The 112,882-nt window shown below is 67.4% G+C and carries 102 protein-coding genes and 1 pseudogene (2 of these 103 only partly in view); 57 read left to right on the top strand and 46 right to left on the bottom strand.

The features are described from left to right. The 10 genes from G3W89_RS11475 to G3W89_RS11430 all read right to left on the bottom strand — a co-directional run. A protein-coding gene (locus tag G3W89_RS11475; RefSeq protein ID WP_162574206.1) for an AMP-binding protein crosses the window boundary here: on the bottom strand, window positions 1-535 show its start. Its footprint begins 1,073 nt before the window's first position; the window shows 535 of its 1,608 coding nt (coding positions 1-535); the start codon lies at window positions 533-535; the stop codon falls past the left edge of the window. An 11-nt stretch (window positions 536-546) separates the two neighbouring features. Then, the gene (locus tag G3W89_RS11470) at window positions 547-2,388 is read right to left on the bottom strand and encodes an AMP-dependent synthetase/ligase (protein WP_162574205.1); all 1,842 of its coding nucleotides are present in this window, start codon (window positions 2,386-2,388) and stop codon (window positions 547-549) included. Next, window positions 2,388-3,164 carry an ABC transporter ATP-binding protein gene (locus tag G3W89_RS11465; RefSeq protein WP_162574204.1) on the bottom strand — a complete coding sequence of 259 codons (777 nt, stop codon included), beginning with the start codon at window positions 3,162-3,164 and terminating at the stop codon, window positions 2,388-2,390. Before G3W89_RS11465 ends, G3W89_RS11470 begins: the two co-directional genes overlap by 1 nt. Next, entirely contained in the window at window positions 3,161-3,961 is an 801-nt protein-coding gene (locus G3W89_RS11460; protein WP_162574203.1) for an ABC transporter ATP-binding protein, read from the bottom strand. The genes G3W89_RS11465 and G3W89_RS11460 overlap by 4 nt, the downstream gene beginning before the upstream one ends. 9 nt (window positions 3,962-3,970) lie before the next feature. Next, a complete protein-coding gene (locus G3W89_RS11455) occupies window positions 3,971-5,047 on the bottom strand; it encodes a branched-chain amino acid ABC transporter permease (protein WP_162574202.1) in 1,077 nt (358 codons plus the stop codon). A 3-nt stretch (window positions 5,048-5,050) separates the two neighbouring features. Further along, the gene (locus tag G3W89_RS11450; RefSeq protein WP_162574201.1) at window positions 5,051-5,926 is read right to left on the bottom strand and encodes a branched-chain amino acid ABC transporter permease; all 876 of its coding nucleotides are present in this window, start codon (window positions 5,924-5,926) and stop codon (window positions 5,051-5,053) included. Window positions 5,927-5,942: 16 nt separating this feature from the next. Beyond that, window positions 5,943-7,106: an ABC transporter substrate-binding protein gene (locus G3W89_RS11445; RefSeq protein ID WP_162574200.1), complete on the bottom strand. Its 1,164-nt coding sequence runs from the start codon at window positions 7,104-7,106 to the stop codon at window positions 5,943-5,945. A 90-nt stretch (window positions 7,107-7,196) separates the two neighbouring features. Next, complete coding sequence (locus tag G3W89_RS11440; protein ID WP_174258251.1) at window positions 7,197-8,819, bottom strand: AMP-binding protein; 1,623 nt, start codon at window positions 8,817-8,819, stop codon at window positions 7,197-7,199. A 15-nt stretch (window positions 8,820-8,834) separates the two neighbouring features. Then, the gene (locus G3W89_RS11435; RefSeq protein ID WP_162574198.1) at window positions 8,835-10,343 is read right to left on the bottom strand and encodes an acyl-CoA carboxylase subunit beta; all 1,509 of its coding nucleotides are present in this window, start codon (window positions 10,341-10,343) and stop codon (window positions 8,835-8,837) included. Then, on the bottom strand, window positions 10,340-12,262 hold the full coding sequence (locus G3W89_RS11430) for an ATP-binding protein (protein WP_232076805.1): 1,923 nt from the start codon (window positions 12,260-12,262) through the stop codon (window positions 10,340-10,342). Before G3W89_RS11430 ends, G3W89_RS11435 begins: the two co-directional genes overlap by 4 nt. A 213-nt stretch (window positions 12,263-12,475) precedes the next feature. On the opposite strand from G3W89_RS11430, the gene G3W89_RS11425 reads away from it, so the two are divergent. From G3W89_RS11425 to G3W89_RS11375, 11 genes are all read left to right on the top strand, one after another. Continuing rightward, window positions 12,476-14,098, top strand: coding sequence for a class I adenylate-forming enzyme family protein (locus tag G3W89_RS11425; protein WP_232076463.1), 1,623 nt, complete (start codon window positions 12,476-12,478; stop codon window positions 14,096-14,098). Between the two features lie 19 nt (window positions 14,099-14,117). Then, complete coding sequence (locus G3W89_RS11420) at window positions 14,118-14,870, top strand: AAA family ATPase (protein WP_162574197.1); 753 nt, start codon at window positions 14,118-14,120, stop codon at window positions 14,868-14,870. A gap of 277 nt (window positions 14,871-15,147) precedes the next feature. After that, a complete protein-coding gene (locus G3W89_RS11415; protein WP_162574196.1) occupies window positions 15,148-15,975 on the top strand; it encodes a helix-turn-helix domain-containing protein in 828 nt (275 codons plus the stop codon). A gap of 56 nt (window positions 15,976-16,031) precedes the next feature. Further along, window positions 16,032-16,937 (top strand): SDR family oxidoreductase, encoded by a 906-nt coding sequence (locus tag G3W89_RS11410; protein ID WP_162574195.1) that lies wholly within the window; start codon window positions 16,032-16,034, stop codon window positions 16,935-16,937. A gap of 7 nt (window positions 16,938-16,944) precedes the next feature. Beyond that, window positions 16,945-17,151, top strand: a complete 207-nt coding sequence (locus G3W89_RS11405; protein WP_232076461.1) for an acyl-CoA dehydrogenase family protein — start codon at window positions 16,945-16,947, stop codon at window positions 17,149-17,151. Next, window positions 17,148-17,948, top strand: coding sequence for a TIGR03084 family metal-binding protein (locus G3W89_RS11400; protein WP_162574193.1), 801 nt, complete (start codon window positions 17,148-17,150; stop codon window positions 17,946-17,948). Before G3W89_RS11405 ends, G3W89_RS11400 begins: the two co-directional genes overlap by 4 nt. Further along, window positions 17,932-18,846, top strand: coding sequence for a phosphatidylglycerol lysyltransferase domain-containing protein (locus G3W89_RS11395; protein ID WP_162574192.1), 915 nt, complete (start codon window positions 17,932-17,934; stop codon window positions 18,844-18,846). Before G3W89_RS11400 ends, G3W89_RS11395 begins: the two co-directional genes overlap by 17 nt. Before the next feature lie 115 nt (window positions 18,847-18,961). Further along, window positions 18,962-20,581 (top strand): acyl-CoA carboxylase subunit beta, encoded by a 1,620-nt coding sequence (locus tag G3W89_RS11390; RefSeq protein ID WP_162574191.1) that lies wholly within the window; start codon window positions 18,962-18,964, stop codon window positions 20,579-20,581. Between the two features lie 5 nt (window positions 20,582-20,586). After that, complete coding sequence (locus G3W89_RS11385) at window positions 20,587-21,738, top strand: acyl-CoA dehydrogenase family protein (protein ID WP_162574190.1); 1,152 nt, start codon at window positions 20,587-20,589, stop codon at window positions 21,736-21,738. Between the two features lie 17 nt (window positions 21,739-21,755). Beyond that, complete coding sequence (locus G3W89_RS11380) at window positions 21,756-23,750, top strand: acetyl/propionyl/methylcrotonyl-CoA carboxylase subunit alpha (RefSeq protein ID WP_162574189.1); 1,995 nt, start codon at window positions 21,756-21,758, stop codon at window positions 23,748-23,750. Continuing rightward, window positions 23,740-24,531: an enoyl-CoA hydratase/isomerase family protein gene (locus G3W89_RS11375; RefSeq protein ID WP_162574188.1), complete on the top strand. Its 792-nt coding sequence runs from the start codon at window positions 23,740-23,742 to the stop codon at window positions 24,529-24,531. Before G3W89_RS11380 ends, G3W89_RS11375 begins: the two co-directional genes overlap by 11 nt. Before the next feature lie 25 nt (window positions 24,532-24,556). Here the strand turns inward: G3W89_RS11375 and G3W89_RS11370 are convergent, their stop codons facing one another. Next, window positions 24,557-26,671, bottom strand: a complete 2,115-nt coding sequence (locus G3W89_RS11370; RefSeq protein ID WP_162574187.1) for a 3-hydroxyacyl-CoA dehydrogenase NAD-binding domain-containing protein — start codon at window positions 26,669-26,671, stop codon at window positions 24,557-24,559. Between the two features lie 137 nt (window positions 26,672-26,808). Here G3W89_RS11370 and G3W89_RS11365 point away from each other — a divergent pair, with 137 nt between their 5' ends. Both G3W89_RS11365 and G3W89_RS11360 read left to right on the top strand, forming a co-directional pair. Next, window positions 26,809-27,849: a phosphotransferase gene (locus tag G3W89_RS11365; protein ID WP_232076459.1), complete on the top strand. Its 1,041-nt coding sequence runs from the start codon at window positions 26,809-26,811 to the stop codon at window positions 27,847-27,849. A gap of 30 nt (window positions 27,850-27,879) precedes the next feature. Next, window positions 27,880-29,085, top strand: coding sequence for an acyl-CoA dehydrogenase family protein (locus G3W89_RS11360; protein WP_162574185.1), 1,206 nt, complete (start codon window positions 27,880-27,882; stop codon window positions 29,083-29,085). Between the two features lie 79 nt (window positions 29,086-29,164). Here the strand turns inward: G3W89_RS11360 and G3W89_RS11355 are convergent, their stop codons facing one another. Continuing rightward, the gene (locus tag G3W89_RS11355) at window positions 29,165-30,349 is read right to left on the bottom strand and encodes an acetyl-CoA C-acyltransferase (RefSeq protein ID WP_162574184.1); all 1,185 of its coding nucleotides are present in this window, start codon (window positions 30,347-30,349) and stop codon (window positions 29,165-29,167) included. Between the two features lie 194 nt (window positions 30,350-30,543). On the opposite strand from G3W89_RS11355, the pseudogene G3W89_RS11350 reads away from it, so the two are divergent. After that, window positions 30,544-30,693: pseudogene (locus tag G3W89_RS11350) on the top strand (SDR family NAD(P)-dependent oxidoreductase); the annotation flags it as partial. A gap of 35 nt (window positions 30,694-30,728) precedes the next feature. Then, window positions 30,729-32,552 carry an acyclic terpene utilization AtuA family protein gene (locus G3W89_RS11345; RefSeq protein WP_162574183.1) on the top strand — a complete coding sequence of 608 codons (1,824 nt, stop codon included), beginning with the start codon at window positions 30,729-30,731 and terminating at the stop codon, window positions 32,550-32,552. Window positions 32,553-32,602: 50 nt separating this feature from the next. Here the strand turns inward: G3W89_RS11345 and G3W89_RS11340 are convergent, their stop codons facing one another. The 6 genes from G3W89_RS11340 to G3W89_RS11315 form a co-directional block, all read right to left on the bottom strand. Further along, window positions 32,603-34,684 (bottom strand): peptidase domain-containing ABC transporter, encoded by a 2,082-nt coding sequence (locus tag G3W89_RS11340; RefSeq protein WP_162574182.1) that lies wholly within the window; start codon window positions 34,682-34,684, stop codon window positions 32,603-32,605. 7 nt (window positions 34,685-34,691) lie between these two features. Further along, window positions 34,692-36,005 (bottom strand): HlyD family secretion protein, encoded by a 1,314-nt coding sequence (locus G3W89_RS11335; RefSeq protein ID WP_162574181.1) that lies wholly within the window; start codon window positions 36,003-36,005, stop codon window positions 34,692-34,694. Between the two features lie 138 nt (window positions 36,006-36,143). Beyond that, entirely contained in the window at window positions 36,144-36,806 is a 663-nt protein-coding gene (locus G3W89_RS11330) for a hypothetical protein (protein ID WP_162574180.1), read from the bottom strand. 78 nt (window positions 36,807-36,884) lie between these two features. After that, window positions 36,885-37,226, bottom strand: coding sequence for a hypothetical protein (locus tag G3W89_RS11325; RefSeq protein ID WP_162574179.1), 342 nt, complete (start codon window positions 37,224-37,226; stop codon window positions 36,885-36,887). A 145-nt stretch (window positions 37,227-37,371) separates the two neighbouring features. Then, a complete protein-coding gene (locus tag G3W89_RS11320) occupies window positions 37,372-37,584 on the bottom strand; it encodes a hypothetical protein (protein ID WP_162574178.1) in 213 nt (70 codons plus the stop codon). Between the two features lie 74 nt (window positions 37,585-37,658). Beyond that, window positions 37,659-38,489: a response regulator transcription factor gene (locus tag G3W89_RS11315; protein WP_162574177.1), complete on the bottom strand. Its 831-nt coding sequence runs from the start codon at window positions 38,487-38,489 to the stop codon at window positions 37,659-37,661. Window positions 38,490-38,597: 108 nt separating this feature from the next. Here G3W89_RS11315 and G3W89_RS11310 point away from each other — a divergent pair, with 108 nt between their 5' ends. After that, window positions 38,598-39,941, top strand: a complete 1,344-nt coding sequence (locus G3W89_RS11310; protein WP_162574176.1) for a TAXI family TRAP transporter solute-binding subunit — start codon at window positions 38,598-38,600, stop codon at window positions 39,939-39,941. A gap of 52 nt (window positions 39,942-39,993) precedes the next feature. Here G3W89_RS11310 and ettA read toward each other — a convergent pair whose 3' ends face one another. Continuing rightward, window positions 39,994-41,655 (bottom strand): energy-dependent translational throttle protein EttA, encoded by a 1,662-nt coding sequence (gene ettA, locus G3W89_RS11305; protein WP_162574175.1) that lies wholly within the window; start codon window positions 41,653-41,655, stop codon window positions 39,994-39,996. Between the two features lie 435 nt (window positions 41,656-42,090). Here ettA and G3W89_RS11300 point away from each other — a divergent pair, with 435 nt between their 5' ends. Continuing rightward, window positions 42,091-43,866, top strand: coding sequence for a DEAD/DEAH box helicase (locus G3W89_RS11300; RefSeq protein ID WP_162574174.1), 1,776 nt, complete (start codon window positions 42,091-42,093; stop codon window positions 43,864-43,866). A 158-nt stretch (window positions 43,867-44,024) separates the two neighbouring features. On the opposite strand, the gene G3W89_RS11295 is transcribed toward G3W89_RS11300, so the two are convergent. After that, window positions 44,025-44,726: a Crp/Fnr family transcriptional regulator gene (locus G3W89_RS11295; RefSeq protein ID WP_162574173.1), complete on the bottom strand. Its 702-nt coding sequence runs from the start codon at window positions 44,724-44,726 to the stop codon at window positions 44,025-44,027. A 32-nt stretch (window positions 44,727-44,758) separates the two neighbouring features. On the opposite strand from G3W89_RS11295, the gene G3W89_RS11290 reads away from it, so the two are divergent. Genes G3W89_RS11290 through G3W89_RS11270 form a run of 5 tightly spaced genes read left to right on the top strand, consistent with a single transcriptional unit; the run spans window position 44,759 to window position 48,597 of the window. After that, complete coding sequence (locus G3W89_RS11290; protein WP_162574172.1) at window positions 44,759-45,895, top strand: aminotransferase class V-fold PLP-dependent enzyme; 1,137 nt, start codon at window positions 44,759-44,761, stop codon at window positions 45,893-45,895. A gap of 5 nt (window positions 45,896-45,900) precedes the next feature. Beyond that, window positions 45,901-46,374: a hypothetical protein gene (locus tag G3W89_RS11285; RefSeq protein ID WP_162574171.1), complete on the top strand. Its 474-nt coding sequence runs from the start codon at window positions 45,901-45,903 to the stop codon at window positions 46,372-46,374. 20 nt (window positions 46,375-46,394) lie between these two features. After that, window positions 46,395-47,378: a Bug family tripartite tricarboxylate transporter substrate binding protein gene (locus G3W89_RS11280; RefSeq protein ID WP_162574170.1), complete on the top strand. Its 984-nt coding sequence runs from the start codon at window positions 46,395-46,397 to the stop codon at window positions 47,376-47,378. Window positions 47,379-47,386: 8 nt separating this feature from the next. Further along, a complete protein-coding gene (locus tag G3W89_RS11275) occupies window positions 47,387-47,770 on the top strand; it encodes a Rid family hydrolase (protein ID WP_232076457.1) in 384 nt (127 codons plus the stop codon). Between the two features lie 47 nt (window positions 47,771-47,817). After that, window positions 47,818-48,597 carry a cyclase family protein gene (locus G3W89_RS11270; protein WP_162574168.1) on the top strand — a complete coding sequence of 260 codons (780 nt, stop codon included), beginning with the start codon at window positions 47,818-47,820 and terminating at the stop codon, window positions 48,595-48,597. A gap of 16 nt (window positions 48,598-48,613) precedes the next feature. On the opposite strand, the gene G3W89_RS11265 is transcribed toward G3W89_RS11270, so the two are convergent. From G3W89_RS11265 to G3W89_RS11245, 5 genes are all read right to left on the bottom strand, one after another. Then, a complete protein-coding gene (locus G3W89_RS11265; protein WP_162574167.1) occupies window positions 48,614-49,684 on the bottom strand; it encodes an ABC transporter ATP-binding protein in 1,071 nt (356 codons plus the stop codon). 22 nt (window positions 49,685-49,706) lie between these two features. After that, the gene (locus tag G3W89_RS11260; protein WP_162574166.1) at window positions 49,707-50,558 is read right to left on the bottom strand and encodes a carbohydrate ABC transporter permease; all 852 of its coding nucleotides are present in this window, start codon (window positions 50,556-50,558) and stop codon (window positions 49,707-49,709) included. Further along, on the bottom strand, window positions 50,555-51,436 hold the full coding sequence (locus G3W89_RS11255; protein ID WP_162574165.1) for a carbohydrate ABC transporter permease: 882 nt from the start codon (window positions 51,434-51,436) through the stop codon (window positions 50,555-50,557). The genes G3W89_RS11260 and G3W89_RS11255 overlap by 4 nt, the downstream gene beginning before the upstream one ends. A gap of 28 nt (window positions 51,437-51,464) precedes the next feature. Further along, window positions 51,465-52,847 (bottom strand): ABC transporter substrate-binding protein, encoded by a 1,383-nt coding sequence (locus G3W89_RS11250; RefSeq protein ID WP_162574164.1) that lies wholly within the window; start codon window positions 52,845-52,847, stop codon window positions 51,465-51,467. A 69-nt stretch (window positions 52,848-52,916) separates the two neighbouring features. Beyond that, entirely contained in the window at window positions 52,917-53,663 is a 747-nt protein-coding gene (locus tag G3W89_RS11245; RefSeq protein WP_162574163.1) for a FadR/GntR family transcriptional regulator, read from the bottom strand. Window positions 53,664-53,924: 261 nt separating this feature from the next. On the opposite strand from G3W89_RS11245, the gene G3W89_RS11240 reads away from it, so the two are divergent. The 5 genes from G3W89_RS11240 (at window position 53,925) to G3W89_RS11220 (ending at window position 59,813) form a co-directional block, all read left to right on the top strand. Further along, window positions 53,925-55,661 (top strand): IlvD/Edd family dehydratase, encoded by a 1,737-nt coding sequence (locus tag G3W89_RS11240; protein ID WP_162574162.1) that lies wholly within the window; start codon window positions 53,925-53,927, stop codon window positions 55,659-55,661. A gap of 25 nt (window positions 55,662-55,686) precedes the next feature. Continuing rightward, window positions 55,687-56,580: a 2-dehydro-3-deoxygalactonokinase gene (locus G3W89_RS11235; RefSeq protein ID WP_162574161.1), complete on the top strand. Its 894-nt coding sequence runs from the start codon at window positions 55,687-55,689 to the stop codon at window positions 56,578-56,580. 26 nt (window positions 56,581-56,606) lie between these two features. Further along, complete coding sequence (locus G3W89_RS11230; RefSeq protein ID WP_162574160.1) at window positions 56,607-57,248, top strand: 2-dehydro-3-deoxy-6-phosphogalactonate aldolase; 642 nt, start codon at window positions 56,607-56,609, stop codon at window positions 57,246-57,248. Between the two features lie 58 nt (window positions 57,249-57,306). Beyond that, complete coding sequence (locus G3W89_RS11225; protein ID WP_162574159.1) at window positions 57,307-58,074, top strand: aldolase; 768 nt, start codon at window positions 57,307-57,309, stop codon at window positions 58,072-58,074. Between the two features lie 332 nt (window positions 58,075-58,406). Then, window positions 58,407-59,813, top strand: a complete 1,407-nt coding sequence (locus G3W89_RS11220) for an NEL-type E3 ubiquitin ligase domain-containing protein (RefSeq protein ID WP_162574158.1) — start codon at window positions 58,407-58,409, stop codon at window positions 59,811-59,813. A 25-nt stretch (window positions 59,814-59,838) separates the two neighbouring features. On the opposite strand, the gene G3W89_RS11215 is transcribed toward G3W89_RS11220, so the two are convergent. The 4 genes from G3W89_RS11215 to G3W89_RS11200 are packed head-to-tail and all read right to left on the bottom strand — an operon-like array spanning window position 59,839 to window position 63,722. Continuing rightward, window positions 59,839-60,540 carry an SDR family oxidoreductase gene (locus tag G3W89_RS11215; RefSeq protein ID WP_162574157.1) on the bottom strand — a complete coding sequence of 234 codons (702 nt, stop codon included), beginning with the start codon at window positions 60,538-60,540 and terminating at the stop codon, window positions 59,839-59,841. A gap of 37 nt (window positions 60,541-60,577) precedes the next feature. Beyond that, window positions 60,578-61,984 (bottom strand): MATE family efflux transporter, encoded by a 1,407-nt coding sequence (locus G3W89_RS11210; RefSeq protein WP_162574156.1) that lies wholly within the window; start codon window positions 61,982-61,984, stop codon window positions 60,578-60,580. Window positions 61,985-61,993: 9 nt separating this feature from the next. Next, the gene (locus G3W89_RS11205) at window positions 61,994-63,265 is read right to left on the bottom strand and encodes an MFS transporter (RefSeq protein WP_162574155.1); all 1,272 of its coding nucleotides are present in this window, start codon (window positions 63,263-63,265) and stop codon (window positions 61,994-61,996) included. Further along, window positions 63,258-63,722: a MarR family winged helix-turn-helix transcriptional regulator gene (locus G3W89_RS11200; protein ID WP_162574154.1), complete on the bottom strand. Its 465-nt coding sequence runs from the start codon at window positions 63,720-63,722 to the stop codon at window positions 63,258-63,260. The genes G3W89_RS11205 and G3W89_RS11200 overlap by 8 nt, the downstream gene beginning before the upstream one ends. A 58-nt stretch (window positions 63,723-63,780) precedes the next feature. Between G3W89_RS11200 and G3W89_RS11195 the strand changes: the two genes are divergently transcribed. Next, the gene (locus tag G3W89_RS11195) at window positions 63,781-64,320 is read left to right on the top strand and encodes a PaaI family thioesterase (RefSeq protein ID WP_162574153.1); all 540 of its coding nucleotides are present in this window, start codon (window positions 63,781-63,783) and stop codon (window positions 64,318-64,320) included. 6 nt (window positions 64,321-64,326) lie between these two features. Here the strand turns inward: G3W89_RS11195 and G3W89_RS11190 are convergent, their stop codons facing one another. Beyond that, window positions 64,327-65,529 (bottom strand): iron-containing alcohol dehydrogenase, encoded by a 1,203-nt coding sequence (locus G3W89_RS11190; RefSeq protein ID WP_162574152.1) that lies wholly within the window; start codon window positions 65,527-65,529, stop codon window positions 64,327-64,329. Window positions 65,530-65,676: 147 nt separating this feature from the next. Here G3W89_RS11190 and G3W89_RS11185 point away from each other — a divergent pair, with 147 nt between their 5' ends. The 12 genes from G3W89_RS11185 to G3W89_RS11130 all read left to right on the top strand — a co-directional run bounded on the left by G3W89_RS11185 (window position 65,677) and on the right by G3W89_RS11130 (window position 77,207). Then, window positions 65,677-66,492, top strand: coding sequence for an IclR family transcriptional regulator (locus G3W89_RS11185; protein WP_162574151.1), 816 nt, complete (start codon window positions 65,677-65,679; stop codon window positions 66,490-66,492). A gap of 93 nt (window positions 66,493-66,585) precedes the next feature. Further along, complete coding sequence (locus G3W89_RS11180) at window positions 66,586-68,526, top strand: bifunctional 5-dehydro-2-deoxygluconokinase/5-dehydro-2-deoxyphosphogluconate aldolase (protein ID WP_162574150.1); 1,941 nt, start codon at window positions 66,586-66,588, stop codon at window positions 68,524-68,526. Continuing rightward, window positions 68,523-69,299, top strand: a complete 777-nt coding sequence (locus G3W89_RS11175) for an ABC transporter permease (RefSeq protein ID WP_162574149.1) — start codon at window positions 68,523-68,525, stop codon at window positions 69,297-69,299. Before G3W89_RS11180 ends, G3W89_RS11175 begins: the two co-directional genes overlap by 4 nt. After that, window positions 69,284-70,150, top strand: coding sequence for an ABC transporter permease (locus G3W89_RS11170; protein WP_232076455.1), 867 nt, complete (start codon window positions 69,284-69,286; stop codon window positions 70,148-70,150). Before G3W89_RS11175 ends, G3W89_RS11170 begins: the two co-directional genes overlap by 16 nt. Before the next feature lie 51 nt (window positions 70,151-70,201). Beyond that, the gene (locus tag G3W89_RS11165; RefSeq protein ID WP_162574148.1) at window positions 70,202-71,278 is read left to right on the top strand and encodes an ABC transporter substrate-binding protein; all 1,077 of its coding nucleotides are present in this window, start codon (window positions 70,202-70,204) and stop codon (window positions 71,276-71,278) included. Then, complete coding sequence (locus tag G3W89_RS11160; protein WP_162574147.1) at window positions 71,275-72,168, top strand: SDR family NAD(P)-dependent oxidoreductase; 894 nt, start codon at window positions 71,275-71,277, stop codon at window positions 72,166-72,168. Before G3W89_RS11165 ends, G3W89_RS11160 begins: the two co-directional genes overlap by 4 nt. Continuing rightward, on the top strand, window positions 72,165-73,022 hold the full coding sequence (locus G3W89_RS11155) for a sugar phosphate isomerase/epimerase family protein (protein WP_162574146.1): 858 nt from the start codon (window positions 72,165-72,167) through the stop codon (window positions 73,020-73,022). The genes G3W89_RS11160 and G3W89_RS11155 overlap by 4 nt, the downstream gene beginning before the upstream one ends. Then, the gene (locus G3W89_RS11150; protein ID WP_162574145.1) at window positions 73,019-74,041 is read left to right on the top strand and encodes a LacI family DNA-binding transcriptional regulator; all 1,023 of its coding nucleotides are present in this window, start codon (window positions 73,019-73,021) and stop codon (window positions 74,039-74,041) included. Before G3W89_RS11155 ends, G3W89_RS11150 begins: the two co-directional genes overlap by 4 nt. Before the next feature lie 22 nt (window positions 74,042-74,063). Further along, window positions 74,064-74,873: an ABC transporter ATP-binding protein gene (locus G3W89_RS11145; protein ID WP_162574144.1), complete on the top strand. Its 810-nt coding sequence runs from the start codon at window positions 74,064-74,066 to the stop codon at window positions 74,871-74,873. A 5-nt stretch (window positions 74,874-74,878) separates the two neighbouring features. Next, window positions 74,879-75,805, top strand: coding sequence for an alpha/beta fold hydrolase (locus G3W89_RS11140; RefSeq protein WP_162574143.1), 927 nt, complete (start codon window positions 74,879-74,881; stop codon window positions 75,803-75,805). Beyond that, on the top strand, window positions 75,802-76,536 hold the full coding sequence (locus G3W89_RS11135; RefSeq protein ID WP_162574142.1) for an SDR family NAD(P)-dependent oxidoreductase: 735 nt from the start codon (window positions 75,802-75,804) through the stop codon (window positions 76,534-76,536). The genes G3W89_RS11140 and G3W89_RS11135 overlap by 4 nt, the downstream gene beginning before the upstream one ends. Next, complete coding sequence (locus G3W89_RS11130) at window positions 76,533-77,207, top strand: SDR family NAD(P)-dependent oxidoreductase (RefSeq protein WP_162574141.1); 675 nt, start codon at window positions 76,533-76,535, stop codon at window positions 77,205-77,207. The genes G3W89_RS11135 and G3W89_RS11130 overlap by 4 nt, the downstream gene beginning before the upstream one ends. Before the next feature lie 6 nt (window positions 77,208-77,213). Here G3W89_RS11130 and G3W89_RS11125 read toward each other — a convergent pair whose 3' ends face one another. The 5 genes from G3W89_RS11125 to G3W89_RS11105 form a co-directional block, all read right to left on the bottom strand. Continuing rightward, window positions 77,214-78,203: a tripartite tricarboxylate transporter substrate binding protein gene (locus G3W89_RS11125; protein WP_162574140.1), complete on the bottom strand. Its 990-nt coding sequence runs from the start codon at window positions 78,201-78,203 to the stop codon at window positions 77,214-77,216. Between the two features lie 65 nt (window positions 78,204-78,268). Beyond that, on the bottom strand, window positions 78,269-78,889 hold the full coding sequence (locus G3W89_RS11120; RefSeq protein WP_162574139.1) for a 2-hydroxychromene-2-carboxylate isomerase: 621 nt from the start codon (window positions 78,887-78,889) through the stop codon (window positions 78,269-78,271). A gap of 25 nt (window positions 78,890-78,914) precedes the next feature. After that, entirely contained in the window at window positions 78,915-79,643 is a 729-nt protein-coding gene (locus G3W89_RS11115) for an SDR family oxidoreductase (protein ID WP_162574138.1), read from the bottom strand. Between the two features lie 35 nt (window positions 79,644-79,678). Beyond that, entirely contained in the window at window positions 79,679-80,632 is a 954-nt protein-coding gene (locus G3W89_RS11110; RefSeq protein WP_162574137.1) for an NAD(P)H-dependent flavin oxidoreductase, read from the bottom strand. A gap of 128 nt (window positions 80,633-80,760) precedes the next feature. Further along, window positions 80,761-82,311 (bottom strand): class I adenylate-forming enzyme family protein, encoded by a 1,551-nt coding sequence (locus tag G3W89_RS11105; RefSeq protein WP_162574136.1) that lies wholly within the window; start codon window positions 82,309-82,311, stop codon window positions 80,761-80,763. 295 nt (window positions 82,312-82,606) lie between these two features. Here G3W89_RS11105 and G3W89_RS11100 point away from each other — a divergent pair, with 295 nt between their 5' ends. The 4 genes from G3W89_RS11100 to gloA all read left to right on the top strand — a co-directional run bounded on the left by G3W89_RS11100 (window position 82,607) and on the right by gloA (window position 86,602). Continuing rightward, window positions 82,607-83,659: a Fe(3+) ABC transporter substrate-binding protein gene (locus G3W89_RS11100; protein ID WP_162574135.1), complete on the top strand. Its 1,053-nt coding sequence runs from the start codon at window positions 82,607-82,609 to the stop codon at window positions 83,657-83,659. 79 nt (window positions 83,660-83,738) lie between these two features. After that, entirely contained in the window at window positions 83,739-85,385 is a 1,647-nt protein-coding gene (locus G3W89_RS11095) for an ABC transporter permease (RefSeq protein WP_162574134.1), read from the top strand. Beyond that, the gene (locus G3W89_RS11090; protein ID WP_162574133.1) at window positions 85,382-86,056 is read left to right on the top strand and encodes an ABC transporter ATP-binding protein; all 675 of its coding nucleotides are present in this window, start codon (window positions 85,382-85,384) and stop codon (window positions 86,054-86,056) included. Before G3W89_RS11095 ends, G3W89_RS11090 begins: the two co-directional genes overlap by 4 nt. A gap of 135 nt (window positions 86,057-86,191) precedes the next feature. Continuing rightward, window positions 86,192-86,602 (top strand): lactoylglutathione lyase, encoded by a 411-nt coding sequence (gloA, locus tag G3W89_RS11085; RefSeq protein WP_162574132.1) that lies wholly within the window; start codon window positions 86,192-86,194, stop codon window positions 86,600-86,602. An 18-nt stretch (window positions 86,603-86,620) separates the two neighbouring features. Here the strand turns inward: gloA and G3W89_RS11080 are convergent, their stop codons facing one another. The 4 genes from G3W89_RS11080 to G3W89_RS11065 all read right to left on the bottom strand — a co-directional run bounded on the left by G3W89_RS11080 (window position 86,621) and on the right by G3W89_RS11065 (window position 90,477). Then, window positions 86,621-87,346, bottom strand: coding sequence for a haloacid dehalogenase type II (locus G3W89_RS11080; protein WP_162574131.1), 726 nt, complete (start codon window positions 87,344-87,346; stop codon window positions 86,621-86,623). Next, window positions 87,343-87,987: a bifunctional 4-hydroxy-2-oxoglutarate aldolase/2-dehydro-3-deoxy-phosphogluconate aldolase gene (eda, locus tag G3W89_RS11075; protein WP_162574130.1), complete on the bottom strand. Its 645-nt coding sequence runs from the start codon at window positions 87,985-87,987 to the stop codon at window positions 87,343-87,345. Before eda ends, G3W89_RS11080 begins: the two co-directional genes overlap by 4 nt. Beyond that, window positions 87,978-89,816 carry a phosphogluconate dehydratase gene (edd, locus tag G3W89_RS11070; RefSeq protein ID WP_162574129.1) on the bottom strand — a complete coding sequence of 613 codons (1,839 nt, stop codon included), beginning with the start codon at window positions 89,814-89,816 and terminating at the stop codon, window positions 87,978-87,980. The genes eda and edd overlap by 10 nt, the downstream gene beginning before the upstream one ends. A 127-nt stretch (window positions 89,817-89,943) precedes the next feature. Continuing rightward, window positions 89,944-90,477: an OmpA family protein gene (locus tag G3W89_RS11065; RefSeq protein ID WP_162574128.1), complete on the bottom strand. Its 534-nt coding sequence runs from the start codon at window positions 90,475-90,477 to the stop codon at window positions 89,944-89,946. A gap of 120 nt (window positions 90,478-90,597) precedes the next feature. Between G3W89_RS11065 and G3W89_RS11060 the strand changes: the two genes are divergently transcribed. Both G3W89_RS11060 and G3W89_RS11055 read left to right on the top strand, forming a co-directional pair. Next, the gene (locus G3W89_RS11060) at window positions 90,598-91,275 is read left to right on the top strand and encodes a gamma-glutamylcyclotransferase (protein WP_162577428.1); all 678 of its coding nucleotides are present in this window, start codon (window positions 90,598-90,600) and stop codon (window positions 91,273-91,275) included. A gap of 2 nt (window positions 91,276-91,277) precedes the next feature. Beyond that, on the top strand, window positions 91,278-91,817 hold the full coding sequence (locus tag G3W89_RS11055) for a superoxide dismutase family protein (protein WP_162574127.1): 540 nt from the start codon (window positions 91,278-91,280) through the stop codon (window positions 91,815-91,817). Window positions 91,818-91,837: 20 nt separating this feature from the next. Here G3W89_RS11055 and G3W89_RS11050 read toward each other — a convergent pair whose 3' ends face one another. Then, window positions 91,838-92,392, bottom strand: coding sequence for a nucleotidyltransferase family protein (locus tag G3W89_RS11050; protein ID WP_162574126.1), 555 nt, complete (start codon window positions 92,390-92,392; stop codon window positions 91,838-91,840). Window positions 92,393-92,434: 42 nt separating this feature from the next. Between G3W89_RS11050 and pdxH the strand changes: the two genes are divergently transcribed. Then, the gene (gene pdxH, locus G3W89_RS11045) at window positions 92,435-93,082 is read left to right on the top strand and encodes a pyridoxamine 5'-phosphate oxidase (protein WP_162574125.1); all 648 of its coding nucleotides are present in this window, start codon (window positions 92,435-92,437) and stop codon (window positions 93,080-93,082) included. Window positions 93,083-93,179: 97 nt separating this feature from the next. Here the strand turns inward: pdxH and G3W89_RS11040 are convergent, their stop codons facing one another. After that, window positions 93,180-94,127: an AEC family transporter gene (locus G3W89_RS11040; protein ID WP_162574124.1), complete on the bottom strand. Its 948-nt coding sequence runs from the start codon at window positions 94,125-94,127 to the stop codon at window positions 93,180-93,182. A gap of 110 nt (window positions 94,128-94,237) precedes the next feature. On the opposite strand from G3W89_RS11040, the gene G3W89_RS11035 reads away from it, so the two are divergent. Together G3W89_RS11035 and G3W89_RS11030 are read left to right on the top strand one after the other, a co-directional pair. Then, entirely contained in the window at window positions 94,238-95,248 is a 1,011-nt protein-coding gene (locus tag G3W89_RS11035; RefSeq protein ID WP_162574123.1) for an aldo/keto reductase, read from the top strand. A gap of 225 nt (window positions 95,249-95,473) precedes the next feature. Next, window positions 95,474-96,703, top strand: a complete 1,230-nt coding sequence (locus G3W89_RS11030; protein WP_162574122.1) for an amino acid kinase family protein — start codon at window positions 95,474-95,476, stop codon at window positions 96,701-96,703. Between the two features lie 57 nt (window positions 96,704-96,760). Here the strand turns inward: G3W89_RS11030 and G3W89_RS11025 are convergent, their stop codons facing one another. From G3W89_RS11025 to msrA, 3 genes are all read right to left on the bottom strand, one after another. Continuing rightward, on the bottom strand, window positions 96,761-98,866 hold the full coding sequence (locus tag G3W89_RS11025; protein ID WP_162574121.1) for a TonB-dependent receptor: 2,106 nt from the start codon (window positions 98,864-98,866) through the stop codon (window positions 96,761-96,763). 78 nt (window positions 98,867-98,944) lie between these two features. Next, window positions 98,945-99,328 carry a hypothetical protein gene (locus G3W89_RS11020; RefSeq protein ID WP_162574120.1) on the bottom strand — a complete coding sequence of 128 codons (384 nt, stop codon included), beginning with the start codon at window positions 99,326-99,328 and terminating at the stop codon, window positions 98,945-98,947. Window positions 99,329-99,357: 29 nt separating this feature from the next. Beyond that, window positions 99,358-99,912: a peptide-methionine (S)-S-oxide reductase MsrA gene (gene msrA, locus G3W89_RS11015; protein WP_162574119.1), complete on the bottom strand. Its 555-nt coding sequence runs from the start codon at window positions 99,910-99,912 to the stop codon at window positions 99,358-99,360. A 100-nt stretch (window positions 99,913-100,012) separates the two neighbouring features. Between msrA and G3W89_RS11010 the strand changes: the two genes are divergently transcribed. The 6 genes from G3W89_RS11010 to G3W89_RS10985 are packed head-to-tail and all read left to right on the top strand — an operon-like array spanning window position 100,013 to window position 107,679. Continuing rightward, window positions 100,013-100,690: a TetR/AcrR family transcriptional regulator gene (locus G3W89_RS11010; RefSeq protein ID WP_162574118.1), complete on the top strand. Its 678-nt coding sequence runs from the start codon at window positions 100,013-100,015 to the stop codon at window positions 100,688-100,690. After that, window positions 100,687-101,829, top strand: a complete 1,143-nt coding sequence (locus G3W89_RS11005) for an efflux RND transporter periplasmic adaptor subunit (RefSeq protein WP_162574117.1) — start codon at window positions 100,687-100,689, stop codon at window positions 101,827-101,829. The genes G3W89_RS11010 and G3W89_RS11005 overlap by 4 nt, the downstream gene beginning before the upstream one ends. 4 nt (window positions 101,830-101,833) lie before the next feature. After that, window positions 101,834-105,073 (top strand): efflux RND transporter permease subunit, encoded by a 3,240-nt coding sequence (locus G3W89_RS11000; RefSeq protein WP_162574116.1) that lies wholly within the window; start codon window positions 101,834-101,836, stop codon window positions 105,071-105,073. A gap of 41 nt (window positions 105,074-105,114) precedes the next feature. Beyond that, window positions 105,115-105,798, top strand: a complete 684-nt coding sequence (locus G3W89_RS10995) for a protein-L-isoaspartate O-methyltransferase family protein (RefSeq protein ID WP_162574115.1) — start codon at window positions 105,115-105,117, stop codon at window positions 105,796-105,798. After that, window positions 105,798-106,136, top strand: a complete 339-nt coding sequence (locus tag G3W89_RS10990; protein ID WP_162574114.1) for a rhodanese-like domain-containing protein — start codon at window positions 105,798-105,800, stop codon at window positions 106,134-106,136. Before G3W89_RS10995 ends, G3W89_RS10990 begins: the two co-directional genes overlap by 1 nt. Before the next feature lie 22 nt (window positions 106,137-106,158). Next, window positions 106,159-107,679, top strand: coding sequence for a TolC family outer membrane protein (locus G3W89_RS10985; protein ID WP_162574113.1), 1,521 nt, complete (start codon window positions 106,159-106,161; stop codon window positions 107,677-107,679). Here the strand turns inward: G3W89_RS10985 and G3W89_RS10980 are convergent. Together G3W89_RS10980 and G3W89_RS10975 are read right to left on the bottom strand one after the other, a co-directional pair. Then, on the bottom strand, window positions 107,669-108,550 hold the full coding sequence (locus G3W89_RS10980) for a hypothetical protein (protein WP_162574112.1): 882 nt from the start codon (window positions 108,548-108,550) through the stop codon (window positions 107,669-107,671). The genes G3W89_RS10985 and G3W89_RS10980 overlap by 11 nt on opposite strands. Before the next feature lie 12 nt (window positions 108,551-108,562). Further along, a complete protein-coding gene (locus tag G3W89_RS10975; protein ID WP_162574111.1) occupies window positions 108,563-109,033 on the bottom strand; it encodes a CesT family type III secretion system chaperone in 471 nt (156 codons plus the stop codon). Window positions 109,034-109,291: 258 nt separating this feature from the next. Between G3W89_RS10975 and G3W89_RS10970 the strand changes: the two genes are divergently transcribed. Together G3W89_RS10970 and G3W89_RS10965 are read left to right on the top strand one after the other, a co-directional pair. Next, the gene (locus G3W89_RS10970; protein ID WP_162574110.1) at window positions 109,292-112,261 is read left to right on the top strand and encodes a galactose oxidase-like domain-containing protein; all 2,970 of its coding nucleotides are present in this window, start codon (window positions 109,292-109,294) and stop codon (window positions 112,259-112,261) included. A 128-nt stretch (window positions 112,262-112,389) separates the two neighbouring features. Further along, window positions 112,390-112,882: the 5' portion of an MBL fold metallo-hydrolase gene (locus G3W89_RS10965; RefSeq protein ID WP_162574109.1), read on the top strand. 239 nt of this gene lie beyond the right edge of the window; only the first 493 of its 732 coding nucleotides appear in the window; the start codon lies at window positions 112,390-112,392; its stop codon lies beyond the right edge, outside the window.

Below are 112,882 nucleotides of genomic sequence, written 5' to 3'. Positions count from 1 at the left end.
ACATGATGCCCATCAGGTCCCAGGGTGCGAGCTGCACGGGGGCCGCGCGCGGGCCCCGGAGTTCTTCCCATCGATGCGCTCTCGGGCCGGATGGCACGGGCACCTCGGGAGCGCCGCGCACGATCACGTGCTCCAGCCGCGGCAGGCGTTCGATCACCTCGGCCAGCACCGGCAGGTAAACGGCATCCACCACGATGACGCGCGCGCCGGAATTCTCGGCCACGTGCACGAGGATGGAGCCGCGGTACGCCGTGTTCACCGGCACCTCGACGCGGCGGGTGAGGGCCAGCGCCCACCATGCGATCACCGCGTCCAGGTGGTTGTCGAGCATGAGCAGCACCGGCTCGCCGTCGCGCACGCCAAGCCGCTCGAGCCCACCGGCGACGGCCAGCGCTTCCTCGTACAGGCCACCGAAACTGAGTGCGCGCTCGGGGTCGCGCACGGCGCATTGGTCCGGCCGACGGGCGACATGCTGCGCGATCACGGCGCTGAAGGTCCTCTCCGAGAGCGGCGGCATTCCTGGAACATGCGACACGGGGTTTCTCCTCAAGCGGCCGCGACGGCATACATGCTGTCGATGGCGCCGCTGTATCGATCCACGATGCGCCATCGCTTCAGTTTCATCGCAGGCGTCAATGACGCTTCGTCGCCATCGGCGGGTGTGTCGATCAGCCGGAAGGCGATCACGCCTTGCTCGGCCTGTGCCCCGGTGCGCTTGAGTTCGTCGCCGATCAGCTTCAGCACCTCGGGACTGGCGCAGAGCGAACGAAAGTCCGAAAAAGCAACTTGCCGCTCTTGTGCCCATTGCTCGACCGCCTCGTGGTCGATCATCACCAGGCAGGACAGCTGGGGACGCCCGTCGCCGACCACCACGACATCGGCAACGTAGGGGCTGGACTTGATGCGGTTCTCCAGTTCCATCGGGAACACTTGCCGCCCGGTTGCCATCGCGATCACCTCGTCGAGCCGACCGACGATTTCGAGCCGGCCCGAGGCATCGATGCGTCCGATATCGCCGGTACGCAACCAGCCATCGTCGAGCTCGGGCTGCGACTGCGACTGCGACTGCCACTGCGACTGCGACCGCGGCGCACTGCCTCGATACCCCGACAGCAGGGATGCTCCCTTGACCAGGATCTCGGCCTGCTCCGAGAGCCGGACCTCCACGCCAGGAAGGGGCCGGCCCGCACTCTCGGGCGCGTCGCCCGCTTCGGCGATGGCGGCATACCCCGCCATCTCCGTCAGGCCCCAGGCATGCCGCAGATCGATGCCCATCCCGCGATACCAGCGCACCAGGCTGGGCGACAGCGGCGCACCGCCGGAAATCCCCACGCGCAGCCGGTCCAGGCCCATCATGCGGCGCAGATTTCCCAGCACCAGCCGATTGCCCACCGCATGCAGAAGGCGGGTCGCGGCCGAGGCTGTCGTGCCCTGCTCCCGCGCGCGCGCCACGGACTCGCCCAGGCGCAGCGTGCGCTCGTAGGCCCACTGCTGGAGTCGCGTCGCTTCATGCAAGGTGACCACCAGGGACGAATGCAGCCGCTCCCAGATTCTCGGCACCGCGAAGATCACATCGGGCTGCACTTCGCGCAGGTTGTCGAACACGGTGTCCTGGCTCTCGACGAAGTTCAGCACGGCGCCTTGCATCAAGCTGGCGTACATGCCGCCGATGCGCTCCATGACGTGGCTCAAGGGCTGGAACAGAACGCGCTCGCCCGCCATGGCGCCGGTCCCCGCCAAAGCCGTTTGCAGTGCACCTGCGGCGGTCAACACGGCCCGGTGCGACAGCAGCACGCCCTTTGATCGGCCGGTGGCACCCGACGTGTAGACGATCATCGCGGCGTCGGCGGCGGTGCGCGAACTCAGCAGGCGCTGCACAAGGCTCGCGTCAGCGGCGAGTGCCTGCTGGCCGCGCGCCTGCAGATCGTGCAGGCTGACCAGGCGCGGGTCGCCGGCGCGCCGCAGCCCGTCCGCGCGGAACACGACGATGTGCTCCAGCCGCGCCAGCTCGCCCGCTTCCAGCAGGGTCTCGAACTGCTCCTCGCCTTCGATGAACAGCACGCGCGCTTCCAGAGCGGCAAGCTCGCGGCATGTCTCGTGCGCTGCGTCCGTGACATGCACCCCGGCGACGGTGGCGCCTGCGGTCTGCGCCCCGAGGTCGGCCAGCAGCCATTCCTTGCACGTGCCTGCCGCAATGGCGACCACCTCGCCCGGTCGCACGCCCAAGGCGGAAAGCCCCGCAGCGATGCGCGCCACCTGCTCGCCGACATCGCGAGCCGAATACTGGCGCCACACGCCCAGTTCCTTCTGACGCATGACCGTGGCGTCGGGCCGCTCGGCCACGAGTCGCGAAAATTCCGCTGGCAGCGTGCCGCGCGACGGGCTCATCAGGCAAGCCTCCGTGGGTTCGGCCGCCGCTTCTGGTGCGCGCCCGTTGCATGGCCGCCCAGGTAGGCCTGGCGGATGTCGTCCCTCTCGCGCAGCCGCTCACAGCGGTCTTCCATCACGAGCCGGCCGTTCTCCAGCACGTAGCCGTAGTCAGCCACCTGCAGCGCCATGTTCGCGTTCTGCTCCACCAGCAGGATGCTGGTGCCCCGCTCCCGGTTGATTCGCACCACGATGTCGAAGATGTCCTTCGTCAGCTTCGGGCTCAGCCCCAGGCTGGGCTCGTCCAGCAGGATCAATTCGGGTGCCGCCATCAACGCCCGGGAGATTGCCAGCATCTGCTGCTGGCCACCCGACAGCAGCCCCGCGGGTTGCCGTTCGCGCTCCTTCAGGATCGGAAAGTAGCCATAGACCTGTTCGAGGTCGCGGGCGACGCCGTCGGCATCCTTGCGCGTGTAGGCGCCCATCAACAGGTTCTCATGGACATTCAGCAGCGGGAACACTTCGCGTCCTTCAGGCACGTGGCTCAGATGTCGCTGCACGATGCGCGCGGGCTCCATGCCGGCAATGTCCTCGCCCTTGAATTTGATGCTGCCGCGCACCGGATCCAGCACGCCCGAGATCGTCTTCAGAATGGTGGACTTGCCCGCGCCGTTCGAGCCGAGCACGGTGGCTATCTGCCCTTTCGCCACGCGAAGGCTGACGCCCCGCAGCGCCTTGACCGGCCCGTACGCACATTCCACGTTGGCCAAGGAAAGAATCGCGTCCGTTCGGCTCATGCAACCCTCCTCGCGGCTTCGGGCTCGGCGTCGACCGTGCCCAGGTAAGCCTGGATCACGCCGGGGTGGCTCTGCACCTCGGCGGGCGTGCCTTCGGCCAGCACCTGCCCCTGGTTCATCGCCAGGACGCGATCCGAGACGCGCGAGACCAGCGTCATGTCGTGCTCCACCATCAACACGGTGATCCCCAGTTCGTCGCGTATCTCCTCGATCCACCACGCCATGCCGCCCGTCTCCTCGGGGTTCAAGCCGGACGAGGGTTCGTCCAGGAGCAGCAGCTTGGGCTTGGTGCACAGCGCCCTGCCGATCTCCACCACCTTGCGGATGCCATAAGGCAAGCCGGCGACCAGCGAATCGCGGTAGCGTTGCAGGCGCAGCAGTTCGATGACCTGCTCCGCCAGCAGGCGCGCCTCCAGCTCGGCGCGCTTCGCTGCGGGCGTGAAGAACAGCTCGCTCCAGAACCCGGCTGCGCGATGCGCATGGTGCCCGATCAACAGGTTTTGCAGCACGCTCGCGTGCTCGAACAACTCGATGTTCTGGAACGTGCGTGCAATGCCGACAGACGCGATGCCATGAGGCGGTAGATCGGTGATGCGCCTTTCTTCGAAGGTGATGTGCCCGCTGCTGGGCTCGTAGATGCGGCTGATCAGGTTGAACACGGTCGTCTTGCCCGCGCCATTGGGGCCGATCAGCGTAAAGACCTCGCCGCGCCGCACGTCGAAACTCACGCGGTCGACCGCCAGCACGCCACCGAAGCGCACCGAGAGGTCATGCGCGGAAAGAATGATCTCCGTCATCGGGTTGCCCTACTTCAGCCGTTCGGATTTCTGGAAAGACTTCTGCCGCCTGAACAGGCCCTTCCGGTAAGCAGGGAACATCTCGAAGTACGTCCGGACCTTCACCCAGCGGCCATACAAGCCCTGCGGCTCGAACATCACGAACCCCATGAGGACGGCGCCGAACACCAGGGCCTGCAGGCCGGTCGCCTGGGCGATGGCGGAGGGGAGAAAGTCCTTCGCGATGGAGATGAGCTGCGGCATCGTGATGAGGAAGATGGCACCCAGAAAGGCACCATGCACCGAGCCCAGGCCGCCGACCACGACCAGCAGCAGCAGATCGATGGACTGCGAAATGCCGAACTGCTCCGGCGAGACGAACCGCAGCTTGTGCGCGTACAACGCGCCGGCCAGCCCGACGATGCCGGCCGACAACGAGAAAGCCAGCGTCTTGTAGCGGGCCAGGTGAATCCCCATGCTCTGCGCCGACACCTCGGAGTCGCGCATGGCAATGAAGGCACGGCCGGTGGACCCGCGCAGCAGGTTCAGTACGCACAGCGTCACCACCACGCAAAGCACCAGCGACAGGTAGTAAAGGGATTCGGAAGATCGCAGTTGCCAGGCGCCGATCGCCGGTGCCTTGACCTGCAGGCCGCCATTGCCGCCGGTGACGGACTCCCAGCGGGCGAATACCTCCTCGGCAATGAAGCCGAAGGCCAGCGTGGCAATGGCCAGATAGATGCCCTTGACGCGCAAGGCGGGCAGACCCACGATGACACCGATCGCCGCAGAGAGCCCGCCGGCCGCCAGCAGGGCGAGCGGGAACGGCCAGCCCTTGCCGACGAGATAAGACTGCGCGTACGCGCCCACGCCCAGGAACGCCGCGTGGCCGATCGAGACGAGGCCCGTGTAGCCGGCCAGAAGCATCAAGCCCAGGCCTGCGACAGCGTAGATGAGGATCAGCGTGACCTGTGAGATCCAGTACGCGCCGGCCCACAGCGGCAGCGCGGCGAGCGCCAGGGCGAGCAGCCCGTACCAGAGCCGCTGCCCCGGCCGATGCGCCAAGGCGATGTCCTGGAAGTAATCGGTCTTGAAAACGAAGCGCATGAACTAGACCTTCTTTCGGGTCGCCGTGCCGAACAGTCCGTTGGGCTTGACCATCAGCATCGCCAGCACGAGCACATACGCTGCCACGTCCTTGAAGCCTTCAGGCAGGTAGTAGCCCGACAGAGACTCGACCAAGCCGATCGCCAGCCCGCCGACCACCGCCCCCGGCAGGCTGCCGAAGCCACCGATCACCGCTGCAGGGAAAGCCTTCAGGCCGATGTAGCCCATGTTCACGTGAACGAAGGTGAAGGGCGCGAGCAACAGCCCCGCCAATCCGGCCGCGCCCGCGGACAGCCCCCACACCAGGCCGTTCAGCCGCTTCACCGGGATGCCCATGTAGTGCGCGGCAAGCTGGTTCTGCGAGGCGGCCTGCATGCCGATGCCCACCTTCGTGTGCTTGAACAGCATGAAGAACGCGCAGCACAGGACGATGGTGACGGCGATCACCGTTGCTTGTTCATAGCTCAGGATCAATCCGCCGACCTTCCACACCATCCCCTTGTACGGAGGGTCGAAGGCGCTGGTTTCCGAGCCGATGACCGGCACCATGGTGATCAGGCCGCGCAGCACGTAGCCGAGCCCGATGGTCAGCATCACGACGGTGAACTGGGGCTGACCCAGCACGGGCCGGATCACGAGCCGCTCGACCAGCGCGCCGAACGCCGTGATACCCACCAGCGCCACCAGCACCGCGATCCAGAACGGCAGGCCCGCGAACTTCACCAGCGCCAGGCCGGCGAAGGCGCCGAGCATCATCAGTTCGCCCTGCGCGAAGTTCACCGTCTCCGTGGCCTTGTAGATGAGCACGAAACCGAGCGCGATCAACGCGTAGATGCATCCCAGCGCGATGCCCGAGAAGACCTGCTGCAGGAAGTCCACGGAGCGGCCCTCCGGGTCAGGGCGTGATGAAGTCGGAGACCGGCGTCCACTTGCCGTTCTTCAGCTGCGACACGCGGATCGCCTCGGAGCCGAGGTGTTTTGTCTTTGTGAACGTCATCGTGTCGAAGCCCAGCTTGTCACGCGGGAAGCTGCTGGTCTCCATGGCCTCGATGAATCGGCGGGTGCTCAGGTCGGCGCCGGCCTTCTCCGCGGCCTTGAGGGTCCAGTCCATGATCGCGTAGCCCATGACGGCGAACTGACCCGGCTCTTCCTTGTACTTGGCCACGTAGGCCGCATACCAGTCGCGCGTGGCCTTCGAGCCTTCGTCCGCGTACGGCTGCGTGGCCGAATGAGACGCGTAGATCCCCTCCGTCACCGCCCCACCCAGCCTGGGCAACAGATGCGAGTACGCGGCCGACGTCGCGACGAACTGAGGGGTGAACCCGATCTTCTTCGCTTCGTTCAACGTGCCCACCGTCTCGCGCAGCGTGGTGCCGAGGATCACGGTGTCGCAGCCCGCGCTTTTCAGCCGGGCCACCTGCGATGAAAAGTCGGTCGCTGCGCGCTTGTACGTCGTGCGTTCCGAGACCGTCTTGCCGGCCTCCTTCATCGCCGAATCGACACCGGCCATCAGCTCCGTGCCGAGGTCGTCGTCCTGCACGAGCGAGCACCACTTGCGGTCTGCCTTGGTGGCCAGCAACGACTTGACGATGCCGCGCCCCTGCTGGAAGTACGGCACCGAGAAAGCAAACTTCATCTCGGGCGGCTCGTAGAGACCGCGCGCGGAGCCGAGCGGGAACAGGTTGACCACGCCCGCATCCGCGAACACCTGCTGCGTGGTCAGCGCGATGGTGGTGCCCATCGAACCGGCGACCGCGAAGATCTTGTCGCTCTGCGCGAGCTTCTGCGCGGCCAGCATGGCCTTCTTGGTGTCGTAGCCCGAGTCTTCGACCAGCAGCCGGACCTTGCGGCCGTGCACGCCGCCGGCGGCATTCACTTCTTCCAGCCGCATGTTCATGCCGTTGAGCGACTCCTTGCTGTAGGCGGCCAGCGGGCCCGAGAGGTCCTGGATCGTGCCGATCAGGATCTCGTTCTTGGTCACGCCCTGGTCGGCCAGGCTGCACAACGGCAAAGCCGCAAGGCCCAATGCCACGATCCAGTGAACTCCTCGAATGCTCATGCTTGTCTCCTATGGTCACGCGGGTGAAAGACGCCTTCGCACTCTAGGTTCTGTCTGCTCCGGACGCTTGCGCCTACTGGCTAACACGGGTCAACCCTGTTTCAGTTCCGTGCGGCGCACGCGCACGCCGGCCGCCTCGCGATCCCAGCAGTCGGCCGTCACGCCTTGCGCCCGCAGCGCGTGCTTCTGCACCTTCTGCGTCGGCGTGCGCGGCAGGGCCGCGACCACGCGCACATAGCGCGGCACCATGAAGTGGGGCATGCGGGCAATGAGGTGGTGCAGCAACTGCGCGGGGTCCAGGCTCGCGCCCGGCCGCAGCACAACCGCCACCAGCACGTCATCCTCGCCATGCGGGCTGGGCACGGCGACGGCCGCGGCCTCCAGCACAGCCGGGTGCGTGCACACCTCGGCCTCGACCTCGAAAGAGGAAATGTTCTCGCCGCGGCGACGGATCGAATCCTTCATCCGGTCCACGAACCGGTAGTCCCCGTCGGGATCGACCCGGAAGGCGTCGCCGGTGTGGAACCAGCCGTTGCGCCAGGCACGGGCGGTGGCCTGGGGGTCACCGAAGTACGCGTGGGCCAGCGCCCAGGGGCGGTCGCTGCGCACCAGCAATTCGCCGGTGTCGCCGGGCGCCACCTCGCAGTCGTTCTCGTCGACGATGCGCACCTCGACGCCGGATCGGGGCCGGCCGCAGGTGCCCAGTGCGGTGGGGTTGACGCCCGACACGAGGGGCACCGAAATCTCCGACATGTTGAACAGCGTGTAGATGTCGCAGCCGAAGCGGCGCTTGAACGCGACCGCGTCCTCGCTGAGCGGGATCATCAGCGCGTGGCGCAGACCGTGGCCCTGGTCCTCGTGCGATGGCGGCGCCTTGGCCAGCAGCGTGGCCATGCTGCCGAGCAGGCAGCAGAAGGTGCTGCGCGTGGCGGCCACGGTCTGCCAGAAGGTGTCGAGCCGGAACGAGTCGACGATCGCCACCGACGCGCCCCTCAACAGCATCGCGTACACCGCCACGGTTCCGCCCACGTGAAAGAGCGGCAGCGACACGAGGTACCGGTCGCTCGAAGCAAGGTAAGGGAACGGGTCGAAGGAAGCCGAGAACAGATGCAGGTACGAGGACTCCACGCCCTTCGAAGGGCCGGTGGTGCCCGACGTGAAGACGATGCTCTGCGTATGCCAGGGCTGGATGTCCTGCGGCGGCGCAGCGAGCGTGGCCGCGTCGCCGTCCAGTCGCTCCTGCGTGTGCCACCTTGCTGCGCCTTCCGGCACCGCCGCTGTGGCGCGCACGACGACCACGTCGCGCAGGCAGTCCGACGGCAGCTCGGCGAGCCGATCCGCGAGGCCCGCATGCACCACCATCACGCCGGCCTTCGCGGTGCGCACGGCATGCTCCAGCATGCGCCCACGGTACGCTGTGTTGAGGGGCACGTACACCGCGCCGAGCAGGTTGGCCCCGAACCAGACGCGCAGCGCGTCAGGCCCATTGGGCAACCACGAGAGCACGTTGTCGCCCTGCCCCACGCCCAGCGACTGCAGGCCGGCTGCGGTGCGCTGCGCAATGTCGAGCGTCTGCGCCCAGGTCCATTCGGTGCCGTCGTCGAAGCGGGCGAAGACGGCATCCGGCTGCTCGCGCGCCCAGCGTTCGAGCACGGGCTTCAGTACGCATCGGGGTGCATCGGGCACCCGCGGGTCGCGCCATGTGCTGGACATCACGAGTCCTCCAACTCAGAAAGGCTCGACGAGCCGCTTGCGGGTCGTGCGCGGCGCCGGGGGCGGCAGCGACTCCAATGTGCGCAGCAGCAGCTCGCGCGTGTGCGCCGGATCGATCACGTCGTCGTAGGTGAAGCGGCTGCCCGCGATCACGGCGGAGTGCTCCTCCTTCAGCTCGGCGGTCAGGCGCGCATGCAGCCGCGCGCGCTCGTCGGGATCGGTCATGGCATCGAGCTCGCGCCTGTAGATGATGTTCACGGCCCCTTCCAGCCCCATGCCGCCGTACTCGGCGCTCGGCCATGCGAGCAGGATGGCCGGGTCCAGCGGCTGCGAGCCCATGATGTAGTAGCCGAGCCCATAGGCCTTGCGCAACACCACGGTGAGCAGCGGAACGGTGGCGTTCGCAATGGCGGTGAGCAGGCGCGCGCTGTGACGCACGAGGCCCGTCTTCTCCGCGTCGGGTCCTACCATGAGGCCCGGGGTGTCGCACAGCAGCAGCAGGGGGATGTCGAAGGCGTCGCAGATGGAGGCGAAGCGCGCAGCCTTCACGGAGCCGTCGCTGTCGATGGCGCCCGCGAGCACCAGCGGCTGGTTGGCTATCACGCCGACGCTGCGGCCGCCCAGGCGCATCAGCGCCGTGACGACGCAGCCACCGAAGGCGGGTTTGAGTTCGAGCACGCTGTCTTCATCGGCGAGGATGTCGATCACCGTCCGCACGTCATACGACTGCCGCGAATTCTCGGGAACCAGATCGCGCAGCACGGACTGATCCCGGGCGGCGGTGCAGGCTTGCGCCGGGCCGAAATACGCCAGGTAGCGCTGGGCGAGCGCTACCGCGTGGGCGTCGTCGTCGGCCACGATGTCGTACACGCCCGAGGCCTCGTGCACTTCCGCCGCGCCGATCTCCTGCGGCGAGTACTTCACGCCCAGGGCGGCTTCGACCAGGGGCGGTCCGGCCAGCCCGAGCGCGCTTCCGCGCACGCCGATCAGGAAATCGCACAGGCCCGCCAGGTTCGCCTGCCCGGCGAACGCCACGCCGGGCACCACGCCGATGGTCGGCACCCAACCGCTCAGCCGCGCGAAGACGACGAAGGTCGGGGTCTTGCCGCGCGCGGCCAGCAACATGTCGTGCGGCCTGGCGCCGCCGCCATCCAGCCAGCACACCAGTGGCAAACGGAACCTCAGCGCGTGCTCGAACATGCGCGTCATCTTCATGTGGTTGATGGCGCTCTGCGTGCCGGCGTACACGGTGTAGTCGTACAGCACCACGTCCGCCGGCTGACCGCCGATTCGGCCGGTTCCCATCACCAGGCCATCCGCGGCACCCGTCATGCCTTCGGTGGCCGGCTGCGCGAGCCCGCCGTACTCGACAAAGCTCTGCGCGTCGACCAGCACATCGACCACCTCGCGCACCGTCCAGCGCCCGCGCTTGCGCTGGCGCTCGACGGCGGCGGGCCGCTGCGCATCGAGTCTCGCGGCCTGCGCGGCTCGCACGGCGGCGAGATCACTCCGCACGGTGTTCATGCGGCGGGCAATTCAGCATCGATCTCGACCAGCACGCGCCCGGTTGCGACCTGATCGCCGGGCGCCACGTGCACCGACTTCACCGTCCCCGCGACGGGCGAGGCATGGAGATGCTCCATCTTCATCGCCTCCAGTGTCATCAGTGGCTGGCCTGCATCCACTTGCTGGCCCGGGGCCACGAGAACGGCAACGACCCGCCCGTTCATGGACGCTCGCAGCTTGCCGTCGCCGCCGCTGCCCGCCTGCGTGCGTGTGGTTGCGGCGCGCGTCGTGTCCACCACCTTCACCGCCATGGCGGCCAGGCTGAAATGCAACTGGTTTCCCTCGCGGTGATACGCCGCAGGCTGGCCGACGCCGTCGCAGACGAAGCGAACGCGGTCTTCCAGCAGTTCGACAATCTCGACTTCGTGCGTGCGGCCCTTCAGGCTGACCTGATGCCGCCTGGGCCCCGTCTCGGTCAGGGTCGCGGTCACATCGCCGCCGCCGCCGTCGATGTGGTAGCGCACCCGCAGCGGTACGTTGTGCGACAGCCGCCGGCTGGGGTCCCGCCCGCGGGCGCCGGGCGAAGTCTCCAGCAGCAGCACCGCCGCGACCGACTCGGCAAGCTCCGCGGCCGCGGCGTCCGCCGCCAGCAGTTCGTCGCGGTGTTGCGCAATGAAGGCCGTGGTCGCGTCGCCGCGCGAGAACACCGCATGGTCGAGACACGCAGCCAGGAACGACTGGTTGGTGCGCACGCCGAGCGCGACCGTGTTCTCCAGCCCGACGACGAGCTTGCGCCGCGCCTCCTCGCGATCGGCACCGTGGCTCACCAGCTTGGCGATCATCGAGTCGTAGTCGGGCGGGATGTCGGCACCCGAGCGCAGCGCGTGCTCGACCCGCAGCAACGGGGTGGCCCGCCACATCAGCAGGGTGCCGCTTTGCGGCATGAAGCCTGCGGGCACGTCTTCCGCGCACAGGCGCACCTCGATCGCGTGGCCCGAGAAGGTGATGGCGTCCTGCGCAAGCGGCAGCGGCTCGCCCGCCGCCACGCGCAGCTGCCACTCCACCAGGTCCAGCCCGGTGATCGCCTCGGTCACGGGGTGCTCCACCTGCAGCCGGGTGTTCATCTCCATGAAGTAGTAGTGGCCCTCGCGGTCGAGCAGGAACTCCAGCGTGCCCGCGCCTTCGTAGCCGATCGCCTTGACGGCCGCCACGGCCGTGGCGCCCATGCGCGCGCGCAGCTCGGCGTTCACCGCCGGCGAAGGCGCTTCCTCGATCACCTTCTGGTGGCGCCGTTGCACCGAGCAGTCGCGCTCGCCCAGGTGCACCGCGTTGCCGAAGCGGTCGGCGAACACCTGGATCTCGATGTGGCGCGGCTCGATGATGGCGCGCTCCAGGATCACGGTCGCATCGCCGAAGGCGTTCTTCGCCTCCGACTGGGCACTGCGCAGCAGGTCCTTGAACTCTCCCGCGGACTTCACCAGCCGCATGCCACGCCCGCCGCCGCCGGCCGTGGCCTTGATCATCACGGGGTAGCCGATGCGCGCGGCCTCCTCCGACAGGCGCTGCTCGCCCTGGTCATCGCCCTGGTAGCCGGGGATGCAGGGCACGCCCGCTTCGATCATCAGGCGCTTGGCACCGGCCTTGTCGCCCATCGCGCGGATCGCCTCGGGCGATGGGCCGATGAAGACGAGGCCGGCTTCGCGGCACGCAGCGGCGAAGTCCTCGTTCTCGGCCAGGAAGCCGTAGCCGGGGTGGATCGCGTCCGCGCCCGTCGCCTTCGCGGCGCGAAGGATCGCGTCGATGTTCAGGTACGACTGCGCCGGCGGTGCGGCTCCGATGCACACGGTCTGCTGGGCCGCCTCCACGTGCGGCGAGCCGGCGTCGACCTCCGAATGCACGGCCACGGTCCGATAGCCCATCCGGCTTGCGGTGCGCATCACCCGGAGCGCGATTTCCCCGCGGTTGGCTATGAGGATCTTGCGGAAGGGTTGGCTGGCGATCACGGACTCTCCTGGGCTGAGCGGACAGTCTATGGAGTGCCCGCGCCGGGTTCTTGCGCCCAGTGGCTACCGCTAGCCAGTCCGCGCAAGACGGGGCGGGGGCATGTCCAAAGAATGCCCCTTCCACACTGGCTGGGAACGGCGACGAACATGACTTCACACCCCATCGACGCGATGCCCCTCACGCTGGCTGCAGCCCTCGACGCTGCCAGCGGCGAGCGGTCTGCCGCGCCTTTCATCCTGCATGGCGACGAGCTCGCGACGTACGGCGATCTGGCAGTCGCCTCGCGGCAAGCAGCCGCAGGCTTGCAAGCGCTGGGGCTGGGCCCCGGAGACCGGGTGGGCTTGCTGTCGCTGAACTGCATCGAGTGGCTGGTCCTGTTCTTCGCCTGCGCGCGAATCGGCGCCGTCGCCGTGGCGATGAGCCCGCGCTACCGCGACGGCGAGCTCGGCTACATCCTGAAGGACAGCCAGGTGAAAGCCGTCGCAACCCTCGGCGAGCACGAAGGCTGCGACTTCGTCGCCTTGTTCGAACGCCTGGCCGCCGATGCGCCGCGGTTGCGCCACCTCATCCTGTTGCCTGGCGCCGAAGTGCAGGCGCACGCGTCCGCGACGACCAAGCTGGAGCGCGTGCCGTACTCGACCGTCCTGCAATCCGCCGACAACGCTGAAGCAGTGACGGGGCTCCAATCCGGGGCCACCGCCGTCACGGCCGATCAGCTCGCGATGGTCATCTACACCTCCGGCACAACCGGCCGCCCCAAGGGCGCGGGCCTCACGCACCGCAGCCTGCTGGCGTCCGCGTGGGCCCAGGCTGCGCACATGCGAATCGCCGACACGGATCTGCTGACGCTCGCCAGCCCGCTCAACCACGTCGGCGGCATCACCTGCGGCATTCTCACTCTGCTCGCAGGCCGAGGCCGCATCGACCTGCTGCCGGAATTCAAGGCGCCCCGGATGCTGGAGCGCATCCGCCTGCACCGGCCGACGCTGCTCGCGGGCGTGCCGACGATGATGACGCTGCTGCTGATGAAGTCCGAAGGCATGGACATCGACTTCTCTTCGGTCCGGCTTGCATTCATCGGCGGCTCCAGCGTGGACCCGTCATTGCTGGCACGTCTGCAGCAGAAACTGCCGGCGGCCACGCTGATGAACCTGTACGGCTTGTCGGAGACCTCGGGCGCCATCGTGCTCACGCCCTGGGACGCGTCCGACCGGGACCTCATGGAAACCATCGGCGTGCCGATCGGCGATGCCCGGCTGCGCGTCGTCGACCCTGGCGGCGTGAACGACCTGCCCGTCGGCGAAGTGGGCGAGCTGTGCTTCAAGGGCTGTGGCGTGGTCCCCGGCTACGTCGGCGAGGCCGTGGCCAATGCGGCCTTCCTGCCCGATGGGTGGCTGCGCACCGGCGACCTCGGCCAGGTGGACGCGCGCGGCGTGATCACGCTTCGAGGCCGGGCCAAGGACATGTACATCCAGGGCGGCTTCAACGTCTACCCGGCGGAGGTCGAGGCGCACATCACCCGCCATCCCGATGTGCTCATGGCCGCGGGCATCGGCGTGCCCGACCCGGTGCTGGGCGAGATCGGCCACTACTTCATCGTGCGCAAGCCCGGCGCCACGGTGACGGAGGAGGTGCTGCGGGCCTGGTGCGCCGAAGCCCTCGCCGACTACAAGGTGCCGCGCCGTTTCGAGTTCCGCGAGGAGCTGCCGCTCACGCCCGCCGGCAAGATCCAGAAGGCGGCGCTGCGCTCGGACCGGGCGCAGACCTGAGCGTCCGCGCGCGGAACGGGTGAACGCCCCGATGCCGGCCCGGCGAACTCTCGCGCAAGCCCTGCCCGGCTCCTGCTTCGTCTCGGGCATGGCCGCGGGCGATGGCGAACAGCTGGGCGCGCTCGCCGTCGTGCTGGCCTTGCGTTTCCTGGGGCTGCGCGTGGCGGCAATGACCCCGCTCGTCGCGGACGCCGTGCAGCAGTCCGGGCGCTGGAGCAGCCCGCGCCTGGAGTGCCTGGGGCGCGCCAGCTCTTTCGGCGTGCCGCCGGACGTCCTGAGCCCCTACGTGCTGCCGCCGGCGTCGTCCCCGTCGGCGGCCGTTCAGCAGGCCGGAGCGCGGGTGGAGGCGCGGGCGGTGGTCGAGACCTACGAAGTGCTCTCCACCTGGGCGGATGCTGTCGTGGTCGCGGGCGTCGGTGGCCTCGACGAGCCCTTGGGCCCCGCCCTCCACGTCCACGAAGTCGCCGGCCGCCTCGCACTGCCGCTCCTGCTGACCTTGCGTGCCGATGCCGATGCGCCCCGGCGTGCCCGGCGTGCCCTGGACCTCACGCGCGCCCATGGCGTGCGCCTCGCAGGCTGGGTCGCGATGGGTGACACGCCTGGCAACGCAGACATGCGTTCACGCGTGGCCGACGTGCTCGGGATGGCGCCGCTGGGGGTGGTGCCCTCCGATGCGCGCGCCAGCGCGGACGCGGTCGCTCACCTCGACCTTCAGGCGCTGCATCGCGCACTGGGCATGCGAGGCGGTCCTTCGCCCGACGCAGTTCACTGAACCAGGCTGAAGGCGTGGCTGCGCAGCAGGGGCTTTCCAGTTCACGGCTCGACGCCGCCAGCTCGACGCAGCAATAATGTCGAAGAACCTGCGGCACCTTCCGGGTAAACCCGGACATGACTCGCGACCCCATGACAAGAAGGTAGCCAGCTGACGCAAGTATCCCGGCAAGACCTTGGCTATCCTGAGGATTCGACCCCGCTGGCGCGGGCCGTGAATGCACTGAAGAAGAGCGGACGCGCAAAGAGCGCAATCGCCGGCCTCCTGGAGACACTCGATGCTTTCGACGAACGACATCTTCGTGCCCCGGCACTGCACCAGCTGCGATCGCATGATGTGGATCACGCCTGATCGCATTTTCTATGCCGGCCTGCTCGGTGCGCCCGCGATGCACACCAAGGGGGCGATCATCGCGTACGTAGCCATCGAAGGGCTGATTCGCATACGGGTGCAAGGCGGCGAGTGGCAGACGGCCGAGGTTGCAGTCGTCCAGCCCTATGTTCCCTACGAGATCGCCTGCGAGGGCAGGCATGTGCTGGACATCCTGATCGAGCCCGAGACGGTGGACCTGTCGCGCTTGCCCTCCCTGCTGCGTGCCTGCGGCGCGGTGCACGCGCCGGAGTTCGCAGCGCATGTGCGGGCGCTTCACCAGCGACTCGTCTCGGAGGGCGCCTCGCTGGACCTGAGTCCCGAGGATTTCGACGTCGCCTTCTTCGGCGAGCCGCTGCCGGCACGCACGCTCGACCGCCGCATCGCCGCCGTGCTCGAGAGCATCAAGAACAATCCGTCGACCATGGCGGCCGCCGAGCAATGCGCCGCACAGGCCAAGCTCTCGTTCTCGCGGTTCCTGCACCTCTTCAAGGAACAGGTGGGGGCACCCTTCCGCAGCGTGCGCACCTGGAAGCGCGCGCGCAGCCTGCTGCATTACGTGAACAGCGACAGTTCCCTGGTGTACGTGGCTCTGGACATCGGCTATCCCGACTCCACGCACTTCAGTCATTCGATCCGCCAGACCTTCGGACTGAAGCCCAAGGACATCTTCGCGGGCTCGCGCAAGCTGCGCATCATCACGCAGGCATCCGAGCGTCCGGCCCTGACGGCCTGAGCGCTCCAGCCAATTTCCGCAAGACGCGCAACCCGCCGAGGGCGAGGATGCCGTCCATGATCCAAGACTTTCGCGGCAAGACCGCCGTCCTCACCGGAGCCGGCTCCGGCTTCGGCCTTGAATGCGCCCGCCTCGGGGCCGCCATGGGAATGAACCTGGTGCTTGCGGACGTGCAGCCCGACGCCCTGGCGCGCGCAGAGGCCGAAGTGCGCGAGGCCGGCGCCGATGTGCTGGCGATGCGCGTCGATGTCTCGCGGGCCGACGAGATGGAAGCATTCGCGCAGGCCACCCGAGAGCGCTTCGGTGCCCCGCACCTCGTGTTCAACAACGCCGGCGTCGTCGCCCACGGCCTCGTGTGGGAGAACGATCTGCGCGACTGGGAGTGGCTCCTGGGCGTGAACTTGTGGGGTGTGATCCACGGCGTGCGCCTGTTCACTCCGATGATGCTCGAGGCCGCATCGCGGGACGCGAGCTGGCGCGGCCACATCGTCAACACCGCCAGCATGGCGGGCCTGCTCACGCCGCCCAACATGGGCGTCTACAACGTGAGCAAGCATGCGGTCGTTGCGCTGAGCGAGACGCTCTACCAGGACCTTCGCCTGGTCACCCGGCAGGTGAGTGCCAGCGTGCTGTGCCCCTACTTCGTGGCGACCGGCATCACCGCGAGCGAACGCAATCGCCCCGCCGATGAGCCCTCCGCGCCGCCCACGCGCAGCCAGCTCGTGGGCAAGGCGATGGTGGACAAGGCCGTCACCAGCGGCCGCGTCTCGGCGGCAGACGTCGCGCGCCTGGTGTTCGAGGCCGCGGCGCAGGACCGCTTCTATGTCTTCACCCACCCCAAGGCGCTCGGCAACGTGAGCAGCCGCATGGAGGCCATCGTCGGCATGGCCCAGCCTCCGGACCCCTTCCGGGAACGGCCCGAGATCGGCGAGCAGCTGCGCGCCGCGTTGCGCGAGGCCTGAACCGATGATGGACGCCCGTCCCCTGCCCCACTACTTCAGCCCTGATCACGAGGCGTACCGCGCGGGCTTGCGCGACCTCGTGGAGCGCGAGATCGCGCCCTTCGTCAACGAATGGGACGAAGCCGAAACATTCCCGCGCGGGCTGTACCGCAAGTTCGCGGAACTCGGCGCGCCGGGCATCGGCTACGACGAGGATCTGAAAGAACACCCATGAGGAACCTTGCCGGCGACCTGCTTGCCGAATACCGCGGGCTTGCGGACCTGTGCGGATCCCTGACGGACGAACAATGGCGGCAGCGCACCGACTTCCATGGCTGGACGCCTTGGGACGAGGTGGCGCACCTCCTGTACTTCGACGAAACAGCGCTGCAGGCCGTGTCCGATGCGGCGGCATTCGATGCCGACAAGGACGCGCTGAACGGCGAGCTCGCGACCGGCATGGAGATCAGCGCGATCACGCGGCGCCGGTACGGCCACCTCGATGGCAAGGCTCTGCTGCAACTGTGGCGGCAGCGCCATGAGGCCCTCGTGGAACAGCTGGCGGGCAAGGACCCGAAGGCGCGCCTGCCCTGGTACGGCCCCACCATGAGCGCGCGATCGTTTGCCACGGCCAGGCTCATGGAGACCTGGGCGCACGGACAGGACATCTGGGACATGCTGGGGCGCGAGCGCCCCCCCGGGCCGGGGCTGCGGCACATCACCCACCTGGGGGTGACCACCTACGGCTGGACCTTCGTGAACCGCCAGTTGCCCGTGCCCGCGCCGACGCCTTACGTCGAACTCCAGGCGCCCGACGGTGGAAGCTGGACCTGGGGCGAACCGTCGGGCGAGCACTTCGTGCATGGCCCCGCGCTCGACTTCGCCCTGCTGGTCACGCAGCGGCGCAACCGCGCCGACACTGCGCTTTCGTGGCGCGGCGACGCTGCCGACCAATGGACCCGGCTCGCGCAGTGCTTCGCCGGCGAACCCGCCGACGGGCCTGCCCCCGGTGCGCGTGTCAGCCGCCGCTGATCCCGGCCTGTCCGACAGCGTGGGGGCGCCGCTCACGCTGGCGCTCGCATCACGCATCGCGCCGCTGCTGAGCGCGCGGATCGAGGGGCTGGCGGAACGCACACCCGCCGACCTTTCCTTCGGCAATCTCTGGCTTTTCCGCCGGCCGCATCAGTGGCGTTGGCACGACCGCCCCTGGCCCTGCATCAGCGGCCTGGCCTACGACGGACAGCGCGTCGCCATCCCCCTCTTCGATGTGCGCAACGCGCCTCCGAATGCGCTGCACGACGTCGTGCAACGGCACGGCGCTCTCTTTCCTCTTTGCGAGCGCGAGACAGTTGCAGTGCAATCCGCGGGTGGTTCACCCTTCGAGCTGACCGAGCTGCGCGACGACGCCGACTACGTCTACCCCGCCGGCGCGTTCCGGCGCTATCGGGGCCGCGCGCTGCAGAAAAAGGCCAACCTCATGGCGCAACTGCAGGCGGCGCATTCGCTGCGCGTGGCGCCTTATGCCGAGCACTTGCGCGACGATGCGCTCGCGGTGCTGGAAGGCTGGATGCGCGACAAGGGCAAGGCACCCGGCGAGGCGGATGACGAGGCCTGCCGAGAGGCACTGGCGCTCGCGCCGCAGCTGAACCTCGACGGCTTCGTGCATTGGGCTGATGGCGCGCCCGCGGGCTTCGTGCTGGCCGAGGAGCTGCAGCCGGGCGTGTGGGTCATCCGCTTCGCCAAGGGACTGGTGCGCTTCAAGGGCATCGCGCAGTACATGTTCCATCACTTCGCCTGCCGCACGGACGCGCGCGTGGATTGGCTCAATTTCGAGCAGGACCTTGGCCTGCCGGGTTTCCGCCAGACCAAGCTGAGCTATCGGCCCGCCTTCCTGTTGCCCAAGTGGCGGCTGCGGCTGCGCACCGGCTGACATCGCCGCGCGCGTCGCTGGCCGCATCAGCCACTTCGCGCAAGACCCCACAGGCAGCTGCGCCTAATCTGGACACTTCGCCGCCCCGACGCGCGACTCAGAGATACAAGCCGCCATGCCCCAGATCGAATCCAGCATCTCCACTGCCAGCGCAGCCTTCGCGGCGAACCGCGACAACATGCTCGGGCTGCTCGAACGGCTGCGCAACTTCGAACAGCGCACGCACGCCAAGTCCGCGGCGTCGCGCGAGCGATTCGAGAAGCGGCAACAGCTGCTGCCGCGCGAGCGCCTCTCGCTGCTGCTCGACCCGGGCGCGCCCTTCCTCGAACTCGCCACGCTCGCCGGCCTCGGCCTCGACACGCCGGACATGGACAAGAGCGTGCCGGGCGGCGGCGTGATCGCCGGCATCGGCTTCGTCAGCGGCATCCGCTGCATGGTCATCGCGTCCGACTCGGGCATCGATGCGGGTGCACTGCAGCCCATGGGTCTCGACAAGCAACTGCGCATCCAGGAGCTCGCGCTGGAGAACAAGCTGCCCTACGTACAACTGGTGGAGAGCGCGGGCGCGAACCTCATGCAATACAAGGTCGACGAGTTCGTGCGCGGCGGCAACCTGTTCCGCAACCTGGCGCGCATGTCGGCCGCGGGCTTGCCGGTGGTCACCGTCACGCACGGATCATCGACCGCCGGCGGCGCCTACCAGACGGGCCTGTCCGACTACATCATCCTGGTGCGGGGCCGCTCGCGGGCTTTCCTCGCAGGGCCGCCGCTGCTGAAGGCCGCGACCGGCGAGGTGGCGACCGAAGAGGAGCTGGGGGGTGCAGTGATGCACACGTCGGTGTCGGGCCTGGGCGACTACCTGGCCGAGGACGATCGCGATGGCCTTCGCATCGCGCGCGAGATCCTCGGGCAGATCGACTGGGACCGCGGCACGCCGCACGAGCCGCCACGCACCTTCAAGCCTCCGCGTTACGACGCCGAGGAACTGCTGGGCGTGATGCCGGCGGACCACAAGCGCCCCGTCGACATGAAGCAGATCATCGCGCGCATCGCCGACGATTCGGAGTTCCTCGAGTTCGGCCAGAACTATGGCAGCGCAACGGTCTGCGGGCATTTCAGGATCGAGGGCTGGCCAATGGGCGTGATCACCAACAACGGCCCCATCGATCCGGCCGGGGCCTCCAAGGCCACGCACTTCATCCAGGCATGCTGCCAGTCGCGCACGCCCATCCTGTACCTGAACAACACGACCGGCTTCATGGTGGGGCGCTCCTACGAAGAGGCCGGCATCATCAAGCACGGCTCCAAGATGATCCAGGCCGTGACCAGCGCCACGGTGCCGCAGATCACGATCTATTGCGGCGCCTCCTATGGAGCCGGCAACTACGCGATGTGCGGCCGCGGCTTCCATCCGCGCTTTTGCTTCAGCTGGCCGAACTCGAAGACGGCTGTGATGGGGGGCGAGCAGGCCGCCGGCACGATGCGCATCGTCACCGAAGCCAGCATGCGCCGCAAGGGAGAAGTGGACGAGGCGAAGCTCGACCAGATGTCGCAGCGCATCATCGACCGCTTCGACAGCCAGATGAGCGTGTTCACCACCAGCGCCCGGCTGCTCGATGACGGGGTGATCGATCCGCGCGACACCCGCGCGGTGCTGGCCAAGGTGCTGGCCGTGTGCCGTGAGGGCGATGCCCGCACGCCGCAGCCGATGCAGTTCTCCGTTGCCCGTCCCTGATCGCCATGCAACTCACGCACGAACATGAACAGTTGCGCGCCACCGTGCAGCGGTGGATCGCCGAACAGGTCAACCCGCACGTCGACCAGTGGGAGCGCGACGAGATCTTTCCGGCGCACCAGGTCTTCGGGCAGCTCGGCCAACTCGGCTTGCTGGGCTTGAACAAGCCGGAAGAGAACGGCGGACAGGGCCTCGACTACTCCTACGCGGCCGTGCTCGCGGAGACGCTCGGCGAAATCCATTGCGGCGGCGTGCCGATGGCGATCGGCGTGCAGACCGACATGTGCACGCCGGCGCTCGCGGAGCGCGGCAACCCCGAGCTGCGCGCCGAATTCCTCGCACCCGCGATCAGCGGCGAATTCGTGGGCTGCCTCGGCGTGTCGGAGGTGGGCAGCGGCTCGGACGTGGCGAGCATCCGCACCACGGCCCGCAAGGACGGCGGCGACTACGTCATCAACGGCGGAAAGATGTGGACCACCAACGGCACGCAGGCCGACTTCTGCGTGGTGCTGGCCAACACCTCCGAAGGCGCGCCGCACCGGAACAAGTCGCTGATCGTCGTGCCCATGAAGACGCGCGGCGTGACGGTGGCACGCAAGCTGCGCAAGATGGGCATGGACTCGTCCGACACCGCGCAACTGCATTTCGACGACGTTCGCGTGCCGCAGCGCCATCGCATCGGAGAGGAAGGCATGGGCTTCGTCTACCAGATGGAGCAGTTCCAGATCGAGCGCCTCTGGGGCGCACTCAACGCCTGCGGCATCGCGCGGCGCGCGATCCGCGAGACCATCGCCTACACGGGCGAGCGCAAGGCATTCGGACGAGCCATCCTGGACAACCAGTGGGTGCACTACAAGCTGGCCGAGCTCGAGGCGGAGGTCGATGCACTTCACGCACTGTGCTGGGCCGGCGTCGAGAAGGTCGTGCTGGGCCAGGACGCCACGCGGCTCGCGACTGCCGCGAAGCTGAAGGCCGGCCGCGTGGTGCGGCAGGTGGCCGACGGCTGCCTTCAATTCTGGGGCGGAATGGGCTTCATGGACGAAAGCCCGATCTCCCGCATCTACCGCGACACGCGGCTCGTCTCCATCGGTGGCGGCGCCGACGAGGTGATGCTGCAGATCCTGTGCAAGTTCATGGGAATCCTTCCGAAAGCATGACTCACCCAGGCTCTGCCATGAAAAATCCCACGCCCTTCGACAAGGTGCTGATCGCCAACCGCGGCGAGATTGCCCTGCGTGTCATGCGCAGCGCCCGCCTGCTCGGCTACCGCACGGTGGCCGTCTATTCGACGGCCGACGCACAGGCCGCCCACGTGGCCGCCGCCGACCAGGCCGTGTGCATCGGCGAGCCGCTGCCCGCGCAGTCGTACCTGCGCATTCCGGCCATCATCGACGCGGCCCGCGCCAGCGGCGCGGACGCGATCCACCCCGGCTACGGCTTCCTGGCCGAGAACGAGGACTTCGCCGCTGCGTGCCGCGAAGCCGGCCTCGTGTTCATCGGCCCATCGCCCGAGGCGATCCGCGCAATGGGCGACAAGGCCGGTGCCAAGCGCCTGATGATCGAAGCGGGCGTGCCCTGCATCCCCGGCTACCAGGGCGACGACCAGGGCGAGCAGCGCCTGTCGGAGGAGGCCGCGCGCATCGGCTACCCCGTGATGATCAAGGCCACGGCCGGCGGCGGCGGGCGTGGCATGCGGCTGGTGAAGTCCGCGGGAGAGTTCAAGGACCTGCTGCGCAGTGCCCAGTCGGAGGCGAAGAACGCCTTCGGCGATGCGACCGTGATCCTGGAGCGCGCCATCATCGAGCCGCGCCACATCGAGATCCAGGTGTTCGCCGACCGCTTCGGCAACGCGGTGCACCTGGGCGAGCGCGACTGCTCGGTGCAGCGGCGCCACCAGAAGGTGATCGAGGAAGCGCCTTCGCCGGCGGTGAACGCCGAGCTGCGCGCGCGCATGGGCGCCACGGCCGTGGCGGCCGTCAAGGCGATCGGCTACGAAGGCGCGGGCACGCTGGAGTTCCTGCTCGACCGCGAGGGCCACTACTACTTCATGGAGATGAACACCCGGCTGCAGGTGGAGCACCCCGTGACCGAGGCGATCACCGGGCTGGACCTGGTGGAGTGGCAGCTGCGCGTGGCTGCGGGCGAGGCCCTGCCGCTTGCGCAGGACGCCATCACCTTCTCGGGCCACGCGATCGAGGTGCGCCTGTGCGCGGAAGACGTGCCCGCGGGCTTCATGCCGCAAAGCGGCACCCTGCGCCGCTGGCAAGTCCCGAAGGGGCTGCGCGTGGAACACGGGCTGCGATCCGGCGCGTCGATTCCGCCTTTCTACGATTCGATGATTGCCAAGCTGATCGCGCATGGCGCCACGCGCGACGAGGCGCGGCGCCGACTGCTGCGCGGTGTCGAGGACACCGTCGCCCTCGGCGTGCGCACCAACCAGGAGTTCCTGGCGCGCTGCCTGGCCCATCGCGTGTTCGCCGACGGCGCTGCCACCACGGCCTTCATCGCGCAAAACGAAGCCGACCTCATCGGTGCGGACGACGAAGCCAATGCCCGCGCCGCGCTGATCGGTGCGTGGCTGCTGCACGAGACAGCCGGACTGGGCCGGCACGCTACGGGCGGCCGCAGCCTGGCGCACAGCCTTCCGCTGGGCATGCGCTTCTCGCTCGACGGCGTCGAACAGGTCGTGAGCGTGTCGCAGACGCAGCCGCACACCTTCCGCGTGACGGCAGGAGGGCGGGAGCACGTGCTGCAGTCGGTGTCGCAGGGCGAGCAGGAGGCGCGCTTCATTCTCGATGGCGTGATGGACACCGTGGCGTTCGACCGCGACGGCAGCAGCCTGTGGCTGCGCCAGGCGGGCCGCCCGCACGTGCTGGAGGACCGCACGCGCGCTGCCACGGCCCGCGCGGAAGAAGGCGGCGGCGATGGCCGCGTGCGTGCGTCGATGAACGGCCGCGTGGTGGCCATCTTCGCAGCGGTCGGCGACAAGGTCGCGCCGGGCCAGCCGCTGTTGACGCTGGAAGCCATGAAGATGGAACATGTCCACAGTTCGTCCGTCCACGGCGTGGTCACCGCCGTGCTGGTCGGCGCCGGTGAGCAGGTCGAAGCTCGCCGCGTGGTCGTCGAGGTCCAGCCGGAACCGCGCAAGGAGTTGCCGAATGAGCGATGAGCCAAGGACGAACGCCGAGGTGCTCCATGCGCTGCGCGGCAACACCTTCTGGATCACCATCAACCGACCCGACAAGCGCAACGCGATCCACGCCGGCGTGATCGCAGGCATCCGCGAAGGCTTGCGCCAGGCGCATGCCAACGCCGACGTTCGCGCCGTCGTTCTCACGGGCGCGGGCGAGAAAGCCTTCTGCGCTGGCGGTGACCTGCAGCCCGGCAAGGGCTTCGCGTTCGACTTTTCGCGACCGAGCGTGGACTACGCCGACCTGCTGCGCGAAGCACAGGCCGCAACGCTGCCCATCGTGGTGCGGGTCAACGGCACCTGCATGGCCGGCGGCATGGGACTGCTGTGCATGGGGGACTTCGCCGTCGCGGCCGACCACGCGCTGTTCGGCCTGCCCGAAGTCAAGCTGGGCCTGTTCCCGATGCAGGTGCTCAGCCTGCTGCAGGACCTGGTGCCGCGGCGCATCGTGCGCGAATGGGCGCTGACGGGCGAGCCCTTCCCCGCCCAGGAAGCGCACCGCGTGGGCCTCGTCAACCACGTTGTACCGGCAGCCGAGCTCGACGCCAGGACGCAGTGGCTGGTGGATCGCCTCGTGGACAAATCCCCCACCGCGATTCGCCGCGGCAAGTATGCGATGCGTGCCATCTCGGCGATGTCCTTCGACCAGGCACTGGCCTACACGGAGAGCCAGATCGCCATCATGCCGATGACGGAGGATGCGCGCGAGGGCATGGCAGCCTTCAACGAGAAGCGCAAGCCGGTGTGGACAGGCCGCTGATCGCGGGCCCGTCCAGGACTCCCGGTCACGCAGGGGCCGATGCCGAGATCGGCTTGCCTTTCTGCGCGAGTTGGCGCAGCAGCGGGCTCACGGTCCAGTAGCCGTGCTCGTTTCCGCGCGTCTCGGCGTAATGATCCAGCCGCGCCACGACGGTACCCAATCCCACGGTATCGGCCATGTGCATCGGGCCGCCACGATGGTCGGGGAATCCATAGCCCGCGGTCCAGATGACGTCGATGTCGCTGCCACGGTAGGCAATGCCCTCCTCCAGGATGCGCGCGCCCTCGTTCACCATGCTGTAGACAAGGCGCTCGACGATCTCTTGCGGCGCGATGTCGCTGCGTCGCGCGATGCCATGCTCGCGCGCGAGCGCCTCGGCGAGTTCCAGGGTCTCGGTGTTCTCCACGGGTTTGCGGCCTTCGTAGCGGTAGTAGCCCGCGCCTGTCTTCTGGCCGAAGCGGCCGAGGGCGAAGAGCTTCTGCACCATGGCCCGGTAGCTCGGGTCCTGGGGCAGGCCGCCGGACTTGCCCAGCTCGATGACCGTCTTCGCGCCCACGTCGACACCCGCCATGTCCAGCATGCGGCACGGACCCATCGCGAAGCCCAGCGCTTCCACGGCGCCATCCACCTGCGCCGGGGTCGCGCCTTCCATCAGCAGGAACTCGGCCTCGCGCATGTACACCTCGGCCATGCGGTTGCCGATGAAGCCGTAGCAAACGCCCGACACCACCGCGACTTTGCGGATGCGGTTGGCCAGCTTCATCACCGTGCCCAGCACATCCGGCGAGGTCGCCGCGCCGCGCACCACCTCCAGCAAGCGCATCACGTGGGCGGGGCTGAAGAAGTGCATGCCGACCACGTCGGCCGGACGGCCAGTGGCCCTGGCGATCTGGTCGACGTCGAGCGTCGAGGTGTTGGTGGCGATGATGGCGCCCGGCCTGCACACGGCGCCAAGCCGCGCGGCGATGCTCTGCTTCAGCGCCATGTCTTCGAACACGGCCTCGATCACCAAGTCGCAACCCGCCAGGTCCTCGTACCGCAAGGTGGGTCGGATGGCGGCGAGACGCTGGGCCACCTGCTCCGCGGTGAGCTTTCCCTTGGCGGCGCTCGCCTCGTAGTTGCCGCGGATGATGCCGAACCCGCGGTCCAGCGCCTCTTGTGTCGCCTCGACGAGCGTGACCGCGTAGCCCGCGTTCGCGAACGTCATGGCGATGCCTCCGCCCATCGTGCCGGCGCCCACCACGCCGACCGACTTGACGTCGCGCAGCGGCGTGTCCGCGGCGAGGCCGGGAATCTTCGCGGCCTGCCGTTCGGCGAAGAACAGATGACGCATCGCGCGGGACTGCGGCGAGCGGACGCAGGCTTCGAACTCACGCGCCTCGACCTTTTCGCCCTCGGTGAAAGGCAGCGTCGCTGCGGCTTCGATCGCCTTGACGATGCCCGCCAGCGCAGGGTACTGGGGCTTGCGCTGGGCCTGTTCCCGCGCCTTGGCGAGTGCGTCCAACGCAGCCGGTGTGGATGAAACCGGCAGGGTGCTCGCGCGGCGGATCTTCTGCGGCTGGCCGGCAAGGTCCAGGGCGCGTGCAATGGCTGCCTGGAGCAGCGGCAGCGCACTGAGCTCGTCGACGATGCCCGCGGCACGGGCTTCATTCAGGTCGATCATTCGTCCCGTGGTGATGAGCTCCAGTGCCTTTTCGACGCCGGCCAGCCGCGGCAGCCGCTGCGTGCCCAGCGATCCCGGCAGCAGCCCGATGTTCACTTCAGGCTGGCCGAATCGCGTCTCGGGCGCAGCGATGCGCCAGTGGCAGGCCATCGCGAGTTCGAGTCCGCCGCCAAGCACGGTGCCGTGCAGCGCCGCGACCACCGGCCGCTGCTGCGCTTCGAGTTCGGCGAGGAAACGGTTCAACGGGGCGGCGCTGAAATCCTTGTCTTCGAAAGCGGCGATGTCACCGCCGGCCACGAAGGTGCGCCCTTCACAGTGGAGCACGAGCGCCTTCAGGTGCGACTTGCCGCTGAAGGCCTCGAGTCCGGCGATCAGGCCCTGCACGACGGCGGGCGACAGTGCATTCACGGGCGGGTTCTGGATGCGCAGCACGCCGACGGCGTCCTGTTCGTGCAGTGTCACGGGTGAGGTGGTCATGATGTCTGGCGGGTGAAGGTGCGCGCAGGGTAGCGCCGCGGCGGCGTGCCGGTCTTGCGGCAATTGGTCGCGCGCTCGGCCGTGCTTAGCCAGTCGGCGCAAGCCGCGCGCGCCCTCCACTGCGCAGAATGCCGCTGATGAACAAGGGCGACTCGCCGTTCGACCTCGCGGCCCTCAGGCACTACCTCGCGGCCCACATCCCTGATCTCGGCCCGCAGCTCAGCGCTCGCGCATTTGCGGGGGGCCAGTCGAATCCCACCTTCTTGCTGACCGACGGGCGCGGACAGTGGGTGCTGCGCAAGAAGCCGGCAGGCGAACTGCTGCCGTCAGCGCACGCGGTGGACCGCGAGTACCGGGTGATCCGGGCACTGCACGGAACCTCGGTGCCCGTTGCCCGGCCTATCTGCCTGTGCGACGACCCGGGCGTGATCGGCACGATGTTCTACGTGATGGAATTCGTGCAGGGCCGCATCTTCTGGGACCCGGCGCTGCCGGAGCTCACGAACGCGGAACGCACGGAGCTCTACGAGGACGTGAACCGCGTGGTCGCTGCGCTGCATTCGGTGCGGCCCGATTCCGTGGGCCTGCAGGGCTACGGGCGAGAGGGACAGTTCCTGGAACGGCAAATCACGCGCTGGTCGCGCCAATACCAGGCCTCCGAGACACGGCCGATCCTCGAGATGCACAAGCTCATCGCGTGGCTGCCAGGGCACATCCCTGCGGCGCAGGGGCACGGCATCGTGCACGGCGACCTGCGGCTGGACAACATGATCTTTCATCCGACAGAGCCGCGCGTGCTCGCGCTGCTCGACTGGGAACTCTCCACGCTGGGCGACCCGCTGGCCGACCTCGGCTACCACATGCTGCCCTGGCACCTGACGGCGCAGCAGTTCCGCGGCATGGCCGGCGAGAACTTCGCGGCCCTGGGCATACCGTCCGAGCGCGACTACCTGGCCGCGTGGTGCCGCCGCACGGGGCACGCGCCCGTCGAGGAGTCCACCTGGACCTTCTACCTCGTCTACAACATGTTCCGCCTGGCCGCGATCCTGCAAGGCATCGCCCGCCGCGCCGAGGACGGCACCGCGGCCGCCGGCAATGCGCGCGAGACCGGCGCGAAGGCCGGACCGATCGCCGCGTTTGCATGGCAGCTCGCCGTGCGGCAACTCGGCGCCACCTGACCCTCCCCTCCAACACCCAAGGAACTCATCGTGCCCTTCGAACCGACTCCCAAGGTGCAGGACCTGCAGCGCCGCCTCGCGGCCTTCATGGACGAGCACATCTACCCCAACGAACAGCGTCTTTACGAGCAAGCCGAAGCGCTCGGGCCCTGGAAGGTGTACCCCGTCATCGAGGAACTCAAGCCAAAAGCCCGTGCGGCAGGCTTGTGGAACCTGTTCCTTCCGGAATCGGAACATGGCGCCGGCCTCACGAACCTCGAATACGCGCCGCTGTGCGAGATCATGGGCCGTTCGTTCCTTGCGCCCGAGGTGTTCAACTGCTCCGCGCCCGACACAGGCAACATGGAAGTGCTGGCGCGCTACGGCACGCCCGAACACCAGGAACGGTGGCTCGAGCCGCTGCTCGCCGGCGAGATCCGCTCCTGCTTCGCCATGACCGAGCCGGCAGTGGCTTCGAGCGACGCGACCAACATCGAATCATCCATCGTGCGCCAGGGCGACGAGTACGTGATCAACGGGCACAAGTGGTACACCACCAATGCCACCGACCCGCGCTGCGAGATCGCCATCTTCATGGGCAAGACGGACCCGGACAATGCGGACCGCCACAAGCAGCAGTCGATGATCCTGGTGCCGATGAAGACCCCGGGCGTGAAAGTGCTGCGGCCGCTGCCGGTGTTCGGCTACTACGGCGTGCCTGACCGTGCGTCGGAAGTGCTCTTCGAGAACGTGCGCGTGCCGGCCTCCAACATGCTGCTGGGCGAAGGCCGGGGCTTCGAGATCGCGCAGGGCCGCCTCGGGCCGGGCCGCATCCACCACTGCATGCGGCAGATCGGCCTGGCCGAGCGCGCCCTCGAAGACATGTGCCGGCGTTCGCTGGCCCGCGTGGCCTTCGGCAAGCCGGTGGCGCAACAGGGCGTGACCGTGGAGCGCATCGCCCAGGCGCGCATCATGATCGAGCAGTCACGGCTGTTGACCCTCAACGCCGCGCACCGCATGGACACGGTGGGCAACAAGGTGGCGAAGGCCGACATCGCCATGATCAAGGTGGCAGTGCCCGGCATGGCATCCCAGGTGATCGACTGGGCGATCCAGGCGCACGGCGGCGGCGGCACCAGCAACGACTTCATCCTGGCGCGCGGCTACGCGATGTCGCGGGTGCTGCGGCTGGCCGATGGCCCGGACGAAGTGCACCGCAACCAGATCGGAAAACTGGAGCTGCAGAAGTACCGCTAAGACGCGTCTGCGGCATCGCGCGACTGCCATGGACGACGGAGCCGGTGCGGCGAGAGGGGTCGCGTGACCCTCTCTGCGTTCAGGCGACCTCGAACAATCCCGCCGCGCCCATGCCGCCGCCGACGCACATCGTGACGACCACGTGGCGCACTCCCCGCCGCTTGCCTTCCAGCAGGGCGTGACCCACGAGGCGGGCGCCGGTCATGCCGTAGGGGTGTCCGATGGAGATGCCGCCTCCGTCCACGTTGTAGATCGACGGATCGATGCCGAGGTGGTCGCGGCAATAGAGAACCTGGCAGGCAAAGGCCTCGTTCAGCTCCCACAAGCCGATGTCCTTCACGCTCAAGCCATGGCGCTGGAGCAGCTTCGGGATGGCGTAGATGGGGCCGATGCCCATCTCCTCGGGCGGGCAACCCGCCACTGCCATGCCGCGATAGATACCGAGCGGCTGCAACCCGCGCTTTTCGGCCAGCGCGCGGTCCATCAGCACACATGCGGAGGCGCCGTCGGAGAGCTGGCTGGAGTTGCCCGCCGTGACCACGCCGCCTTCGATGACCGGCTTGAGGCTGGACAAGCCCTGGAGCGTGGTGTCGGGCCGGTTGCCCTCGTCGCGCGAGAGCGTGACTTCCTTGTACGACACCTGTTGCGTTGCCTTGTCCGTCACGGCCATCGTTGCCGTGATCGGCACGATCTCCGCGTCCAGTCGACCCGACTCCTGCGCGGCGGCAATGCGGCGCTGCGATTCCAACGCGTAGGCGTCCTGCGCATCGCGGCCGATGCCGTACTTGCGCGCGACAAACTCGGCCGTCTGCAGCATCGGCATGTAGGCGTGCGGCGCCTTGGCAGTGACGTTGGGATCGGCTTCCTGCGCCACCCATTTCATGTAGGGCGTCTGCACGGCGCTGATGTTCTCGTGGCCGGCCGCGACGACGACGTCCATGCCATCCACCATGATCTGCTTGGCGGCGGTGGCGATGGCCATCAGGCCCGAGGCGCACTGGCGATCGAGGGTCTGTCCTGCCACCGACACGGGCAGTCCAGCGGCGATCAGCGCATTGCGCGCGAGGTTCATGCCCGCCGTACCTGCGCCGAGCACCGAGCCGACGACCACGTCTTCAATTTCGCCCGGATCGACGCGCGCGCGCTCCACGGCGTGAGCCAGCGCGTGTCCCAGCAGGGTGGGCGATTTGATGTTGTTGAGCGATCCGCGGAACGCACGTCCAATGGGCGTGCGCGCGGTGGAAACGATGACGGCTTCTCTCAAGATGGGCTCCGGTCGGGGGTGGGCAGGGTTCACAGGTTATGGCGGAAGGAGGCCGTAGGTCTTGCGCGGACTGGCCGCGCGCCCGCCCACCTTGTGCAAGACCCACGGCCTTGCCTGCGGGAAGATGCCGTAGCCATTCGGCGCAAGACCGGCGCATTGGCCAATCGGATCATTGCCCGCTTGACGCCTGCACCATGAACACACTCCACGACAAGACACTCTTCATCACCGGCGCGAGCCGCGGCATCGGCAAGGCCATCGCGCTGCGGGCCGCACGCGATGGCGCGCGCGTGGTCATAGCGGCCAAGACGGCCGAGCCCGACCCGCGCCCTCCGGGCACGATCACTCCGGATCTGGACTACTTCGTGGAGGCATGAACATGACGGACAAGATCGTGCGGATCGGCGGGGCTTCCGGCTTCTGGGGCGACAGCACGGTGGGCGCACCTCAACTGGTGGCCTCCGGAATGATCGATTACCTGGTGTTCGACTACCTGGCTGAAACCACCATGGCGATCCTCGCTGCGGTGCGCACCAAAAAGCCTGAGATGGGTTACGCGACCGACTTCGTGGACGTCGCCATGCGCCAGGTGTTGCCCGAGGTGATGAAGCGCGGCATCAAGGTGGTTGCCAATGCGGGCGGCATCAACCCGCAGGGCTGTGCCGATGCATTGCAGGCACTCGCGTCTTCCATGAACCTCTCGCCGCGCATCGCGGTCGTGGAAGGCGACGATGTCAGCGGGCTCATGGCCACATTGCGAGCAGAAGGTGCGCAGGACATGTTCACGGGCGAGGCCCTGCCTTCGCAGGTGCTCAGCGCCAATGCGTACCTGGGCGCGTTTCCCGTGGCGAGTGCCCTGGCGGCTGGCGCGGACATCGTGATCACCGGCCGCGGCGTCGACAGTGCCGTGACCCTGGGCGCGCTGATCCACGAGCTGGGCTGGACACCCGAAGACCACGACAAGCTTGCCGGCGGGAGCTTGGCCGGCCACATCATCGAATGCGGGTGTCAGGCCACGGGAGGCCTCTTCACGGACTGGCAGCGCGTTCCCGACTGGGCGCATATCGGCTACCCCATCATCGAATGCCGGGCGGACGGAAGCTTCGAGCTGACGAAGGCGCCCGGCACGGGCGGACTCATCGAGCGCGCCTGCGTTGTCGAACAGATGCTCTACGAGATTGGCGACCCGGGCGCCTACCTGCTGCCCGACGTGAGCTGCGACTTCCGTCAGGTGCGGGTGGAGCAGGTCTCGGCCGAGCGCGTGCGCGTCAGCGGCGCTGTCGGCCGGCCGCCCACCGGCTCCTACAAGGTGTCGGCGACCCAGCTCGACGGCTGGCGCTGCGCGGGCATGATGGTGATCGTCGGCATCGATGCCGCGGCCAAGGCGCGGCGCACGGGCGAGGCGATTGTCGAACGCACGCGAGAGATCCTGGACGACGCCGGCCTGCAGGACTTCACGAACGTGCAGGTCGAGCTCTTCGGATGCGAGTCGCTGTATGGCGCCAACTCGCGCACGCAGGCATCGAGAGAGGTGATGGTGCGAGTCGTAGCGGACCATGCACAGAAGAAGGCGCTGGAAATCTTCGCGCGAGAGATCGCGCCCTCGGGCACCTCGTGGTCCCCTGGTACGACGATGCCTGCCGGGGGGCGACCATCGCCCTCACCCCTCATCAAGCCGTTCTCCTTTCTGCTCGACAAGAGCCGCGCGCCGGCGTACGTGCGCATCGCGGGCGAAACCACGCCGGTGCAGGTGAACGGCGGTGCAGGCGCTGCCAAGGCCGCATCCGACTTGTACGCGCCCGCTGCATGGACCGACCCGCCAGGGGAACCGCTGCTGGAAGTCCCGTTGATCCAACTCGCCTGGGCGCGAAGCGGTGACAAGGGCAACATCTCCAACATCGGTGTCATCGCGCGCCGACCTGAATGGTTGCCGCTGCTTTGGGCACGGCTGACGCCCGAAGCCGTCCACGCGTACTTCGCGCACATGGTCAAGGGACGCGTCGAGCGTTTCTATTTGCCTGGCACGGCATCCCTCAATCTGCTGCTGCACGATGCGCTTGCCGGAGGCGGACCGGCATCGGCCCGGTTCGACCCACTCGGCAAGGGCAACGCGCAGATCCTGCTGGACATGCCGATCCGCGTGCCCTCCACGCTCGCCGCGGCAATCTCGACCGAGCCCTATTGGCAGGGCCAGCAGGCCTGAGGCCCGGGGGCGTCTGTCCCCCGTGAACGACGACCGCTCGCTTCGGCCATTCAATGGAGCAGATGAATCACGCGTCCCATGGCTTCCAGGGTCTGCGGGCGATGGGCAATCACGATGCATGTGATGTCGAGCTGCTGCACGGCGCTGTTGACGACGCTTTCGGTCGCCGTGTCCAGATGGCTCGTCGCTTCGTCCAGGAAAAGAATACGCGGGCGCTTGTACAGCGCCCGCGCCAGCACGACCCGCTGACGCTGGCCGCCCGAGAGGGCGGCACCCATGTCTCCCACGAGCGTGCTGTAGCCCATCGGCATGCGGGCAATCTCCTCATGCACGGACGCGTGCCGCGCGGCCTCTTCGATGCGGGCGTGATCGGGTTGGGCATCGAACAGGCAGATGTTCTCGGCGATCGAGCCGGCGAACAGGCGATCGTCCTGCATGACCACGCCGATCTGCTCACGGTAGTGCTGCAGGCCCAGCTGCCGCAGAGGGACTCCGCCCACGCTGACGCTGCCCTCCTGCGGCTCCAGTTGCCCCAGCATGACCTTGAGCAAGGTCGTCTTCCCGCAGCCCGAAGGTCCTGCGATCGCCACCGATTCGCCGGGTTCGATCTTCAAGCTCACATCCTTCAGGATCCATGGATCGTCCGGTGCGTACCGAAAACTGACATTGCGCAGTTCGATGGAAGCGGCAACGCCTTCCTGCGAACGATGAAGGGCCGCGTCGCGCACCGCTTCCGGCTCGGCGAGCACGATGTCGGCGAGCCGCTCGGTTTGCAAGCCCAGCATCTTGAACGACAGGAGCTGGTCGACCAAGGCCGACGCCCGACTGACGAACTGGGTCCTGTAGCCCAGGAACGCGATCAGCATGCCAACCGACAGTTGGCCACCCAGGACGAGCCGTGCGCCGAGATACAACACGGCGGCGTTCTCCAGCACCATCAGCATGGCGTTGAGCGAACTGAAGAACATCATTTGCCGCTGCACCGCCAAGCCGGCGTTCGTGCTCGCGACCGCGAGGTTCATGTACCGGCGCTGCCGGTCTTCCTCGCGGTTGAATAGCTTGAGCACCTGGATGCCGCGCACGCTCTCCATGAAGTGGCTCTGCTGCTTCGCCGAGCGCACGATCTGCTCCCCGCTGGCACTGCGCAGCGCGCCGTAGCGCAGGACGCGAATCAGGGTGTAGAGCAGGACCACGCTGCCGGCGACCGCCGCCAGCTGCAGGCTGTAGAACACCATGACGATCAAGGTGATCGTGGCCATGATGCCGTCGACGACGATCCCCATCATGCCGCCGGTCAGCGCTTGCTGCAGCGCGTTGATGCTCCCGAAGCGCGAGACGACATCGCCGAGATGCCGCTTCTCGTACCAGGCCATGGGCAAGCGCAGCAGATGCGCGAAACTGCCGCTCGTCCATTGCAGATTCAAGGTGGTGGTCAGGTGCAGCAGAACCCGGGCGCGTACCCAGCCGGCCGCAACCTGGAAACTGCCCACGAGCACCAGGCCCGCGATCAGCACCGCGAGCAGATCCGCATCGCCGGAGACCAGAACATCGTCGATCACCCACTGCGAGAAAAAGGGCAGCACCAGGCCGAACACTTCCAGCGCCGCCGCGAGAGCGAATACCTGCACCAGCGAACGACGCAGACCCCGCGCCTTCGCCAGAAGCGCCCCGAGCCGCAGTTGCCGTCGATCCTTCCGTGGCTTGAACGAGAGGCCCGGAGCCATCTCCAACGCGACGCCCGTGAACGAGCGCCCCGCCTCGTCGTGCTTCAGGGTTCGCGAACCATGCGCAGGGTCGAGGATGTCAATGGACTCGCGGCGCACACGCTGGAGCACGACGAAATGCTTGAGGTCCCAGTGCAGGATGCAAGGTGTCGCCAGCTTGTCCAGATCTTCCAGCCCGAGCCGCAAGGGTCGCGTTTGGAATCCCAGCGCGTGGGCGATCTTCATCAGCTGAGCCAGCGTCGCGCCCTTGAGAGAGACGGCGTACCTCGCGCGCAAGCTCTGCAGATCGGTGTCATAGCCGTGGTAGCCCGCCACCATCGCGAGCGATGCCAAGCCGCACTCGGCGGCCTCGGTCTGGAGAATCAGGCGAAGCTTCCGCCCGAAGCCGAACTGGAGACCTTCGAGCATCGGCGAATCAGCGAATCCAGTTGCCGGAGACGGAGAACAGCGGTTCGAACAACCACTCGATCAGCGTGCGCGTGTCGAGAATCAGGTTGGCATCGAAGCCCATGCCGGGCTGCAAGGGTTCTTCCTTGCCGTAGGCGGACACCGTTTTCTTCTCGAGGGCGAGGCTCGCGATGTAGAACAACTCGCCCGGCGCCGCGGCCGGTGACGGGTAAGGCAACTCGCTCCCGCTCACGGCCACCCGCGACATCCTGGTCACGCGTGCCTCGTGGCTTCCGAACTTTTGATAAGGGAAGGCCTGGAACTGCAGAAGCGCGCGAGTTCCCATCCGCACGAAACCGGCAGCCTTCGAAGGCAGGTAGACGTCCGCCTGCAGTTCCGATCCGTCGGGGATGAGATTGAGCAATGGCTGGCCGGGCACTGCCAGCTTGCCCCGGTCCGTCAGGATTGCGGTCACCACCCCTGGCTGCGGCGCCTTCAGCAGCAACTCGCGCCGGGATTCGTTCTCGACGCGATCCTGCTCGATCGAGGAAAGACCGCGATCGATCACCGCCAGCTCGTTGAGATGCTTCGCGGGCAATGCCGCGAAGTCGGCCTCGACCGCGCCTACCTCGCGCAGCAAGCTGGTCTCGTTGCGGCGAATCGATTCGAGCGCTGCAAGGTCGGCCATGCGCTCTTGTTCCTTCTGCTGCAGCGCCATGTCGGAGACGAACTTTGCAGCGTGCAGTTCGCGCTGCCTGGCGAGCATCTGGTCGGTGAGGCGAATCCGTTGCTGCTGAAGCGACACGGCGGTTCGCACCTGTGTCAGCTCGGTCCGCAGGTTGGTCAGCCGATCACCGAGCGCCTTGCGCCCCTGCTCGTGGAGCTCGTCGAGCTTGGCGCGCTCCTGCCGCAATGAGGCACCGCGAAGCTGGAGTTGCTTGTCGATCTCGGTCGAAGCGTCGCCAGCCCCCGTGAAGCGTTCTGAGTTCAGAACCGCCAATGTCTCACCTTGTGCAACATGCTGGCCTTCCATCACGGACAACTTGGCCACAATGCCAGCTTGCGCCGCAGCTACCTTGATGACACCGGCATTGGGTACGAGATAACCGCTGGCGCGAATCTTTCGGGTGTATTGACCCCAAATCAAATACGCGAGCAGGCTGGCGGCGAGGACTGCGAAGCCGATGGAGAGTACGGCGAAGGAAAGAGGCCTGCTCAGGAGCACCTCGCCGAGCCATGCGTCTTGGCGCGCCGCGAAGACTTCGTTACGGAAAAGCACATCTTCACCAGACGAGCATGACTCTATATGCTGATTGCTTAAAACACTTTGACGCGGTGTCACTTAAATCGATGGATGATTCTGTAGACAACATATATCCAAGCCGCAGTCACGGGCGCGAATGGAAGAAATCGCCTCAACAAACATAGCGGGACTCTTAGCAATTGGCGAAACCGTGAAAATTCATCCACGTGTACTGTCTCACTGACGCTCGGCTTTTCCCGCAGGCCTAGTTAAAATTCCGAGATCATACGGATCTGCATTAAAAATCAATTGACATTTTCTCGTATCCTTGCCTTGTGATCCATCGCAGTAAACCGTGTTTTTTCGTTCACCCCACCATCCTGGTCCAACCATGAATGCCACTCCTGATGCCTCGGTCCACGAATTGGCAATTTTGCTGCGAACAGGGTCACGCATCTTTCCATCGGTCAACTCATCAATCATTGCTAGTAGTTTTTGGTTCTGATTGGATGGACGCAATACTCCGCTCTCCTTATCCACTACCCGGGCGACGTGCAACATGATCATGTTGTTCACCTTCGGAAAAACGGAACGAGTTGCACCAGCCAAGAAAGAAACAGCACAAGCAGAATAGCACCTGCCCTTGACCACGGTATTCAGCTTGCGCTGCTTAATCAGCTCAACGTACGCACTTGCGGCCTCCATCGTTCCACCCAGTGATTCAGCAAAGACAATTGTTTTAACATTCATCTTCCTGAGTGTACTCACATCGCCAACTTGGACGTCTCCCGTAACTGTCGCAATCTCTCCTTCCTGCACAATATTTCCCGCACCCGCACCCGCACACTCGCAATAGGCAATTGCGCAAAACATCGCCAAACCTAACATCGTTCGCTTCATGTCTGCAATTCAATTAGCTTGCGCGTCATGGGTGAAATGCTTGGCATACTACATGGTCAAGAATATTCAGGCGTCGTATCAGGGTCCGGCGGGGCTGGGGTCCCCCATAGGATTACCGATGGGAGTGGTCGACCCTGCATTGTTGAAATAGGTAATAATAGATCCAAAAAACAGAGCGGCAGCAAAGAACGGATTATTATTGGCAAGCTCTATATTTTGCATCATTTGCTCTGCTTGAGAGTCACCGAGGACATTATCCGCGTTGGCATTGACCGTGACCTCCGGCAACGACCCTATTGATTCGCTTGAACTTTCACCTTGAGCAGCACAATTTCCATCTGCACCGCTGTCGCCCGGCGTGCAACCGCCATCTTCGCCCCCGCTAACCAGAATTAGCTCATCAGCAGTCAAAACTCTCATAGTTGTCCTTTTTTACTTTTCATTCGAAAGCGCCACGTCAAAATTATTCATCTTTTCTCTTTAAAAAGTATCTTTACTGACGCAAAAATTCCTGACTGCCCGAAATGACGATCACTTCTACATTCTGGCACCAGGAAATACAACTTCAACTCAGCGTGACCTTCAAAACACTGAGCAATGCGCCTAGTACAACCATCATCGCCACCCCAATTGCACCAACGCAGTAATACCACACAAATTCCCAAGGCAAAATAAAAGGACATATCCATTGGGTCACCGCGATCACAGAGCAACCCAGCAAAAGCAGCACTGCGAGCGCCTTGAACAACAAGGCCACTTTCATGGCAAGACTGATCATCGGCTCCCTCTAGGTCAGCTGCAGGCGATGTTTCGCTCAAGACCCAAGGATTTGGCGCGAAGCGCGCCGCCTTATCAATCCCCCGATCGGGTTATTCGAAATGACCCGATCGGGTCAAAGCCGCTCATGCGCGAGCGCGCCGATGATTGCGCCGGGCCCGACGGCTCGCCCAACAAAACCCGGTGCGCCAGCTCCACGCGTTTCCTCACACCGACCCGTTTCATCAGCACGGCGAGCTGCCGCTTGATGGTCTCCCCGCTCTTGCCGAGGTGCCGACCGATTTCCTTGTTGGTCATGCCTCGCAGCAGCAGGTCGAGCACGGCACGCTCTGTTGGCGTGAACGTCAGCAGCGGCACAGCAGCAGGGTTCGCGATGGCGCGGGCCTGCTCACAGCGATAGAGGCGACTGAGTGCGACATGGAGCGACGGCATCACCTTCTGCTGCAGCGCGTGGCGATGCGCAACCACCTCCTGTCCCACGTTGTAGAACGCTGCCGCGGTGAGCACCCGCCCGTCCCCCTGGCCCTCCACATGCGAAAGCCCCAGCACGTTGTACCAACCGGCGCGCCGGAAGCTCGCGCGCCACAAGGGGTCGGCGTCAACACCCCGATCCTGTTCGACGTCGAAAAACTCAGGACCGCCGGATCGGATCAACCTCGTCAGGATCGGGCTTCGGACATTGCTTCCGACGCACGCAATCGCGGCCTCGTAGGCCGGCGGAAGGCCGAAGCTCCAGGTCTGGATAGCCGTGTACCCGCCGGAATGCGGAATCGACTGCCCGCACAACACCGCAGCGCTCGGCAAGATGGTGCTCAGCAGTTCCTCGACCCACCACTTCAGGCTGTCGGCATCGCCGACGAGCCGAGCGGCGCCGGCCAATACGTCCTCGGACGTTCGTGTTTTCATTCGTGCTCCCTGAAATTCGCACGCGCTTTGTAACCGAGCTCACGCAAAAAGCCAATCAAAATGCGCTCCCGTGCGCCTCGGCGCGTCGAGCCCCTACCCGCCTGCTGCATGCCCCGAACCATCCGCCTCATCCTCCTGTCCATCCGCGACCTGATCGCCTCTGCCGGCCCCGTGGTCTTCCTCGTGATCGGCCTCCTGATCGCCGCCTACTGGTGGCTCGACCCGCAGCCGCCCAAACGCGTGACGCTCGCCACCGGTCCTTCGGGCAGCGCCTATGCCGAATTCGGCAAGCGCTACGCGGCGGCGCTCAAGGCGAATGGCATCGAGGTCGTGCTGAAGCCCACGAACGGCTCGCAGGACAACCTGCAGCTGCTACGCAGCGGAGGCGCCGACGTCGGCTTCGTGCGTGGCGGCAGCGCCGATCCGGTGGCGGACGAGGAGGCGGGGCTGTCTTCGCTGGGCAGCCTGTTCTACGAACCGTTGTGGTTCTTCTACCGCGCCGACGCGGCGCGCGCGATCGACCGCAAGAGCGGCCGGCTCACCTCGCTCACTCAGTTCAAGGACCTGCGAATCAACGTCGACAAGCCCGGCAGCGGCGTGCCCGAGGTCATGGAACGGATGTTCCGCGCCAACCACATGGACCCGCAGGCGCTGCAGCTGTCCAACCTCGAACAGGCACCCGCCACGGAGGCATTGCAGGCCGGGCTGCTCGACGTGATCGTGCTGGCCTCGGCGCCGCAGTCGCCGCTGGTGCAGCGGCTGCTGCGCGCGCCGGACCTCCGGCTCATGAAGTTCGAGCAGAGCGATGCCTATTCCCGCCGCTTCGCGTTCCTGCAGGCGGTCACGCTGCCGCGCGGCGTAGTCGACCTGGCGGCGGACCTGCCGCCACAGGACGAGCCGCTGCTCGCGGCCACCACCTCGCTGCTGGCGCGCGAGGAGACACACCCCGCCCTTCGCCAGCTCTTCGCGCAGGCCGCGCAAACACTGCACAGCGGGGCGGGCTGGTTCAACAGCGCTCGCGACTTCCCGAACACCCGCACCAGCGAGTTGCCGGTGAGCCCCGAGGGCGATCGCGCCATCAACGGCACGCCGCCCTTCTGGCAGCGCTACCTGCCGTTCTGGGCCAGCAACCTGGTGGAGCGCATGTGGCTGGTGCTGGGCGGCCTGCTGGTGCTGATGCTGCCGCTCAGCCGCGTGGTGCCGCCGCTGTACCAGTTCCGCGTGCGGCGGCGCGTGTTCCGCTGGTATGCGCGGCTGCGCGAGGTCGAGAACAAGCTGGAAGCCGGCAAGGGCGAGCGCGAGGCGCTCATCGAGGAGCTGGACAACCTCGACCGCGTGGTCAACAAGGTGGCGGTCCCGCTCTCGTACGCCGAAGAGCTCTATGCGCTGCGCAACAACATCTACGCGGTGCGCAAGCGGGTGCTGGCGAGAATGCCGCGGCCAGCCGGCTGATCACCACAGATCCGGATCTCAGGCCGGCGGTGTCAGCGCACGCCGGCCTTTTTTACTTCAGCGCCTTGAAGCGCATCCGATGCGGCTTGGCGCCCTCTTCGCCCAGGCGCTTCTTCTTGTCGGCCTCGTACTCCTGGTAGTTGCCGTTGAAGAAGGTCCACTGGCTGTCGCCTTCGGCCGCGAGGATGTGGGTGGCGATCCGGTCGAGAAACCAGCGGTCGTGGCTGATGACGAGGACCGACCCCGCAAACTCGAGCAGCGCGTCTTCGAGGGCGCGCAGCGTCTCGACGTCCAGGTCGTTCGACGGTTCGTCCAGCATCAGAACGTTGCCGCCCGCGATCAGGGTCTTGGCCAGGTGCAGCCGGCCGCGCTCCCCGCCGGAAAGCGTGCCGACCTTCTTCTGCTGGTCGGCGCCGTTGAAATTGAAGCGGCCCGCGTACGCGCGGCTCGCCATCTGGAACTTGCCGACATTGATGATGTCGAGCCCGTTCGAGATGTCTTCCCACACCGTCTTCTCGTTGGCGAGCGCATCGCGGGTCTGGTCGACGAAAGCCATCTTGACCGTCTGGCCGACCACCACCTCGCCGCTGTCCGGCTTCTCCTTGCCCGCGATCAGCTTGAAGAGCGTGGACTTGCCGGCGCCGTTCGGGCCGATGATGCCGACGATGGCGCCTGCCGGAACCTCGAAGCTCAGGTTGTCGATCAGCAAGCGGTCGCCGAAGGACTTGCTGACGTTCTTGAATTCGAACACCTGGTTGCCCAGGCGCTCTGCCACGGGGATGAAGATCTCCTGTGTCTCGTTGCGCCGTTGGTATTCGTAGTCGGACAGTTCCTCGAAACGGGCCAGCCGCGACTTGCTCTTGGCCTGGCGCGCCTTGGGGTTCTGGCGCGACCATTCGAGTTCCTTCTTCAGGGCCTTGGCGTGTGCTTCCTCGCTCTTCTGCTCCTGCGCCAGGCGCTCGCCCTTCTGCTCGAGCCAGGTGCTGTAGTTGCCCTTCCAGGGAATGCCGCGGCCGCGGTCGAGTTCGAGAATCCACTCGGCCGCGTTGTCGAGGAAGTAGCGGTCGTGGGTGATGGCCACCACGGTGCCGGGAAAGCGCTGCAGGAACACTTCGAGCCACTCGACCGATTCGGCGTCCAGGTGGTTGGTCGGCTCGTCGAGCAGCAGCATGTCGGGCTTGGACAGCAGCAGCCGGCACAGGGCCACCCGGCGCTTCTCGCCGCCCGAGAGCACGCCGATGTTGGCGTCCCAGGGCGGCAGGCGCAGCGCGTCGGCGGCGATCTCGAGCTGGTGCTCGGAGTCGGTGCCCGCGGTGGCGATGATGGCTTCGAGCTCGGCCTGCTCGGCCGCCAGCGCGTCGAAGTCGGCATCTTCCGCGCCGTAGGCCACGTACACCTCCTCGAGGCGCGCCTTGGCCGCGTAGACCGCGCCCATCGCCTCCTCGACCGATTCGCGCACCGTGTGGGCCGGGTTGAGCTTGGGCTCCTGCTCCAGGTAGCCGATGGTGAGGCCGGGCATCGGCAAGGCCTCGCCTTCGATTTCCTTGTCGATGCCGGCCATGATCCTGAGCAGCGAGGACTTGCCCGAGCCGTTCAGGCCCAGCACGCCGATCTTGGCGCCGGGGAAAAAGGAAAGCGAAATGTCCTTCAAGATCTGCCGCTTGGGCGGCACGGTCTTGCTGACCTTGTTCATGGTGTAGACGTACTGGGCCATGGCTATGTCCGTTCGATGATGGGAACTGCTCGGGGTGGCCGGGAAACCTGGCAACGATCTTGCGCGAGGATCGATTGCGAGTCAGCCTTGCATGGCATGCGCTTGCTGCTGCAGCGCGATTTCCGACCGGATCTGACCGCAAGTCTAACTCGAAGCTGTCTGCGCAGCGCTCGGCCGGGCCCGGCACGGCAGGGGCCTGGCACGCCGATGAACCCGAGTTTTCGAGAGGTGCATCCGAGTCGTGCGACAATGCAGGGCGTTGCCGGGTCCAGTTGCCCGCAACACCGGCTCTCTGCCGAGGACGAAGAAGGCCCAAAACCCAGGCCCCTCTCGCTCCACTCCTGACCCTTATCTGCCCCTACTGACCCGACGTCATTCGAAGACGCCCGGGTGGGCCGATACCACTGCGCCGTGGAAGGCGCTTGTTTGAACTCAATGAACTTTGACGAACTGAAGCTGGCCCCGGCCATCTTGAAAGCCGTGCACGAGCAGGGCTACGAAACCCCCACCCCGATCCAGGCCCAGGCGATTCCCGCCGTGCTCGATGGCCATGACCTCCTCGGCGGCGCCCAGACCGGCACCGGCAAGACCGCCGCCTTCACCCTGCCCCTGCTGCACAAGCTCACGATGAGCCGCAGCGCCACCAACAAGTTCGGCGGCACCGGCGTGCGTGCCCTGGTGCTCACCCCCACCCGCGAACTCGCGGCGCAGGTCGAGGAATCGGTCCGCACCTACGGCAAGTACCTGCAGCTGAGCTCCACCGTGATCTTCGGCGGCGTGGGCATGAACCCGCAGATCAGCCGGCTCAAGAGCGGCGTGGACATCCTGGTGGCCACGCCCGGCCGCCTGCTCGACCTGCAGCAGCAAGGCATGCTCGACCTCTCCACCGTGCAGATCCTGGTGCTCGACGAGGCCGACCGCATGCTGGACATGGGCTTCATCCACGACGTGAAGAAGATCCTCGCCCTGGTTCCCGCGGAAAAGCAGAGCCTGCTGTTCTCCGCCACCTTCAGCGACGAGATCCGCGACCTGGCCGCCACGCTGCTGAAGAACCCGCAGAGCATCCAGGTCACGCCGCGCAACACCACCGTTCAGCGCATCGCGCAGGTGATCCACCCGGTGGGCCGCGGCAAGAAGAAGGCCCTGCTCGCCCACATCATCAACGAGCACGACTGGAGCCAGGTGCTCGTCTTCACCCGCACCAAGTTCGGCGCCAACAGCGTGGCCGACTTCCTTTGCAAGAACGGTGTCCAGGCGATGGCACTGCACGGCAACAAGAGCCAGAGCGCGCGCACGCAGGCGCTCGCGGGCTTCAAGAGCGGCGAGATCCGCGCGCTGGTGGCGACCGACATCGCGGCCCGCGGCATCGACATCGACGAGCTGCCGCACGTCGTCAACTACGAGATCCCCAACATCAGCGAAGACTACGTCCACCGCATCGGCCGCACCGGCCGCGCGGGTGCCAGCGGCGAGGCGGTGAGCCTGGTCTGCCTGGACGAAGAAGGCTTCATGCAGGAGATCGAGCGCTTCACCAAGCAGCAGATCCCGGTCAAGGTCATCGAGGGCTTCGGTCCCGAGGAAGGCGAGCGCGCCGAGCCCATCGCGATGGGCCGCCAGACCCTGTGGGGCGGCGCCGGCCGCCCGCCGAGCCGCGACGTGATGCAGGCGGCAGCCAAGGCCGCCCGGCAGGAAATGATGCAGCGCATCCGCGACAACAAGGTCGGCCAGGGCGAACGCGGCAACGGTGGCAATGGAAACAGCAATGGCAGTGGCGGACAGCGCCGCGGCAACGGTGGCCAGGGTGCGCCGGTCAGCCGCAACGGCGGCGGGCAAGGCCAGGGCCAGGGCCAGCGCGCCCAGGCTGGACGCGGCGGACAGGGCCCGGCGCGCGCGCCGCACCACGCGCCGCATCATCCACCGCACCACGCGCCGAACCACCTGCCGCACGAAGAGCGCCAGCCGCGTCACCACGGCAACAGCCACAGCCCCACGCAGGCCGATGCGGTGGCCCACCAGCGTGCCGAGGCCATCGTCGGCGTGGCAGGCCAGCCTGATCCCTTGCGCACCAGCGTCGACAGCTTCGGCGGTCGCGGACGCCGCGGCGGCGGCGGCGGTGGCGGTGGCGGCAGAGGCCGTTCCGGCGGTGGTGGCGGGCGTTCCGGCGGCGGCGGCGGCGGCTACGGCGGCGGTGGCCGCTCCTTCGGCCGCTGAGCCGTCGACCCACATTCCACTCCAAGGGCGCTACGGCGCCCTTTTTCATTGCGCGGTTGTAAAGCCGTTGACATACGGCCTTGCGCGGCCTTCCTAGACTGGCCCCCAGTACGACAGCGACGCCCTCGGCTCACTGGAGTACCTAGCGGCCGGGCCGATCATGGCCCCGCGGCAAGCTGCCTCAATCCCTGGATGTCACGGACCACGCAATGCGCCTTGACCTTGTCGATCAGCCCCCGCGCATGCAGCTGGATCAACACGTTCGAGGTCATCACGCGACTCAGGCCGGCGATGTTGGCCATCTCCTGGTGCGTAAAGGCGATGCCGATCACGATGCCGCCCTCGGCCTCGGCCGCCTCCCCATAGGTCTCGGCCAGCTGCACCAGGTGATGGGCCACCCGCTGCGCGGCGGTGGCTTGGCTCAGCAGCAGGTTCTGGATCGCGATCACGCGCAGCTTCACGCTGATCAGCCACAGCACCTGTCGCAGGCAGGCCGGGTCGCTCTGCATGTGGCGCATCAGCCTGCGGCTATCGACATGGCGCGCCAGCACCTCCGAAGAGGCCACCGCCGTCACCGAGTGCCGCCCATCGAGAAAGGCGCTGCACTCGCCCACCATGCCATGCGCACCGACGATGGCCATGTGCTTTTCGTGGCCCGCGGCCGACAGCAGCACCAGCCGCACGCGGCCCTCTTCGATCACATGGACCCGGCTCACCGCATCGCCCTGCGAGAACAGCGTCTGTCCCTTGCGGAAGCGCACCGTGGGTGCGTCCTCGGCCAGCAGCGCCTCCCAGCTGAAATGCGGCAGCTCGATCCATGCGGAAGGAGACGCCATCGCGCCGGCATCCTTTTTGTCCATCACCTCGAAGCCTTGTTGCCCAAGGCAAGTCCATGAAGCATCCATTTTCATCGTACCGAAAGCTTTTCCCGATCCTGGAACAAACGGTGCAGTTGTCGAGCTGCTCCCAGAGCGCGCTGAGCTTGCCGGTGCGCCGCGCGATCGACGAATACCTCGAGGTGTGGCTGAAGCGCGGCGCCGACTGGGGCTACTGGATGGACCAGGTTGCGCTCGCGCGCGCCGAGTTCGCCCGCATGATCCATGCCGAGGCCGACGACATCGCCGTGCTCGGCAGCGTCTCGGACGCCGCTTCCAGCATCGCCTCGGCGCTGCGCTTCGAGCCGGATCGCTGCGAGATCGTCACGACGACGCTGGACTTCCCCTCTCTCTGCCATGTCTGGCTGGCGCAGGCGCCGCGCGGTGCGCAGGTGCGCTTCGTGCAAGCCGAGGCCGGGCGCAGCGACACCACCGAACGCATCGCCGGCGCCCTCGATGGCCACACCGCACTGGTGTCCGTGTCGCACGCTTGCTTCTACGACGGCCAGCGCGTGGACATCGCTGCCACGGGCCGCGAGGCACGCGAGCACGGCGCGCTCCAGTTCGTCGATGCGTACCAGTCTGCCGGCGCGATCGCGATCGATGTGCGCGCGCAGGAGGTCGACATCCTGGCAGCCGGTGCCCAGAAATACCTGCTGGGCATTCCCGGCATCGCCTTCCTCTACGTGCGGCCCGCGCTGGCGCAGCGCCTCACGCCCACGGTCACCGGCTGGTTCGGCCGCGTGAACCCTTTCGCCTTCGATCCGGCCGGGCTGGACTTCGCCGCCGGCGCCGCCCGCTTCAACACCGGCACGCCGCCGATGATGTGCGCCAGCGTGGCGCGCGCCAGCATGGCGCTGCTGAACGAGATAGGCATCCCGGCGATCGAGGAGTACCTGGGCCAGCTCTCCGCGGTCGCGCTGGAAGAAGCCGCGCGGCTGGGCCTCACGGTCGCCAGCCCGCCCGATCCTGCCGCCAAGGGCGCCAACACGGCGATCCGCGTGCCGGATGCGGCGCAGGTCGAGGCACGGATGCTGGAGGCTGGCTATGTGGTCTCGGCGCGCAACGACGTGATCCGGATCGCTCCGCACTTCTACAACACCGCCGAGGACGTCACCGGTGCGCTGCGTGCCCTGGCGGGCCTGGTCCGCTGACCACCATGACCCTGCCGCAAGAGCTTCCCGCTGCGCATTGCGCCTCGGTCCTGTGCCAGGTGCCCGCGCGGCACGCCCTCGAGTTCCTGGTTGACGGACTGCAGCTCGGCCGCTGGGCCCTCGGCTGCTGGGACACCGCGTCGGTCGGCGAAGGCGTGGTGTGCGGCCGTTCGCTCTTCGACGACCAGCCGAGCTGGGTGCGCCCGGTGGCCGACCACACGCGCATGGCAGTCGTCTACCACGTCGGCAGTGCGCCCGATGCCTTGAGCCCGCGCATTCGCGCCACGGTCGAGCCGATCGAAGCCGTCGAGGCTCAAGGCAACGCGCCCTGCTGCCGCATCAGCCTGCATGCCGAGCGCACGCCGGGCATGGACGACGCCCGATGGCTTCGGCTCATGCGCTGCCACGAGGTCGAGGTGCTGCTGATCCAGGCCCGCCTGGCGCTGCCGCACCACCCGCTCGACCCCCTCGATCGTTGAAACCACCCGGAGGAAAATCCATGAACCGACGCCATTTCGGCCAGGCATTCGCCGCTGCCCTGCTCGTGCCCGCCATGCCCGCAGCCCTGGCCGCAGATCCGAAGCCGCGCAGCGGCCCGATCCGCGTGCTGGTGGGCTTCCCGCCCGGCGGCGCGACGGATGTCGTGGCGCGTGCCATCCTCGAGAAGCTCGGCAAGAGCATGAACGGCCAGGTCTTCATCGTCGAGAACCGGCCGGGCGCCGGCGGCCAGATCGCGGCACAGCTGCTCAAGGCCGCGCCGCCCGACGGCTCGACGATCATGCTGTCGATCGACCACACACAAGTCATCGTGCCGCTCACCATCGCTGCTGCCGGCTACAACCCGGTCACCGATTTCACTGCCCTGGCAGGCGTTGCGAGCTACTACAACGTGCTCGCGGTGAGCGCCACGACCGGCGTCAAGACGATGCCGGAACTCGGCGCGTGGATCAAGGCCCGACCGACCGAAGCCAACTACGGCATCCCGGCCGCGGGCAGCGTCCCGCAGTTCATCGGCCACATCATCGGCAAGTCCTTCGGGGTCACCATGAACTCGGTCCCCTACAAGGGCGGAGCGCCGATGGTGCAGGACCTGCTTGCAGGGCAAGTGCCGATCGCCATCGCTTCCATGACGGAGCTGATCGAGCATCACCGCGCGGGCAAGGTCCGCATCCTCGGCAGCTCGGGCACCGTGCGCAGCCGGATCGCACCCGAGATACCGACCTTCAAGGAGCTGGGCTTCGAAGGCATCGACAAGAACCCGTGGCTCGCCTTCTTCGGTCCCAAGGGCCTGTCGCCCGAGTTCGTCACGGAGTTCGACGCCGCGATGAAGGCCGTGCTGGCGCAACCCGATCTGCAGGAGCGGCTGGCGAAGATGGGCAACGAAGTGACGCCGGCGCCCGCCAGCGAGGTCCAGCAATGGGTGGCCGACGCCAGCCGCCATTGGGCCCAGGTCATCCGCGACTCCGGCTTCAAGCCGCAATAGGAGGCTGCTTGGCACGCCAATTCATCCAGAGCGGCTCCCGCTGGGAAGAACTCGCCGGCTATTCGCGCGCCGTCGTCGACGGCGAATGGATCCTGGTCTCCGGCACCGTGGGCCAGGATTTCACCACCGGCGAGTTCCCGGCCGGCGCGCAAGCGCAGTGCGAGCGGGCGCTCGACACGATCGAAGCCGCTCTGGCGCAAGCAGGCGCACGCCTCGACGACGTGGTCCGCGTGCGCGTCTATGTGCCGGATCGAAGCGATGTCGTGGCGGTCAGCGAAGTGCTGCGGCGCCGCTTCGGGACCCACCGCCCGGCCAATACCACCGTATGCTGTCCGCTGGCCGTCGAAGAGGCCAAGGTGGAGCTGGAAGTGAGCGCGCGGCGCAGCAGCTGAGACGCGGCGCGACCCCCGACATTCGTTTCAAGTTGACTGGAGACTCGATGAACATCCTGGCGCAGCTCGCGCATGCCATGCGCAACCGCTCGGTCCGCACCGTGGACCTGACCCATACCCTGAGCGAGGACTTCCCCGCCCTGCAGCTGCCACCGCAGTTCGGGCAGGTCTCGGCCTTCAAGGTGGAGCGCATCTCGCACTACGACGAGGCCGGGCCGGGCTGGTACTGGAACAACTTCACCTGCGGCGAACACACCGGCACCCACTTCGATGCGCCGGTCCACTGGGTCACGGGCAAGGACCACGAGGCCAACAGCGTCGACACCATTGCGCCCGACAACTTCATCGCCCCGGCCGTGGTCATCGACGCCAGTGCGCAGGCGGCACAAGACCCCGACTGGCTGCTCACCGTCGACTTCCTGCGCGCGTGGGAGGACAGGCATGGCCGCATTCCCGCCGGCGCGTGGGTGCTGTTGCGCACCGACTGGTCCAGGCGGCTCCATGACCCGGCTGCCTTCGTCAACATGCGCGAGGACGGCGCACACACGCCCGGCCCGACGCAAGAGGCGGTGGAGTGGCTGATCCGCGAACGCGAGGTGCACGGCTTTGGCGTGGAGACCATCAACACCGACGCGGGCCAGTCGTACGCCTGGCCGATGCCCTATCCCTGCCACACCCTGATGCATGGCGCCAACAAGTACGGCCTGCAATGCCTGAAGAACCTCGACCAGCTGCCGCCCACAGGCGCACTCGTCGTTGCCGCGCCGCTGAAGATCCAGGACGGCTCCGGCAGCCCCTTGCGCGTGCTCGCGCTGGTCGAGGACTGAAGGCCCCGCGGCGCCTTCAGTTCAACCGGCGACCGCTCTGCCGGTCGAACAGGTGCGCGGAGTCGGGATTGATGACCAGGCCGACCGTATCGTCCGGGGCGGCCTGCACACGCCCGTGCACCACGACGATCAGCTTGGCCTCGCCGACCTGCACCAGCAGCTCCGTCTCGTTGCCGGTGGGCTCGACCACGATCACGCGGGCCGGCACGCCGCTGCGTGCGTCGGCCAGCTCGATGTCGCCGGGGCGGATGCCGTATTGCACCGGCTGGCCGTCGGCCGCCTGCGTCGCCGCCGGCGCCGGCCAGCGCGCGCCATGGGCCTCGACGCTCGCGCCCTCGCCGTTGCGCTGGAGCACACCATCGACCACATTCATCGCCGGCGAGCCGATGAACTGCGCCACGAACAGGTTCTCGGGCCGGTCGTAGAGCGCCAGCGGCGTGCCGATCTGCTCGACGATGCCGTCGTGCATCACCACGATGCGATCGGCCATGGTCATGGCTTCGATCTGGTCGTGCGTGACGTACACCGTGGTGGTCTTGAGCCGATGGTGCAGTGCCTTGATCTCGGCACGCATCGCCACGCGCAGCTTGGCGTCGAGATTGGACAGCGGCTCGTCGAACAGGAATACCTTCGGGTCGCGCACGATCGCGCGCCCCATCGCCACGCGCTGGCGCTGGCCGCCCGAAAGCTCGCGCGGGTAGCGCGCCAGCAGCGCATCGAGGTTGAGGATCTTCGCGGCATCGGTCACGCGCTGCTCGGTGACGCCCTTGTCGGCATTGCGCAGGCGCAGGCTGAAGCCCATGTTCTCGCCCACGGTCATGTGCGGATAGAGCGCATAGCTCTGGAACACCATCGCGATGTCGCGGTCCTTGGACTCGAGTTCGTTCACCACCCGGCCGTCGATCATGATCTCGCCGCCGGTGATGTCCTCCAGGCCCGCCAGCATGCGCAGCAAGGTGGACTTGCCGCAGCCCGAGGGCCCGACCAGCACCACGAACTCGCCGTCGGCGATATCGAAGCCCAGCCCCTGGATGATCTGCGTCTTGCCGAAGGACTTCTTGACGTTGCGGAAGGAAACAGCTGCCATGTGATGTTCGTCCCTTGCGTTTTCAGCTCTTCACCGCACCCGCGGTGAGGCCGCCCACCATGTAGCGCTTGAAGGCGTAGTAGATCGCCGCCGGCGGCAGCGCGTAGATCAGGCCGGTGGCCATCAGCAGCTCCCACGGCGAATCATCGGCCGCGAGGAAGTTGCCGAGCGCCACCGCCAGCGTGACGCTGCGGTCGTTCGACAGCAGCAGGAAGGCATAGAGATACTCGTTCCAGGCCAGCAGCAGCGAGTAGGTGCCGACCGCCACCAGCGAAGGCACCATCAGCGGCAGGTACACCAGGCGAAACAGCTGCAGCGGCGAGGCGCCATCCATGCGCGCGGCTTCGTCGAGCTCGTAGGGCAGCTTGTCCGAAGCCTGCTTGAGCACCCAGATGCAGTACGGCGACGCGATGGTGACCATTGCAAGGATCAGCGACCACTGGCTGTTGAGGAGACCATAGTTGCCCATGGTCTTGTACATGGGCACGGCCAGGAAGGCTGCGGGGATGAAGTACGTGAACAGTGCCATGTTCATCACCGTGCGGCCGCCGCGTACCTTGAGCCGGCTGATCGCGAAGGCGGCGGTGGTTGCGACGAAGAGCGTGAGCACGCCCACCGCGACAGCAATCAGCAGCGAGTTGCCCAGCTGCACCCAGAAATGGTCGAGGTAGAAATGCTTCTGCTGGAAGACGATGCGGAAGTTGTCCAGCGTCGGCGCCTTGGGCCAGAGCCGCCCCGACGTTGCCGAGTCGCGCGGCGAGATCGCGAACAGCACCATGTGGTAGACCGGGATCAGCGTCCACAGCAGCACCGGAATGCCGATGAGCAGCAGCTTGGCTTCGGTCGTGACCGACTTGAGGGTCAGGCGCTTCATTTGGAGAGCCTCTTCATCATGAAGTACACCAAGGGCAGCACCAAGGGCATCGCGACCACGATGGACGCCATCGACAGGTCCACCTGGTCCAGCCTGAGATAACGGATGCCCAGCGTTGCCAGCACATGCGTCAGGTCGGCGGGCCCGCCGCCGGTCAGCAGGTAGACGCTGTTGAAGTCGCCCAGCGTCCAGATCATCGAGAGGATGGTCGAGGTCAGATAGAGCGTGCGCAGCGAGGGCCAGCTGATGAAGCGGAACTTCTGCCACGACGTGGCACCGTCGACCGAGGCCGCCTCGTACTGCTCGCTCGGGATCGCGAGCCGGCCGGCCACCAGGATCAGCGTCCAGAAGGGCAGCGACTTCCAGATGTGCATCAGCATCGCGAAACCCAGTGCCAGCGTCGGATCGTTGAGCCAGTTGGGGCCGTCGGCGCCGGTGAGCCGGAAGATGGTGGAGTTGATCACACCCCACTCCGGGTTGAGCATGAAGCGCACCGAAAGGATGGTCGGGATGGAGGGCATCGCCCACGGAAGGATGAAGATGCCCGCCAGGATCTTGATCCACCAGCGTGATTGCACGAAGAAGCCCGAGAGCACCAGCGCCACCAGCATCTTGACGTTGATCGCCACGACCAGGAACACGAAGGTGTTGATCACCGACCGGAAGAAGATCGGATCTTCGACCAGGTGCACGTAGCTCTGCGGATGGCGCGCCAGCCACAACCCGTAGCACACCGGGTAAAGCACGAAGACCGCGAACACCAGCAGGTAGGGCACGACCATCAGCCGCCCCCAGAACTGCCAGCGTCCGGGCCGCGCGGCAGCCGGGGTGGCCCCGGCAGCAGTGCTGCCGGCCACGGCGCTTGCGGTGGAGCTCATGGTGAAGCCGCCTCTTCTTCTGGGTGCGTCAGCGCGCGACGGTCTTGATGCGCTCGATCATCTCGTCGACCGCCTTGTCCACCGGCACCTTGTCGTTGATGACGCGGTTCATCGCCTTCGCCCACACGTTCTCGTTGTTGAGGATGGTGAACTTGTAGTTCTTGGTGAATTCGAAGGGCACGGTGCCGGCGGCGTACTGGTTGAACACCGACTGGCGATGCGGATCGGCCTTCCAGAAGTCACGCGCCTGGCCGGCCTTGGTCACCGGGAACCAGCGGCCCAGCGACCCCTCGACGTAGGGCGTGAGATTTTCCTCCTGCAGCAGGAAGGTCACGAACTCCTTGGCGCGCTGCTTGTTCTTGGCATCCTTGAAGACCACGCCGGTCTTCACCGCGGTGCGGTAGACCATCTTGCTGCCATCGGGCTTGTTCGGGAAGCCGGCCGTGCGGATGCGCTCCGTGAAGTTCTTCTTGGCTTCCTCGCGCTGCTCCGGGGTGAGCGAGGCGTTGTTCATGTCGTCCAGCCACTTGGCGGCGATCGAGATGGTCGCGTTGTGCGTCATCACCGTCGTCTTGTTGTGGAAGGCGACGTTGTTGTCCGGGTCCTTCCAGCTCGTGGACGACGGCGGCGTGCAGCCCTTCGTGTACGGCGCGGTGTAGTCGGTGACGGCGCCGATCAGGCCAGTGCGAACCTGGGGATCATCGACCAGCAGCTTGCCGCTGTCGTTGACCAGCTTGACGTTGTAGGCGTCCATGAAGGTCAGGAAGGAATAGAAGGAGTCGCTCGAGTCGACGCCCATCGGCATGCCGATGCCGAAGACACGCTTGCCGGTCTTCTGTCGGGCGGCCGGCTGCACCTTGTCGCACCAGAAGGACCAGTACTCCTTCCAGGCCGTCGGGATGTCCGATTCCTTGAAGCCTGCGTCCTCCAGCATGTCCTTCCAGTACTCGATGTGCATCGTCTGCTGCTTGATCGGGAAGGCGTAGTAGGCCTTCGACTTCGTCTGGTCGTTGTAGAGGAAGGTGGTCTCGACCGTGTTCGGCGCGAAGCGCGCCTGCATCGGCGAGATCACGCTGCTGATGTCTTCCAGCTTGCCGTCGAAGGCCCATTTGCCGGTGACCTGGAAGTCGTAGACGTCGGCATAGGCCACGTCGGGCGGGCTGCCGGAGTCGAGCGCCGACACGGTCTTCGGGATCATGTCCTGCACCGGGTACTGCGAGAGCTCGACCTTCACGTTCTTGTGCTTGTCCTCGAACTTCTTGATGGCCGCGAACAGGGCGTCGTCCTCCGCCTTGTAGAAGCCCTTGACCCACCAGACGGTGAGCTTTTCCTGGGCTGCCGCCTGGCCGGCAACAGCCAGCCCCAGCGCAGCCAGGGCGGGAATCACGAGTGCCTTGAGTTTGAATTTCATGCTTTGTCTCCTCTTCGATGGAATGCTCGATCCACGAGCGGGGCTAAGAAAACTGGCGAGTGCGGCGCGTCATGCGGCGGCCTTGAGCCGCGGCGGCGGGCGCCCGAGGCGCGGCAGCCGCCGGCGCGACGAGATCACCTCTTCGATGTCCTCGCGCGCGCCGTCGATCAGCTTGACGATCGCGCGCTCGGCGCGCATCGGGTTGTGGGCGATGACCGCATCGAGCACCGCCCGGTGCAGCGGCAGCGACAGCGCTGGGCCGTCCTTCTTGGCGGTGGAGAGTTCGAAGCTGGTGCGCAACAGCGCATCGAGCGCCTTGCTCATCTGCGCCAGCATGCGGTTCTGCGCGGCCGCGAGCAGGCCGTGGTGGAAGCACAGGTCGCTGGTGACGTAGTCCCCGCCGTGGTCGATTGCCTCCTTCATCCCCGCATAGGCCTCTTCGATGGCCTCGATGTCGGTCGCGGTCGCGCGCTCGGCCGCCAGCCGCACGGCCGCCGGCTCGACCACCCGGCGCAGGTCCAGCAGGTCGCGCAGGAACTCGGGCGTGAGGCCGGCGCGCGCCTGCCAGGTGATGACGTCGGGGTCGAACCAGTTCCAGCGATCTTCGGGCAGCACGCGGGTGCCGACCTTGGGGCCGGTGATGATCAGTCCCTTGGCCACCAGCGACTTCACCGCCTCGCGCACCACCGTGCGGCTGACGCCGAATTCCTCGCACAGCAGGGGCTCCGCGGGCATCGGCGCGCCGATCGCGTAGCGCCGGGAGACGATGGCCTCGCCGAGCAGGTCGAGCGTGCGGCCGTGGATGTTCTTGCTCATGGCGAATTGGGTCTCACGCCTTGCAGGTGCGCGCAACGCTGATGCCTGGATGCCCGCCTTCTGCACCAGTTGCTTGAAATACTCCTCGATGCGGCATCGTTCTTGTCTCCTGCTTGAAGGCCGGCTTCGGTGCGCATGCGCTCTCGAAAACCCTGTGTGTCCTTGCGCGCTCAGTCTTATCATATGATGATTGAAATAGCTGCCCGGCAGGACAAACCCTGATTCACCGAGGCCCGATTGGCACCCGCCGGAGACAACACGATGAGCAGTCCGCGCCGCAAACCCGCGCACGAGTTGCGCAGCCAGCAATGGTTCGGCCGGCACGACCGCGACGGCTTCATCTACCGCAGCTGGGTCAAGGGCAAGGGCGTTCCGCACGACCAGTTCGACGGGCGCCCCGTCATCGGCATCTGCAACACCTTCAGCGAACTCACGCCCTGCAACTCGCACTTCCGCACGCTGGCCGAGCAGGTGAAGATCGGGGTGTACGAGGCCGGCGGCTTTCCGCTCGAGTTCCCGGTGATGTCGCTCGGGGAGACCCTGCTGCGCCCCACCGCCATGCTCTACCGAAACCTCGCCAGCATGGACGTGGAAGAAAGCATCCGCGCCAACCCGATCGACGGCGTGGTGCTGCTGATGGGCTGCGACAAGACCACGCCCGCGCTCATGATGGGCGCCGCCAGCGTGGACCTGCCCACCATCGGCGTCTCGGGCGGCCCGATGCTCTCGGGCAAGTGGCGCGGCCAGGAGCTCGGGTCGGGCACCGGCGTATGGCAGATGAGCGAGCAGGTGCGCGCCGGCACGCTCAAGCTGCAGGAGTTCTTCGAGGCCGAGAGCTGCATGCACCGCAGCCACGGCCACTGCATGACCATGGGCACGGCGAGCACGATGGCGAGCATGGTCGAGTCGCTGGGCATCGGGCTGCCGGGCAATGCGGCGTATCCGGCGGTGGACGGCCGGCGCAATGTGCTGGCGCGCATGGCCGGGCGCCGCATCGTCGACATGGTGCACGAGGACCTGCTCATGTCGAAGATCCTCACGCGCGAAGCCATCGAGAACGCGATCAAGGTCAACGCGGCGATCGGCGGCTCGACCAACCTGGTGATCCACCTGCTCGCGATCGCCGGGCGCATCGGAGTGGAGCTGTCGCTCGACGACTTCGACCGCCTGGCTTCCGACCTGCCCTGCCTGGTCAACCTGCAGCCCTCGGGCCAGTACCTGATGGAAGACTTCTGCTACGCGGGCGGCGTGCCGGTGGTGATGAAGGAAATCGCGCAGCACCTGCACAAGGACATCGTCACCTCCACCGGCCAGAGCGTGTGGGACAACATCAAGGACGCCGAGAACTACAACCCGCAGGTGATCCAGCCGCTGTCGAAGCCCTTCAAGGACAAGGCCGGCATCTGCGTGCTGCGCGGCAACCTGGCGCCCAACGGCGCCATCATCAAGCCGAGCGCGGCGACACCGGAGCTGCTGGTGCACCAGGGCCGCGCGGTGGTCTTCGAGAGCGCGGACGACTTTCACAAGCGCATCGACGACGAGGCGCTGGACATCGACGAGCACTGCATCATGGTGCTCAAGAACTGCGGGCCCAAGGGCTATCCCGGCATGGCCGAGGCCGGCAACATGCCGCTGCCGCCGAAGGTCCTGCGCAAGGGCATCACCGACATGGTCCGCGTCAGCGATGCGCGCATGAGCGGCACGGCCTACGGCACCGTGGTGCTGCACACCGCGCCCGAGGCGGCGGCGGGCGGGCCGCTGGCGCTTGTGCAGGACGGCGACATCGTCGAGCTCGACGTACCGAAGCGCCTGCTGCACCTGCACGTGAGCGACGAGGAGCTGGCACGCCGCAGGGCGCTGTGGACACCGCCCAAGCCGGCGCTGGAGTCGGGCTACTGGAAGCTCTACATCGACAACGTGCTGCAGGCCGACCAGGGCGCCGACCTCGGATTCCTGCGCGGCAAGCGCGGTTCGTTCGTTCCCAGGGACAATCACTGAAGGTCAACGACTATCGCGGCCCTGTATGCATCTGATCGCCATCGACTGGGGCACCAGCGCCTTGCGCGGCGCACTGCTGGACGGCAAGGGCCACGTGCTCGAGGAACGCAGCCATCCACGTGGCATCCTCACGGTGCCCCCTGGCGGGTTCCCCGCGCTCTTCGAGGAACTGTTCGGCGACTGGATGCGTCCCACCGGCAGCTTCTGCCTGATCTCGGGCATGGCCGGCAGCAAGCAGGGCTGGGTCGAGGCGCCCTACTGCGCCTGCCCTTCGGGCCGGGTCGAGGTGGGCAACGCCATCGTCGAGATCGAGCCGGGCCGCATCGCGATCGTGCCTGGGCTCAGCGACCTGCATGACGGCGTGCCCGACGTGATGCGCGGCGAGGAGGTGCAGATCTTCGGCGCCATGGCGCTCACCGGCCTGGCGGACGGGCTGTTCGTGCTGCCCGGCACGCACAACAAGTGGGCGACCGTCAAGCGAGGGCGGGTGACGGGTTTCCGCACCTTCATGACCGGCGAGTTCTACGCGCTGCTGAGCCAGCACTCGATCCTCGCGCGCACGCTCGACGCGCAGGCGCCGCTGGACGAAGTCGCCTTTCTCGAAGGCGTGACGCAGGCCGACAACGGCCAGGGCCTGCTGCACAACGCCTTCGGCGCACGCACCCTGGCGCTGTTCGATCGCATGCCGGCGGGCGAGCTCGCGAGCTACCTTTCCGGGCTGCTGATCGGCGAGGAGCTGCGCACGCAGTCCATCCACGCAGGCGACCTGGTGCTGATCGGCAGCCCTGCATTGACCCAGCGCTACCTGCTGGCGCTGGAGATCTCCGGCAACACCGCACGCACGCTGGGCGCCGAGGCCACCTGGGCCGGGCTGCATGCGCTGGCGGCCATTCATCTGGCCAACAAGGCGCGGCCCTGACCGCAGCCGAAGGCGAAGGAACCCGAATGACCTCTCTCAACGATTCGTTCTCCGCGGCCCTGCAGCATCTGCCGCTGGTGGCCATCCTGCGCGGGCTGAACCCGGCCGAGGCGCCGGAGATCGGCGACGCCATCGTCGGCGCCGGCTTCCGCCTGCTCGAGGTGCCGCTCAACTCGCCCGAGCCGCTCAGGAGCATCGCGCTGCTGCGCGAGCGCTTTCCCGATGCGCTGGTGGGCGCCGGTACGGTGCTCGATGCGCAGCAGGTGCGCGAGGTGCATGCCGCCGGCGGCCAGCTGATCGTCGCGCCGAACTTCAATCCGGAGGTGGTGATCGAAGCGGCGCGCCTCGGGCTCGTGAGCCTGCCGGGCGTGATGACGCCGACCGAAGCCTTCGGCGCACTGGCAGCCGGCGCCAACGGACTCAAGCTCTTCCCGGCCGAGATGGCCTCGCCGGCGGTGGTCAAGGCGCTGCTCGCGGTGCTGCCATCTGGCACGCCGCTGATGCCCGTGGGCGGCATCACGCCGGCCGGCATGCAGGCCTGGCGAGAGGCCGGCGCGTCCGGCTTCGGCATCGGCTCGGCGCTCTACAAGCCGGGCAAGCGCGCCGAGGCGGTGCGCGAGGCGGCGATGGATTTCGTGGCCGCTTTCAATGGGAGCTTGAGGACATGAACCGCACGACTGTTCCTGAAGACCATGGCATCGTGTTCCGCAGAGAGGAGGTTGCCTGATGAGCCCCGAAGCCGAGTACGCCAGCCCCGCCATTCGCACCCTGCGCGAAGACCTCGCGCTGGCGCTGCGTGCCGCCGCGCACCACGGCCTCTCCGAAGGCGTGTGCAACCATTTCAGCGTGGCCCTGCCCGGCGCGCAGGACTGCTACCTCATCAACCCACGCGGGCTGCACTGGAGCGAGATCGGCGCCGAAGACATCGTGCTGATCGACGTGCGCGGCGAGGTGCTGGCGGGGCGCCACCGGGTCGAGCCCACCGCCCTCTTCATCCACGGTGCGGTGCACCGCGTGACCGGGCACGCAGTGGTGCTCCACTGCCACATGCCCTACGCGACCGCGCTCACCCTCACCATCGATCGGGCGCTCGATCCGACGCTGAGCCAGAACGCGATGCGCTTCATGAACCGCATTGCCATCGACGCGACCTACAACGGCCTGGCGCTGGACGACGGCGAGGGCGAGCGCATCGCCCGCGCCATGGTGGGCAAGGACATCGCCTTCCTGGCCAACCACGGCGTCATCGTGGCCGGCGCGAACATCGCGCACGCCTATGACGATCTCTACTATGTCGAGCGCGCCTGCCTGCACCAGGTGATTGCGCAATCGACCGGCCGGCCGCTGGCGCCGGTCGATGCGAAGCTGGCCGCGCACGTCGCTACGCAGATCCAGGGCGAGCGCGAGCAGTCGGACTTGTTCTTCGAGTCACTGCGCAGGCTGCTGCCAGCGCCGCGTGCCGGGCGCGCTGCCCTTCAGCGCGCCGCCGCGTAGGCCGGCCGATCGGCGACGAAGTCCTTCTCGACTTGGCGCGTCACCGCGTCCGCCAGCACCTCTACACCGGGAACCGCCGCCGCTGCGGCGTTACTCAGCCTGAGTCGTTCATCGACTGGCAGGACTGAAGCTCGCTTCGGCCCTGCTTTGAAACCCCCGTCAAACTTCAACAGGCCCCCATGATTCCTCGTCCCACACGCGACAACACGTCTCTCCAGAGACCTCCAGGCAATTCGACCCGTCTCGGAGGCACTCCAACCAGAAGACCGGCCGCTACCACGGTCCGCGGCGAACCCCCTGCCCCGGGACAACCGTGCATCGTCGTGATCGCCATGGGCGAGAACATTGGAGTCGGAATGGCGGCGGGTCGCGCGAAGGGCATCATCGAAGTCGGCTCTCACCACTGCCTGATCATCGAGATCGGCCTTGATCTCGACGAGGCGAGGACCAAGCTGCAAAGCCGCGTTCCCGCGGATGCGATGGTATTTCTGATTACCGACGCGCCTTTGGATGAAGTTGCGACGGTCCGCGCGGCCCTACCCTCACCCGAAAATATCATCGATGAAGTCAAGGTCGACGACAGCGTGGACGTCATCGCCCCCCTTGTCTATCGTGCTCTGGATAACCTGCTGGATACAAGGCCAGTAACGCCAACCGCAGCTGCCTTACACCTACCGCGAACGGAATACGCCTCAGCCAGCGTCCAAGACCCTGGCCTGGCTGTGCAGGCCTCTTACGTTTACCGGTACATCTCCCATGACTCACATTGGCTGTGGATACCTATGGGCAGCGAACGCGCCACGAACTGGAGAGCAACCGGAGGCGAACCCGCTTCTCCTGCAGTTGCTGCCAATCCAACCACCGCCTTGTCAAAAGCGCTGGACCTTGGCCAGGGCTTTTGCGAGTCCCCGGAATGGCAGCAGTTGGCACAAGCCCAGGATCTTGCGCTCCTGGCGAATCTCGTCACGAAGGCACTGAAAGAAACGAAGAACCCGAATCTCAAGCCGATGCTTCGGCGACTGGTAGAGGAAGCGGTCGCCAAGCCCACGCTGGCCGAACGCGTTTTCGTCGTGCTCCAGGGCGGCGACGAAAGCTGCGTCGATCGTGTGTCGCACGCGCTGTACAGGGCGCAAGAGGAATGGCTTGCACAGCCTGTCTGGGACGGTGCCCTGAACCACGATCTGCCGAAAGTGATCGATATTGCGCGCCAGGTGTTCCGCCGCCGCTGCATCGATGACCTGGCCCAGCAAACGGTCAAGGACATCAACAAGGAACGCCGCGCTGCGAACCGGCCCGAACACACTGAAGAGATCGAAACACATCTCGCGTACCTGGCCGGGCTCCACGAATCACTCGAGCTCGGAGGCGAGCAACCGGATGCACGATTCACCGGTTTCGGCATCTCTGGTGTCACGGACGAAGACATCAAAATCGCCAAGAGAGCGGTTCTGACGCAAGAGGGCGAGCGCTTCTGGGACTTCTTGGCCACTTGGGAACCCTGGCAACGCGTTGTTCTGCCCGCCCATTTTCCAGATGAAGCGGCAGGGATCGTAAAGGCACTCAGTGACCCCGATCGCCCGGGGCGCCTCCAACGGGAGGCGACCAAGGAGGTCGATAGCGCCAATGTGCCGCCCAAGCTTCATCAAGAATCCATCACACTCACCGCCAACCAGCGCGGTAAGGATGAAGAGCTTCAGCTCTGGATGGAGCTGACCAGGAAGGCATGGAGTACCCAGTAAGGGCTTGATCCGAGCGCCCTGCCCTTCAGCCCGCCGCCGCGTAGGCCGGCGGCGTCGCGCCGAAGCCCTGCTTCACCTGCCGGGCGGTCGCGTCCGCCAGCACCTCCGGCTCGCCAGCCTCCACCGCGACCAGGGTCTGGCGCGCCACGTCGTCGGGCGAGGTCTTGTCGCCAGGCACATGGCTCGCCATGTCGGTGTCCATGTAGCCCACGTGCACGCTGACGACCTGCGTGCCTTGCCCGGCGAGCTCGTTGCGCAGGCCGTTGCTCAGCGACCAGGCGGCCGACTTGGAGGTGCTGTAGGTCGCCACGCTGGGGAAGGTGATCCAGCTCAGCGCCGACAGCACGTTGACGATGGCGCCGCCGCCGTTCTTCGCCAGCACCGGCGCGAAGGCGCGGCTCACGGCCCAGAGGCCGAAGAAGTTGGTGTCGAACTCGGCCCTGGCCGCGTCGAGCGAGTCGTCCGACAGCAGGCTCGAGCCGCGCGAGATGCCGGCGTTGTTGATGACGAGGGTCACGTCGCCGCAGGCTCGCGCGGCAGCCTCGACCTGCGCGGTCTGCGTGACATCGAGGGCGACCGGCACCACGCCATCGAGCGTGACGGATTTCGGGTCGCGCGCGGCCGCATAGACCTTCTTCGCGCCGGCCGCAAGCGCGGCGCGCGCATAGGCCAGGCCGAGGCCGCGATTGGCGCCGGTGATGAAAACGACAGCGTCCTTGATCTGCATGTGAAGCTCCAGAAGTGAGAGGGGATGAACGAGGAAATCAGGAGGAGGCGCCGACCCGCCGCAGCAGCCCGGCCGTGCTGCGCGGCCAGCCCACCGGCCCGAACCACGCGCCGCCGGCGATGGCCCCCGCAATGACGATCGCGTAGATCAACAGCGCCACGGCCTGGGCCGTGAAGACGTGCACCAGCTCGCCGGTCCAGCGCAACGCGAGCCAGCCGCCGAGCGCGGCGACCACGAGCCGCGCCACGTTGCCCAGCACGGGCCACAAGAGCCGCCCCGCGCCCTGCGAGGCAAAGTACAGCACCAGCCCGGCGCCGAAGAAGCCGTAGAAGGGTCCCACCGTACGCAGGTACTGCGTGCCGGCCTCGAGCATGGCCGCATCGTTGCCGAAGAGCATCAGCCAGGGCCGCGGGAACAGCGCGGCCGCCAGGCCCACCGCTTCGGCCATCGCGAAGGCCATGGCCACGCCGACCCACGTGGCCCGCAGCGCGCGCTCGCGCTGGCCGGCGCCGATGCAGGTGCCGACCATCGCCAGCAGCGGTGCGCCGAAGCCGAAGACCAGCGGCACCAGCAGGTACTCGAGGCGCGAGCCAGTGCCGTAGCCCGCGATCGCGCCCGCGCCGAACTGGCCGGCGAGCGCAGTGGCGACCGCGACGGACAGGTTGACGCAGATGGTGGCGATGGAAGAAATCAGGCCCACGCGCAGGATGTCGCGGAACAGAGGCCAGCGCAGCCGCACGCCCGAGAACGAGAGCTTCAGGTAGCTGGCATCCGAGCGCAGGTAAGCCAGCAGCGCCAGGGTCCCGACCAGGTAGTACAGCAGCAGCGCGATCGCCCCGCCTGCGATGCCGAGCGCGGGGATGGGACCCCAGCCGAAGATCAGCAATGGCGACACGGGCACCAGAAAGAACACGCCGCCCACGGTCACCCTGGCAGGCACCGCCATGTTGCCGGTGCCGCGGATCACAGCCGCCAGCGAATTGAAGAGCCACACCAGCACCGCGCCGGCGAACACCCAGTGCGAGTAGGTCAGCGCCGCTTGCAGCGACGCGCCTTCTCCGCCCATGCTGGCGTAGAGCGCGCGGCCACCCATGAGCAGCACGGTGCTGAAGACCAGCCCGAAGCCCAGCGCCACGAGCATCGCGTGCAGCACCAGCGCATTGGCATCCGCCCGACGCTGACCGCCCAGCGCCCGGGCGATGGCCGAAGCGATGCCGCCGCCCACGGCACCGGCCGAGGTCATCTGCATCAGCATGACGATGGGGAACACCAGCGCCATGCCGGCCAGCGCATCGGTGCCGAGCTTGCCGACGAAGTAGGTCTCGATCAGCCCGACCGAGGCCTGCGCGACCATCACCAGCACGTTGGGCATGGCCAGGCGCAGAAGGGTGCGGGCGATCGGCGCCTCCAGCAGCAGGCGCGTTCGTGGATCGACTGGGACCATGGCGATGGTTCAGGCCACGGCCTTGGCGGCACGCGACGGCACGAGCGCCTCGCGGATCGGCAGGTTGACCAGCGCGGCGCCGGCGGCCAGCACGATGTCGATGTACCAGACCCAGTCGTAGCTGCCGGTGGCCTCGAAGATGGTGCCGCCCAGGTAAGCCCCGAGGAAGCCGCCCATCTGATGCGCGAGCATCACGATGCCGAACAGCATCGCCATGTTGGCCGGGCCGAACATCTTGGCCACCAGGCCCGCGGTGGGCGGCACGGTGGAGAGAAAGGTCACGCCCATCACCGCCGCGAACAGCAGCATCACCAGCGTCGTCTTCGGCGCCAGCAGGAAGACCAGCACCGCCACGCCCCGTGTTGCATAGAGCAGCGCGAGCAGCGACTTCATGCGCCAGCGGCCCACCGCCCAGCCCATCGCGAGGCTGCCGACGATGTTGAACAAGCCGATCATCGCGAGCGACCAGCCGCCCACTTCCGGCGGCAGCCCGCAAGCCGCGACCACGCCCGGCAGGTGGGTGGCGAGGAAGGCCACGTGGAAGCCGCAGACGAAGAAGCCCAGGCTCAGCAGGCGGAAGCTCGGCTGCGCAAGCGCCTGCCCGACCGCTTCGCGCGCACTCAGGCGCTTGGCACCCGATGCCGCGGCGAGCGCATTGGAATTGCCCCTGAGTACGAAGACCGCCGGCAATGCCAGCAGGATCAGGAAGCCCAGCACCTGCATGGCGTTGGCCCAGCCGTAGGCGGCGGTGAGGCCGATGGCGATCGGCGCCATCGCGAACTGGCCGAAGGAGCCGCCCGCGTTCACGATGCCTGTGGCCAGTCCCCTCTGCGCGGGCGTCACCAGGCGCGCGGTGGCACCCATCAGCACCGAGGGCCCGGCCATGCCGGCGCCGCCCGCCGCCAGTACGCCGATCGCGAAGATCAGGCCGGCGGTCGTCGTCATGAAGGGCGTGATGATGGTGCCCAGTGCCACCAGCAGCACGCCGACGAAGATCACGCGGCCGGTGCCGATGCGGTCTGCCACCGCGCCGGCGAAGGGCTGCGTCAACCCCCACCAGAGCTGGCCGAACGCGAAGGCCAGGCTGATGCTGGCGACGCCCAGCCCGGTCGAGGTGTTGACCGACGACAGGAACAGGCCCATGGTCTGGCGCACCCCCATCGTGAGCGCGAAGGTGCCGGCGGTCGCCAGCAGCACGAGCCACAGCCCGTAGTGCCGCACGGCGGCTGGTCCGGTGCTCGTGCCGGGCGTGGCGTTGGCGTTGGCGTTGGAATCACTCATCGTTACTCTCCTCGTCTTTCAATCCGGCGCGCTGCAGGAGCGCGATGCTGTCGTCGATCAACTGGTGCAGGGCCACGACGCGCTCGACGCCGAGCATCTCGTTGAGCTCCATCTGCGCGGCACGCCACAGGCGCTGCGCCTCGGCCCGCTTGGCGCGGCCGGTGTCGGTGATGGCGACCAGCCGGCTGCGCGCATCGGGCCCCTCCCCCTGCGTGAGCCAGCCGGCGGCGAGCATGGGCTTGAGATTGCGGCTGAGCGTGGAGGCGTCGACGTTCATCGCGCCGGCCAGGTCCACCGGGCGCAGCGGACCCAGGCTCAACACGTGCGAGAGCAGGGAGTACTGCGTGGTCTTGAGGCCTGACGCGGCCACGTGCGCGTCGTAGTGCCGCGACACCATGCGCGTCAGGCGGCGCAACCTGAAGTTGGTACAGCCCTGCGGCTTTGCGATAGCATTCATGGCTGAAGATTGTATCTACAACCGTTGCATATGCAACCTTTAAATCGGAGAAAGACCCTTGACGCAGAACAACTCCCTCGAGGCCTGGCTCGCGGAAGAGCGCGAAGTCATCGCCCGCCTTGACGCCGGCCCCGGTCCCGGCCTCGCCAGCCCCGAGCAGATCGAAGGCAAGACCGGGCTCGAAGTCATGCAGGCGATGCTGCGCGGCGAGATCCGCTATGCCGCGATCGCGAAGACACTCGACTTCACCATCCTCTCGGTCAGCTCCGGCATCGCAGTGTTCCAGGGCACGCCGCTGCCGCAACACCTGAATCCGCTGGGCACCATCCATGGCGGCTGGGTTGCCACCTTGCTCGATTCAGCGCTGGGCTGCTCGGTGCACACGATGATGCCGCCGGGGCGGGCCTACACCACGGCAGAACTGGGCGTGAACTACGTGAAGGGCCTCACGCCCAAGGTGCAGCGCGTGCGCGCCGAAGGCAAGGTGATCCATTGCGGCCGGCAGCTGGCAACCGCCGAGGCGCGGCTGGTCGGCCCCGATGGCACGCTGTACGCGCACGCCACCACCACCTGCCTGGTGTTCGAGACGAAGCGCTGAACGCCCTCAGACGGCGAGCCGCAGGATCTCCTGCACCTCGGCGGGCCCTGAGATCTTGCGCGCGTTGCCGTGGATGAAGAGCTCGCGCATGCTGGTGCGGGCAATCATCTCGAACTGGCCCTCATCGACGCCGACATCGCGCAGCGTCGAAGGCAGGCCCAGGGACTTCACGAGTTCGGCGAAGGCCTCGGCCGCACTCAGTGCGGGCCGGCCGAGCGCCTGGGCCAGCTGACGCTGACGCGCCGAGGTCGCCGGCTCGGACCACTTCAGGATCGCGGGCATCATCACCGGCGTGCAGTAGTAGTGCGGCACGCCGCAGCTGCCGCCCAGTACATGGCCGATGGCGTGGCTGGGGCCCATCATGACGCCCCCCTGCGGTCCGCGGCTGGACAAGCCGTAGGAGCAGAGCCAGCTCGCGACCTGGCATTCGGCGCGCACCGCCCGGCTCTGCGGCTCGGCCTTCCAGGCCGGCAGCGCACGCACCATGCGCGCGATGCCGTCGAGCACCACTGCATCGGCCAGCGGCGTCGGCGTGGTCGACAGCAACGCTTCGATGGCATGGTCGAGCGCGCGTGTGGCGGAGCCCAGCCACAGCGACTCGGGCGTGTGCAGCGTCAGTGCCGGATCGAGCACGACGGTGCGCGGCATCATGAGCGGGTGGAAGAAGGTCTGCTTGAGCTTGCGGCGCTCGTCGGTCACCAGGCAGCCCCCGTTGAACTCGCCGCCATTGAGCGTGCTGGGCACCGCGATCATGCGCAGCGCGGGGCCGTCGAAGACCGGCCGCACCGGCTTGCCGTCTTCGCCCAGCTTCACTTCGAAACGGTCGAGCGCTTCCAGGTGCGTGTCGGTCATGCCGTGGCGCATGCACAGCAGCACCATCTTCGCGGCGTCGACGACGGAGCCCCCGCCCACCGCCACGACGAGGTCGGCCTCCACTTCCAGGGCAGCGGCCGTTGCGCGCGCCACGCCGGCGCGGGTCGTGTGCTGCGGGATTCCGTCGAAGGTGGCTGCGTGGCGATCGCCGAGCGCGGTCTCGATCTCGCGAATGACACCGGTCTGCGTGCGCAGCGTGCGGCTCGCGACGATGAAGACGCGCCGGCTCCCGAGCCGTGCCGCCTCGGCCGCAATCACTGCGGCTGCAGGCTGGCCGAACACGACGCGTTCGATGGAAGCGAAGTTGTGGGCACCGGTGGCGATTGGCTGCTCCATGGGGTTGTCTCCTGTAATGGGCGCTGCACTCGTTTTGCATCGCGGTTCATACTTCTGCAATTGTGGGTTGGCGCGACGCGGGTTCATAGGAGCGAACGCCTGGCCGCGCCAACGTCGATACCGCTGTGCAGAACGCAGGAGACCATCATGAAGAGTTCCCCCGCCCATTTCGATCCGGATCTGCTGGACGATGGCCGCGAAGACCGCCACTTCGTCACCGCCCTGGCGCGCGGCCTCGACGTGCTGCGCTGCTTCAGGTCGGGCGAGGAGCGCCTCGGCAACCAGGAGCTCGCGGAACGCTGCAAGCTGCCCAAGTCCACCGTCACGCGCCTGACCTACACGCTGACGAAGCTGGGCTACCTGCATCACGTCGAGGAATCGGGCCGCTACCGCCTCGGCATGGCGACGCTGATGCTCGGCGGCACCACGCTGGCGCGGCTGGACGTCAAGGAGATGAGCCGGCCGCTGATGCAGCAGCTGGCAATCGACACCGGCACGCAGGTCTCGCTCGGCCTGCGTGACGAGATGTCGATGCTCTACATCGAGAACTGCCGCGGCCATTCGATCGTGACGCTGCGGCTGGACATCGGCGCGCGCATTCCGCTGGCGACCACCGCGATGGGCCGCGCCTATCTTGCTGCGGCGCCGGAGAACGTGCGGCTGGCGCTGGAGGAACGCATCCAGGCTCTCGACCCGATCGCCTGGCCGCGCATCGAAAAAGGCATTCGCCAGGCCTGCAGCGACTTCGCCGAGAGTGGCGCCGTCGGTTCCTTCGGCGAATGGCAAAAGGAGATCAACGGCATCGCCGTGCCCTTCCAGCCGGGCGGCGGGCTGCCGCTGATGGTGATCAATGCGGCGGGGCCGGCGCAGAGCATGTCGCGCGACACGCTGTGGGACGAGGTCCGGCCCCGGCTGATCGAGATGGTGCGCGAGATCGAGCAGGGACTGGGCGCGCGCCGGTGACTCCTCCTTCCTAGGGTTGCCACGGATGGCTTTCGAGCCATTGCGGAGTGGAAAATTGATGGTATCGATACCAATCACTGCATTGAAATCTTCATGATCCACTCTCGTCCGCTGGACCTGATCACCATGGGCCGCACCATCGTCGACGTGTATGGCGACCAGGTCGGCGCTCGCCTCGAAGACGTCTCGTCGTTTTCAAGATACGTCGGCGGATGCCCCGCCAACATTGCCATCGGCACGGCGCGTCTCGGGTTGCGCGTTGGCCTGATCACGCGCGTCGGCGACGATCACAATGGCCGCTTCCTGCGCGAGAGCCTGCAACGCGAGGGCGTGGATACGCACTGCGTGGTGCCCGACTCGCAGCGCCTGACAGCCGTGGCCTTTCTCGGCATCCGGAACAAGGACAGCTTTCCGTTGCTGCACTACCGCGAGAACTGCGCCGACATGGCGATCGCGCCCGGCGACTACACGGAGGAGTACATCGGCTCGGCGCGCGCCCTTCTCGTCTCGGGTTCGCACCTGACGACCGATGCAGCAGCGGCCAACATCGGTTCTGCCGTCGAACGTGCGAAAGCACGCGGAACGAAGGTGATCTTCGATATCGATTACCGCCCGGTGTTCTGGGGCCTGGTGTCGCGCGACGGCGGCGAAAGCCGCTACGTCGATTCCTCGCGGGCGACCGAAGCAAGCCAGCGCTTCATGTCTCGCTTCGACCTTGTCGTGGGCACCGAAGAAGAGATTCATATCGCCGGGGGTGACATCGATACCATCAAGGCACTCAGGGCCATCCGGCGCTTGACTGCAGCGCCGATCATCCTCAAGCGCGGTGCCGCAGGCTGCGTGGTGTTCCCCGGCGACATTCCGTCGCGCGTGGAGGATGGTGTGGTCGGCCCCGGCTTCCCGGTGGAGGTGTTCAACGTGGTGGGCGCCGGGGACGGCTTCATGTCTGGATTTCTTTCGGGCTGGCTGCGCGACATGCCATGGGCCGAATGCTGCCGCCGGGGGAACGCCACAGGCGCCCTGGTGGTGTCGCGCCACGGATGCTCGCCTGCGTCGCCGACCACCCAGGAACTGGACTGGTTCCTCCGCGAAGGCCAGCACGACCATGCGCTGCATCGCAGCGAGTACCTCGCCTACCTGCACCGCACAACCACGCGACGGCCACGGCCATCGACGGTGTTCGTGATGGCGGCGGATCACGTGGCGCCCTTCGAGGGGCTGCCGTGCGCCGAGGGGCGCAGCATTGCGGGACTGAAGTGCCTGATTGCCGAAATAGCGCTGCGGATGGCTCGCCATCGACCGGAAGTCGGCGTGCTGTTCGACGATGGCGCGGGCGAGGACGCGTTGCATCGCATCGGCGCCGATATCGCCTGGGTGGGCCGCAAGATCGAACGGACGGGCCCAGCGCCGCTGCGACTTCAGGATGACCTGCCGGCCGCGGTCCAACTGGCGCATTGGCCGCGCCATCACATCGTCAAGTGCCTGGTGCCGATGGAGGACGAAGAAAGCCGCGCGCTCCAGGAAGAGCGCTTGCGCGAGCTGTATGCCGCCACGTCCATGTACGGCATGGAACTGCTGCTCGAACTGGTGCACCCCGACACGGCGCAGGACGCGCGTGCCGCCGAACGGCGCATCCGGGCCATCCAGGCACTCGGGGTCAAGCCCGATTGGTGGAAACTGCCCGCCTTTTCCGACGCCGGCGCGTGGGACACCATCGAACAGGCGATCTGCAATGACAACCCGATGTGCCGTGGGATCCTGCTGCTCGGCGGTGGCCGTTCCCCGGAAGAACTGGCCAAGGCATTCACGGCGGCCAGCGGCCGCCCTCTGATGCGCGGGTTCGCCGTAGGCCGAACACTGTTCATGGTGCCCGCCACCGCATGGCTTGCCGGGAAGATTGAAGACGACATCTTCGAGAAGTCGCTGATCGCGGGCTTCGAGGCGCTGGTTGCCGCATGGAACTGCAACGGTGGCCAAGGCAAGGCGCAGCATGCCTCCGCCGCGGCGGGCATCGTCCAGGAGGAGCGCGCATGAGGCAGACCGGCCTGGCACGGTTCGCCGCCAGCATCGGCCCAATCGTTGCGCTCGTGCTGCTGTGGTGGATCGCCACCGGCCCGCTCCGATGGATCGACGCCGCGCGCTTCCCTGACCCGGCTACCTTTCTCAGCTCGCTCAGGCAGATCACCCTGGACGGCTACGCTGGCGGCGACCTCGCAAAGCATGTGGGCACCAGCACCTGGCTGGTGGTCCGCGGATTCGCACTGGCCGTGGTGTTCGGCATCGGAATGGGATTGGCAGTGTCGCTGTCGGCCTTCTGGCGCGACTTCCTGATGCCTATCTTCAACTTCTTGCGTCCGGTGCCGCCGCTGGCCTGGATCCCGTTGGCGCTGCTGTGGTTCGGGCTTGGCGACGCATCCAAGCTGTTCGTCATGGCCATGGCTGCATCGATTCCGCTGGTCATCAACACGGCCACCGGCGTCGAGCAGATCGACCGCACGCTGCTGGCGGCAGCCCGCGTCAATGGTGCGCGCGGCTGGATATGGCTGCGCCATGTGATCCTGCCCGGCGCCATGCCGCATATCGCCATCGGCTTGCGCCTGGCGCTGCAGACCTCGTGGACCGTCATCGTCGCGGCCGAGCTGCTGGGGGCGATCTGGGGCGTGGGCAAGGTGCTGACGGCCGGAAAGGATGATGTCTACCCCGGAATGATCCTCGTCGGCATGGTCACCGTCGCCATCTTGGGAATGCTCAGCAGCCTGCTGCTGACCTGGGCGGAAAGGTGGGTGATGCCATGGAGGAAGCGCTGATGGCGCGCGCCCGGCGCCCGGGTCCCGCATCGGTCTCGCCGCCGGCGCGTCGCCAGCGCGCGAACGTGCTGATCGCGGCCGACGTGCCGCCGCGCCGCTGGATCGGGGCCCTGGGCATCGCGGCCTTTCTCGCGGCCTGGCAGGTGGTGGCGATGCAGGTCGATGAGCGAAGCACGCTGGCCACGCCCGTCGCTGTCGTCGCGGCATTCATCGACATGCTGCACCAGCCGTTTGCGGGCTCGACCCTCCAGGCGCACCTGCTTGCGAGCCTGCGCCGGTTCGGCGCAGGCTTCGGCCTGGCGGCGATCGTGGGCATTCCGCTGGGCCTGGCGATGGGGTGGAACCGCTGGCTCGAAACGGTGATCCAGCCCATCTTCAATCTTCTGCGCTTCATCGCGCCCATCGCCTGGGTGCCGTTTGCCGTACTGTGGTTCGGCACCGGCTTCGGGGGACCGGTGCTCATCATCTTCTCGGGCGCCTTCCCCGCATGCGTCATCGGTGCCTACGGCGGCGCGCGCATGGTGGACCCGCGCCTGCAGGAGGCGGCGCGCATGCTGGGAGCGAGTCACCTGCGCATCCTCCTGGAGGTGGTGGTGCCGAGCGCAGTCCCGTCCATGGTCGCTGCGCTGCGCGTGGCGGCTGGCAACGCCTGGCAGTCGCTCGTTGGCGCCGAATTGATCGTGGCCACCTCCGGCGTGGCCTACCTCATGGTTCGCGGGCAGATGAACCGCACCATCGTCATCGTCCTGGTCGGCATGCTCGCCATCGGCCTGGTCGGTTTGCTGCTCGAGGTGCTGTTCCGGCACCTGGAGCGGTACGTGCAGCGGCGGCTCGGCTCGACCGTTTCGTGATCGCGCCGGCAGCTGTCGGCGATCCCTTTCCAAGTTCGCAAGGAGACACAAATGACATTCAAGCTTCAACCTCATCACCTCACCCGCCGCCTGGCGTTGGCCGCTCTCGCCATGAGTGCCTTGGCCGGTCCTTCGCTCGCGGCCGAGCCGACTCCCGTCAACGTCAGCTACCAGGTCACCATCCATGGTGTCCCGCTGCAGCTCGCCGACGACAACGGCTGGTGGGCTGAAGCGGGCCTCAAGCCGGGCAACATGACTTCGTTCGTGGCCGGTGCCCAGCAGGTGGCGGCAGTGCCGTCCAAGACATGGGACATCGGCCTGATGGGGGGCCCGCCGGCATTGCTGGGCGCTTCGCGCTTCAATCTGCAGACCGTGCTCATCCTGATCGATGATTCACGGGCCAACGGCGTGGTGGCCCGGGCGACCGACTACAGTGCGATCAAGAGCGACCCTGTCAAGGCTCTCAAGGGGAAGCAGTACCTCGTGCCTGCCAACTCCACCTCGGACTATGCGGCGCAGGCCTGCTTCGCCAAGCTGGGGCTCAAGCCAGGGGATGTGAAGGCGGTCAACATTGCTCCCGGCGCCATCGTCGACGCCTTCAAGGGCAGCGACATTCCGGTGGGCGCCGTCTGGTATCCGCACTTCGCCCGCATCGAAAAGACCGGCGGCAAGCTCCTTTGCGACGGGCAGAGCGCAGGCGTGCTGGTGACCGGCAATATGGTGGTGCGCCCCGAATACCTCACGGAGAACCTCGATACGGTTGCGCGCTTCGCGGCCATGTTCCTGCGCGGGATGAACGTCATGCGCGCCGACCGCGCGGCAACGCTCGCATCAATGAAGAAGTTCTATGACAAGGGCGGCGTGAGCCTCTCGCCCGAGGAGATGACCGGCGAAATCGAGACGCGCAGCTACTGGAGCCTCGACGAGCAACTCAAGTGGTTCGACCGCTCCGCCGGACCGGGCAAGCTCGACCAGGAGAGCACTCGGCTGGCGCAGTTCTTCAAGGGTGCCGGCACCATTCCCGACGTGCTGGACGCCAAGGCCTATATCAATCCTACCGTGCTGAACTACATCAACAGCCACCCGAAGCTCAAGGCCTTTGCCGAGGGAAAGCCAGGCGCACTATGAGTCCATCTTCCATCGGCGCTCCGCAGGGTGGCATCGACAGCCTCGTCGGGCTCGTTGCACTGGTGACCGGCGCCGGACAGGGCATCGGTTTCGCGACGGCGGCGCAATGCGCGCGCCGCGGAGCGGACATTGCGATCGTGGACCTCGATCACGGATCGGCGGAACGCGCGGCGCTTGCGCTGCAACGCCGGTTCGGCGTCCGCACGACATGGGCAGGTGCGAACGTCGTCGACGCCGAGGCCGTGCGTACAGCCATCGCCCGATGCGAGGCGGACCTGGGGCACATCGACGTGCTCGTCAACGCGGCGGGCATCATGACGCCTCGCCTGGCGGGGGTCGCGGACATGCCCATCGACGATGTGCAGGCCATGTTCGACGTGCACGTACGGGGTACCTACCTGTGTAGCCAGGCCGTGATACCCGCCATGGCCGGCAGAGGCTTCGGACGCATCATCAACATCTCCTCGGTGCTTGGCGTGCTCGGCCTGCCATTTCGCAGTGGCTACGCCATCGCCAAGCACGCCATCAACGGCTTCACCAAGTCCCTGGCGGTGGAAGTCGCGCGGCGGGGGATCACGGTCAATGCAGTAGCGCCCGGGTACATCCTGACCGAAACGCTCCAGGCGCGGCTGGATGCCGGAATGCTCGACTACGCGCCCTACGCCGACCGCGCTCCGGCGGGCCGCTGGGGCTTGCCGGAAGAGATCGGCCATGCCATCGCCTTCTTCGCCTTGCCGGCCTCTGGGTTCATCACGGGCACCTTGTTGCCTGTCGATGGCGGCTACACCATGCGCGGCGACCCGGGAGAAGCCATCGGCGAAGCATTGCCGGTGGAAGCGCTCCGGCATATTCAGGCCCGCTTCTTCGCAGACCCGGCAGGGGCGACATGACCGCAGTGCGAACGGCCATCCATGCAGCGGTGTGGGGTCCTGACTGGAGCCCGGCCGGTCTGACACCCACGCTGGCACAAGCCGCTGCCATCGGCTACGACCACGTGGTCGTGCCCTTGCGGCGCTTCGAGGACATCGAGCCGCAGGCGCTCGCGCGACTGTTCGAGACCGAAGGCCTTGCACCGCTCAACACCTGTGGACTTTCGCCGGACAAGGACATCGGCGACGCGGACCCTGCCGTGCGCGCGCAGGGCATCGAGCATCTCTGCCAGGCCATCGCCCTGGCACGCGACATGGGCTCCAGCCAGATCGGCGGCGTCCTCTACGGCCCCATTCACAAGGCCATGCGGCCCTTGTCCGGCGACGCCTTCGCGCGGGCAGCCGAATCGATGCACCACCTTGCCGAGCATGCCGCAAGGTCGGGCGTGCGCCTGGCGCTGGAAGTCGTCAATCGCTACGAGACGCCGTTGCTGTACAACACGCGCCGCGCGCTGGCCTTCCTCGAGGCCGTTGCACACGACAACGTCTACCTGCACCTCGATACCTTCCATATGAGCATCGACGAATCCGATCCGGTCGCCGCCATCGAGGCTGCCTTGCCGCGGCTGGCTTACCTCGAACTCGACCAGAGCCATCGCGGCGATGCATTCGAAGGATCGCTCGATCTCACCCGCCTGGTGCGGGAGGCCGCGAAACTCGGCTATCGCGGCATCGTCGGCGTCGAGGCGTTCTCGCGACAGCTGCTCGCGCCCGACCACGCCGACGCCTTGGCGGTCTGGGAAGAGCGCTTTGCCGACAGCAGCGCCGTCGCATCCAACTTCATGCAGGTCATCCGCAGCGGGTACGCCCGATGAAACTGCCCAAGCGATCTTCGCTGACGATGCGTGACGTCGGCCTGCATGCCGGCGTCTCGCCGATCACCGTTTCGCGGGTGCTGGCCAACCATGGCTCCGTGACGACGGAGACTCGCGAAGCCGTGCTGCGGGCCGTCTCCGAGCTCGGCTACGTGCCCGACTTCACCGCCCGCGCGCTCTCCAGGCGGGGAAGCAAGCTGGTCGCACTGATACTGCCCAACATCGCGAACTCGGTCTTTGCCGAGACCGTCCACGGCATCAATGACGTGCTGAACAGCGCTGGCTTCTCGCTGATCATTGCGCACAGCGGATACGACGCGCAGCGCGAGGAGGAACTGCTGCGCGGGCTGCTCGGCTACCGCCCCGACGCCGTCGTCCTTACCGGCTTCAGCCACACCCGTGCCACGCGCACCATGCTGCGGAAGGCGGGCATGCCCGTCGTGGAGACATGGAACGTAGGACCCGAACCGATGGATGTCGCGGTTGGATTCTCCAATTTCAAGGCGGCCCTCGAGATGACGCGATACCTGATCGCCAAGGGTCACACCCGGCTGGCGTACCGCGGCGGCACCCAGACCGACAACGAGCGTACGCGTGCCCGTGAGGAGGGATTCCGGCAGGCACTCGCCGAGGCCAACCTGCCGGCGACCGAGGACTGGATCGGATCGGCGCCCATGGAGCTGGAGAGCGGCGCGGAGCTGGCCCGCGAATTTCAGGCGATGCCGCCGGGCAAGAAGCGTCCGCAAGCCATCTTCATCGCCAGCGACATGATCGCCGCCGGCTTCGTGCTCGAAGCCGCGCAGCTCGGCATTCGCGTTCCGCAGGACGTGGCCATTGCCGGCTTCGACGACACGCCCCTCGGCCGGGCGATCCGTCCGCAGTTGACGACCGTCAACGTCCGTCAGCGCGAGATCGGCCGCAAGGCCGGCGAGCTGGCCTTGCGCCGCCTGCGCGGCGAGACGATTGAAAACCCCGTGCACGATGTCGGCTTCGAGATCGTGCCCCGAGACAGCGCCTGAACCACCAGGCATGAGGATTGTCATGAGCGATATCCAGTTTCAACGAGTCGAACGCGTGTTCACGCGTGCCGGCGCCGCCACCGCAGTTCTGAGCGACATCGACCTGCATGTGCGTGACCGCGAGTTCGTGGCGGTCGTCGGGCCGTCGGGCTGCGGCAAGACCACGCTGCTGCGGCTTGCTGCCGGCCTGGACGCACCCACGTCCGGCCAGGTGCACGTCGGCGGAAAGAACGTCGAGGGTCCTGGCCCGGACCGCGCCGTGGTGTTTCAGCAGTTCGCCCTTTTCCCGTGGAAGACCGTGGCGGAGAACATCGCCTTCGGCCTGCGCTGCAAGGGCATGCCCGAAGCCGAGCGGCAGGAGCGCGTACGCCATTTCCTGCAGCTCATGGGCCTGCAAGGAAGGGAAGATGCCTACCCCCACCAGCTGTCGGGCGGCATGCAGCAGCGGGTCGCGATCGCCCGCGCCTATGCCCTCGAACCCGACGTCCTGCTGATGGACGAGCCCTTCGGCGCCCTCGACGCACAGACGCGCACGGTCATGCAGGAAGAGCTCCTGCGCCTTTGCGCCATCGCGCCACGCACGGTCATGTTCATCACCCATGCGGTCGAGGAGGCGGTGTACCTGGCCGATCGGGTTGTGGTGATGAGCCGCAATGGCGGCGAGATCGTGGCTGACATCGACGTGGCCAAGATCCGCCAGGCGGAGCGATGGTCGGCGCACGAGCGCATCGAGGACGTGATGGACCTGCCCAGCTTCGTCGAGATCAGGGGCCGGGTCTGGAAGATGTTGCGCGAGCAGGACTTCCAGACCATCGCCAGCGAGATGGCGTGACGCCCATGAGTCACGAGATCGACGGCCTCGCCGAAGGCTTCATCGATGTCGATGGCGTGCGATTGCACTACGTACGCTGCGGGCAAGGCACACCACTCGTGCTGATTCACGGCTGGCCGGAGTTCTGGCGGACCTGGCGCAAGATCATCCCGCTGCTGGCACGGAACCACGACGTCATTGCCTACGACCTCCGAGGTTTCGGCGAGTCCGACAAGCCGGCAGGCGAAGCATCCGAAAGCTATTCGCTCGATCTGCACATTGCCGATCTGGCAGGCTTGATCGACGGCCTCGAACTCGAAGGCGTCGGCCTGGTGAGCCACGACTCGGGCGCGAACATCGCCCAGGGCTACGCACGCAGGGAGCCCGCCCGCTTGTCCGGCCTGTTCTTCTTCGACTGCCCCTATCCCGGGATCGGGGAAAGATGGGCAGACCCTCGCGTCATCCGGGAGTCCTGGTACCAGTATTTCAATCAGCTGCCCTGGGTCGCAGAGTGGCTGTCGGCCGACCGTGCCGCCTGCAGGCGCTATCTCAAGCATTGCTTCGATCATTGGTCGCATGCGCCCGGGGCCTTCGACGAGGACCTCGAAGCGTGGGTCGACACCTACCTGCGCCCGGGCAATCTCCAGGGCAGCTTCAACTGGTACAAGGCCATGCAGCCCTACCGCGAGCGCCTGATGCGCGAAGGCCCGCCTTCCCTGTCCCGCATTGAAACCCCGACCTGTGTGCGCTGGGGTGCCAGCGACCCTGTGCTGTTGCCCGAGTTCGTCGACAGGCTGGGCGACTATTTTTCCGACGTGGATGTCGCCATCGTCGAGAACGCGGGCCACTTCGTGGCTTTCGAGCGTCCCGACCATGCCGCTGCCGAGATCCTTCACTTCTTCGACAAGCGCAAGCAAGCCGCACCACCCCATCGATTTGAGGACCTGCCTTGACCTTCTATTCCGAAAAGACAATTCTCATCACCGGCGGCGCCGGGGGCATCGGCGTGGAGAGCGCGCGCGTTTTCCTCGAAGCAGGTGCGCGCGTCCGTCTGGTGGACCGCTCGACCGACGCGCTGGAGCGTGCGGCGCAAGCGCTGGGCGCACCCGGAGAGCTGCAGGTCCAGACGAACGGGTTGGCGGACCAGGAGGACTGCATGCGGGCCCTGACCGATGGCCCTCTTCCCTACGCACTGGTCCATCTGGCAGGCATTTCGTTGCCCGACCCGGAGGACACGGCCGATCTGACCCTGTTCGACGAGACGATGTCGGCCAACGTGCGCAACGGCTACCAGCTGGGGCGCCTGTTCCATGCACATTGCGCTGGAACTGCGGAGCTGCCGACGCGAGTGGTCTTCGCCTGCTCGCTGGCGTTTCGCCGGGGCGGACTTGACCGCATTGCCTATTCGGCCGCCAAGGGCGCGATCGCCGGAATGGTGCGGGCCATGACGCGCCGATTTGCCCCGGCGGTGCACGTCAATGCGGTTGCACCCGGCATCATCCTGACGCCGATGTCGCGTCAATTGATTGCCGATCGGGCCGACAAGCTGATGTCCGAGATTCCGATCCGGCGCTTCGCCGAACCTCGCGAAGTCGCCACCGTCATCGAGTTCCTGTGCAGTCCGGCATCGAGTTACGTCAACGGGCAGATCATCAACGTCGACGGCGGAACGATTCATTCATGAACGGACGCCTGGAGGGTCGACGGGTCCTGGTCACCCAGGCCGACGAATGCTGCGGCGAAGGGATCGTCGAGGTCTTCCGGGAAGCGGGAGCGCATGTCATCGCCGACACGCGCGACCTGTCGCCACCGCTCGCTGCCGATGCCCTGGTGCGCGAAGCCGGGCACGTCGACGTGCTGATCGCGAACCTTGCAGTTCCCTTCAAGGCAGGGCCAGCCGTCGACGGCAGCGACGATGAGATGCAGCGGATGATGGCGGCGCTGTACTACCCATTGCACCGCCTCGTGCGCGCGGTGTTGCCCCAGATGATCGAAAGACGCAGCGGCAAGATCGTGGTGGCCGGCAGTGCCAATGCCCTGCGCGGCCGTCCCGGCGGCGTCGCCATGTACGCCGCCGCCCGAGGCGCGCAGCTGGCATACATGCGCAACGTGGCCTTGGAGGTCGCGCCGGATGTTCATGTCAACGCCACCGCGCAGACCTTCATCGACAACCCCACCTATTTTTCGGCCCAGTATCAGCAGACGGAGGAGTTTCGAGAGCGCCTTGCCGAGTGCCCGGCGGGGCGACTGGGAACGCAGCGTGATTGCGGCCAGGCCATGCTGTTCCTCGCGGGGCGGGAAAGCGATTTCATGTACGGCCAGACCTTGCCGGTCGCGGGTGGATGGGTGGCCTGATCCCGCCTATTTCTCGCGCACGAAGCCGATCGCGTCGAGCAGCTGCTTCTCGCGCTGCGTCGACTCGGCCGCGAACTGCTGGTAGCGCGCCGAACTCATGTAGACCGGCTCCATGTAGTACTGGGCCAGCGCGGTGCGGAAGCCCGGCTGCTCCATCGCCTGCTTGAAGGCATCGTGCAGCTTGCCCACCACGGCGGCGGGCGTGTTCTTCGGTACGGCGAGTCCCCAGGCGGCGGATGGCGGTGGGATGTCGATGCCCGCTTCTTTCAAGGTGGGCACATCGGGGAAGCGGCTCATGCGCTTCTCGCCGAAGGTGACCAGCAGGCGCAGCTTGCCGCTCTCTACATAGGGGCCCCAGCCCGAGGTCTCGGCCGCGGACATCACGTGCTCGCCCACCACCGCGTTCAGCGACTCCGACGTGCCCTTGTAGGGCACATGGCTCAGCTTGATGTTCTTGATGCGCGCCACCTGCTCCATGGCCAGGTGCTGCGCGAGGTAGGCGCCGGGCGTGGCGTAGGTCAGCTCGCCGGGATGCGTCTTCGCGTAGGCGACGTAGTCGTCCATGGTCTTGATCGGCGACGACGCCGGCACCACGATGCCGTAGACGAAGGAGGTGAGGCCGATCACGTAGCGCAGGTCCGTGGCCGGGTTCCAGTTGATGGTGCCGGTGTAGGGCAGTCGGAACAGGTTGGCGGGGATCACGCCCACGGTGTAGCCGTCGGGCTGCGCGCCTTGCAGCAGCTGGGCCGGCATCAGTCCGGCCGCACCCGGCTTGTTCTCGATCACGACCGGCTGCCTGAGGATCTTCGAGACGTCCTCCGCCAGCACGCGCATGGGCGAATCGGTCGAGCCGCCCGGCGGGAAGCCGAGCATGATCTTGATGGGACGGGCCGGGTAGCCCGATGCATCCTGCGCCCATGCAGTCGAGGCCGGGCCTGCCAGCGTGTACATCGCCGCGATGGCCGCGGCTCCCAGGAATCGCCATGTCGTCGTCATCTCTGTCTCCTGTTGAATGGGCGCGATGCCGTCCACTGCGGCTCAGCCCGAGGTGTCACGGATTTTTACTGGGCGACGGCGCCCTGGCGCGCGATCTCTTCCTCGACTTCGCGCAGACGGTCCTTGCCGAAGAAGATCTCGTCGCCGACGAAGAAGGTCGGCGAGCCGAAGGCGCCGCGCTCGAACGCCGACTGGGTGTTGGCCATGAGCGTGCCCTTCACTTCCGGGTCCTGCGTACCGGCGTACACGCGCGGGCCGTCGAGCCCCGCCTCGTTCAGCGTGCGCACGATGACCTCGGCGTCTTCCATGTTGCGGCCCTCCTCCCACATGGCCACGTAGACGGCCTCTACATAAGGCTCGAAGCAGCCCTGCTTCTGTGCGGCCACCGCGCCGCGCATGATCTGCAAGGTGTTCACTGGCCAATGGGGGTTGTGCCGGTAGCGATCGATTCGGTGCTTCGCGATGAAGCGCTTCATCTCGAGCTGGTCGTAGGCGCGCTTGTTCGGAATGCCGGCGAAGGCCTCCGCCGGCGAGCGGTTGCCGCTGAGCTTGAAGATGCCGCCCAGCAGCACGGGAACGTACTCGAACTTCACGCCCGTACGCCCCTCGATCGACGGGATCACGCGGTGGCACAGGTAGGCATTGGGACTGCCGAAGTCGAACAGGAATTGCACGGGGATGGTCATGGCGCTGCTCCTTTCCTCTTCCGTCTCACCAGCTTTCCAGCCAGGGGCGCAGCTCGGTCTCGTGCGTCCAGGCGTTGCGCGGCTGCTGGTGGATCTGCCAGTAGGCGTCGGCGATGCTGTCGGGCTGCAGGATGCCGTCCTGCTCCTTCAGCGCGTAGCGCTCGGGGAATGTGGTGCGGATGAACTCGGTGTCGATGGCGCCGTCGATCACCGGATGCGCCACGTGGATGCCCTTGGGCCACAGCTCGCGCGCCATGCTCTGCGCCAGCGCGCGCAGCGCATGCTTGGCGCCCGCGAAGGCGGCGTAGCCGTCGCGCCCCCGCAGGCTGGCGGTGGCGCCGGTGAAGATGATGGTGCCGCGTCCACGCGGCAGCATCGCCTTGGCGACCTCGCGCCCCATCAGGAAGCCGCCGAAGCAGGCCATTTCCCACACCTTGTGATAAACGCGGGCGGTGGTCTCGGTGATGCCGAAGCGCACGTTGGCGCCGATGTTGAACACCGCCACCTCGATCGGGGCGATCTCGCGCTCGATCTGCTCGACCAGTGCGACCATTTCTTCTTCCTTGCGCGCATCGCTGCCGAAGCCGTGCGCCTGGCCGCCCTCGGCCTTGATCTGGTCGACCAGCGGCTGCAGCTTGTCGGCCTGCCGACGCGTGACGCAGGCGATGTAGCCCTCGCGCGCGAAGCGGCGCGCAATGGCGCCGCCGGTGGCGTCGCCGGCGCCGATGACGAGGATGGCTTTCTTGTCGCTCATGTTCGGTCTCCTTGGATGGTTACGGAATCGTGCGCTCAGGCGGTCATCTGCGCCAGGGCGCCGCGGTACTCGCGGGTCATGCGCCGGACCAGCTCTGCCGTGGGCAGCACTTCGTCGATGTTGCCCACGCCTTGCCCTGCGCCCCAGACGTCCTTCCAGGGCTTGACGCGCTTGGTGCCGAAGTTCATCGATGTCTTGTCGGCCGTCGGCAATTGGTCAGGGTCCAGGCCGGCGGCAGCGATGCTGCGCGTCAGGTAGTTCCCGTGCACGCCGGTGAAGAGCGGCGTGTAGGTCACCTCGGCCGCGGCGCTGTCGACGATCATCTGCTTGTAGGCGGCCTGGGCATTGGCCTCCGGCGTGGCGATGAAGCGGGTGCCGACATAGGCCAGGTCGGCGCCCATCGCCAGCGCCGCCGCCACGTGCGCGCCGGAGGTGATCGAGCCCGACAGCGCGATCGGGCCGTCGAAGAAGCGTCGCACCTCGGCCACGAGCGCGAAGGGGCTCATCGTGCCGGCATGGCCGCCGGCCCCCGCGCACACCAGGATGAGGCCGTCGACACCTGCCGCGAGCGCCTTCTGCGCATGCTTGATATTGGTCACGTCATGGAAGACGAGGCCGCCGTAGGCATGCACCGGCGCCACGTAATCAGTGGGCGCCGACAGGCTGGTGATGACGATCGGCACGCGGTGCTTCACGCACAGGTCCATGTCGTGGTCGAGCCGATCGTTGGAAGCATGAATGATCTGGTTGACCGCGAAGGGCGCAATGCGGCGCGCGGGCTCGGCGGCGCGGGCTGCGTCCAGTGTCGCCGTGATGTGCGCGAGCCATTCGTCCAACACCTCCTTCGGCCGTGCATTGAGCGCGGGGAAGGAGCCCACCACGCCCGCCAGGCACTGGGCCAGCACGAGGTCGGGGTTGGAGATGATGAACAGCGGCGAGCCGATCAACGGCAGCGCGAGCTTGTCTTTCAGGAGCGCGGGGAGTGCCATGCTGGATCCTTGGTGGCTTCGGTAATGGACTTCGGGGAACACCGCGGAACCGGCTTTGCCGGGGCCGCTGGTGTTGCCCCCGGTAGGGGTGGGCGGCTACACGAAGTGAGCCAACCTGGGGGTGAGCGTCATTTCAGGCGCTGCAGGGCCAGGGTTTTCAGTTCGCTCTTCAGGATCTTGCCGGTCGGTGCGGCCGGTAGCTGGGCGAGGAAGCGGATCTCGCTCGGCACCTTGTAGGGCGACAGCCGCTCGCGCAGGTACTGGCGCATGGCCTCCTCGCCCGGCTGTGCGTCCGACACCAGTTCGACGAAGGCGACCACCTCCTCGTTGTGATCCACCGTGCGCCCCACCACCGCCGACTGCAGCACCGCCGGATGGCCGTTGAGGACCTGCTCGACCTCCACCGGATAGACGTTGAAGCCCGAGCGGATGATCAGCTCCTTGCTGCGGCCGACGATGTGCAGCGCGCCGTCGGCGTCGCGGCGCGCCATGTCGCCGGTGTTGAACCAGCCCTCGCCGTCGATCACCTCGCGCGTCAGCGCTTCGTTGCGGTAGTAGCCCTTCATGAGGTTGGGGCCGCGCACCCGCAGCTCGCCGATTTCGCCGCTGGCCTGCTCGGCGCCCGAGGCCACGTTCACCACGCGCGTCTGCACGCCCGGCAGTGCGAAGCCGACGGTGCAGTCCTGCCGCGGGGCCTCGATGCGGGTCTGCGCGACGGTGGGCGCAGTCTCGGTCAGGCCGTAGCCGTTGTGCAGCGGCAGCCCCAGCGCGGCCTCGACGCCGGCCTTCAGGCTGGGTGTGAGCGGCGAGCCGACCACGCACGCGAAGCGCAAGGCCGGCGCTTGCAGCGCCCCGCCGTTGTCGCAAGCCCGGTCCAGCAGCTTGGCGAACATCGCCGGCACGCCGGTGAAGGCGGTCACACCCTGCTGCGCCAGCGCTTGTGCCAGCGCGGCCGGCGAGAAGCGCGCCTCCAGCAGCAGTGCCGCTCCGCTGGCGATGCAGCCGAGGAACTGGGTCGACAGGCCCACCACATGCGCCATCGGGAGCACGCCGTAGATCAGGTCGCCCGGGCCGAGGCCGCGGATGGTGCGCGCACTGGCCGCCGCGAACATCAGGTTGGCATGCGTGAGCATCACGCCCTTGGGCGCGCCCGAGGTGCCGGAGGTGTAGATCAGCGCGGCGACCTGCTCCTGTGGCGCCTGCGCGCAGGGCTCGGGCTGCACATCGGCCGCCAGCGGGCCGACCCAGAGGGTACCGACCGCGCCCCAGGCCCGCGCCACGGCGCCGTGCCGCTCGGCGTGCTTCTGCGCATCGGCCGACACATGGCAGGTGTAGATCACGCGGCGGGCGCCGGCGTGCTCGATGAAGGTGTCGATCTCGCGCGCCGAGAGCCGCGCGTTGACGACGATCGACCAGGCGTCCAGCCGGCTGAGGGCCAGCACCAGCACGCCGATGGCCGCGCAGTTCTCGCCCACCACCAGCACGCGGTCGCCGGCACGCACCTGCAGCTCGGACAGCTGGCGGGCCGCCGATTCGGAGGCTTCCTTCAGGTCGAAGTAGCTGAGCGCCAGGTCGCCGTCTTTCAGCGCCAGCGCATCGGGCTGGGTATGCGCCCAGCCCTCCAGCAGGTGATGAATGCGCGTGGGCGCCGGGGTGACGCCGGGTGCAAAACTCGTCATGTCTCCGTCCTGTCGTTCTCGCCAGAAAGGCGGTTCCGTGGAATCTTATTCCGCCAAGCAGTTTTTTGAACCGGAAATGAGCAGACTTGAAAAGCTCGGTACTGCATAGCGGAACAAAGGTGGGCACGGTGCGCGCCAGCGGGGCCTGCGGCGATGCACAGCCCAGGGCGGCGAGACGCCACGCGCCCCTTGAGGACAATCCCCCGGCACGTGCCAGACAACAGTGATAATGATTCGTATCAGCGCCCAAGAGCGCGGATCGTCGCCACACCCCCAAAATTCCCCGGAGGACCCCATGAGCCCTGTTTCGCGCGCCCGCAGCGCCCGCACCCTGACCGGCCTCGCGCTCGCCTGCGCTGGCTGGCTCGCCGCCCCGGCCTTTGCCGCCGACGAAGTCACGCTCTACACCACACGCGAGCCCGGCCTGATCCAGCCGCTGCTCACGGCCTTCAGCACGCAGAGCGGCGTCAAGGTCAACACGGTGTTCATCAAGGACGGGCTGCTCGAACGCGTGAAGGCCGAGGGCGCCCGCTCTCCGGCCGACGTGCTGATGACGGTGGACATCGGCAACCTGATCGACCTGGTCGAGGGCGGCGTCACGCAGCCGGTGAAGTCGGCGGCACTCGAGTCGGCGATTCCTGCCAACCTGCGCGGCGCCGATGGCCAGTGGTTTTCCCTGTCGATGCGCGCGCGCGTGCTTTATGCCGACAAGCGCCTGCCCATCACCTCCTTCCGCTACGAGGACCTTGCCGACCCCCAGTACAAGGGCAAGGTCTGCATTCGCGCGGGCCAGCATCCCTACAACACGGCGCTGATCGCCTCGCTGATCGCGCACGACGGCGAGGCCAAGGCCGAGCAGTGGCTGCGCGGCGTCAAGGCGAACCTGGCGCGCAAGGCCACCGGCGGCGACCGCGACGTGGCACGCGACATCCTGGGCGGCATCTGCGACGTCGGCCTGGCCAACTCCTACTACGTAGGCCAGATGAAGAGCGCCAAGGAAGGCAGCGACGCGCGCAAGTGGGGCGAGGCCATCAAGGTGATCCGCCCGACCTTCGCCAATTCGAAGAGCGGCGGCACGCACGTCAACGTCAGCGGCGCCGCCGTCGCGAAGAACTCGCCGCAGCGCGCCAATGCCGTCAAGCTGCTCGAGTTTCTGGTGTCCGAGCCGGCGCAGGCCTTCTATGCCGAGACCAACTTCGAGTACCCGGTACGCAAGGGCGTGGCGCTCGATTCGATCACCGCGTCCAGCATTGGCGAGTTGAAGGTCGATCCGCTGCCCATTACCGAGATTGCCAAGTACCGCAAGCAAGCCAGCGCGCTGGTGGACAAGGTCGGCTTCGACCAGTGACGACGGGTCGACGGGTTTCCCCTGGGCGCGGCAGCCCTCTCGGAGCTCAGCGAGGACACGCGGTGCCGAGCGCGGGGGCATGAGCATGAGGGCGGTCGGGCCGCTCTGGCGCGCTGCATCGGTCCTCATCGCCTTGGGCGTGCTCGCGCCGGTGCTCAGCCTGGCATGGCTGGCCTTCGGCGCCGACTTCTCGCACTGGACCCACCTCGCGCGGCACGTGCTGCCGCAGGCCGCGCTCAACACTGCGCTGCTGCTCGCCGGCGTGGGCGCGCTGGTGCTGGTGATCGGCACCGGCTGCGCCTGGCTGGTCACCGTCTGCGATTTTCCGGGCCGCCGGGTGCTGCATTGGGCGCTGCTGCTGCCGCTGGCCATGCCGACGTACATCGTCGCTTTCGCCTACCTCGACCTGCTGCATCCCATCGGTCCGGTGCAGGGTGCCATCCGCTGGGCCCTGGGCTTCGACAGCCCGCGGCAGTTCCGGCTACCGGACCTGCGCTCGATGCCGGGCGCGATCGGGGTGCTCGGCTTCGTGCTCTATCCCTATGTCTACATGACGGCGCGCGCCATGTTCATGACCCAGCCCGCCCACCTGATGGAGGCGGCCCGCACGCTCGGCGAGAGCGCGGCCGGCGCCTTCTTCCGAGTCGCGCTGCCGTTGGCGCGGCCGGCGCTCGCCGTCGGCGTGAGCCTGGCGCTGCTGGAAACGCTCAACGACATCGGCGCCTCCGAGTTCCTCGGGATTCAGACGCTGACGGTGGCGGTCTACACCACCTGGATCACGCGCTCCGACCTGGCGGGCGCTGCGCAGATCGCCTGCGCCATGCTCCTCGTGGTGGTGGGGCTGGTGCTGCTCGAGCGCCATGGGCGGCGTCATCAGCGCTTCGGCTCCGCCCAACGCATGCGCGCCATCGAGCCGCGCCGCTTGCGAGGCGCCGCGGCCTGGCTCGCCTGCATCGCTGCGGCGCTGCCGGTGGCGATCGGCTTCGTCGCGCCGGCGGTCTACCTGCTCTGGGAAACGGCCAAGCGGCTGCGCCTGGGCGGCGGCATCTCCGAGGGCCTGCTCAACAGCCTTGGCAACACGCTGGCCCTGGCGGCGGGCGTGACGGTGACCACCGTGGCCGCGGGACTGATCGTGGCCTGGGCGGTGCGCAGCCAGGGCTCGACGGTCAACCGCGCACGCTGGCAGGCGCGCGCTGCCACGCTGGGCTATGCGCTGCCCGGCACGGTGCTGGCCATCGGCCTGCTGACGCCGGCGCTGGGCCTCGACGCCTTGCTCGGCACGCTGCTGGGCCGCGACGGCCTGCCGCTGATGAGCGCCGGCATCGTGCTGGTGGTGGCGTGCGCGATCCGCTTCCTGGCGATGCCCGTGGGCGGCATCGAGGCCGGGCTCGCGCGCATCCCGCCCGCGCTCGAGCAGGCCTCGCGGCTGCTCGGCGAAAGCCCGGCCGGCACGCTGCGCCGCGTGCACTTGCCGCTCTTGCGGCCGGCGATCGCGGCCGGTGCGCTGCTGGTCTTCGTCGATGCGATGAAGGAGCTGCCTGCCACCCTGCTGCTGCGGCCCGCGAACTTCGACACGCTGGCGACCTGGCTCTACGCCGAAGCCGCGCGGGGCACCTACGAGGAAGGCGCGATCGCCGCCCTCGCGATCGTGGCCGCGGGGCTGCTGCCGGTGGCGCTGCTGGCGCGCAACGGGCTGCGCGAGCGCGGCGATGGGTTATCGGCATGAGCGCAGCGCTGCAGCTCGACGACGTGCGGCTCGCCTACGAAGGCGCGCAAGGCCTGCACACCGTGGTCGACGGCTTCTCGCTCTCGCTCGATGCCGGCCGTATCGGCTGCCTGCTCGGCCCTTCGGGCTGCGGCAAGACCACCGTGCTGCGCGCCGTCGCGGGCTTCGAGCCCGTGCGCGCGGGCAGCATTCGCCTGGGCGAACGGCTGCTGTCTTCCGCCAACGTCCATCTCCCGCCCGAGGAGCGCCGGGTCGGCATGATGTTCCAGGAGTACGCGCTGTTCCCGCACCTGACGGCGGCGCAGAACGTGGGCTTCGGCCTGCGGCGTCGGCCGCAGGCGGAGCAGCGTGCACGCGTGGCCGAGATGCTTGCGCTGGTGGGCCTGGCCGAGTCCGGCGGGCGCTATCCGCACGAGCTCTCCGGCGGGCAGCAGCAGCGCATTGCGCTCGCCCGCGCGCTCGCGCCCTCGCCCGCGCTGCTGCTGCTCGACGAACCTTTCTCCAACCTCGATGCGACGACGCGAGAACGCCTCACCGTCGAAGTGCGCGAGATCCTCAAGGCCGCCGGGCAGACCGCTGTCCTGGTCACGCACAACGAAGCCGAGGCGCAGGCCATGGCCGATCACGTCGGCCTGATGCACAACGGCCGACTCACGCGTTGGACGGCATAACACAACGCCCCCATCTGGCGATGCGCTTTTCTGGATGGAATTCGGCTCCGCGATCCACCTGCTGGCACTCGCCGGCCGCAACTGACACGACAACCACGACAATCCGGAGCCACGACAACTCTCCACATCCACAACATGCGACTCCTACACACCATGCTGCGCGTCGGCGACCTGCAGCGCTCGATCGACTTCTACACCCGCGTGCTCGGCATGCAGCTGCTGCGCACCTCCGAGAACCCCGAATACAAGTACAGCCTGGCCTTCGTCGGGTATGAGGGCAATCCGGCACAGGCCGAGATCGAGCTGACCTACAACTGGGGCACCGACAAGTACGAGATGGGCACGGCCTATGGCCACATCGCGCTGGGCGTGCCCGATGCCTATGCGGCCTGCGACAAGATCAGGGCCGCGGGCGGCAACGTCACGCGCGAGCCCGGGCCGGTGAAGGGCGGCAGCACGGTGATCGCGTTCGTGACGGACCCGGATGGCTACAAGATCGAGCTCATCCAGCGCACCGACGAGGCTGGCGGCGCAGGGCTGCGCTGAGGCGCTCCCCCTCTTCTGTCAACAGCCCAGCAGATCCGCCAGCGCCCCGATGTCGCGCGCATGCAGCGTGTTGTCCGCGCGCGGCGAAACGTCCTTGGGCCGATCGGGCCCGAACTCCATCGGCCGCTCGATGTAGCCGGTGCGCAGCCCGCAGCCCCGCGCTGCAGCCAGGTCGTCGTGATGCGCGGCCGCCAGCATGACCTGGCTGGGCGTCACATCGAAGACCGCTGCAACGCCGAGGTAGGTGCGCGGGTCCGGCTTGTAGGCCTTGAAGACCTCGGCCGACAGCACGCAGTCCCAGGGCAGGCCGGCGTTCTTGGCCATTTCGGTCAAGAGGCCGATGTTGCCGTTGGAGAGCGTGCAGATGATGTACTTTCGCTTGAGCCGCGCGAGCCCCTCCACTGCATCGGGCCAGGCCGGCAACCGGTGCCAGGCCTTGTTGAGCTCGCGCTTGCGGGCCGCGTCGACCTGCTCGATGCCGAAGTCGCGCAGCACGCCTTCAAGGATGCCCATGTGCAGCTCGTCGAGCAGCGTGAAGCCGCCCTCGCTTGCCGCCACGCGCTCCATCACGCTCTTCATTGCCGGCTGGTAGCCGGCGCGCCAGGCCAGCGCAAAGGCGCCGCCCTCGATGCCGGGCAGCAGGCGCTCGGCCTCGGCGGCAATGCCGCTGCACCAGTCGACGACGGTCCCGAAGACGTCGAAGGCGATGACCTTGAGATCGCCCTTATCGAAGTCGCCGTTCATCGTGCGAGTTGACTGGCCTCGCGTGCCAGCGCCTCGATGCGATCCCAGTCGCCGGCGGCAATGGCATCGGTGGGCACGATCCACGACCCACCCACGCACGCCACGTTGGCGAGCGACAGGAACTCGTTCGCATTGGCCGCGGTGACACCGCCCGTGGGACAGAACTTCACCTCGGAGAAGGGACCTTGCCAGGCCTTGAGCATGGCGATTCCTCCCGCCTGCACGGCCGGGAAGAACTTGACCTCGGTGAAGCCATCCTCTTCGGCCAGCATGATCTCGCTGCCGGTCGCCACGCCGGGCAGCAGCGGCAGCCCGAGGTCGTGGCAGGCCTTGCCGACGGCGCGCGTGTAGCCGGGGCTCACGCCGAACCTCGCGCCGGCCAACGCCGAAGCCTGGGCATCGGCCGCGCTGCGGATGGTGCCGGCCCCTGGCACCGCCTCGGGCACCTCCTTGGCGATGATCTCGATGCATTCGAGGGCCTCGCGCGTGCGCAATGTCACCTCGAGCATGCGGATGCCGCCGGCCACCAGCGCACGCGCCAGCGGCACCGCATCCTTGACGTCGTGCAGCACGATCACCGGAATGACGGGCGCATCGCGCATCACCTCGATGGCGGTGAGCGTCTTCGTTTCTACAGCCATGTGCAGGCTCCTTCTTCGGCGGTCAAGGCATTGCGGCGCATCCCGGCGAACAGATCGCGGCCGAGGCCATGGCCGTTCTCGGTGCGCAAGGAGTCCGGCATGGTTGCAGTTTCTCTCTCGGCCCATTCGTCGGCCGGCACCAGCACGGTGAGCGTGCCGGCCACGGCATCGAGGCGGACCAGGTCGCCATCGCGCACCTTGGCGAGCGGGCCGCCCGCGGCAGCTTCCGGCGAGACGTGGATCGCCGCCGGCACCTTGCCGGAGGCGCCGCTCATGCGCCCGTCGGTCACCAGCGCCACGCGGAAGCCCTTGCCCTGCAGCACCGACAAAGGCGGCGTGAGCTTGTGCAGCTCGGGCATTCCGTTGGCCTGCGGTCCCTGCCAGCGCACGACACACACGACGTCGCGCTCCAGCTCGCCGGCACTGAAGGCCTGCTGCAGCGCGGCTTGCGAATCGAAGACGCGCGCCGGCGCCTCGATCACATGCCGGTCGTCCGGCACGGAGGACACCTTGATCACACTGCGGCCAAGATTGCCGGTCAGCAGCTTCAACCCGCCGGTCGGATTGAAAGGCGCCGAGGCCGGGCGCGCCACAGCCTCGTTCTTCGACGGCGCAGCAGGATGCCACTTCAGCGCGTGCTCCTCGGAGGGTGCACTGGCCAGGCTCGGGATGCTGGCGTACTCGCGCAGGCCGCCGGGGCGCACCGTGAGCACGTCGTCATGCATCAGGCCCGCATCGAGCAGCTCGCCGATCACGAAGCCCGGGCCGCCCGCGGCCTGGAACTCGTTCACGTCGGCGCTGCCGTTGGGATAGACACGCGTGAGCAGCGGCACGACTTCCGACAGCTCGGAGAAATCGTTCCAGTCGATCAGGATGCCGGCCGCGCGCGCGACCGCGACCCAGTGGATGAGGTGGTTGGTCGAGCCGCCGGTGGCGAGCAGCGCGGCCATGGCGTTGACGATGCAGCGCTCATCCACCAGTTCGCCGATCGGCGGCACCGCATAGGCGTTTTCTGCCGCACGCCCCAGCACCGTTCGCACCGCCTCGCGCGTGAGCGCCTCTCGCGTGGCATCGCCGGGCTGGATGAACGCGGCACCCGGCACGTGCAGGCCCATGGCTTCCATGAGCATCTGGTTGCTGTTCGCGGTGCCGTAGAAGGTGCAGGTGCCCTGGGTGTGGTAGGCCTGCATTTCCGCTTCGAGCAGGCCCTTGCGGTCGACCAGGCCCTGCGCTGCCTGCTCGCGCACCTTGGCCTTGGCGCTGTTCGACAAGCCCGAGGGCATGGGGCCGCCGGGCACGAACACCGTGGGCAGGTGCCCGAAGTGCAGTGCGCCGATGAGCAGCCCCGGCACGATCTTGTCGCAGATGCCGAGCAGCAGCGCCGCGTCGAACATGTCGTGCGTCAGCGCCACGGCCGTCCCCATCGCGATCACGTCGCGGCTGAACAGGCTCAGCTCCATGCCCGGCGTGCCCTGCGTGACGCCATCGCACATCGCAGGCACGCCACCCGCCACCTGCGCGGTGGCGCCGAGGCGCCGCGCCTCGTGCTTGAGGATGTCGGGGTAGTCCTTGTACGGCGCATGGGCCGAGAGCATGTCGTTGTAGGCGGTGACGATGCCGATGTTGGGTGCACGCTCGGCCACCACTTTGAGCTTGTCGGACGCCGAAAAGCTGGCCACCGCGTGCGCCACGTTGGCGCAGCCCAGGCGGTCGGAGCCGCGGTCGCGCTGGCGGATCTCGGTCAATCGCTGGAGATAGGCGCTTCTCGGGTCACGGCTGCGCGCACGGATGCGCTCGGTGACATCGCGGACGGTGGGATGTGGAGTCATGGGGTATGTCGCTCTGCCAGGATCTGCCGGGGGCCGCAGCGGACGAGCGGCCCGGAGGGCGATGGTAACAAGCCCGATTGAAAAGGCCCCGGAGCGCCGGGCTTATATCTGCGTCGCGAAGTCGCCTTCAGTCGACCAGCTTGACTTCGACGCGGCGGGCCTGCGCATCGCTGCCGGAGCCGGCGGTCACGGCCGGCTGCCGCAGGTCGATCTTCGCGGCCGACACGCCCAGCCCGGCGAGCACATCGCGCACCGTCTCGGCGCGCTTGCGGGCCAGTTGCTCGTTGAGGGCCGGGTCGCCGGTCGTGTCGTGAAAACCCGAGACCACCGCCCTGCGGCCGCTTTCCACGCCCTTGATCACCACGGCGAGCGCCTCGGCCGCGTGCGGCGCCAGGTCGGCGCTCGAGGTGGCGAAATAGAAGTTCACCGTGTCGCCCACGACGCGGATGCTGGCGCCGTCGGGGATCACCACCGACACGGTCTCGGTCACGACGGCCACGGTTGTCGCGGGCGCGGCGGCCATGGCCGTGGCGGGGCGCGCCTTGTGGTTGTGGCTGTAGAGCACGATGCCGATCACGAACATGATCACCAGGGCGATCAGCCCCAGCACGAGTGCAAGAATGAAATTCTGCTGGCTGTCGTCGTCGGCGACTGCTGACATCGGTCGATCTCCGTAGCTGAGGGGCCGGTAAATAATGGTGCGGTGAACCATGACGGCGAAATTCTAGGCGCGACTGCCTCGCAGCCCGCAGGCCATCCCGGTCCGCCCGGGCTCGATCCGATGCCCAAGCCCTTGCGCGACCCGAAACCGATGCTCGATCGCGTGATCGAGGAATGGGGCGGTCACGAGGATCTCTGGGTGTTCGGCTATGGCTCGCTGATCTGGCGCCCGGAGTTCGGCTTCATCGAGCGCCGCCCCGCGCGGGTGCACGGCTGGCATCGCGCGCTCAAGATGTGGAGCCGCGTCAATCGCGGTACGGTGGAGAACCCCGGCCTGGTGTTCGGCCTGCTCTCGGGCGGCAGTTGCCGCGGCATGGTGTTTCGGGTGCCAGCGGCCGACGGCCTGGAGACGCTGGGCAGGCTGTGGCTGCGCGAGATGCCGACCGGGGTCTACGACCCCAAATGGCTCGACTGCACCACCGCGCACGGCTCGGTACGGGCGCTGGCCTTCACCCTGTCGCGGCGCAGCCCCAACTTCACCGGAATCCTGGACGACGAGCGCTACCGGCACATCTTCGCCAACGCGGTCGGCCGCTACGGCAGCTCGCTGGACTACGCGCAGCAAACCTTGCTGGAGCTGAGACGCCACGCGATCCACGACGCGGCGCTGGCCCGCCTGGTCAAGCTGGCGCAAGCCACCGCAGCAGCACACCAGGAGACGGCGCCACCCGATTGCGGCGGGCTGGCGGCTCCGGTATACCCTGCGGCATCTTCATCCGATTCTTCAACCAAGGAGTAGTCATGTTCCCTCGCCTCATCGTCCCCGCCCTTGCCATCGCAACGGCAGCGAGCCTGCTGGCGGGCTGCGGCACGCTGGGAGGGAAGGCAAGCGCCGTCGCCAGCCTGGCGCCCACCGGAGCGATTTCGCCCAACCCGACAGCGGGCAACGTCACGTTCACCGCGCTGGATCACGGTGTGCGCGTGGTGGGCGAAGTGCGCGGCTTCGCGCCGGGCACGGAGCACGGCTTCCACATCCATGAAAAGGGCGACTGCGGCGACAACGGCAACGCGTCCGGCGGCCACTTCAATCCTGCAGGCGGCACGCACGGCAAGTTCGGCGGGCCGGGCAGCCATGCCGGCGAGTTGCCCAGCCTCGTCGCCGATGCCAGCGGCACTGCGCGCTTCAGCGTCGACGTGCACTCGATCTCGCTGACGGAAGGCGCCGTCAACAACGTGGTCGGCCGTGCGCTGGTCGTGCACCGCGACCGCGACGACTTCACGTCGCAGCCAGCCGGCAATTCGGGGCCGCGCATCGCCTGCGCGCTGATCACGCGGCGCTGAGTCGAGCGCGCGAAGCGAGCTCAGGCGCGCCGCGACAGCAGCAGCGCCTCCGCCCGCGCGAGGTCCGCCAACGTATCGATGTCCGTCACGACGCCCGGATCGTCGACCTCGACTTCTCCCACGGCATTCGCCGCGCGCAAGCCGCGCAGCACTGAAACCGCACCTGATGGCCCCGCCAACGCCATGAGGGCCGCGCCGTTCGATGCCGCGAAGCCCACCGGATGACCGCGCGTACCCGCATGCACGGGCTGCACCGCCCGCCATTGCGGCAAGGCTTCGGCGATGCGCCGCAAGGTCGCGGGCTGCACCAGCGGAAGGTCTGCCGGCAGGATCAGCCAACCGGCCGCGTCCGCCGTCGCGCGAACCGCCGCCGCGATCGAATCGCCCATGCCCGGATGGCCGGCATCTTCGAGGTGCCATGGCAGCCCGCTCTCGCGCACCGCGGCGAGCGTGTGCTCCAGCACGGGCCGTCCGCCGAGCAAGGCAGACAGCTTGTGCGCAGTGCCGCCGGAGGCGAGAAAGCGCTCTCCGCGGCCGGAGGCAAGGACGATCACCATGGGAGGACGCAATTCCATCAGCGCAGTATCCACGGCCTGGCATGCGCAACAATCCGCCTCATGAGTTTTCCCAACGACACCCTCGCCGCGCTGCGCAAGAGCTACGAGCGCGCTGAACTGGACGAGGCGAGCAGCGCGCCCGACCCGCTCCTGCAGTTCGAGCGCTGGCTCGCCGAGGCCATCGATGCACAGTTGCCCGAGCCCAACGCGATGACCCTGGCCACGGTCGGCAGCGACCTGCGCCCTTCGACCCGCATCGTGCTGATCAAGGGCTACGACGCGCGCGGCATCGTCTGGTACACCAACTACAACAGCCGCAAGGGCCAGGAGCTCGCGGGCAATCCATGGGCCGCGCTGCAGTTCCATTGGGTCGAGCTGGAGCGGGTCGTGCGCATCGAAGGCCGGGTCGGCAAGGTCGATGAGACCGAGAGCGACGCCTACTTCGACAGCCGCCCGCTCGACTCGCGCATCGGCGCCTGGGCCAGCCCGCAGAGCGAGGTGATCAGCGGGCGGGACGTGCTGGTGAAGAACGCAGCCCTGCAGGCCGCGCGGCACATGCTCTCCCCGCCACGGCCGCCGCACTGGGGCGGTTACCGGCTGGTCCCCGACTACTGGGAGTTCTGGCAGGGCCGCAAGAGCCGGCTGCACGACCGCCTGCGCTATCGGCGCGAGGACGGCGAGTGGGTGCGCGAGCGGCTGGCGCCATGACGGGCTACAACCTAGTCAGATAACTAGTCAGATAACTAGTCAGATGGCACTTCAACCTGACCTTGCCGAACCCATTCAAGAGTCCACACGCAGCGGGCTAAAGCCACCCCGCCAGCGCCATCACCACCGACAGCGTGACCAGCGCCAGCGCGGTCGACACCGCGACGCTCGCCGTCACCAGGTCCTCCGCCGTTCTGTAGCGCTGTGAAAAGAGGAACACGTTGGCGCCGATCGGCAGCGCAGCGGCCACCACCATCACCTGCAGCGGCAGCCCGCGCAATCCCAGCAGCCAGCCCAGCAGCGCGACCAGCGCGGGGTGCGCGAGGTTCTTGATCAAGGCTTGCGACAGCGCCGCGCGCCATTGGTGGCCGATGGGCGTGGACGCCAGCGTGATGCCCACCATCACCAGCGCGATCGGCCCAAAGGCCTGGCCCAGCCACGCAATGGGCTTGTCGACCGACTCGGGCAGCGTCAAGCCGGTCTGCGCGAACAGCAGCCCGACGATGATCGGCAGCGGCACCGGGTGAATGATGGCGCTATAGAAGGCACGGCCGAGCGTGCGCAGGATCGGTGTCCGCTCGCCGCCGGTCTGGCGCGCCTGCTCGCGCGCCACTGCGAGCTCCAGCACGAGGGTCGCGCTGGTCAGGAGCACCAGCGAATGCAGCGAGATCAGCGTCAGCAGCACCACCATCCCCTCGGAACCGAAGGCCAGGCCCACCAGCGGGATGCCGATCATCACGGTGTTGCTGAAGGTATTGGCCAGCGCGATCACGGCCGCGGTGCGGTTGAAGCCGCGCACCATGAGCGTCGCCGCGAAGATCAGGCCGGCTGCGAGGAAGTAGGCCGCCACCGGTCCCAGCCTCAGTTGTTCGACGTGCACCGTGCTCATGGTGCGAAAGAGCAGCGCGGGCGCGAGCAGCAGGAAGATCAGGTTGGAGAGGTCGCGCACCGCGCCGCCTGTCACCCAGCCCCGCCGCCCTGCAATGAAACCAGCGCCGATGAGCAGGACCACGGGGACGAGCGACGAAAGGACCGATGAATTCACCGCGCGGAGCATACAGGCGCTGCGATGCGCAACGCCCGCGCCTCTGCACGTTCCTGCACCCCTGACTATGATGGCCCGCTCCTCTCCCTCTCCCTCTCCCAGGACCCATCATGAGCATCCCCACCACGCGCCTCGGCCGCACCGGCCTGACTGTCTCGCGCCTCGCGCTCGGCACCATGACCTTCGGCTTGCAGACCGACGAGGCGGTCTCGTTCAGCATCCTCGACAGGGCCACGGAGGCCGGCATCAATTTCCTCGACACCGCGGACGTCTATCCGCTCGGTGGCACCGTCGAGAGCACCGGCCGCACCGAGGAGATCATCGGGCGCTGGCTGCAATCGAAGGGCCCGGGCGCGCGCAGGCGCTTCGTCATCGCGACGAAGGCGGTCGGCAAGGTCGGCCCGAACCCCTGGGACCAGGGCGCTTCGCGCAAGCACCTGCTCGATGCCATCGATGAGTCGCTCGCGCGCCTGCAGACCGACCACGTCGACCTCTACCAACTGCACAGCGACGACCGCACGACGCCGCTCGACGAAAGCCTGGAAGCACTCGACACCATCGTCCGCTCGGGCCGCGCTCGCTATGTGGGCGTCTCGAATTTCCTGGCCTACCGGCTCGCGCGCGCCATCGGCGTGTCGGAGCTGCACAAGTTGACGCGGATCGTGTGCGTGCAGCCGCGTTACAGCCTGCTCTTCCGCGAGATCGAGCGGGAGCTGTTGCCGCTGGCTGGCGAGGAAGGCCTGGGCGTGATCCCCTACAACCCGCTCGCGGGAGGGCTGCTCACGGGCAAGTACAAGGCCGGTGCCCAGCCGGAAGACAACACGCGGTTCAAGCTCGGCACGGCCGGCTCGATGTACCAGGACCGCTACTGGAACGAGCGCAGCTTCGCGACCATCTCGCAGCTGCACGCACTGGCCGGGGAGGCCGGCGTACCGCTCGCGACGCTCGCGGTGGCGTGGGTCATGGCCAACCCGCTGATCACCGCGCCGCTGCTGGGCGCGAGCCGGCCCGAGCAGCTGGATGCGACCATCGCGGCAGCCACTTACACGCTCGACCCCGCACTCAAGCAGCGGCTCGACGAGCTGACCGCCGAGTACCGCAAGGGCGACGCGCCGCGCTGAAGAAGCGCGCAGCGCGCGAGTGATATTCAGGGTTCACCCTAGCTACCAATGTTGGTAGTTGTGGGTGGCGATGCCTGCCTGCCTAATCTGCCCGGAACGCCACGGAACCGAGCCACTGGCCACTTCGATGGCCGCCGGGCACCCGTGTCCCCATGGCCAGATTCACACAGGAGCTTGCCAATGCACAAGGGAGATACGAACGTCCATGGGCCAAGAGCACGGCCCATGCCGACTGGACTGCCGGCGCGGCCAATTGCCGGCGACCGGACGAGCGTGATGAAGTTCGACGGTTCCTCCTTCGAGACTCGGGAACGCTTCGGCCCGGTGTGCCAGTGGCTGCGGCGGCGCCTTGACCAAGGCGGACCACGCCACCGCATCGTCTGCGTGGTCAGCGCGCCCTCAGGGCTGACCGAACAGTTCCGCGACACACTGCTCGCGCTGAACCAGACCCCAAGCGACCGGCTGATCGATGCCGGTCTGCCGCTGGCCGACAGCCTGGGCGCGGTGCTGTTCGCGGCGGCGCTCCAGGCCCATGGCATCAGTGCCACGGTGGCGATGGGCCCCCAGATCGGCCTGCGCACCGACACCAATTACACCCGCGCGCGGCTGCAGGGCATCAACCTCGCGGCACTGCGCCGCGAACTGGTGCAACATCAGTTGGTGGTGGTGCCGGGCGGGCAAGGCTCGGCCACACGAGGCGGCCAGACGACCTGGTTGGGCCGGAACAGTGCCGACCTCTCGGCGATCGCGCTTGCCGCCGCGCTCGGCGAGGAGGAGCTGGAGGTCTATTCCGACATGCCGGGTTTGTTCAGCTGCGACCCGGACATCGTCGCCAACGCGATGCTGATTCCGCGAGTGCCGTATGCGCAGGCGATCCAGATGTGGACTTCGGGTGCAAAGGCGCCGCACCAGCGCGCCCTCGAACATGCACTTCAGAACCGGCTGCGAATCGTGTTCCGGCGCAACCATGGCAACTTCGAGCCCGGCACTGTCCTGGTGGCCGACGCCGCGTTCCATTCCGCCATCGTGCCCGACGCACGTTCGCAGACTTTTGAAGCCGACATCAGCACCGCCGAGGACGCCGCGCGGCAACTAGCCGGCGTCGATGTACCGCATGTGCTGATGCCCGGCACGAAGGAAGGCATGCGGCGCCTGGTCGTCACCTCCGGCTTCTTCGATGCCTGGCACTTCCTTGCCATCGAGCGCCGGTTGCCTGTGGTCAGGCAGGACACGCTGCTGCTGACACGCGTGCGGCTCGACGGTGGCGTCAAACGCGAGCTGGTCGCGCCGTCGGCGCTGGCTGGCCGGGCCCGCGAGCTGCATGACATCCATTGCGAGCCGGGCTTGACGCCAACGCGAGCGCCGGCGCAAACACCGGCGCCCCCGTCGGCCGCACAGTTGCTGAACGCGCGGCTGGCCGTCCTGGCCCACGCGCAAGTTGCCAGCCATGCTTGAGTCGCGGCGCTCGCATGCCGCCGCGCTGAAGCAACGCGGCGCTCCTGCAATGCCTGGTCAGAAGCTGGCCCGCAGCCCCACCTTCAGGCTGCGCCCCGGCAGCGGTGCGTCGGGGAACGCCGTGGTGGTGAGGATCGACGTCGCGCTGTAGGCCAGCTTGTTCGTCAGGTTGTCGATGCGTGCATACCAGGTGAGGCTGGCGCGCTGCACCTTCATGCGATAGGTCACGGCCGCGTTCCACAGCGTGAAGGCCTCGGTCGGCCGGGCACCCATGCTCGGCACCCGACGCTGGGCCGCGTAGTGGTCGAAGCCCAGCCGCGCGGTCCAGGGGCCGTTGCCATAGGTCAGCGTCGCGCCCGCGCGCGCCGGCGAGATGCGGGGAAGCGGCTCGCCGGTGTCGGTGTTCCTTGCGCGCACGAGGTCGCCACGCCACTGCAGGTCCAGGGTGGAACCATCGGCAGGCTGGGCGAAGCCGTCGGTGCCCAGCAGCCGCAGGTTGCCGCTGGCCTCGAGGCCGCTGAAGCGGGCGCGCACGCCCCGGTAGACGAACTCGTCCACCACGTCGGGGAACAAGAGGCCTTGATCGGTCTCCAGCGGGCCCGGGTTGAGGTTGCCTTCGTCATCGCGCACATTGCCCGACGCCTGCAACCCGATGTAGTTGCGGAAGCGCGTCACGTAGGCGTTGACGCGCGCGTTGTTGGCGCCGGACTTCCACTGCGCGCCGAGATCGAAGCCCACCGACTTCTCCTTTTGCAGGCCGGAGTTGCCCACCTCCCAGGCCGCGGTCGCGACGTGCGGCCCGTTGGCGAAGAGCTCGTAATCCTTGGGCGCACGCTCCGTGTAGGCCAGGTTCGAGGTCAGCTGCCACTGCGGCGCCAGGTCGACGAGCGCCCCGAGCGCCGCGCTGTTCGGGTGAAAGTCGCGCTCGCCGACCGCGAAGCGCGTGACATCCGGATCGGGCGAACCCATCGAGCGCACCTTTACCTGCTCGGTGCGCGCGCCGAAGCTCATGCGGCCCCACGAGGTGCCCAGCTCCTCGTGCAGGAACAGCGCGTTCGAGCGCGTGCGGCTGTGCGGCGCGAAGGCCTCGGCGCCGTCCGCCGAGAAGCGGTTGGTCTCGCTGGTGAAGCCGATCAGTCCTTCCACGCCGCCAATCATGCGGTGCCGTGCCTCGATCCGCACGTCGTTGCTCTTGTTGGCGAAAACGGTGCCGGGCTCCAAGCCTTCGAACTCGGTGTGGCGGTAGTCGGTGTGGCTGAGCTTGCCGTGGATGCTGGTGAAGAACCCGCCCGGCCGCCATTCGCCTTCGAGCGCATAGCGATCGGACTTCATGTCGATGGTGACGTCGTCCTCCGCGACGGTGCCGTAGTTGCTGCGGTAGGTGCTGGCCGAGGCGCCGATCCAGCCCTCGCCGAGGAACAGCGTGCCGCCGATGGCGCCGCCGTCCGCATGGATGGCGGAGTTGCAGATCTTGCGTGCGAGGCCGGGTCGGCGTGGGCTCTCGCAGCCCAGTTCGATGGGCACCCTGGTGTCGTCCGCATCGCGGCTGAAGGCATCCACATGCAGCGCGTAGCGGTCGGTGCCGCCTTCGAGCACGACGCCGCCGCTCTTCTCGCGGCTGCCCGTGGCGTAACCCGCATCGGCGCGGCCGCCGAAACCGTCGAGCGGTTCGGTGGGGATGCGGTTGTCGATCACGTTGACCACGCCGCCGACCGCGCTGCCGCCGTACTGCAGGGCCGAGGGGCCGCGCAGCACTTCGATGCGCTCGGTCACCAGCGCATCGACCGGCACCGCGTGGTCGTAGCTCAGCGAGGAGGCGTCGGGCGCCGAGGCACCGTTCTGCAAGATGCGGATGCGGTCGCCGTCCTGGCCGCGGATCGTGGGCCGGCTCGCGTTCGGCCCGAAGTAGGTGCTGCCGACCCCTGGCAGGTTGTTCAGCGTCTCGCCCAGCGTGGGCTGGGCGCGCAGCAGCAACTGATCGCCCGATAGCGAGCTGGTGGGCGCGATCGGATCGCTGGTGCCCAGCGGGTTGCCGGTGACCGTGACCTCGGGCAGCGCGGCGCTACCCGGTGCGGCGGCGGTGTCGGCTTGCGCCCAGGCGGCGCAGGGCACGAAGAAAAGAATGGCAACGCCGACGGCGCTGCGCATGAAAGGGGAAGACATGTTGTGGAAGCTCGTTGAATCGATAGAGAGCCGGCCGCGGCTCGCAAGCGAGCGCAGCAGCCGGCCGGAAAGGCGGATTCAGCGAGCAGAAGGCGGGCCGCGCGCGTCGAACAGCGCGACCCAACGGGCGAGTACTTCGCCTTCGAGGTAGAGGAAGACGGCTGCCGGCAGCAGGACCGGCAGCACCACGGCGGGGACGCCGAAGGCGGCCGGGCCATGCGACAGTTGATCGTAGAGCCGGCACTCGGCGTCGCTGTGCGTGCCGAAGAGCGCCGAAAGCCCATGGGCGCCATTGCCCGTTGTCCGCTCCTCCACTGCGGCCCCGGCGACTGCCGGCGCAGGGGAGCTTCCAAGGCCATGGAGGGTCCGGTGCATCAGCCCCAGCGTGGTCGCGAACCACAGCGCGAAGGCCAGCATGCACAACAGTGCGCGGGTCTGGGCGGTACGGGTCGCGAAGCGCATGGACGGCGTGGACGGGACGAAATCCGGGCTCAGGCCTTCTTGACCCTGGACGCGAAGGTCTTCTGGAACTTCTCGACCTTGGGTCCGACCACGAAAGCGCAGTAGCCCTGGTTCGGGTTGTTCAGGAAGTAATCCTGGTGGTAGGGCTCAGCCGCCGAATAGTTGGCCAGCGGCTCGACCTCGGTCACGACCGGTGCGCGATAGGTCTTGCTCGCCTCGATCTCGCGGATCACTTCTTCAGCCACCTGCTTCTGCGCCTCGTCGACGTAGTAGATGCCGCTGCGATATTGCGTGCCCACGTCGTTGCCCTGGCGGTTCAAGGTGGTCGGGTCGTGCACCACGAAGAAGATCTCGAGGATCTCGCGCAGCGTGATCTGCGCCGGATCGAAGGCCAGTTTCACAACCTCGGCATGCCCGGTTCGGCCGGTGCAGACCTGCTCGTAGCTCGGGTTGACCGTTTCGCCGTTGCTGTAGCCGGACTCGACGTCCAGCACGCCCTGCACGCGGTCGAACACCGCTTCTGTGCACCAGAAGCAGCCGCCGCCCAACACGATGGTCTCGGTGCTCGGTGATTGCGTGGACATGGATTCTCCGTGGGGTCGGTTGGCGGAACGTGCATTGTGGCGGCTTGACGGCGCGGGATGCGCTCACTACATTACTAACCCGCCAGTCATTAAGAATTCGATGCCCGCCTCCCGCTTCATCAGCGACAAGTTCTTTCCCGAACGCGCCAAGCGCGAGCGCCGAAAGGAGGCGCGTCCCGGCGAGTTGCTGGAGGCGGCGCTGGATCTCTTCGTCGACAAGGGCTTTGCCGCCACCCGCGCGGAGGAGGTGGCGGCGCGCGCCGGGGTGTCCAAGGGCACCCTCTTCCTCTATTTCCCGAGCAAGGAAGAGCTCTTCAAGGCCGTGGTGATGGAGAACCTGGCGGGCCGCTTCAAGGAGTGGAACGCCGAGTTCGAGGTCTTCGAGGGCAGCACCTGCGACATGCTTCGCTACTGCATGCGCGTCTGGTGGGAGCGCGTCGGGTCCACCAAGGCCTCGGGGCTGACCAAGCTGATGCTGAGCGAGGGCCGCAACTTTCCCGAGCTGGCCGAGTTCTACCGCCAGGAGGTGGTGCGGCCCGGGCACGCGCTCCTGCGGCGCATCATCCGCCGCGGCATCGACAGTGGCGAGTTCGCGCCGGTCGACGTGGACCACGCAATCTACGCAGTGATCGCGCCGATGATCTTCCTGATGCTGTGGAAGCACTCGGCCATGATCTGCGTCGACGGCCAGTCCGAGATCGACCCCGAAAAATACCTCGCGATCCAGGCCGAGACCGTGCTGCACGGCCTCAGCTTGCCGCCAAGGGCGGGCTTATGAAACGCGCATTGAAATGGGCCGCCGCGGCCCTTGTCCTGGCGCTTCTCGCCGCGGGCGTGCTGCGCGCACTCGAGGCGCGCCGTGTGCAGCAGGCGGCGGCCTCGGCAGGCGCACCGGTCGAGACCATCGTGCAACTGGCCTCGGCCGACGTGGTGCGCGCGGCGAAACGCGAACTGGCGCAGACGCTGGCGGTCTCGGGCACGCTCAGGGCGGTCGACTCGGCCGTGGTCAAGGCGCGCGTGGCCGGCGAACTGGTGGGCCTCACGGTACGCGAGGGCGACACCGTGAAGGCCGGCCAGGTGATCGCCCGCATCGAGCCCGCCGAATACCACTCTCGTGTGCGCCAGGCCCAGGAACAAGCCGACAGCGCCCGCGCGCAGGCCGAGGTCGCACAGCGTACCTACGACAACAACAAGGCGCTGGTGGAGCAAGGCTTCATCTCGCGCACGGCCCTCGACACCTCGCAGTCCAACCTCAACGCCGCCCGCTCGACGCACCGCGCCGCGCTCGCGGCAGTGGAGATGGCCCGCAAGTCGCTCAGCGACACCGTGCTCACGAGCCCGCTCAGCGGCCAGGTGGCGCAGCGCCTCGCGCAGAACGGCGAGCGCGTCTCGGTCGATGCGAGAGTGATCGAGGTCGTGGACCTGAGCCGCATCGAGGTCGAGGCCACGGTGTCCGCGGCCGACTCGGTCGCGGTGCGGGTGGGCCAGCGCGCGGCGCTGCAGATCGAAGGCAGCGGCGGCCTGGGCGCCGAGCACAACGTGGGCGCGAGCGTCGTGCGCGTCAACCCGAGCGCGCAGGCCGGCAGCCGCAGCCTGCTGGTCTACCTGCGGCTCGATCGCAGCGATGGCTTCCGCCAAGGCCTGTTCGCGCAGGGCACGCTGGATGTCGGCCGCTCGGAGGGGCTCGCGCTGCCGCTCTCGGCGGTGCGCATCGACAAGCCTGCGCCCTATGTGCAGATGGTGATCGAGGGCCGCATCGCGCATCGCCCGGTCAAGACCGGCGCGCGCGGCCAGGTCAGTGGGCAGACGCTGGTCACGGTGCAGGGCATCGACGACGGTGCAGTCGTGGTGGCTGGCAGCGTGGGCCCGCTGCGCGAGGGCACGGCCGTGCGCCTGGCGCCGGCCACGGCGCCCTGAGACCATGTGGTTCACGCGCGTCAGCCTGAGGAACCCCGTCTTCGCGACCATGCTGATGCTGGCGCTGGTGGTGCTGGGCATCTTCTCGTACCAGCGGCTGCAGGTCGACCAGTTCCCCAACATCGACTTCCCCGTGGTCGTGGTGATCACCGAGTATCCGGGCGCCTCTCCCGAGATCGTGGAGAGCGAGGTGACCAAGAAGGTGGAGGAAGGCGTCAACTCGATCGCGGGCATCAACGCCCTCACCTCGCGCAGCTACGAAGGCCAGTCGGTCGTGATCATCGAGTTCCAGCTTTACGTGGACGGGCGCAAGGCGGCGGACGACGTGCGCGAGAAGGTCTCGGCGGTGCGGCCCCTGTTCCGCGACGAGGTCAAGGAGCCTCGCGTGCTGCGCTTCGATCCGGCTTCGCGGCCGGTGTGGTCGGTGGCGGTGCTGCCCGATGGCGGCAAGGCCAGCCAACCAACTGCCGTCGAGCTGACCAACTGGGCCGACCAGGTCCTCAAGAAGCGCCTTGAAAACGTGCGCGGCGTCGGCTCCGTCACGCTGGTGGGTGGCACCAAGCGCGAGATCAACATCTACCTCAACCCGCAGGCCATGGAGGCTTTCGGCGTAAGCGCCCAGCAGGTGGTGGAAGCGGTGCGCAGCGAGAACCAGGCGCTGCCGGTGGGCGCGGTTCGCTCCCTGGAACAGGAGCGCGTGGTGCAGATCGATGCGCGCATGGAGCGGCCGGAGGACTTCGGCCGCATCATCCTCGCGCGCAAGGGCGGCGCGCCGATCCGCATCGACCAGGTCGCGCGGGTGAGCGACGGCGCACAGGAGATCGACAGCCTCGCCCTCTACAACGGGCAGCGCACGCTGCTGCTGTCGGTGCAGAAGGCGCAGGACGAGAACACCATCCAGGTGGTGGACGGCCTGCGCAAGGCGCTGGCGGACATCCAGCCACAGTTGCCGCCCGGCGTGAAGCTCGAGCCCATCGGCGACGCCTCGCGGCCGATCCGCGTCGCGGTCGACAACGTGCGCAAGACACTGCTCGAGGGAGCCCTGCTCACCGTCCTGATCGTCTTCCTGTTCCTCAACTCCTGGCGCTCGACCGTGATCACCGGGCTGACGTTGCCGATCGCGCTGATCGGCACCTTCTGGTTCATGGCGATGTTCGGCTTCACCATCAACATGGTGACGCTGATGGCGCTGTCGCTGTGCGTGGGTCTGCTGATCGACGACGCGATCGTGGTGCGCGAGAACATCGTGCGCCATGTGCAGATGGGCAAGGCGCCCTACCCCGCCGCACTCGACGGCACGCAGGAGATCGGGCTGGCAGTGCTGGCGACCACGCTGTCGATCGTCGCGGTATTCCTGCCGATCGGCTTCATGGAAGGCATCATCGGCAAGTTCTTCCACGAGTTCGGCATCACCATCGTGGCCGCCGTGCTGATCTCGATGTTCGTGAGCTTCACGCTCGACCCGATGCTCTCGAGCGTGTGGCACGACCCGTCCATCCACACGCATGGGCAGCATGAAGTACGCAAGGCCGGCCTCTACGACAAGACCATCGGTCGCGTCACCGGCTGGTTCGACCGCGCGACCGATCGGCTGGGCGAGGGTTACCAGTCCATCCTGCGCTGGTCGCTCGCGCACAGGCTGGCGACCATCTTCGCAGCCGTCGGCATCTTCGCCCTCAGCGTCACGATGGTCCCGCTGCTGGGCACCGAGTTCGTGCCCAAGGCCGACTATTCGGAAACCGCCGTCAACTTCTACACCCCGGTCGGCTCATCGCTCGAAGTAACGGAGGCCAAGGCCCGCCAGGTCGAAGGCATCCTGCGCGAGATGCCCGAGGTGCGCTACACGCTCGGCACCATCAACACGGGCGACGCGCAGGGCAAGATCTACGCGAGCATCTACGTGCGCCTGGTCGACCGCAAGGAGCGCAGCCGCAGCGTGGACCAGATGTCGACGGTGCTGCGCGATCGCCTGCGCAGCGTGCCCGGCATCACCGTCACCCACGTGGGCCTGCGCGACTCGGTGGGCGGCAACAAGCAGATCGAGTTCTCGCTGCAGGGGCCCGATCTGCAGGAGCTCGAGCGGCTCACGCAGCGCGTGATGGAGGCCATTCGCCCGATCCCCGGCCTGGTCGACCTCGACTCGAGCCAGAAGCCGAACAAACCGACCGTCAGCGTGGTGCTCCGGCGCGACGCCGCCTCCGACCTGGGCCTGGGCGTGGCGCCGATCGCCGCCGCGCTGCGCACGCTGGTGGCCGGCACCACGGTGGGCAACTGGCGCGCGCCCGACGACCAGACCTACGACGTCAACGTGCGCCTCGCGCCGGAGGTGCGCAACTCGCCGGCCGACCTGGCGCGGCTTCCCTTCGTCAGCACCGCCATGGGCGCCAACGCCGACGGCTCCAGCCGCGTCGTGCGCCTGCAGCAGGTGGCGGAGGTGCGCGAGACCACCGGGCCCAACCAGATCAACCGTCGCGCGCTGGCGCGCGAGGTCGGCATCAACGCCAACGTCGCCAACCGCTCGGCCGGCGAGGTCTCGGCCGACATCCGCACGGCGCTGGCGGCAATCGCCTTCCCGCCGGGCTATGGCTGGCAGTTCAGCGGTTCGACCAAGAACATGCAGGAGTCGTTCGGCTATGCGGTGTCGGCGCTGGCGCTGGCGATCATCTTCATCTACATGATCCTGGCCAGCCAGTTCAAGAGCTTCCTGCAGCCGCTGGCGCTGATGACGGCGCTGCCGCTCACGTTGATCGGCGTGGTGCTGGCGCTGATGCTCTTCGGCTCCACGCTCTCGATGTTCTCGATCATCGGCGTCGTGATGCTGATGGGCCTGGTGACCAAGAACGCAATCCTGCTGGTGGACTTTGCGATTCGCGCGCGCGAGCCCGTGGTCGCCCCCGACGGCAGCACTACCCCCGGCCTGCCGCGTGCCGAGGCCCTGCTGCTGGCGGCTCGCGTCCGGCTGCGCCCGATCCTGATGACCACGCTGGCCATGATCTTCGGCATGGTGCCGCTCGCCTTCGCGCTCAGCGAGGGCTCGGAGCAGCGCGCGCCCATGGGCCAGGCCGTGATCGGCGGCGTGATCACCTCCTCGCTGCTGACGCTGGTGGTGGTGCCGGTCGTCTATTGCTACATGGACGACCTCGCCACGTGGGCCAGGCGCATCTGGCGCGGCGAGAAGAAGCCGCCGCAGCGCATCGACCCGGATGCGACAAAGCCCGCCCCTAGAATTGAAAGTTTGTCCTGAATCGACCCCCACACACCCGATAGGCACGAGGAACACCCCCCATGAACGCCAACCACGACCTGGAGCGATTGCGCTTCAACATGATCGAACAGCAGATCCGTCCCTGGGATGTGCTGGACCTCGAGATCCTCGATCTGCTCGCGCAGATCCGGCGCGAGGACTATGTGCCCAAGGCCCATCGCAGCCTCGCCTTCTTCGACATGGAGATCCCGCTCGAAGGCGCTGCCCACAAAGGCCAAGGCCAATGCATGCTCTCGCCCAAGGTCGAGGCGCGCATGCTGCAGGACCTGCACATCAAAAAGCACGAGACAGTGCTCGAAATCGGCAGCGGTTCCGGCTTCATGGCCGCGCTGCTGGCGCACCGCGCCGCTCAAGTGCTGACGCTGGAGATCGATCCCGGCCTCGCCGCGGTAGCGACTGAAAACCTGCGCCGCAATGGCGTGAACAACGTCGAGGTGCGCAATGCCGACGGCTCGGTGCCCCTGCCCAGCGGGCCGACCTTCGACGTGATCGTGCTCAGCGGCTCGGTCGCGCGCCTGCCGCAAGGCTTGATGGGCTCGCTCAAGATGGGCGGCCGGCTGGCCGCGATCGTCGGCGATGAGCCGATGATGCGCGCCCACTTCGTCACCCGCGTCGGCGAGGGCAAGTGGGACATCACCCAGCCGTGGGACACGGTCGCGCCGCGCCTCCTCAATTTCCCGGCGCCCTCGCGCTTCGTCTTCTGATGATCGACCAGGTTCCCCCGGCTCGGCTGGCCGACTGGTTCGCCCTCGATGCTGCCGCGGCGCCGGTGCTGCTGGACGTGCGCGAACCCTGGGAGCGGCAGACCGCCAGCGTCACGCCGCAGGGCTTTGCGCTCGTTGCCATTCCGATGAACGAGATCCCCGCGCGGCTCGCGGAGCTCGACCCCGGCCAGCGCATCGCCTGCCTGTGCCACCACGGCGCGCGCAGCCAGCGCGTGGCCGCCTTTCTCTCCCAGAACGGCTTCGCCGAGGTGGCAAACGTCGCGGGCGGCATCGACGCCTGGTCGATGCAGCACGATCCCTCCGTTCCGCGCTACTGACCTGCTGACCAAGGACCCTTTCATGCCCGTGTTCCGGCTTCTTCCCCTCACGGCGGCCCTCGCCGCCGCGATCGCATTGCCGGCACACGGCCAGAGCCTCGTCGAACTGTACGAATCGGCTCGCGGCTATGACGCGACCTACCAGGCCGCGCGCGCACAGTACGACGCCAACCTGGCGCGCGCCGCCCAGGCAAAGGCCGGCATCCTGCCCAGCGTGGGGCTGTCTGCCGGCGCGTCGCACACCGAGTTGGACGTGCAAACGCCTGCCGGCGACGCTTCGCGCGGCTTCAATACGCAAAGCGTCGGCATCAATGCGATCCAGCCGCTCTACCGCCCTGCAAACTGGGCCACCTACGAGCAGGGCAAGCGCCAGGTCGACATCGCGCAGGCAGTGCTGACGATCGCCGACCAGGACCTGGTGGTGCGCGTGAGCCAGTCCTACTTCGACGTGCTGGCGGCACAGGACACCCTCGCTCTCGTGCGCGCACAGAAGGCCGCGGTTGCCGAGCAGCTGGCCGCCGCCAAGCGCAACTTCGAGGTCGGGACCTCGACCATCACCGATACGCGCGAGGCGCAGGCGCGGTACGACCTCGTGGTGTCGCAGGAGATCGCGGCGGAGAACGACCTGCAGGTCAAGAAGATCGCGCTCGACCAGCTGGTCGGGCGCCCCGGCAGCGTGCCGGTGCCCCTGGCTGCACCGGTGCAGCTGCCCGACGTGGCGCCCGCCGACATGAACGCGTGGGTGGCTCAGGCCGAAGAAGCGCATCCGTCGATCCGCCAGGCCAGGCTCGGCCTCGACGTGGCATCGCTCGAGGTGCAAAAGGCGCAGGCCGGGCACAAGCCCACCATCGATGCGAACCTGGGCTACAACGTCAACAGGAATCCGCAGGGCACCAGCACCACCACCGGCCGCTCGCGCATCAATGCGGGGACCATCGGCGTCACCTTCAGCATGCCGCTGTTCGCGGGCTTCGCGATCGAGAACCGCGTCAAGGAAACGCTGGCACTGGAGGATCAGTCGCGATCGGTGCTCGAATCCACGCGCCGCAGCGTGACCCAGGCCACCCGCGCGGCCTACCTGGGGCTGGTCTCCGGCGCCGGCCAGGTGAAGGCGCTCGAAGCCGCCGAAGCTTCCAGCCAGAGCGCGCTCGATGCCAACCGCCTGGGCTACCAGGTGGGCGTGCGCATCAACATCGACGTGCTCAACTCGCAGAGCCAGCTCTACCAGACCAAGCGTGACCTCGCCGTGGCGCGCTACAACGTACTGCTTGGCAACCTGAAGCTGCGCCAGGCCAACGGCACGCTCACGCCTGACGACCTGCGCGCCATCAACGGCACGCTCGCCACCGACGGCCGGCCTGCGGTCGACATGACGGCGACGCCGCCGCAACCGCCGGCTTCACAGCCGGCCACCGGCCGGCCGCCGGGCGCACCGGTCGTCATCCCGCCGGTGCCGCCCGTGCAGACGCCGCCTTTCGCGCCGACGGCGCCCACGATGCCCTCGCCCCCTCCGCCCCCGGTGATCCTGCCGCCTACGCGCTGAGCACGCGCAAACGACTCACGTCACTGAACGGAATCTGTTGGAGATTCCCGTTTGCGTCTTCGGCGCTGAACGACAAGCCTTTCGCGTCGATCCCCCGAGGAGTGACGGTTCTACTCTCTCCCGAAGACGCCCTCGACGTGATTTCGACTCGCGCCGGCTTTTGCTGTCCAAGTGCGTTCCACACGTCGTAGCGATATCTCATTTCCTCGACCGAGCGCTTCTCCCAGTCGAAGGGATCCGAGACCTTCGATGTCTCGACTGGCGTCAACGAAGCCGTTGCGACGGGCCGCTCAAGAGCCGGCGGCGAAGACAAGGGCACCGGAGTCGATGCAGGCACATTGGCGACTTGCGGCATGGGTTTGAAGGAAGGCGCTGCGGGAGCGGCAGGCGGATTGCGCGCTGCCACCTGATTCGCCATCGGGGACGGCGCGACGCCCCGGGGTTGCCCAGCGGCCAGGCTCTGCTGGCAGGCATAGCCGAAGTACAGCACCAAGACAGTCGTCGTGACCCGGTACGTCGTTTGCTCGAAGAGCATGGCACCGGCCGGATGCTCTCGGGTGCGCTCGAACAGTGCGCGAACAGGGTCTCTTGCCTGAGGCCGGGCCCGAGCCGAGGCTGAAAAGCGATAGCCGGCATGGATCGAGACATGTGTCGTCACCGTCTCCCTGTACGCCACGAAAGCGCAGACGAAGCTTGCCTTGTAGCCCGGACTGTGCGCCGCCGCAAGGGGTGCGCCCAATACAAAGCCAGCATGCACGGCATGCACGGCATGCGCGGTCCGCGTCTGCGTCTGCTCGACTGATACGGACGCGGAGACGGACAACCGGGAGTGGACTGAGCCGGCTGCCCGGGATTGCTGTTGAAAAATCATGATGTCTCCTCCTCAAGCCAGGGCCGACTCGACCAGGTCCGCTCTGGGCTCGAACACCGGCGGTGTCCCCAGGTGCCGAACGGCTGAGCATGTCGCAAGGTGGCCCTTCAAGACATCGAGGACACGCTCGCCATTGGAAGCGCCTTCCTCGAGCTGGACATTCATGCGCAGCGCCGCACGACTCGTGCCCGGAATGAGCGCGTAGGTGCCGGACTGCGGAGGGAGGTGCGAATTGGCCTCGAGAAGCTGGCGAAGCATCTCAGGTTCGGCACTCGCGGGAATTTCGCCGATCTCCGCGAGCAGGGTGAGGGTCTGGGCTTCGTCTTGCGTATGGTCTTGAAAGTAGAAGCACGTCCCGTCGGCTTCGACGCTGGCGGTCTTGAGAATCCCGGAGGGCTCGAGGCCGACCAATTCTGCGAGCTCGTGCAGGGCCTGCTCATAAAGCGAGGCAGCAGGGTTCTCGCTGGGCGATGTCGTTTGCATGGAGCGTTTCTCGGCTGTGATGTAGTGGATGACACAGGTCTGTAACTGGACCCATGTCTCGGTTCCAACCGCGTACGCACGCGACCGGGAACTGCGCGATTTCGCCGCTCGGCCGTCATCCATTCGGCCCACCCGGCAGGCGATATCCCTCTCTTCCGCAAGGCCCCGCAAGGGCGTAGGAAAGCGCCGCGTCTTGGGAAAACGCCAGGCCAGCGAGGATATAACTACAAAGCATTCATTTCTCACAAACCTTTCACGATGCAGTTGCAGCGCTCCACTTCCTCCTCTTCTTCCTTTCGCCTCACCCTGATCGCAATCTCGGTGGCGGCCTTGATAGCCGGATGTGGCGGAGGCGGCAGTGGCAGCACAGCCTCCGGCCTGGCGGTGGCACCGAGCGCAACGACGGAGGGCAGCAACGGTAACCAGACCGGCGTGGCCGGTACCGAAGCCGCGGCCAAGCCCGGGAAGATCCGGCGCGCTGTTCGCACACTGCTGGATATAGAGCGCGAGCGTGCACGCGAGCGCGACGTGCCGGCCCCGATCGACCGCGGCGACGGCCCGAAACCCAAGAAGACCCAACTGCAGACGGGTGCCACGGCAGGTCCTGGAAGCCTGGGCCAATGGTCTTCCGCGACCGGTTGGCCGATCAACGCGATCCACGCCATCCTGACGCCCGACGGCAAGATCATGAGTTACGGCACTGACCCGAATGGCAATCAGGGCGCGCAGCTCTACTACGACGTCTGGAACCCGGCGACCAACGCGCACAACCTGCTGCAGCATTCCACGCACACCGACCTGTTCTGCAACGCCCAGGTGGTGCTGCCGACCACCGGCCAGGTCCTGCTGGCGGGCGGCGACACGCGCGGATTGAACAACGGCACGCCGGTGAACCTCGGCGTGCGCGACACGAACCTGTTCGACCCGACGCTGCTGGAGCTCAAGGCTTCCGGCACGCCCATGCAGTACGCGCGCTGGTACGGCTCGCTGTACCCGCTGGCCGATGGGCGCGTGCTCGCTGCCGCCGGCATCGACGAGACCGGTGCCGGTGCCGGACCACCGGAGCTCTACACGCCCGGATCGGGCTGGAGGACGCTGTCCAAGATTGCCGACTGGCCGGCCGACTGGTACTACCCCCGCGGCTTCCTCGCGCCGAACGGCAAAATCGTGATCGCCAGCGGCAGCACCCTCCACAGCCTCGACGTCGAGGCAGAGACGATGGAAACCATCGGCACGCTGCCCAGGAACACCGACTGGATGCTGCCCTGGGCCCTCTTCGACCGCGGCCGCATGATGATGGTCGATGACGAAGGCGGCGCGATGGTGGTGGACGTGAACGGCCCCACGCCAGTCGTCACGCCGATCGCAGGGCCGGGCACCAACCGCATCTGGAGCAACGCAACCGTGCTGGCCGACGGCAAAGTGGCGGTCACTGGCGGCTCGTCGGAAGACAACGTGATGGTCGACACCGCCTTCCCCGCCCTGATCTGGGACCCGAAGACCAACGGCTGGACGACCGGCGCCTCGGCCACCAAGCCGCGCCTGTATCACTCGTCGGCGATCCTCCTTCCGGATGCCACGGTGCTCTCGATGGGCGGCGGCTCGCCCGGACCGGTGGTCAACCTCAACGCCGAGATCTATTCGCCGCCTTACCTTTTCGACAGCAATGGGCAGAAGCAGGCGCGCCCGCTGATCAACTCGGCGCCGGCCAAGGTGGACCTGGGTTCGACCTTCGGCATCACGGTGGCGTCGGGCCGCACGATCCAGCGCGTCACGCTGGTCCGAACCGGCTCGGTGACGCATTCGACCAACTTCGAGCAGCGCTTCCTGGAGCTGCCTTTCACTCAGGCAGCCGGCAGTTCCAGCGTGAGCATCACGCTGAACGAAGGCCCGAACACGGTTCCGATCGGCTACTACATGCTCTTCGTCATCGACAGCGCGGGCGTGCCCTCGATGGCCAAGATCATGAAGGTCGATGCCAGTTGGGCCAAGGCGGTCGACCAAGGCAAGAGCTTCACGCTGCCGGCGGCCACCACGGTGCGCTATGGCACGGACAGCCGGTGGGTGCAAAAGACGGTGTCCGGCACCGTGGCATGCAGCAACGAATTCTTCGGTGCCAATCCGGCACCCGGCCTGGCAAAGACCTGCGAGGTGTTGACGCCGCAAGCCGCGGGCGTGGTGCCTGGCAATCAGCCGGCTTCCGGCGACAAGCTGGTCGCCAACGAGGGTGGCAGCTTCAGCATGGGCACTGCGGCCCTGGTGAGCTTCGGTGCGGACACGCGCTGGACCAGCAAGACCCTCTCCGGAAGCGCGAGCTGCACCAGCGCGTTCTTCGGCGTCGATCCAGCGCCGATGACTGCGAAATCGTGCTTCGCGAGTGTTGCGCCTACGCCTGCACCCGCACCCGCACCAGCACCCGCACCAGCACCCGCACCCGCGCCAGCGCCAGCGCCAGCGCCAGCTCCCGCACCAGCACCAGCACCGGCGCCGGCGCCAGCGCCAGCGCCTGCCTACACGACGCTGGCGAAGGAAGGCGATAGCTTCACGGTTCCGACGAGTACGCTGGTTCGCTATGGCGCAGATACGCGCTGGACCGAACGAACCGTGAGCGGCACCGGAACCTGCACCAACGCATTCTTCGGAACGGACCCAGCGCCGTTCACGGCGAAGACATGCGTGATGCCTGCGCCTGCGCCTGCGCCTGCGCCTGCACCCGCGCCAGCTCCTGCGCCCGCGCCAGCTCCTGCACCAGCTCCTGCGCCAGCGCCTGCGCCCGCGCCAGCTCCTGCGCCCGCGCCAGCGCCAGCTCCTGCGCCCGCGCCAGCGCCAGCTCCTGCACCCGCGCCAGCTCCTGCGCCCGCGCCAGCGCCAGCTCCTGCACCCGCGCCAGCTCCTGCGCCTGCGCCTGCGCCAGCTCCTGCACCTGCACCTGCACCCGCGCCAGCTCCTGCGCCTGCACCAGCTCCTGCACCAGCTCCTGCACCTGCACCAGCTCCTGCGCCAGCTCCTGCTCCTGCACCTGCACCTGCACCTGCACCTGCACCTGCACCCGGCACCGTGCTCGCACCCGAGGGCGGCAGCTTCACGGTGTCCAGCGCCACGGTGGTCAAGTACGGCGCGGATACGCGCTGGATCACCAGGACTGTCACGGGCACGGTGAACTGCACGAACGCCTACTTCGGCGCCGACCCGGCCCCGTTCACCGTGAAGTCCTGCATCGCCGGCTGAGTTGGGCCGGCCGCCTTCCCTGACGCAGCGGCGCGCCGGGCCATGACCATTCGACAGGGCGCTGGCACCGGAGTAAGGTGATGTGCCCCGGCGATTCGGTCGCCACTCACAACGCAGAGGAGGCACGCATGACCACCGATCCACAGTCGGGCACCAACGTGCAGGAAATCGCGGCCGGCATCTTCCGCATCAACACGCCCGTGCCGCTGCCCGACGGCAGTCCCTTCAGCTTCAATCAGTATCTCGTGGTCGATGACCAGCCGCTCTTGTTCCACTCCGGGCCGCGCCAGCTCTTTGCGATGGTGAGCCAGGCGATCGCGAGCGTGATGCCCCTCGAGCGCCTGCGCTACGTCGGGCTGTCCCATGTGGAGGCAGACGAGTGCGGTGCCCTGAACCTGTTCCTGGCGGCTGCACCAGAGGCCGTGCCCCTGTGCGGCAGCCTCGCCGGCATGCTGTCGATCGGTGACATGGCCGACCGCGCACCACGCACGCTCGCCGATCGCGAGGAACTCGTGCTCGGCGGTCATACGATGCGCTGGTTCGACACGCCCCATCTGCCCCATGGCTGGGAGTGCGGATTGATGATGGACACGCAGACGCGCACCTTCCTCTGCGGCGACC

Source organism: Variovorax sp. PBL-H6 (assembly GCF_901827155.1).
GTDB lineage: Bacteria > Pseudomonadota > Gammaproteobacteria > Burkholderiales > Burkholderiaceae_C > Variovorax.
The sequence above is the reverse complement of the archived record's forward strand: the minus strand, read 5'-3'. Positions and strand labels throughout refer to the sequence as shown.

Excerpts from the sequence above, each read along its gene's own strand:
- G3W89_RS11150 (WP_162574145.1), top strand. The coding sequence starts at position 73,019 with ATGAAACTGCCCAAGCGATCTTCGCTGACGATGCGTGACGTCGGCCTG.
- G3W89_RS11095 (WP_162574134.1), top strand. The coding sequence starts at position 83,739 with ATGAGCATGAGGGCGGTCGGGCCGCTCTGGCGCGCTGCATCGGTCCTC.
- G3W89_RS11115 (WP_162574138.1), bottom strand. The coding sequence starts at position 79,643 with ATGAGCGACAAGAAAGCCATCCTCGTCATCGGCGCCGGCGACGCCACC.
- G3W89_RS11145 (WP_162574144.1), top strand. The coding sequence starts at position 74,064 with ATGAGCGATATCCAGTTTCAACGAGTCGAACGCGTGTTCACGCGTGCC.
- G3W89_RS11330 (WP_162574180.1), bottom strand. The coding sequence starts at position 36,806 with ATGAAGCGAACGATGTTAGGTTTGGCGATGTTTTGCGCAATTGCCTAT.
- G3W89_RS11180 (WP_162574150.1), top strand. The coding sequence starts at position 66,586 with ATGATCCACTCTCGTCCGCTGGACCTGATCACCATGGGCCGCACCATC.
- G3W89_RS11220 (WP_162574158.1), top strand. The coding sequence starts at position 58,407 with ATGGGCGAGAACATTGGAGTCGGAATGGCGGCGGGTCGCGCGAAGGGC.
- G3W89_RS11415 (WP_162574196.1), top strand. The coding sequence starts at position 15,148 with ATGCTTTCGACGAACGACATCTTCGTGCCCCGGCACTGCACCAGCTGC.
- G3W89_RS11370 (WP_162574187.1), bottom strand. The coding sequence starts at position 26,671 with ATGACCACCTCACCCGTGACACTGCACGAACAGGACGCCGTCGGCGTG.
- G3W89_RS11425 (WP_232076463.1), top strand. The coding sequence starts at position 12,476 with ATGACTTCACACCCCATCGACGCGATGCCCCTCACGCTGGCTGCAGCC.
- G3W89_RS11190 (WP_162574152.1), bottom strand. The coding sequence starts at position 65,529 with ATGGAGCAGCCAATCGCCACCGGTGCCCACAACTTCGCTTCCATCGAA.
- G3W89_RS10980 (WP_162574112.1), bottom strand. The coding sequence starts at position 108,550 with ATGATTTTTCAACAGCAATCCCGGGCAGCCGGCTCAGTCCACTCCCGG.
- G3W89_RS11380 (WP_162574189.1), top strand. The coding sequence starts at position 21,756 with ATGAAAAATCCCACGCCCTTCGACAAGGTGCTGATCGCCAACCGCGGC.
- G3W89_RS11385 (WP_162574190.1), top strand. The coding sequence starts at position 20,587 with ATGCAACTCACGCACGAACATGAACAGTTGCGCGCCACCGTGCAGCGG.
- G3W89_RS10975 (WP_162574111.1), bottom strand. The coding sequence starts at position 109,033 with ATGCAAACGACATCGCCCAGCGAGAACCCTGCTGCCTCGCTTTATGAG.
- G3W89_RS11100 (WP_162574135.1), top strand. The coding sequence starts at position 82,607 with ATGAGCCCTGTTTCGCGCGCCCGCAGCGCCCGCACCCTGACCGGCCTC.
- G3W89_RS11390 (WP_162574191.1), top strand. The coding sequence starts at position 18,962 with ATGCCCCAGATCGAATCCAGCATCTCCACTGCCAGCGCAGCCTTCGCG.
- G3W89_RS11270 (WP_162574168.1), top strand. The coding sequence starts at position 47,818 with ATGAACATCCTGGCGCAGCTCGCGCATGCCATGCGCAACCGCTCGGTC.
- G3W89_RS11265 (WP_162574167.1), bottom strand. The coding sequence starts at position 49,684 with ATGGCAGCTGTTTCCTTCCGCAACGTCAAGAAGTCCTTCGGCAAGACG.
- G3W89_RS11035 (WP_162574123.1), top strand. The coding sequence starts at position 94,238 with ATGAGCATCCCCACCACGCGCCTCGGCCGCACCGGCCTGACTGTCTCG.
- G3W89_RS11065 (WP_162574128.1), bottom strand. The coding sequence starts at position 90,477 with ATGTCAGCAGTCGCCGACGACGACAGCCAGCAGAATTTCATTCTTGCA.
- G3W89_RS11400 (WP_162574193.1), top strand. The coding sequence starts at position 17,148 with ATGAGGAACCTTGCCGGCGACCTGCTTGCCGAATACCGCGGGCTTGCG.
- G3W89_RS11320 (WP_162574178.1), bottom strand. The coding sequence starts at position 37,584 with ATGATCAGTCTTGCCATGAAAGTGGCCTTGTTGTTCAAGGCGCTCGCA.
- G3W89_RS11030 (WP_162574122.1), top strand. The coding sequence starts at position 95,474 with ATGCCGACTGGACTGCCGGCGCGGCCAATTGCCGGCGACCGGACGAGC.
- G3W89_RS11020 (WP_162574120.1), bottom strand. The coding sequence starts at position 99,328 with ATGCGCTTCGCGACCCGTACCGCCCAGACCCGCGCACTGTTGTGCATG.
- G3W89_RS11090 (WP_162574133.1), top strand. The coding sequence starts at position 85,382 with ATGAGCGCAGCGCTGCAGCTCGACGACGTGCGGCTCGCCTACGAAGGC.
- G3W89_RS11120 (WP_162574139.1), bottom strand. The coding sequence starts at position 78,889 with ATGACCATCCCCGTGCAATTCCTGTTCGACTTCGGCAGTCCCAATGCC.
- G3W89_RS11260 (WP_162574166.1), bottom strand. The coding sequence starts at position 50,558 with ATGAAGCGCCTGACCCTCAAGTCGGTCACGACCGAAGCCAAGCTGCTG.
- G3W89_RS11285 (WP_162574171.1), top strand. The coding sequence starts at position 45,901 with ATGACCCTGCCGCAAGAGCTTCCCGCTGCGCATTGCGCCTCGGTCCTG.
- G3W89_RS11105 (WP_162574136.1), bottom strand. The coding sequence starts at position 82,311 with ATGACGAGTTTTGCACCCGGCGTCACCCCGGCGCCCACGCGCATTCAT.
- G3W89_RS10970 (WP_162574110.1), top strand. The coding sequence starts at position 109,292 with ATGCAGTTGCAGCGCTCCACTTCCTCCTCTTCTTCCTTTCGCCTCACC.
- G3W89_RS11310 (WP_162574176.1), top strand. The coding sequence starts at position 38,598 with ATGCCCCGAACCATCCGCCTCATCCTCCTGTCCATCCGCGACCTGATC.
- G3W89_RS11155 (WP_162574146.1), top strand. The coding sequence starts at position 72,165 with ATGACCGCAGTGCGAACGGCCATCCATGCAGCGGTGTGGGGTCCTGAC.
- ettA (WP_162574175.1), bottom strand. The coding sequence starts at position 41,655 with ATGGCCCAGTACGTCTACACCATGAACAAGGTCAGCAAGACCGTGCCG.
- G3W89_RS11025 (WP_162574121.1), bottom strand. The coding sequence starts at position 98,866 with ATGTCTTCCCCTTTCATGCGCAGCGCCGTCGGCGTTGCCATTCTTTTC.
- G3W89_RS11455 (WP_162574202.1), bottom strand. The coding sequence starts at position 5,047 with ATGCGCTTCGTTTTCAAGACCGATTACTTCCAGGACATCGCCTTGGCG.
- G3W89_RS11250 (WP_162574164.1), bottom strand. The coding sequence starts at position 52,847 with ATGAAATTCAAACTCAAGGCACTCGTGATTCCCGCCCTGGCTGCGCTG.
- G3W89_RS10990 (WP_162574114.1), top strand. The coding sequence starts at position 105,798 with ATGATCGACCAGGTTCCCCCGGCTCGGCTGGCCGACTGGTTCGCCCTC.
- G3W89_RS11340 (WP_162574182.1), bottom strand. The coding sequence starts at position 34,684 with ATGCTCGAAGGTCTCCAGTTCGGCTTCGGGCGGAAGCTTCGCCTGATT.
- G3W89_RS11160 (WP_162574147.1), top strand. The coding sequence starts at position 71,275 with ATGAGTCCATCTTCCATCGGCGCTCCGCAGGGTGGCATCGACAGCCTC.
- msrA (WP_162574119.1), bottom strand. The coding sequence starts at position 99,912 with ATGTCCACGCAATCACCGAGCACCGAGACCATCGTGTTGGGCGGCGGC.
- G3W89_RS11470 (WP_162574205.1), bottom strand. The coding sequence starts at position 2,388 with ATGAGCCCGTCGCGCGGCACGCTGCCAGCGGAATTTTCGCGACTCGTG.
- G3W89_RS11280 (WP_162574170.1), top strand. The coding sequence starts at position 46,395 with ATGAACCGACGCCATTTCGGCCAGGCATTCGCCGCTGCCCTGCTCGTG.
- G3W89_RS11255 (WP_162574165.1), bottom strand. The coding sequence starts at position 51,436 with ATGAGCTCCACCGCAAGCGCCGTGGCCGGCAGCACTGCTGCCGGGGCC.
- G3W89_RS11055 (WP_162574127.1), top strand. The coding sequence starts at position 91,278 with ATGTTCCCTCGCCTCATCGTCCCCGCCCTTGCCATCGCAACGGCAGCG.
- G3W89_RS11365 (WP_232076459.1), top strand. The coding sequence starts at position 26,809 with ATGAACAAGGGCGACTCGCCGTTCGACCTCGCGGCCCTCAGGCACTAC.
- G3W89_RS11465 (WP_162574204.1), bottom strand. The coding sequence starts at position 3,164 with ATGAGCCGAACGGACGCGATTCTTTCCTTGGCCAACGTGGAATGTGCG.
- G3W89_RS11060 (WP_162577428.1), top strand. The coding sequence starts at position 90,598 with ATGCCCAAGCCCTTGCGCGACCCGAAACCGATGCTCGATCGCGTGATC.
- G3W89_RS11010 (WP_162574118.1), top strand. The coding sequence starts at position 100,013 with ATGCCCGCCTCCCGCTTCATCAGCGACAAGTTCTTTCCCGAACGCGCC.
- G3W89_RS11230 (WP_162574160.1), top strand. The coding sequence starts at position 56,607 with ATGACCTCTCTCAACGATTCGTTCTCCGCGGCCCTGCAGCATCTGCCG.
- G3W89_RS11300 (WP_162574174.1), top strand. The coding sequence starts at position 42,091 with ATGAACTTTGACGAACTGAAGCTGGCCCCGGCCATCTTGAAAGCCGTG.
- G3W89_RS11165 (WP_162574148.1), top strand. The coding sequence starts at position 70,202 with ATGACATTCAAGCTTCAACCTCATCACCTCACCCGCCGCCTGGCGTTG.
- G3W89_RS11430 (WP_232076805.1), bottom strand. The coding sequence starts at position 12,262 with ATGCGCACCGCAAGCCGGATGGGCTATCGGACCGTGGCCGTGCATTCG.
- G3W89_RS11315 (WP_162574177.1), bottom strand. The coding sequence starts at position 38,489 with ATGAAAACACGAACGTCCGAGGACGTATTGGCCGGCGCCGCTCGGCTC.
- G3W89_RS11110 (WP_162574137.1), bottom strand. The coding sequence starts at position 80,632 with ATGGCACTCCCCGCGCTCCTGAAAGACAAGCTCGCGCTGCCGTTGATC.
- G3W89_RS10995 (WP_162574115.1), top strand. The coding sequence starts at position 105,115 with ATGAACGCCAACCACGACCTGGAGCGATTGCGCTTCAACATGATCGAA.
- G3W89_RS11435 (WP_162574198.1), bottom strand. The coding sequence starts at position 10,343 with ATGAACACCGTGCGGAGTGATCTCGCCGCCGTGCGAGCCGCGCAGGCC.
- G3W89_RS10985 (WP_162574113.1), top strand. The coding sequence starts at position 106,159 with ATGCCCGTGTTCCGGCTTCTTCCCCTCACGGCGGCCCTCGCCGCCGCG.
- G3W89_RS11445 (WP_162574200.1), bottom strand. The coding sequence starts at position 7,106 with ATGAGCATTCGAGGAGTTCACTGGATCGTGGCATTGGGCCTTGCGGCT.
- G3W89_RS11130 (WP_162574141.1), top strand. The coding sequence starts at position 76,533 with ATGAACGGACGCCTGGAGGGTCGACGGGTCCTGGTCACCCAGGCCGAC.
- G3W89_RS11050 (WP_162574126.1), bottom strand. The coding sequence starts at position 92,392 with ATGGAATTGCGTCCTCCCATGGTGATCGTCCTTGCCTCCGGCCGCGGA.
- G3W89_RS11240 (WP_162574162.1), top strand. The coding sequence starts at position 53,925 with ATGAGCAGTCCGCGCCGCAAACCCGCGCACGAGTTGCGCAGCCAGCAA.
- G3W89_RS11410 (WP_162574195.1), top strand. The coding sequence starts at position 16,032 with ATGATCCAAGACTTTCGCGGCAAGACCGCCGTCCTCACCGGAGCCGGC.
- G3W89_RS11375 (WP_162574188.1), top strand. The coding sequence starts at position 23,740 with ATGAGCGATGAGCCAAGGACGAACGCCGAGGTGCTCCATGCGCTGCGC.
- G3W89_RS11175 (WP_162574149.1), top strand. The coding sequence starts at position 68,523 with ATGAGGCAGACCGGCCTGGCACGGTTCGCCGCCAGCATCGGCCCAATC.
- G3W89_RS11215 (WP_162574157.1), bottom strand. The coding sequence starts at position 60,540 with ATGCAGATCAAGGACGCTGTCGTTTTCATCACCGGCGCCAATCGCGGC.
- G3W89_RS11225 (WP_162574159.1), top strand. The coding sequence starts at position 57,307 with ATGAGCCCCGAAGCCGAGTACGCCAGCCCCGCCATTCGCACCCTGCGC.
- G3W89_RS11460 (WP_162574203.1), bottom strand. The coding sequence starts at position 3,961 with ATGACGGAGATCATTCTTTCCGCGCATGACCTCTCGGTGCGCTTCGGT.
- G3W89_RS11440 (WP_174258251.1), bottom strand. The coding sequence starts at position 8,819 with ATGTCCAGCACATGGCGCGACCCGCGGGTGCCCGATGCACCCCGATGC.
- G3W89_RS11080 (WP_162574131.1), bottom strand. The coding sequence starts at position 87,346 with ATGAACGGCGACTTCGATAAGGGCGATCTCAAGGTCATCGCCTTCGAC.
- G3W89_RS11325 (WP_162574179.1), bottom strand. The coding sequence starts at position 37,226 with ATGAGAGTTTTGACTGCTGATGAGCTAATTCTGGTTAGCGGGGGCGAA.
- G3W89_RS11000 (WP_162574116.1), top strand. The coding sequence starts at position 101,834 with ATGTGGTTCACGCGCGTCAGCCTGAGGAACCCCGTCTTCGCGACCATG.
- G3W89_RS11205 (WP_162574155.1), bottom strand. The coding sequence starts at position 63,265 with ATGAGTGATTCCAACGCCAACGCCAACGCCACGCCCGGCACGAGCACC.
- G3W89_RS11185 (WP_162574151.1), top strand. The coding sequence starts at position 65,677 with ATGAAGAGTTCCCCCGCCCATTTCGATCCGGATCTGCTGGACGATGGC.
- G3W89_RS11345 (WP_162574183.1), top strand. The coding sequence starts at position 30,729 with ATGACGGACAAGATCGTGCGGATCGGCGGGGCTTCCGGCTTCTGGGGC.
- G3W89_RS11170 (WP_232076455.1), top strand. The coding sequence starts at position 69,284 with ATGGAGGAAGCGCTGATGGCGCGCGCCCGGCGCCCGGGTCCCGCATCG.
- G3W89_RS11200 (WP_162574154.1), bottom strand. The coding sequence starts at position 63,722 with ATGAATGCTATCGCAAAGCCGCAGGGCTGTACCAACTTCAGGTTGCGC.
- G3W89_RS11140 (WP_162574143.1), top strand. The coding sequence starts at position 74,879 with ATGAGTCACGAGATCGACGGCCTCGCCGAAGGCTTCATCGATGTCGAT.
- pdxH (WP_162574125.1), top strand. The coding sequence starts at position 92,435 with ATGAGTTTTCCCAACGACACCCTCGCCGCGCTGCGCAAGAGCTACGAG.
- G3W89_RS11405 (WP_232076461.1), top strand. The coding sequence starts at position 16,945 with ATGGACGCCCGTCCCCTGCCCCACTACTTCAGCCCTGATCACGAGGCG.
- G3W89_RS11125 (WP_162574140.1), bottom strand. The coding sequence starts at position 78,203 with ATGACGACGACATGGCGATTCCTGGGAGCCGCGGCCATCGCGGCGATG.
- G3W89_RS11295 (WP_162574173.1), bottom strand. The coding sequence starts at position 44,726 with ATGGACAAAAAGGATGCCGGCGCGATGGCGTCTCCTTCCGCATGGATC.
- eda (WP_162574130.1), bottom strand. The coding sequence starts at position 87,987 with ATGGCTGTAGAAACGAAGACGCTCACCGCCATCGAGGTGATGCGCGAT.
- G3W89_RS11245 (WP_162574163.1), bottom strand. The coding sequence starts at position 53,663 with ATGAGCAAGAACATCCACGGCCGCACGCTCGACCTGCTCGGCGAGGCC.
- G3W89_RS11210 (WP_162574156.1), bottom strand. The coding sequence starts at position 61,984 with ATGGTCCCAGTCGATCCACGAACGCGCCTGCTGCTGGAGGCGCCGATC.
- gloA (WP_162574132.1), top strand. The coding sequence starts at position 86,192 with ATGCGACTCCTACACACCATGCTGCGCGTCGGCGACCTGCAGCGCTCG.
- G3W89_RS11290 (WP_162574172.1), top strand. The coding sequence starts at position 44,759 with ATGAAGCATCCATTTTCATCGTACCGAAAGCTTTTCCCGATCCTGGAA.
- G3W89_RS11235 (WP_162574161.1), top strand. The coding sequence starts at position 55,687 with ATGCATCTGATCGCCATCGACTGGGGCACCAGCGCCTTGCGCGGCGCA.
- edd (WP_162574129.1), bottom strand. The coding sequence starts at position 89,816 with ATGACTCCACATCCCACCGTCCGCGATGTCACCGAGCGCATCCGTGCG.
- G3W89_RS11005 (WP_162574117.1), top strand. The coding sequence starts at position 100,687 with ATGAAACGCGCATTGAAATGGGCCGCCGCGGCCCTTGTCCTGGCGCTT.